Source organism: Pseudomonas sp. GW821-FHT07B01, assembly GCF_059419065.1.
In genome coordinates, this window is the sequence record NZ_JBWKRA010000007.1 from 1 (window position 1) to 115,343 (window position 115,343).

The 115,343-nt window shown below is 60.2% G+C and carries 97 protein-coding genes (1 of these 97 running past the window's edge); 42 read left to right on the plus strand and 55 right to left on the minus strand.

Annotation, left to right across the window (positions count from 1 at the left end):
• Window positions 1–177: 177 nt before the first annotated feature.
• Window positions 178–1,518 carry a hemolysin family protein gene (locus tag AC07S6_RS09830; protein ID WP_003195620.1) on the plus strand — a complete coding sequence of 447 codons (1,341 nt, stop codon included), beginning with the start codon at window positions 178–180 and terminating at the stop codon, window positions 1,516–1,518.
• Between the two features lie 132 nt (window positions 1,519–1,650).
• Here AC07S6_RS09830 and AC07S6_RS09835 read toward each other — a convergent pair whose 3' ends face one another.
• From AC07S6_RS09835 to AC07S6_RS09860, 6 genes are all read right to left on the minus strand, one after another.
• Window positions 1,651–2,550, minus strand: a complete 900-nt coding sequence (locus tag AC07S6_RS09835; RefSeq protein ID WP_102665838.1) for a response regulator — start codon at window positions 2,548–2,550, stop codon at window positions 1,651–1,653.
• 164 nt (window positions 2,551–2,714) lie between these two features.
• Window positions 2,715–3,476 (minus strand): phosphate signaling complex protein PhoU, encoded by a 762-nt coding sequence (gene phoU, locus AC07S6_RS09840; protein ID WP_003195624.1) that lies wholly within the window; start codon window positions 3,474–3,476, stop codon window positions 2,715–2,717.
• A 70-nt stretch (window positions 3,477–3,546) separates the two neighbouring features.
• Window positions 3,547–4,380, minus strand: a complete 834-nt coding sequence (gene pstB / locus AC07S6_RS09845) for a phosphate ABC transporter ATP-binding protein PstB (RefSeq protein ID WP_003195626.1) — start codon at window positions 4,378–4,380, stop codon at window positions 3,547–3,549.
• A 176-nt stretch (window positions 4,381–4,556) separates the two neighbouring features.
• Window positions 4,557–6,227, minus strand: coding sequence for a phosphate ABC transporter permease PstA (pstA, locus tag AC07S6_RS09850; RefSeq protein WP_034129126.1), 1,671 nt, complete (start codon window positions 6,225–6,227; stop codon window positions 4,557–4,559).
• A 15-nt stretch (window positions 6,228–6,242) separates the two neighbouring features.
• Entirely contained in the window at window positions 6,243–8,276 is a 2,034-nt protein-coding gene (locus AC07S6_RS09855; RefSeq protein ID WP_181004880.1) for an ABC transporter permease subunit, read from the minus strand.
• Window positions 8,277–8,760: 484 nt separating this feature from the next.
• On the minus strand, window positions 8,761–9,747 hold the full coding sequence (locus tag AC07S6_RS09860) for a phosphate ABC transporter substrate-binding protein PstS (protein ID WP_003195633.1): 987 nt from the start codon (window positions 9,745–9,747) through the stop codon (window positions 8,761–8,763).
• A 498-nt stretch (window positions 9,748–10,245) separates the two neighbouring features.
• Between AC07S6_RS09860 and AC07S6_RS09865 the strand changes: the two genes are divergently transcribed.
• Both AC07S6_RS09865 and AC07S6_RS09870 read left to right on the plus strand, forming a co-directional pair.
• The gene (locus AC07S6_RS09865) at window positions 10,246–11,304 is read left to right on the plus strand and encodes a helix-turn-helix domain-containing protein (RefSeq protein WP_495112217.1); all 1,059 of its coding nucleotides are present in this window, start codon (window positions 10,246–10,248) and stop codon (window positions 11,302–11,304) included.
• Window positions 11,301–11,792: a PIN domain-containing protein gene (locus AC07S6_RS09870; RefSeq protein WP_495112218.1), complete on the plus strand. Its 492-nt coding sequence runs from the start codon at window positions 11,301–11,303 to the stop codon at window positions 11,790–11,792. The genes AC07S6_RS09865 and AC07S6_RS09870 overlap by 4 nt, the downstream gene beginning before the upstream one ends.
• Before the next feature lie 3 nt (window positions 11,793–11,795).
• On the opposite strand, the gene AC07S6_RS09875 is transcribed toward AC07S6_RS09870, so the two are convergent.
• Window positions 11,796–12,665, minus strand: coding sequence for a DUF5677 domain-containing protein (locus AC07S6_RS09875; protein ID WP_495112219.1), 870 nt, complete (start codon window positions 12,663–12,665; stop codon window positions 11,796–11,798).
• 18 nt (window positions 12,666–12,683) lie between these two features.
• The gene (locus tag AC07S6_RS09880) at window positions 12,684–13,973 is read right to left on the minus strand and encodes an MFS transporter (protein WP_495112220.1); all 1,290 of its coding nucleotides are present in this window, start codon (window positions 13,971–13,973) and stop codon (window positions 12,684–12,686) included.
• Between the two features lie 406 nt (window positions 13,974–14,379).
• Here AC07S6_RS09880 and AC07S6_RS09885 point away from each other — a divergent pair, with 406 nt between their 5' ends.
• Window positions 14,380–14,784 (plus strand): acyl-CoA thioesterase, encoded by a 405-nt coding sequence (locus AC07S6_RS09885; RefSeq protein ID WP_003176975.1) that lies wholly within the window; start codon window positions 14,380–14,382, stop codon window positions 14,782–14,784.
• 58 nt (window positions 14,785–14,842) lie between these two features.
• Complete coding sequence (locus tag AC07S6_RS09890) at window positions 14,843–15,742, plus strand: D-hexose-6-phosphate mutarotase (protein WP_197880292.1); 900 nt, start codon at window positions 14,843–14,845, stop codon at window positions 15,740–15,742.
• 116 nt (window positions 15,743–15,858) lie between these two features.
• Here AC07S6_RS09890 and AC07S6_RS09895 read toward each other — a convergent pair whose 3' ends face one another.
• The 5 genes from AC07S6_RS09895 to AC07S6_RS09915 form a co-directional block, all read right to left on the minus strand.
• The gene (locus AC07S6_RS09895) at window positions 15,859–16,395 is read right to left on the minus strand and encodes a DUF3299 domain-containing protein (RefSeq protein ID WP_003195640.1); all 537 of its coding nucleotides are present in this window, start codon (window positions 16,393–16,395) and stop codon (window positions 15,859–15,861) included.
• 77 nt (window positions 16,396–16,472) lie between these two features.
• A complete protein-coding gene (locus AC07S6_RS09900) occupies window positions 16,473–16,718 on the minus strand; it encodes a GlsB/YeaQ/YmgE family stress response membrane protein (RefSeq protein ID WP_005792540.1) in 246 nt (81 codons plus the stop codon).
• A 105-nt stretch (window positions 16,719–16,823) separates the two neighbouring features.
• Entirely contained in the window at window positions 16,824–17,909 is a 1,086-nt protein-coding gene (locus tag AC07S6_RS09905; protein WP_014720520.1) for a 5-(carboxyamino)imidazole ribonucleotide synthase, read from the minus strand.
• 11 nt (window positions 17,910–17,920) lie between these two features.
• Window positions 17,921–18,412: a 5-(carboxyamino)imidazole ribonucleotide mutase gene (gene purE, locus AC07S6_RS09910; protein ID WP_003195648.1), complete on the minus strand. Its 492-nt coding sequence runs from the start codon at window positions 18,410–18,412 to the stop codon at window positions 17,921–17,923.
• A 333-nt stretch (window positions 18,413–18,745) separates the two neighbouring features.
• Entirely contained in the window at window positions 18,746–19,654 is a 909-nt protein-coding gene (locus AC07S6_RS09915; protein WP_019818139.1) for a LysR substrate-binding domain-containing protein, read from the minus strand.
• A gap of 181 nt (window positions 19,655–19,835) precedes the next feature.
• Between AC07S6_RS09915 and aspA the strand changes: the two genes are divergently transcribed.
• The 9 genes from aspA to AC07S6_RS09960 all read left to right on the plus strand — a co-directional run bounded on the left by aspA (window position 19,836) and on the right by AC07S6_RS09960 (window position 41,689).
• Entirely contained in the window at window positions 19,836–21,260 is a 1,425-nt protein-coding gene (gene aspA, locus AC07S6_RS09920) for an aspartate ammonia-lyase (protein WP_003195657.1), read from the plus strand.
• 392 nt (window positions 21,261–21,652) lie between these two features.
• A complete protein-coding gene (locus tag AC07S6_RS09925; RefSeq protein WP_019818140.1) occupies window positions 21,653–23,098 on the plus strand; it encodes an alanine/glycine:cation symporter family protein in 1,446 nt (481 codons plus the stop codon).
• A 76-nt stretch (window positions 23,099–23,174) separates the two neighbouring features.
• Window positions 23,175–24,152 (plus strand): asparaginase, encoded by a 978-nt coding sequence (locus AC07S6_RS09930; protein ID WP_495112221.1) that lies wholly within the window; start codon window positions 23,175–23,177, stop codon window positions 24,150–24,152.
• Between the two features lie 116 nt (window positions 24,153–24,268).
• A complete protein-coding gene (locus AC07S6_RS09935; RefSeq protein WP_495112222.1) occupies window positions 24,269–28,873 on the plus strand; it encodes a hypothetical protein in 4,605 nt (1,534 codons plus the stop codon).
• A 61-nt stretch (window positions 28,874–28,934) separates the two neighbouring features.
• Complete coding sequence (locus AC07S6_RS09940) at window positions 28,935–29,927, plus strand: AraC family transcriptional regulator (protein WP_495112223.1); 993 nt, start codon at window positions 28,935–28,937, stop codon at window positions 29,925–29,927.
• Between the two features lie 126 nt (window positions 29,928–30,053).
• Window positions 30,054–31,088, plus strand: a complete 1,035-nt coding sequence (locus tag AC07S6_RS09945) for a histone deacetylase family protein (RefSeq protein WP_495112224.1) — start codon at window positions 30,054–30,056, stop codon at window positions 31,086–31,088.
• The gene (locus AC07S6_RS09950) at window positions 31,085–32,176 is read left to right on the plus strand and encodes a polyamine ABC transporter substrate-binding protein (protein ID WP_495112225.1); all 1,092 of its coding nucleotides are present in this window, start codon (window positions 31,085–31,087) and stop codon (window positions 32,174–32,176) included. Before AC07S6_RS09945 ends, AC07S6_RS09950 begins: the two co-directional genes overlap by 4 nt.
• 139 nt (window positions 32,177–32,315) lie before the next feature.
• Window positions 32,316–36,914 carry a dermonecrotic toxin domain-containing protein gene (locus AC07S6_RS09955; protein ID WP_495112226.1) on the plus strand — a complete coding sequence of 1,533 codons (4,599 nt, stop codon included), beginning with the start codon at window positions 32,316–32,318 and terminating at the stop codon, window positions 36,912–36,914.
• Window positions 36,915–37,066: 152 nt separating this feature from the next.
• A complete protein-coding gene (locus tag AC07S6_RS09960) occupies window positions 37,067–41,689 on the plus strand; it encodes a dermonecrotic toxin domain-containing protein (RefSeq protein WP_495112227.1) in 4,623 nt (1,540 codons plus the stop codon).
• A gap of 4 nt (window positions 41,690–41,693) precedes the next feature.
• On the opposite strand, the gene pdxR is transcribed toward AC07S6_RS09960, so the two are convergent.
• Window positions 41,694–43,232: a MocR-like pyridoxine biosynthesis transcription factor PdxR gene (gene pdxR / locus AC07S6_RS09965; RefSeq protein ID WP_073452526.1), complete on the minus strand. Its 1,539-nt coding sequence runs from the start codon at window positions 43,230–43,232 to the stop codon at window positions 41,694–41,696.
• A gap of 87 nt (window positions 43,233–43,319) precedes the next feature.
• Between pdxR and AC07S6_RS09970 the strand changes: the two genes are divergently transcribed.
• The 3 genes from AC07S6_RS09970 to AC07S6_RS09980 are packed head-to-tail and all read left to right on the plus strand — an operon-like array spanning window position 43,320 to window position 45,083.
• Window positions 43,320–43,958, plus strand: a complete 639-nt coding sequence (locus tag AC07S6_RS09970; RefSeq protein WP_495112228.1) for an FMN-binding negative transcriptional regulator — start codon at window positions 43,320–43,322, stop codon at window positions 43,956–43,958.
• Window positions 43,955–44,401 (plus strand): GNAT family N-acetyltransferase, encoded by a 447-nt coding sequence (locus tag AC07S6_RS09975; RefSeq protein WP_197880286.1) that lies wholly within the window; start codon window positions 43,955–43,957, stop codon window positions 44,399–44,401. The genes AC07S6_RS09970 and AC07S6_RS09975 overlap by 4 nt, the downstream gene beginning before the upstream one ends.
• A gap of 10 nt (window positions 44,402–44,411) precedes the next feature.
• Entirely contained in the window at window positions 44,412–45,083 is a 672-nt protein-coding gene (locus AC07S6_RS09980) for a GNAT family N-acetyltransferase (protein ID WP_495112229.1), read from the plus strand.
• A 115-nt stretch (window positions 45,084–45,198) separates the two neighbouring features.
• On the opposite strand, the gene AC07S6_RS09985 is transcribed toward AC07S6_RS09980, so the two are convergent.
• Window positions 45,199–46,101 carry a homocysteine S-methyltransferase family protein gene (locus AC07S6_RS09985; protein WP_495112230.1) on the minus strand — a complete coding sequence of 301 codons (903 nt, stop codon included), beginning with the start codon at window positions 46,099–46,101 and terminating at the stop codon, window positions 45,199–45,201.
• Between the two features lie 114 nt (window positions 46,102–46,215).
• Here AC07S6_RS09985 and AC07S6_RS09990 point away from each other — a divergent pair, with 114 nt between their 5' ends.
• Window positions 46,216–47,037: an ABC transporter substrate-binding protein gene (locus AC07S6_RS09990; protein ID WP_133633597.1), complete on the plus strand. Its 822-nt coding sequence runs from the start codon at window positions 46,216–46,218 to the stop codon at window positions 47,035–47,037.
• A complete protein-coding gene (locus AC07S6_RS09995; protein ID WP_495112231.1) occupies window positions 47,034–47,804 on the plus strand; it encodes an amino acid ABC transporter permease in 771 nt (256 codons plus the stop codon). Before AC07S6_RS09990 ends, AC07S6_RS09995 begins: the two co-directional genes overlap by 4 nt.
• A 3-nt stretch (window positions 47,805–47,807) precedes the next feature.
• Here AC07S6_RS09995 and AC07S6_RS10000 read toward each other — a convergent pair whose 3' ends face one another.
• Together AC07S6_RS10000 and AC07S6_RS10005 are read right to left on the minus strand one after the other, a co-directional pair.
• A complete protein-coding gene (locus tag AC07S6_RS10000) occupies window positions 47,808–48,086 on the minus strand; it encodes a helix-turn-helix domain-containing protein (RefSeq protein ID WP_014720548.1) in 279 nt (92 codons plus the stop codon).
• On the minus strand, window positions 48,083–49,423 hold the full coding sequence (locus AC07S6_RS10005) for a type II toxin-antitoxin system HipA family toxin (protein WP_495112232.1): 1,341 nt from the start codon (window positions 49,421–49,423) through the stop codon (window positions 48,083–48,085). The genes AC07S6_RS10000 and AC07S6_RS10005 overlap by 4 nt, the downstream gene beginning before the upstream one ends.
• Before the next feature lie 223 nt (window positions 49,424–49,646).
• Between AC07S6_RS10005 and AC07S6_RS10010 the strand changes: the two genes are divergently transcribed.
• From AC07S6_RS10010 to AC07S6_RS10020, 3 genes are all read left to right on the plus strand, one after another.
• A complete protein-coding gene (locus tag AC07S6_RS10010) occupies window positions 49,647–52,613 on the plus strand; it encodes an autotransporter outer membrane beta-barrel domain-containing protein (protein WP_495112233.1) in 2,967 nt (988 codons plus the stop codon).
• A gap of 144 nt (window positions 52,614–52,757) precedes the next feature.
• A complete protein-coding gene (locus AC07S6_RS10015) occupies window positions 52,758–54,053 on the plus strand; it encodes an autotransporter outer membrane beta-barrel domain-containing protein (protein WP_495112234.1) in 1,296 nt (431 codons plus the stop codon).
• Window positions 54,054–54,191: 138 nt separating this feature from the next.
• Window positions 54,192–55,322, plus strand: coding sequence for a hypothetical protein (locus tag AC07S6_RS10020; RefSeq protein WP_495112235.1), 1,131 nt, complete (start codon window positions 54,192–54,194; stop codon window positions 55,320–55,322).
• Window positions 55,323–55,396: 74 nt separating this feature from the next.
• Here AC07S6_RS10020 and oadA read toward each other — a convergent pair whose 3' ends face one another.
• Both oadA and AC07S6_RS10030 read right to left on the minus strand, forming a co-directional pair.
• A complete protein-coding gene (oadA, locus tag AC07S6_RS10025) occupies window positions 55,397–57,205 on the minus strand; it encodes a sodium-extruding oxaloacetate decarboxylase subunit alpha (RefSeq protein WP_034129149.1) in 1,809 nt (602 codons plus the stop codon).
• Window positions 57,206–57,216: 11 nt separating this feature from the next.
• On the minus strand, window positions 57,217–58,632 hold the full coding sequence (locus tag AC07S6_RS10030; protein ID WP_003195732.1) for an acetyl-CoA carboxylase biotin carboxylase subunit: 1,416 nt from the start codon (window positions 58,630–58,632) through the stop codon (window positions 57,217–57,219).
• 196 nt (window positions 58,633–58,828) lie between these two features.
• Between AC07S6_RS10030 and AC07S6_RS10035 the strand changes: the two genes are divergently transcribed.
• Window positions 58,829–59,803: a LysR family transcriptional regulator gene (locus AC07S6_RS10035; RefSeq protein WP_014720552.1), complete on the plus strand. Its 975-nt coding sequence runs from the start codon at window positions 58,829–58,831 to the stop codon at window positions 59,801–59,803.
• Here the strand turns inward: AC07S6_RS10035 and AC07S6_RS10040 are convergent.
• The 3 genes from AC07S6_RS10040 to AC07S6_RS10050 all read right to left on the minus strand — a co-directional run bounded on the left by AC07S6_RS10040 (window position 59,733) and on the right by AC07S6_RS10050 (window position 64,095).
• Window positions 59,733–59,930, minus strand: coding sequence for a PA3496 family putative envelope integrity protein (locus AC07S6_RS10040; RefSeq protein WP_020302818.1), 198 nt, complete (start codon window positions 59,928–59,930; stop codon window positions 59,733–59,735). The genes AC07S6_RS10035 and AC07S6_RS10040 overlap by 71 nt on opposite strands.
• Window positions 59,931–60,192: 262 nt before the next feature.
• Window positions 60,193–61,059, minus strand: a complete 867-nt coding sequence (hexR, locus tag AC07S6_RS10045; protein ID WP_003177007.1) for a transcriptional regulator HexR — start codon at window positions 61,057–61,059, stop codon at window positions 60,193–60,195.
• Between the two features lie 162 nt (window positions 61,060–61,221).
• On the minus strand, window positions 61,222–64,095 hold the full coding sequence (locus AC07S6_RS10050; protein ID WP_073843380.1) for a putative bifunctional diguanylate cyclase/phosphodiesterase: 2,874 nt from the start codon (window positions 64,093–64,095) through the stop codon (window positions 61,222–61,224).
• A 277-nt stretch (window positions 64,096–64,372) separates the two neighbouring features.
• On the opposite strand from AC07S6_RS10050, the gene uvrD reads away from it, so the two are divergent.
• The 3 genes from uvrD to AC07S6_RS10065 all read left to right on the plus strand — a co-directional run bounded on the left by uvrD (window position 64,373) and on the right by AC07S6_RS10065 (window position 68,183).
• Window positions 64,373–66,556, plus strand: a complete 2,184-nt coding sequence (uvrD, locus tag AC07S6_RS10055; protein ID WP_014720554.1) for a DNA helicase II — start codon at window positions 64,373–64,375, stop codon at window positions 66,554–66,556.
• 217 nt (window positions 66,557–66,773) lie between these two features.
• Window positions 66,774–67,640 carry a Tim44 domain-containing protein gene (locus tag AC07S6_RS10060; RefSeq protein ID WP_003195740.1) on the plus strand — a complete coding sequence of 289 codons (867 nt, stop codon included), beginning with the start codon at window positions 66,774–66,776 and terminating at the stop codon, window positions 67,638–67,640.
• A 135-nt stretch (window positions 67,641–67,775) separates the two neighbouring features.
• Entirely contained in the window at window positions 67,776–68,183 is a 408-nt protein-coding gene (locus tag AC07S6_RS10065) for an SMI1/KNR4 family protein (protein WP_014720555.1), read from the plus strand.
• Between the two features lie 69 nt (window positions 68,184–68,252).
• Here AC07S6_RS10065 and AC07S6_RS10070 read toward each other — a convergent pair whose 3' ends face one another.
• Window positions 68,253–70,013: a cation:proton antiporter gene (locus tag AC07S6_RS10070; protein ID WP_495112236.1), complete on the minus strand. Its 1,761-nt coding sequence runs from the start codon at window positions 70,011–70,013 to the stop codon at window positions 68,253–68,255.
• A 282-nt stretch (window positions 70,014–70,295) separates the two neighbouring features.
• Here AC07S6_RS10070 and AC07S6_RS10075 point away from each other — a divergent pair, with 282 nt between their 5' ends.
• On the plus strand, window positions 70,296–70,781 hold the full coding sequence (locus tag AC07S6_RS10075; RefSeq protein WP_003195747.1) for an acyl-CoA thioesterase: 486 nt from the start codon (window positions 70,296–70,298) through the stop codon (window positions 70,779–70,781).
• 133 nt (window positions 70,782–70,914) lie between these two features.
• On the opposite strand, the gene pdxY is transcribed toward AC07S6_RS10075, so the two are convergent.
• Window positions 70,915–71,787: a pyridoxal kinase PdxY gene (gene pdxY / locus AC07S6_RS10080; RefSeq protein ID WP_089041545.1), complete on the minus strand. Its 873-nt coding sequence runs from the start codon at window positions 71,785–71,787 to the stop codon at window positions 70,915–70,917.
• A 117-nt stretch (window positions 71,788–71,904) separates the two neighbouring features.
• On the opposite strand from pdxY, the gene AC07S6_RS10085 reads away from it, so the two are divergent.
• Window positions 71,905–72,300, plus strand: coding sequence for a DUF3301 domain-containing protein (locus AC07S6_RS10085; protein WP_003195752.1), 396 nt, complete (start codon window positions 71,905–71,907; stop codon window positions 72,298–72,300).
• Here AC07S6_RS10085 and AC07S6_RS10090 read toward each other — a convergent pair.
• The 4 genes from AC07S6_RS10090 to dksA are packed head-to-tail and all read right to left on the minus strand — an operon-like array spanning window position 72,294 to window position 75,582.
• On the minus strand, window positions 72,294–73,256 hold the full coding sequence (locus AC07S6_RS10090) for a CobW family GTP-binding protein (RefSeq protein ID WP_495112284.1): 963 nt from the start codon (window positions 73,254–73,256) through the stop codon (window positions 72,294–72,296). The genes AC07S6_RS10085 and AC07S6_RS10090 overlap by 7 nt on opposite strands.
• Window positions 73,257–73,300: 44 nt before the next feature.
• Window positions 73,301–73,945, minus strand: coding sequence for a DUF1826 domain-containing protein (locus tag AC07S6_RS10095; RefSeq protein ID WP_490614459.1), 645 nt, complete (start codon window positions 73,943–73,945; stop codon window positions 73,301–73,303).
• Window positions 73,945–75,150, minus strand: coding sequence for a zinc metallochaperone GTPase ZigA (zigA, locus tag AC07S6_RS10100; protein WP_197880277.1), 1,206 nt, complete (start codon window positions 75,148–75,150; stop codon window positions 73,945–73,947). Before zigA ends, AC07S6_RS10095 begins: the two co-directional genes overlap by 1 nt.
• 27 nt (window positions 75,151–75,177) lie before the next feature.
• Complete coding sequence (dksA, locus tag AC07S6_RS10105) at window positions 75,178–75,582, minus strand: RNA polymerase-binding protein DksA (RefSeq protein WP_003195761.1); 405 nt, start codon at window positions 75,580–75,582, stop codon at window positions 75,178–75,180.
• A 125-nt stretch (window positions 75,583–75,707) separates the two neighbouring features.
• On the opposite strand from dksA, the gene AC07S6_RS10110 reads away from it, so the two are divergent.
• The gene (locus AC07S6_RS10110) at window positions 75,708–76,076 is read left to right on the plus strand and encodes a glutamine synthetase (RefSeq protein ID WP_495112237.1); all 369 of its coding nucleotides are present in this window, start codon (window positions 75,708–75,710) and stop codon (window positions 76,074–76,076) included.
• Here AC07S6_RS10110 and AC07S6_RS10115 read toward each other — a convergent pair.
• Window positions 76,073–77,284, minus strand: a complete 1,212-nt coding sequence (locus tag AC07S6_RS10115) for an N-acetylmuramoyl-L-alanine amidase (RefSeq protein ID WP_495112238.1) — start codon at window positions 77,282–77,284, stop codon at window positions 76,073–76,075. The two genes, AC07S6_RS10110 and AC07S6_RS10115, sit on opposite strands and share 4 nt — an antisense overlap.
• Window positions 77,285–77,412: 128 nt before the next feature.
• Between AC07S6_RS10115 and folE2 the strand changes: the two genes are divergently transcribed.
• Genes folE2 through AC07S6_RS10145 form a run of 6 tightly spaced genes read left to right on the plus strand, consistent with a single transcriptional unit; the run spans window position 77,413 to window position 82,623 of the window.
• Complete coding sequence (gene folE2, locus AC07S6_RS10120; protein ID WP_495112239.1) at window positions 77,413–78,303, plus strand: GTP cyclohydrolase FolE2; 891 nt, start codon at window positions 77,413–77,415, stop codon at window positions 78,301–78,303.
• Window positions 78,300–78,968, plus strand: coding sequence for a metal ABC transporter ATP-binding protein (locus tag AC07S6_RS10125; RefSeq protein WP_495112240.1), 669 nt, complete (start codon window positions 78,300–78,302; stop codon window positions 78,966–78,968). The genes folE2 and AC07S6_RS10125 overlap by 4 nt, the downstream gene beginning before the upstream one ends.
• Window positions 78,969–79,835, plus strand: a complete 867-nt coding sequence (locus AC07S6_RS10130) for a metal ABC transporter permease (protein WP_054916968.1) — start codon at window positions 78,969–78,971, stop codon at window positions 79,833–79,835.
• 11 nt (window positions 79,836–79,846) lie between these two features.
• Complete coding sequence (locus tag AC07S6_RS10135; RefSeq protein WP_495112241.1) at window positions 79,847–80,725, plus strand: metal ABC transporter substrate-binding protein; 879 nt, start codon at window positions 79,847–79,849, stop codon at window positions 80,723–80,725.
• A complete protein-coding gene (locus tag AC07S6_RS10140; RefSeq protein ID WP_495112242.1) occupies window positions 80,722–81,282 on the plus strand; it encodes a gamma carbonic anhydrase family protein in 561 nt (186 codons plus the stop codon). Before AC07S6_RS10135 ends, AC07S6_RS10140 begins: the two co-directional genes overlap by 4 nt.
• 3 nt (window positions 81,283–81,285) lie before the next feature.
• Window positions 81,286–82,623: a dihydroorotase gene (locus tag AC07S6_RS10145; protein ID WP_495112243.1), complete on the plus strand. Its 1,338-nt coding sequence runs from the start codon at window positions 81,286–81,288 to the stop codon at window positions 82,621–82,623.
• Here the strand turns inward: AC07S6_RS10145 and AC07S6_RS10150 are convergent.
• Window positions 82,620–83,141: a DUF3617 domain-containing protein gene (locus AC07S6_RS10150; protein WP_014720569.1), complete on the minus strand. Its 522-nt coding sequence runs from the start codon at window positions 83,139–83,141 to the stop codon at window positions 82,620–82,622. The two genes, AC07S6_RS10145 and AC07S6_RS10150, sit on opposite strands and share 4 nt — an antisense overlap.
• A gap of 130 nt (window positions 83,142–83,271) precedes the next feature.
• On the opposite strand from AC07S6_RS10150, the gene cls reads away from it, so the two are divergent.
• Window positions 83,272–84,711 (plus strand): cardiolipin synthase, encoded by a 1,440-nt coding sequence (gene cls, locus AC07S6_RS10155; protein ID WP_014720570.1) that lies wholly within the window; start codon window positions 83,272–83,274, stop codon window positions 84,709–84,711.
• A 134-nt stretch (window positions 84,712–84,845) separates the two neighbouring features.
• Here cls and cfaB read toward each other — a convergent pair whose 3' ends face one another.
• The 8 genes from cfaB to hflK (AC07S6_RS10195) all read right to left on the minus strand — a co-directional run bounded on the left by cfaB (window position 84,846) and on the right by hflK (AC07S6_RS10195) (window position 94,028).
• Window positions 84,846–86,030, minus strand: a complete 1,185-nt coding sequence (gene cfaB, locus AC07S6_RS10160; protein ID WP_014720571.1) for a C17 cyclopropane fatty acid synthase CfaB — start codon at window positions 86,028–86,030, stop codon at window positions 84,846–84,848.
• Between the two features lie 87 nt (window positions 86,031–86,117).
• A complete protein-coding gene (locus AC07S6_RS10165) occupies window positions 86,118–86,906 on the minus strand; it encodes an HvfC/BufC family peptide modification chaperone (protein ID WP_371359564.1) in 789 nt (262 codons plus the stop codon).
• Entirely contained in the window at window positions 86,897–87,742 is an 846-nt protein-coding gene (gene bufB, locus AC07S6_RS10170; RefSeq protein WP_014720573.1) for an MNIO family bufferin maturase, read from the minus strand. The genes AC07S6_RS10165 and bufB overlap by 10 nt, the downstream gene beginning before the upstream one ends.
• A gap of 67 nt (window positions 87,743–87,809) precedes the next feature.
• On the minus strand, window positions 87,810–88,061 hold the full coding sequence (gene bufA2 / locus AC07S6_RS10175) for a BufA2 family periplasmic bufferin-type metallophore (RefSeq protein ID WP_003195792.1): 252 nt from the start codon (window positions 88,059–88,061) through the stop codon (window positions 87,810–87,812).
• A gap of 116 nt (window positions 88,062–88,177) precedes the next feature.
• Complete coding sequence (locus tag AC07S6_RS10180) at window positions 88,178–90,064, minus strand: cation-translocating P-type ATPase (protein WP_495112244.1); 1,887 nt, start codon at window positions 90,062–90,064, stop codon at window positions 88,178–88,180.
• Entirely contained in the window at window positions 90,061–91,095 is a 1,035-nt protein-coding gene (hflK, locus tag AC07S6_RS10185; protein WP_495112245.1) for a protease modulator HflK, read from the minus strand. Before hflK (AC07S6_RS10185) ends, AC07S6_RS10180 begins: the two co-directional genes overlap by 4 nt.
• Window positions 91,092–92,090 carry a protease modulator HflC gene (gene hflC, locus AC07S6_RS10190; RefSeq protein WP_495112246.1) on the minus strand — a complete coding sequence of 333 codons (999 nt, stop codon included), beginning with the start codon at window positions 92,088–92,090 and terminating at the stop codon, window positions 91,092–91,094. Before hflC ends, hflK (AC07S6_RS10185) begins: the two co-directional genes overlap by 4 nt.
• A 12-nt stretch (window positions 92,091–92,102) precedes the next feature.
• On the minus strand, window positions 92,103–94,028 hold the full coding sequence (hflK, locus tag AC07S6_RS10195) for a protease modulator HflK (protein ID WP_495112247.1): 1,926 nt from the start codon (window positions 94,026–94,028) through the stop codon (window positions 92,103–92,105).
• A 311-nt stretch (window positions 94,029–94,339) separates the two neighbouring features.
• Here hflK (AC07S6_RS10195) and AC07S6_RS10200 point away from each other — a divergent pair, with 311 nt between their 5' ends.
• Genes AC07S6_RS10200 through AC07S6_RS10225 form a run of 6 tightly spaced genes read left to right on the plus strand, consistent with a single transcriptional unit; the run spans window position 94,340 to window position 100,017 of the window.
• Window positions 94,340–94,960 (plus strand): CDP-alcohol phosphatidyltransferase family protein, encoded by a 621-nt coding sequence (locus tag AC07S6_RS10200; RefSeq protein WP_014720578.1) that lies wholly within the window; start codon window positions 94,340–94,342, stop codon window positions 94,958–94,960.
• Window positions 94,961–94,970: 10 nt separating this feature from the next.
• On the plus strand, window positions 94,971–96,719 hold the full coding sequence (locus tag AC07S6_RS10205; protein WP_495112248.1) for a bifunctional alpha/beta hydrolase/class I SAM-dependent methyltransferase: 1,749 nt from the start codon (window positions 94,971–94,973) through the stop codon (window positions 96,717–96,719).
• 2 nt (window positions 96,720–96,721) lie between these two features.
• Window positions 96,722–98,020, plus strand: coding sequence for a phosphatase PAP2/dual specificity phosphatase family protein (locus AC07S6_RS10210; RefSeq protein WP_495112249.1), 1,299 nt, complete (start codon window positions 96,722–96,724; stop codon window positions 98,018–98,020).
• A complete protein-coding gene (locus AC07S6_RS10215) occupies window positions 98,010–98,453 on the plus strand; it encodes a hypothetical protein (protein ID WP_133633608.1) in 444 nt (147 codons plus the stop codon). Before AC07S6_RS10210 ends, AC07S6_RS10215 begins: the two co-directional genes overlap by 11 nt.
• A 9-nt stretch (window positions 98,454–98,462) precedes the next feature.
• The gene (locus AC07S6_RS10220; protein ID WP_073452711.1) at window positions 98,463–99,083 is read left to right on the plus strand and encodes a lysophospholipid acyltransferase family protein; all 621 of its coding nucleotides are present in this window, start codon (window positions 98,463–98,465) and stop codon (window positions 99,081–99,083) included.
• A gap of 1 nt (window position 99,084) precedes the next feature.
• Complete coding sequence (locus AC07S6_RS10225; RefSeq protein WP_014720583.1) at window positions 99,085–100,017, plus strand: phosphatidate cytidylyltransferase; 933 nt, start codon at window positions 99,085–99,087, stop codon at window positions 100,015–100,017.
• Between the two features lie 167 nt (window positions 100,018–100,184).
• Here AC07S6_RS10225 and AC07S6_RS10230 read toward each other — a convergent pair whose 3' ends face one another.
• The 17 genes from AC07S6_RS10230 to mnmG all read right to left on the minus strand — a co-directional run.
• Window positions 100,185–100,550 carry an avidin-fold protein gene (locus tag AC07S6_RS10230; RefSeq protein WP_495112250.1) on the minus strand — a complete coding sequence of 122 codons (366 nt, stop codon included), beginning with the start codon at window positions 100,548–100,550 and terminating at the stop codon, window positions 100,185–100,187.
• An 83-nt stretch (window positions 100,551–100,633) separates the two neighbouring features.
• A complete protein-coding gene (gene glmS / locus AC07S6_RS10235; RefSeq protein ID WP_014720585.1) occupies window positions 100,634–102,466 on the minus strand; it encodes a glutamine--fructose-6-phosphate transaminase (isomerizing) in 1,833 nt (610 codons plus the stop codon).
• 10 nt (window positions 102,467–102,476) lie between these two features.
• Window positions 102,477–103,244 (minus strand): DeoR/GlpR family DNA-binding transcription regulator, encoded by a 768-nt coding sequence (locus tag AC07S6_RS10240; protein WP_014720586.1) that lies wholly within the window; start codon window positions 103,242–103,244, stop codon window positions 102,477–102,479.
• A gap of 226 nt (window positions 103,245–103,470) precedes the next feature.
• On the minus strand, window positions 103,471–104,838 hold the full coding sequence (gene glmU / locus AC07S6_RS10245; protein WP_495112251.1) for a bifunctional UDP-N-acetylglucosamine diphosphorylase/glucosamine-1-phosphate N-acetyltransferase GlmU: 1,368 nt from the start codon (window positions 104,836–104,838) through the stop codon (window positions 103,471–103,473).
• Window positions 104,839–104,961: 123 nt separating this feature from the next.
• Entirely contained in the window at window positions 104,962–105,378 is a 417-nt protein-coding gene (locus AC07S6_RS10250) for a F0F1 ATP synthase subunit epsilon (protein ID WP_003195825.1), read from the minus strand.
• A 44-nt stretch (window positions 105,379–105,422) separates the two neighbouring features.
• Window positions 105,423–106,799: a F0F1 ATP synthase subunit beta gene (atpD, locus tag AC07S6_RS10255; protein ID WP_003195827.1), complete on the minus strand. Its 1,377-nt coding sequence runs from the start codon at window positions 106,797–106,799 to the stop codon at window positions 105,423–105,425.
• 27 nt (window positions 106,800–106,826) lie between these two features.
• Window positions 106,827–107,687, minus strand: a complete 861-nt coding sequence (gene atpG, locus AC07S6_RS10260; RefSeq protein ID WP_003233565.1) for a F0F1 ATP synthase subunit gamma — start codon at window positions 107,685–107,687, stop codon at window positions 106,827–106,829.
• A 50-nt stretch (window positions 107,688–107,737) separates the two neighbouring features.
• Complete coding sequence (gene atpA / locus AC07S6_RS10265; RefSeq protein WP_003195831.1) at window positions 107,738–109,282, minus strand: F0F1 ATP synthase subunit alpha; 1,545 nt, start codon at window positions 109,280–109,282, stop codon at window positions 107,738–107,740.
• Window positions 109,283–109,303: 21 nt separating this feature from the next.
• Entirely contained in the window at window positions 109,304–109,840 is a 537-nt protein-coding gene (locus tag AC07S6_RS10270) for a F0F1 ATP synthase subunit delta (protein ID WP_003195833.1), read from the minus strand.
• A gap of 12 nt (window positions 109,841–109,852) precedes the next feature.
• The gene (locus AC07S6_RS10275) at window positions 109,853–110,323 is read right to left on the minus strand and encodes a F0F1 ATP synthase subunit B (protein WP_003195835.1); all 471 of its coding nucleotides are present in this window, start codon (window positions 110,321–110,323) and stop codon (window positions 109,853–109,855) included.
• A 56-nt stretch (window positions 110,324–110,379) separates the two neighbouring features.
• A complete protein-coding gene (gene atpE / locus AC07S6_RS10280) occupies window positions 110,380–110,637 on the minus strand; it encodes a F0F1 ATP synthase subunit C (RefSeq protein ID WP_002555987.1) in 258 nt (85 codons plus the stop codon).
• 133 nt (window positions 110,638–110,770) lie between these two features.
• Window positions 110,771–111,640, minus strand: a complete 870-nt coding sequence (atpB, locus tag AC07S6_RS10285) for a F0F1 ATP synthase subunit A (protein ID WP_003195886.1) — start codon at window positions 111,638–111,640, stop codon at window positions 110,771–110,773.
• 16 nt (window positions 111,641–111,656) lie between these two features.
• The gene (locus AC07S6_RS10290; protein WP_010565865.1) at window positions 111,657–112,064 is read right to left on the minus strand and encodes a F0F1 ATP synthase subunit I; all 408 of its coding nucleotides are present in this window, start codon (window positions 112,062–112,064) and stop codon (window positions 111,657–111,659) included.
• Window positions 112,065–112,212: 148 nt separating this feature from the next.
• Window positions 112,213–113,085 (minus strand): ParB/RepB/Spo0J family partition protein, encoded by an 873-nt coding sequence (locus tag AC07S6_RS10295; RefSeq protein ID WP_003195890.1) that lies wholly within the window; start codon window positions 113,083–113,085, stop codon window positions 112,213–112,215.
• Window positions 113,086–113,094: 9 nt separating this feature from the next.
• The gene (locus AC07S6_RS10300; protein ID WP_005792605.1) at window positions 113,095–113,892 is read right to left on the minus strand and encodes a ParA family protein; all 798 of its coding nucleotides are present in this window, start codon (window positions 113,890–113,892) and stop codon (window positions 113,095–113,097) included.
• A gap of 18 nt (window positions 113,893–113,910) precedes the next feature.
• Window positions 113,911–114,555, minus strand: a complete 645-nt coding sequence (gene rsmG / locus AC07S6_RS10305) for a 16S rRNA (guanine(527)-N(7))-methyltransferase RsmG (RefSeq protein ID WP_020302581.1) — start codon at window positions 114,553–114,555, stop codon at window positions 113,911–113,913.
• Window positions 114,552–115,343, minus strand: partial view of a tRNA uridine-5-carboxymethylaminomethyl(34) synthesis enzyme MnmG gene (gene mnmG / locus AC07S6_RS10310; protein WP_014720591.1) — the final stretch only. It continues 1,101 nt past the right edge of the window; the window shows 792 of its 1,893 coding nt (coding positions 1,102–1,893); the start codon falls outside the window, past its right edge; its stop codon occupies window positions 114,552–114,554. The genes rsmG and mnmG overlap by 4 nt, the downstream gene beginning before the upstream one ends.

Below are 115,343 nucleotides of genomic sequence, written 5' to 3' on the forward strand. Positions count from 1 at the left end.
CCCCCCCCCCCCCCCCCCCCCCCCTCCCACACGGGTTCTGCGACACGACTTTGCAGCCCCGCCCGGCAGCGGGCACTAGGCAAGCGCCCCGTCAGCCGCTACATTGGCCGACTTGCGCCTGCCTTTCAGGCCTACCTGTCACCCTTATTGAACACACGGAACCTGCAAAACCCCATCATGGACCCTTCCCCTGGCATTACCCTCGCTACACTCTTCGCCGATTTCGGCATGATTCTTTTTGCACTGATCCTGGTACTGCTCAACGGTTTCTTCGTTGCGGCGGAATTTGCCATGGTCAAACTGCGCGCCACCCGCGTCGAGGCCATCGCCCATAAGAACGGCTGGCGCGGGCAGATCCTGCGTACCGTGCACAGCCAGCTCGACGCCTACCTGTCGGCTTGCCAGTTGGGTATCACCCTGGCGTCCCTGGGCCTGGGCTGGGTCGGTGAACCGGCCTTTGCGCACATCCTCGAGCCGATGCTGGGCGCGGTCGGCGTGCAGTCGCCTGAAGTGATCAAGGGCGTGTCGTTCTTTGCCGCCTTCTTCGTGATTTCCTACCTGCACATCGTGGTCGGTGAGTTGGCCCCAAAATCCTGGGCGATTCGCAAACCCGAGTTGCTGTCGCTGTGGACGGCCGTGCCGCTGTACCTGTTCTACTGGGCGATGTACCCGGCTATCTACCTGCTCAACGCCAGTGCCAACGCCATTCTGCGTATCGCGGGCCAAGGCGAGCCTGGCCCCCACCATGAGCACCATTACAGCCGCGAAGAACTCAAGCTGATCCTGCACTCCAGCCGTGGCCAGGACCCCAGCGACCAAGGCATGCGCGTACTGGCCTCCGCCGTGGAAATGGGCGAGCTGGAAGTGGTGGACTGGGCCAACTCCCGGGAAGACTTGGTGACCCTGGACTTCAACGCGCCGCTCAAGGAAATCCTCGCGCTGTTCCGTCGTCACAAATTCAGCCGTTACCCGGTGTATGACGCGGTGCGCAACGAGTTTGTCGGCTTGCTGCACATCAAGGATTTGCTGCTGGAGCTGGCGGCCCTGGACCATATCCCCGAATCGTTCAACCTGGCCGAATTGACCCGCCCATTGGAACGCGTATCGCGACATATGCCGTTGTCGCAACTGCTGGAGCAGTTCCGCAAAGGCGGCGCGCACTTCGCCCTGGTGGAAGAGGCCGACGGCAAGATTATCGGTTACCTGACCATGGAAGACGTGCTGGAAGTGCTGGTGGGCGATATCCAGGACGAACACCGCAAGGCCGAGCGCGGCATCCTCGCCTACCAGCCCGGCAAACTGCTGGTGCGTGGCGACACGCCGTTGTTCAAGGTGGAACGCCTGCTGGGCGTCGACCTGGACCACATTGAAGCCGAAACCCTGGCCGGCCTGATCTACGACACGCTCAAGCGCGTGCCGGAAGAAGAAGAAGTGCTGGAAGTTGAAGGCTTGCGGATCATCATCAAGAAGATGAAAGGGCCGAAGATCGTATTGGCCAAGGTGCTGCTGCTGGACTGACTGCAGGCGCAGTGCTGTGTGTGGGAGCGGGCTTGCCCGCGATAGCGGTGGGTCAGCCAGCGCATCGTTGACTGATAGATTGCTATCGCGGGCAAGCCCGCTCCCACATGGACTAAGCGTCGCCTTGAAGGGTCACGCACCCGGCACGAAATGCTTCTGCGCCGTGCCACGGGCGATCAGGCGGGAAATGTAGTCCAGCTTCTGCGCATCCTGGTCGATAAAGCGGAAGGTCAGCTGCAACCAGTCGCTGTCGGGCTTGGGCTCGTAGGCGACGATGGCGTGCAGGTAGCCGTTGAGCCGTGCGACTTCGGCGTTGTCGCCCTGTTCAAGGTCGAGCACGGCGCTTTCCAGCACCTGAGGCAGGACCTCGCCACGCTTTACCACCAGCAACGCTTCCTTGATGCTCAGGGCCTTGATCACGCATTGCTGGGTGCCGCTTGCGAGGCGCAACTGGCCCTGACCGCGACTGCCAGCCGGCGCCGCTGCGGCGGGGGCCTTGACTGGCGGTGTATTGAGCAAACCTTTGCTGGGCGCCGCCACCGCGGCCGGCTTGACCGCTTCGGGTTTGCCGCCGGTCAGGGCGCTCAGGGAGTCGTTGCCGAAGGCTGAGTTCATCTTGGTCGGCGCGCTGGCTATCAGCGCATCGAGGCGACCGATCTTGTGCAGGGCTTGCTTGACCTTGTTCAGCAACTGCTCGTTGGTGAACGGCTTGCTGACGTAGCCGGAAACGCCCGCCTGGATGGCCTGCACCACGTTTTCCTTGTCGCCACGGCTGGTCACCATCACGAACGGCATGGCCTTCAGGTGCGCTTGCTCGCGGCACCAGGTCAACAGCTCAATACCGGACATTTCCGGCATTTCCCAGTCACACAGCACCAGGTCGAAGGTTTCGCGCATCAGGATGGATTGCGCCTTTTTGCCGTTCACCGCATCTTCGATCTTGATTCCGGGGAAGTAATTGCGCAGGCACTTCTTCACCAGGTCGCGAATAAACGAGGCGTCATCCACCACCAACACACTGACTTTACTCATCGACCCTTCATCCTATAAAAACGTCTGCAAAACGCCTGACTGATGGCATTTTGCCAAAACTCGCGGGTCACAGAAGGACTTTATGGCGCCTGCTGTGCAAAAAATTCAGATGCCACAAACGAAAACGCCCGGCCAGAGGCCGGGCGTTAATTTCTCGGGCAACCTTACTTATCGTCAGATTCGCCCGAAACATTAGGGATTAGATCAGCAGTCCCTTCAACTTCGGCCTTCATGCGCTTTAGGCCCATGTGCCGGACGTCGGTGCCGCGCACCAGATAAATCACCAATTCCGAGATATTGCGCGCGTGGTCGCCGATACGCTCCAGGGAGCGCAGCACCCAGATAATGTTCAAGACCCGCGAGATCGAACGCGGATCTTCCATCATGTAGGTGGCCAACTCGCGCAGCGCAGTCTTGTATTCGCGGTCGATGATCTTGTCGTACTGTGCCACCGACAACGCCAGTTCGGCGTCAAAGCGGGCGAAGGCGTCGAGGGCATCGCGCACCATGTTGCGCACCTGGTCGCCGATATGGCGCACCTCCACGTAGCCACGGGGGGCTTCACCCTCTTCGCACAGCTGGATGGCGCGGCGGGCAATCTTGGTGGCTTCATCGCCGATGCGCTCCAGGTCGATCACCGACTTGGAAATGCTGATGATCAAACGCAGGTCCGAGGCCGCCGGCTGGCGACGGGCGAGAATGCGCAGGCACTCTTCGTCGATATTGCGTTCCATCTGGTTGATCTGCTCATCAATCTCACGCACTTGCTGGGCCAGGCCCGAGTCGGCCTCGATCAGCGCGGTGACCGCATCATTGACTTGCTTCTCCACCAGCCCGCCCATCGCCAGGAGGTGGCTGCGCACTTCCTCAAGCTCGGCATTGAACTGCGCGGAGATGTGGTGGGTAAGGCCTTCTTTGCTAATCATGTTGGCGTCCTTGGAGCGTCCGGTAAGGTGCGGAGAACCGCAGCGTCAGTGCAATCAGAACCACAGCTTCCTAGCCGTAGCGACCGGTGATGTAGTCTTCGGTCTGCTTCTTCGCCGGATTGGTGAACAGGGTGTCGGTGTCGCCGAACTCCACCAGCTTGCCCATGTACATGAACGCGGTGTAGTCGGAAACCCGCGCCGCCTGTTGCATGTTGTGGGTCACGATGACGATGGTGAACTTGGACTTGAGCTCGTAGATCAGCTCTTCGACTTTCAAGGTGGAGATCGGGTCGAGCGCCGAGCACGGTTCGTCGAGCAGCAACACTTCCGGCTCTACGGCGATGGTACGGGCGATCACCAGGCGCTGCTGCTGGCCGCCGGACAAGCCGAGTGCCGATTCGTGCAGGCGGTCCTTGACCTCGTCCCACAATGCCGCGCCCTTGAGCGCCCACTCAACCGCTTCGTCGAGGATGCGTTTCTTGTTGATGCCCTGGATACGCAGACCGTAGACCACGTTTTCGTAGATGGTCTTGGGGAACGGGTTGGGCTTCTGGAACACCATGCCCACGCGGCGACGCAGCTCGGCCACGTCTTCGCCCTTGCGGTAGATATTGGTGCCGTAGAGGTTGATCGCGCCTTCCACACGGCAACCGTCCACCAGGTCATTCATGCGGTTGAAGGTACGCAACAACGTCGACTTGCCGCAGCCCGACGGGCCGATGAAGGCGGTCACGCGTTGCTTGGGGATGTTCATGCTGACATCGAACAGCGCCTGCTTGTCGCCGTAGTACAGGCTCAGGCCGGGGACTTCGATGGCCACGGTTTCCTGGGCCAGGCTCAGGCTCTGCTTGTCGCGACCCAGGGCAGACATGTTGATGCCGTGGGATTGGGTTTCGTGTTGCATGGGATGCTCCCTGTGCTACCAATTCATTCGTTGAACCGCCGGGGCGGCTTACTCAAATTCTGTGCCTGACGCCGAGCCCTGTGGGAGCTGGCTTGCCTGCGATGCGGGCGGCGCGGTATTGCAGTAAAACCGCGTTGATGCCATCGCAGGCAAGCCAGCGCCCACAGTGGATCGCATCAGCTGTCCAGCGCTTTGTATTTTTCGCGCAGGTGGTTACGAATCCACACTGCCGACAGGTTGAGCGTGGCGATCACCAGCACCAGCAGCAACGCGGTGGCGTACACCAGAGGCCGTGCCGCTTCGACGTTGGGGCTCTGGAAGCCGACGTCATAAATATGGAAGCCCAGGTGCATGATCTTCTGGTCCAGGTGCAGGTACGGATAGTTGCCGTCCAGCGGCAGCGACGGCGCCAGTTTCACCACACCCACCAGCATCAGCGGCGCAACTTCACCGGCGGCGCGGGCCACGGCGAGGATCATGCCGGTCATCATGGCCGGGCTGGCCATCGGCAGAACGATCTTCCACAACGTTTCCGCCTTGGTCGCGCCGAGCGCCAGGGAGCCTTCACGCACGGTGCGAGGAATCCGCGCCAGGCCTTCTTCGGTGGCCACGATCACCACAGGCACCGCCAGCAGCGCCAGGGTCAGCGAAGCCCAGAGCAACCCCGGCGTACCGAAGGTCGGCGCAGGCAGCGCTTCAGCGAAGAACAGACGGTCGACCGAGCCCCCCAGTACATACACGAAGAAGCCCAGGCCGAACACGCCGTAGACGATGGCCGGTACGCCGGCCAGGTTGTTCACGGCGATGCGGATGATGCGCGTCAAGGTGTTCTGCTTGGCGTATTCACGCAGGTACACCGCGGCCAGTACGCCAAACGGGGTCACGATCATTGCCATGATCAGGGTCATCATCACGGTGCCGAAGATGGCCGGGAAGATCCCGCCTTCGGTGTTGGCTTCCCGTGGGTCATCGCTGAGGAATTCCCAGACCTTGCTGAAGTAGAAGCCGATTTTGGTCATCGTGCCCATGGCGTTCGGCTGGTAGGCGTGCACCACTTTGCCGATGCCGATTTCCACTTCCTTGCCGTTGCCGTCACGCGCCGTCAGGGCGTCGCGGTTGAACTGGGCATGCAGGTCGGCCAGGCGCGCTTCGATGTCCTGGTAGCGGGCGTTCAGCTCGGCGCGGTCGGCGTCCATGTCGGCCTGGGCGGCAGCGTCGAGCTTGCCTTCCAGTTCCAGTTTGCGACCGTGCAGGCGGATGCGCTCCAGCCCGGCGTTGATCGCGCCAATGTCGGTTTTTTCCAGGCTCTTGAGCTGAGCGGCCAGCTTGTTCACGCGGTCCACGCGGGCTTGCAGCTCCGGCCACGCGGCCTCGCCTTCGGCAATCACCTTGCCGTCCTGCTTGACGTTGACCAGGGTGCCGTAGAAGTTGCCCCACTCACGACGCTCGATGGCCATCAGGTTCGCAGGCTTGGTCTGGTCCTTCAGCCACTCACCGACAATCCAGGTGAAGTCGTTACCGTTCAGGTCGCGGTTGCCGACCTTGATCAGCTCACGGGTCATGAATTCCGGGCCTTGGTCCGGCACCGGCAGGCCCGCGCTTTTCAGGCGCTCGCGCGGCACTTCTTCTTTCTGGACCACTTCGCCGATGACGATGTGGTTGGCCTGGCCTGGCACGTTGTAGTTCGCCTGGATCAGGTCGGCCGGCCAGAAATGGCCCAGGCCCCGCACCGCAATCACAGCCAGCAAACCAATGGTCATGATGACCGCGATGGACACCGCGCCACCGCTGATCCAGACGCCGGGGGCGCCGCTCTTGAACCATCCATTCAGGGAGTTCTGTTTCACAGACTTCTACCTTTCTTAAAGCGACGAGTATTTCTTGCGCAGACGCTGACGAATCAGCTCGGCGAGGGTGTTCATGATGAAGGTGAACAACAGCAGCACCAGCGCCGAGAGGAACAGCACGCGGTAATGACTGCCGCCCACTTCCGACTCGGGCATCTCCACCGCAACGTTGGCCGCCAGGGTGCGCAGGCCCTCGAACAGGTTCATCTCCATCACCGGGGTGTTACCGGTGGCCATCAGTACGATCATGGTCTCGCCCACGGCGCGGCCCATGCCGATCATCAGCGCCGAGAAGATGCCCGGGCTGGCGGTGAGGATGACCACGCGGGTCATGGTCTGCCACGGCGTGGCGCCCAGTGCCAGGGACCCCAGGGTCAGGCCGCGTGGCACGCTGAACACGGCGTCTTCGGCGATGGAGTAGATATTCGGGATCACGGCAAAACCCATGGCCAGGCCGACCACCAACGCGTTGCGCTGGTCGTAGGTAATGCCCAGATCGTGGGAGATCCACATGCGCATGTCACCGCCGAAAAACCAGGTTTCCAGGTACGGGCTCATGTACAGCGAGAGCCAACCCACGAACAGGATCACCGGAATCAGGATCGCGCTTTCCCAGCCATCGGGAACGCGCAGGCGGATCGACTCAGGCAAGCGGCTGAAGACAAAGCCGGCGACCAGGATGCCAATCGGCAACAGCATCAACAGGCTGAAAATGCCCGGCAGGTGCCCTTCCACATACGGCGCCAGGAACAGGCCGGCGAAGAATCCGAGGATCACCGTCGGCATGGCTTCCATCAGCTCGATCACCGGCTTGACCTTGCGGCGCAGGCTCGGCGCCATGAAGTAAGCGGTGTAGATCGCTGCAGCAACCGCCAGTGGCGCCGCCAGCAACATGGCGTAGAACGCGGCCTTCAAGGTGCCGAAGGTCAGCGGGGCCAGGCTCATCTTGGGTTCAAAATCGGTGTTGGCGGCCGTGGATTGCCAGACGTATTTAGGCTCGTCGTAGTTCTCGTACCAGACCTTGCTCCACAACGCGCTCCACGACACTTCCGGGTGCGGGTTGTCGAGCAACAACGGTTGCAGCTTGCCACCCGCCTCGACGATCACACGGTTGGCCCGTGGCGACATGCCGAACAGACCCTGACCGTCGACCACCGGGTCCACCAGCAAGGTGCGGTGAGCGGTGCTGTGGAACACGCCGAACTGGCCAGCAGCATCCAGGGCGGTGAAGCCTTTGCGGCGCTCTTCAGCGCTGATTTCGACGATGGGTGCAGTGCCCATCTGGAAGGTGCGGATCTGCTTCAGGCGTTGCTCGCCATCCGGGTCACGGGCCATGAACCACTGGGCCAGGCCGCCTTTGGAGTTACCCAGGATCAGCGAGATGCCGCCGACCAACTGGGTGCTGGCGGTGATTTCCGTGTCGGCGTCTTCCAGCAGCTTGTAGCGCCCGTTGAGGCTCTTGTCGCGCAGGCTGAACACGTCGGCCAGGGCACGGCCGTTGATCACGTACAGCCACTGCTGGCGTGGGTCGATGAAGATCGCCTTCACCGGCTCTGTCATCTGCGGCAGCTCGACACGCTTCTGCTCGCTGGTGACCTCACCAGTCATCATGTTTTCTTCACGGCTCAGGGTCAGCACGTTCAAGTGCGAACCGGCGGAACCTGCCACCACCAGGGAGGTATCGGTGGCGTTGAGCGCAACGTGTTCCAGGGGACGACCGGTGTCATCCAGCACGATCGGCGTTTCGCCGTAGGGGTACTCGATCGCTGGGGTGATGGTTTTCTTGCCGTCCGGGTACGACACCTTATAGGTGTGGCGGAACACCAAAGACTGGCCATTGGACAAGCCGAGAATCACCAGCGGGCTGCCCGGCTGATCTTCACCAATGGAAGCAACACTGGTACCGGCCGGAATCGGCAGGTCGACACGCTTGAGCTCGGCACCGGTGTCCACGGCAAAGAACAGCGCCTGGCCCTTGTCGGAAACCCGCATGGCGACCTGGTTCTGTTCTTCGAGGGAGATCATCAACGGCTTGCCGGCGTCCTGCATCCAAGCGGGCGTCAACGCGTCTTCCTTGGTCAACGAGGCGCCCTGGAACAATGGCGCAACCACATAGGCGAGGAAGAAGAAGATCAGGGTAATGGCGGCCAGCACGGCGAGGCCGCCGACCAGCACATACCAACGGGTGAAGCGATCCTTGAGCGCGCGGATGCGGCGCTTGCGTTGCAGCTCAGGCGTATTGAAATCAATGCGCTTGGGAGGGGAAGTCGTCGTCATGGTGGAATTGGCCAGATCATTCATGCGCACACCCTAGCGATCCTGTATGACAGAAAGATGACAGTGCAGTGACGCAACAAATCCGCCGCGAAGCAGGGCTGGCAGCGGATAAAAAATTAGGGATGCAGACTGCTTATGTGGGAGCGGGCTTGCCCGCGATGGCATCAACACGATTTCAACGCTAAACCGCGTCGCCAGCATCGCGGGCAAGCCCGCTCCCACAGAAAAGCATGCGTCTACATCAGGTATCGCAGGCTTAGTTGCCTTCTTTCAGACCCAGGTCAGCCAGGGCCTTGGCGGCGACTTTGGCTGGCAGTGGGATGTAGCCGTCTTTGACCACTACTTCCTGGCCCTGCTTGGACAGCACCAGTTTCACGAACTCAGCTTCCAGCGGCGCCAGTGGCTTGTTCGGGGCTTTGTTGACATACACGTAGAGGAAACGCGACAGCGGATACTTGCCGTTCAGGGCGTTTTCTTCGGAGTCTTCGATGTAGTCAGTGCTGCCTTTCTTGGCCAATGGCACGGTCTTCACGCTGGCGGTCTTGTAGCCGATGCCCGAGTAACCGATGCCGTTCAGCGAGGAGCTGATCGACTGCACGACCGAAGCCGAGCCCGGTTGTTCGTTCACGTTTGGCTTGTAGTCGCCTTTGCACAGGGCTTCTTCCTTGAAGTAGCCGTAGGTGCCGGATACCGAGTTCCGCCCGAACAGTTGCACTGGCTTGTTGGCCAGGTCGCCGGTCACGCCCAGGTCACCCCAGGTTTTCACATCGGCTTTGGCGCCGCACAGACGCGTCGACGAGAAGATCGCATCGACCTGTTCCATGGTCAGGTGCTGGATCGGGTTGTCCTTGTGCACAAATACCGCCAGGGCATCCACGGCAACCGGGATTGCCGTTGGCTTGTAGCCGTACTTCTGCTCGAAGGCCGCCAGTTCGGTGTCCTTCATCTTGCGGCTCATCGGGCCCAGGTTGGAGGTGCCTTCAGTCAGCGCAGGTGGCGCAGTAGCGGAGCCGGCAGCTTGAATCTGGATGTTGACGTTCGGGTATTCCTTTTTGTAACCCTCGGCCCACAGGGTCATCAGGTTAGCCAGGGTATCGGAGCCGACGCTGGACAGGTTGCCCGACACACCAGTGGTCTTGACGTAAGCCGGGATTGCCGGATCAACACCAGCGGCCACCGCGTTGGCGGTCGCAACGCCAGCAGCGACAAAAGTCATTGCCGCCATCAAACGTTTCAGTTTCATGCCTTGCTCCTAGCAGATAGGGATAATTGGATCGGGGCCAAGTATCGGCAGGCCGTGTGAACACTCTATGTCTGAAATATGACAATTAGATGAAAGGCCACTATCGGGTGAGAATTGCATTTAAGAAGAAATTTTCAGAAATACAGGCTTGAGCGGGAGATGAACGTGGGAAGGCCCTGGCTTGAAACCACACGGCAATTGCTGACCGGAGATTTCCCACAGCTTTTTAGGGTTGTCGTTCGGAACTGGCCTTAATAACCTCCTCCCGCCGCTGCAAATTCAGCGACCGGGACTGCAAGCCGGCCGAAACTATGTTGGGAGTTCATAAGCGCCTCTATAATCGGGGCGCTTTTTATCGCCGTCCCTGTATGGCGGCTGTGCGGGAGACCTTCGGGTCTGCGGGGATGCTCCTAACCTAAAGTCTGAGCGATTCAAGGTGAACCGTAGGTTGACAAAATGAAACCAAAGCATAGTCTTGTCAACCTAAGGAGACCTTACATGATCAATGACCGAATTCGCCGCGCAAGGTTATTGCGTGGTATGTCGCTAGAAGCACTGGCATTGCGTCTCGGCGACATCACCAAGCAAGGCCTGAGCAAATATGAAAAAGGGTTGAGCACCCCAAATTCTCAGCGCCTTTTGCAATTAGCGAAGGCACTGGAGGTGAGCCCGGAGTATTTTTTCCGTACTCAGGCTCTGCCACTCGCGCCGCTGGAGTTCCGTAAACTAGCAAAGATGCCTCTGTACCGTCAGGTCCAGGTCGAGGAGCAGATTCGAGAGCATCTGGAACGCTATATATCTCTGGAAGAGTGTTTCGACGCAGAAGACGTCAAGACTGCCGAAACCCCAGCGCAAATGCTCCAAGTATCCTCCATAGAAGAAGCGGAACGAGCGGCAGATAAGCTCCGTAAGTATTGGGATATAGGCGAGGACCCTATTGCTCATCTGACTGAGCAGTTGGAAGAGCACGGCATCAAAGTCGTGATGCTGGAGGGTCCTGATGATTTTGATGGCGCTTGCGCAGCCACCAATGACGGCCAACATGTGCTGATCGCTTTAAATGCTCAAAGAGCAGGTGAGCGAATTCGCTTCACCGCTGCTCATGAATTGGGTCACTGGGTGATGAAATTGCCTGATGATATGCCCGAGCGCGATAAAGAAAACTGCTGTCACCGCTTCGCAGGAGCTTTCCTTTATCCAGCTAAAAGCGTAACCGGAGATTTTGGCAATCACCAACGCTCCCGCGTCCACCCAAGAGAACTATTGATTGCTAAGCGCCAATATGGGCTCTCAATGCATGCAGCGCTCCGTCGATTGAAGGACCTCAAACTGTTAGGCGAAGGCGGTTACAAGTCCCTAACTATTCAGTTCAGTAGCAATGGCTGGCGCAAAGCAGAGCCTGAGCCGCTACCTTGCAAACCACCTCAGCGGTTTGAGTCACTCGTTTTCTGGGGGTTAGCGGAAGGCCTTATCACCAAATCGCGCGCGGCCGAGTTGCTGCGTCGTCCGGTGAGCGCTCTAGACCCCAATTTTCTGGGCTCATTGGAGAATGCATGAGCCTTATCTATATCAGCGATACCAACATCTGGATTGATTTCAGGAACGCGGGATTGCTGGAGTATATGTTCAGGCTACCACTCACCTTCTGCTGCACTGATTTTGTCATGCACGAGCTTGAAGATTTCCCCCATGATGAACTGCTCGCCCAAGGGTTGGTTGTCGAATCATTTGACGAGAGAGGCGTGCAAAAACTCTTAGGACTTAAGGTCGAACACAACAACAGTTCCTTAGCCGATGTTTCTTGCTACCTACTAGCACAAACAACCGGAAGACCGTTACTCACTGGCGATGGGAAACTACGTCGTCAGGCAATTCGGGACGGGCTGCAGGTACACGGTGCACTATGGCTACTCGACCTAATGGTCGAGCATCAAGTCCTCAATGTTACTGACGCAGCAACGGCGCTAGAGCATATGCTGACTGATGGTGCCCGCTTACCAGCATCAGAATGTCAAATAAGACTCTTAGATTGGAAACCTATATAAAGCTCAACTCGGATACTGAATATCCATCCAGCGCTTGTAAACATCACCATACTCATCTTCCAAAGCAGAACACTTAGTTTCGAAAATCTTCATGGCTTTGATTGCGTCAGCTGACGGGTAATCTATAAGGCGATACCCCGTAATTACCCTAAACTTGAAATATCCGAATCCGTCTGAAATTATTCGACTGAGATGAGCCAAATGAATTGAATCCCTTTCATCGGCGCTTCGCAAGTCTCTTTCCATCGGCATTCCAACCCCCATGCAATCAGCATGAAGTATGTGACTAGCGTTCGAGTATTCATGTAGCAACGCTGTAAAATCTTTAAACAACGGATCTCCACTATTCGTGAGGCCGGCAACCAAACCAGTGAACCCCCACCTGCGCTCAAGCTCTTGACGGGTTTTCCTATCATATTGCTTATTTACTTCAGCTCTTTTTTCTGGGGATATTAAAAGATCCTTGATGGGCTTCCACTCGCGGTCATCAGGATTCGCCACAGAATTTAAAAGTTCTCGAGCCTTACTATCGTTTTTCAATAATGAAATTTCAAAAAGGTCAGTATCAAACTCTTCAATTCTCCGTCTAAAACTCTCACGCGACTGGAGTATATACAGTACCTTCAGTGTACCCTCGCACACAGAGCGCATGATGACATCCGCATCCCAGAGTTGACCGTAAGCAGATAATAAAAATGCACTTTCCGTAGACCGCGCTGCCGCCGATAAAAGCTCACCGAGGACCTGCCGCTCTCGCTTGTCGAATCCAGAAAAAGCTGACACTGGAACCATGAGTGGCAGCAACTCCCTCATTAACAAAACCGCTTTTTCGGACCATTCTTTCTGAATTTTAATGAGTACTTCCGTGTACATAGCCTACTCCTGAACAGATTACCGCTTGTGCTTCCACAGATACCCGCCCACCAGCATCCCCATCACGCACAGCACGGCTACGTAATAAGCCGGGCCCATCGGGCTCTCCTTCATCAGCAGCGACACCGCCAATGGCGTCAACCCGCCGAACACGGCATAAGCAACGTTGTAGGAGAACGACAGACCGCTGAAGCGCACCACCGGCGGGAAGGCTTTGACCATCACGTAGGGCACCACGCCGATGGTGCCGACAAACAAGCCGGTCAGGGCATACAACGGGAACAGCCAGTCCGGGTGGGCCATCAGGCTGTGATACAGCGTCCAGGAGGTCGCCAGCAGCAGTGCGCAACCGGTGACCAGCACGCGACCGGCACCAAAACGGTCGGCCAGCGCACCTGCGGCGATGCAACCCAGGCTCAGGGTCACGATCGCCAGACTATTGGCTTGCAGTGCAACCGTAGGGCTGAAGTGATAGATGGTTTGCAGCACGGTCGGGGTCATAAGGATGACTACCACCACGCCGGCCGACAATAGCCAGGTCAGCAGCATCGACAGCACAATGGCGCCACGGTGATCGCGCAACACGGCGCGCAAGGGCAGTTCAGCGGCCAGGCTCTTGCGTTGCTGCATCTCGGCGAAGATCGGGGTTTCATGCAGCCAACGACGCAGATACACCGACAGCAGGCCGAATACGCCGCCGAGCAGGAAAGGAATCCGCCAGGCGTAATCAGAGACCTGTTCCGGTGTATAGGCGCTATTGATGGCGGTAGCCACCAACGAGCCCAGCAGAATACCGGCGGTGAGGCCGCTGGTCAGGGTGCCGCAGGCATAGCCGATGTGGCGCGGCGGCACGTGCTCGGAGACGAACACCCAGGCGCCCGGTACTTCGCCGCCAATCGCCGCGCCCTGGATGATGCGCATCAGCAGCAACAGGACCGGCGCCCACAGGCCGATCTGCGCGTAGGTCGGAAGCAAGCCCATGATCAGGGTGGGCACGGCCATCATGAAGATGCTCAGGGTGAACATTTTCTTGCGCCCCAGCAGGTCACCAAAGTGCGCCATGATGATGCCGCCCAAGGGGCGCGCCAGGTAGCCGGCGGCGAAGATGCCGAAGGTCTGCATCATGCGCAGCCATTCGGGCATGTCGACAGGGAAGAACAGTTTCCCGACCACGGTGGCGAAAAACACAAAGATGATGAAGTCGTAGAACTCCAGCGCTCCACCCAAGGCAGACAGCGACAGGGTTTTGTAGTCGTTGCGGGTCAGCGGGCGCGAGGGTTGCGCACTGCTTGCGGGCACGGAGGACATGGCAAGGCTTCTCTTATAGTAATCATCGTAAAGGACTGCACGCCCGTGACTTGCGGCGGGTTTGGCAAGATAGCAAATCGCCTGAAAAAGCACAGCGCCAGGAGCACAGTTGCGCGCAAAAGCCCCGATACAGCGTCTATTTACCGACCAAATGAGCGTCGGAAGGTCGTCGTGGCGCCAGGGTCTCGATATACTCGCCGGTGCAAGCGCCAGACCCGCTGTCTTGAGGGGCTGCTGTGCCAAAACGCTGTTGGGTACCATCCAGCCGATTTGGCAGAGTTTCCCTTTAGTTCGCCTTACGAGAAACGCATCGAGCGGTGTATGTTGGTGCTGAAACGTTTTTCTGAGAAGACGGCTATCCACTTGAAATACCCATGAAGCGTCACGGGTCAGAGGCACCCTCGGCATGATCGAACTCGAACAAGAAGATCCTATCCCGCAAGGCGATCTCGCCCTGCAAATCACCGCGCTTCCGCGTGAAACCAACGGTTTTGGCGATATCTTCGGCGGCTGGCTGGTCGCGCAGATGGACCTGGCCGGCACGGCAATGGCCAGCAAGGTCGCCGGTGGGCGCGTGGCCACCGTGGCCATTGATCGCATGGCGTTCCTGGTGCCGGTGGCCGTGGGTGCGCAGCTTTCCTTCTATACCCAGGCCCTGGAAATCGGCCGCAGCTCGATCCAGATGATGGTCGAAGTGTGGAGCGACGATCCGTTGTCCAGCGAATGGCGCAAGGTGACCGAAGCCGTATTCGTGTTCGTCGCCATCGATGGCAGCGGCCGCACGCGCTCGGTACCGTCACGGGCGCGTTAAACCTCGCCGGGTTTTAACGGTCAATTGCCCCATTGCCTGCCACTAAGAGAGCTTTGTCATGCCTACGCCCCACGTTGAGACGGTAAAAATCGACGAGCTGGACTGCTGGCGCATCCGCCACAACGGTGCCGAGTTGATGGTGGCCCAACAGGGTGCGCATATCTTCAGTTACCAGCGCGAGGGCGAACAGCCGCTGATCTGGCCGAACCCTGAGGCCGTGTTCAAGCAGGGCAAAGGCATTCGTACTGGCGTACCGGTGTGCTGGCCGTGGTTCGGGGTGTTCGACCGCAACCCGCAAAGCGTCAAAGCCATGCGCCAGAGCGATCAGCCTGCCGGCGCCCACGGTTTTGTGCGCACCACCCGCTGGGAACTGGCCACCACCGAACTCGACGGCCAGACGCTGCGAGTGGATCTGGTATTGCCGGTGCCGGCGGGCGGCTTTCCGGGCTGGCCCCATCAGGTAGACCTGACGCTGAGCCTGCTGTTGGATGACCAACTGCACATCCGCCTGACCAGCCACAACCGCGGCGCCGACACCGTGACCCTCAGCCAGGCATTGCACACCTATTTCGCCGTGAGCGATGTGCGCAAGGTGCAGGTCGAGGGCCTGGATGGCGTGGCCTACATCGATACCGCCGACGGGTGGGCCGAGAAACAGCAAGCCGGGCTGCTGCACTTCAGCGCCGAAACAGACCGCATTTACCTGAATACTCCAACACAGCTGAATATCGTCGATAGCGATTGGCAGCGCCGTATCCAGCTCACCAGCGAAGGCTCGAAATCCACCGTGGTCTGGAACCCCTGGACTGAACGCGCCAAGGCTTTCGACGATATGGCCGATGACGGCTGGCAGGGTATGTTGTGCATCGAGACGGCCAACGTGCTGGACGATGTGGTGAACCTGGCGCCCGGCGAAAGCCACACTCTAGGCGTGAGCATCACGGCACTGGCCTTGTAAACCCAATCAAATGTGGGAGCTGGCTTGCCTGCGATGCAGGCAACTGGGTGTATCAGGAACACCGAGGCGCTGCTATCGCAGGCAAGCCAGCTCCCACAGGGGTTATGCTCTGAGCTTTAGAGATCAGACTCCTTCACCACCCGCACCTTCCCGGCCTCCAGCGCATACGCGGCGTCTGCCAAGTCGTTATTGACCTTCTCCACCTTCAACGTGCCCGTGACCCACAGCGGCGTGTAGATATCATCCAGCTTCAACCCCTTGGGATAGCGCACCAGCACCAGTTGATTAGGCGGCGGTGGTGGCACGTGTATGCAGGCGCCCGGGTAAGGCACCAGGAAGAACAATGTGCTGCGGCCCTTGGCGTCCGTTTCAAGCGGCACCGGATAGCCGCCAATGCGGATATTCTTGCCGTTCATGGCTGCGACGGTCTTGGTGGAATACATCACCGCAGGCAGGCCCTTGCTCTGCTTCAAGCCACCCTTTTCGGTGAACGTGCCTTGAGCTTCGGGAGAGTTATGGTCGATCTCGGGCATGGCTTCGAGAGCTTTCTGATCCGACAGCGGCATCAGGTCGAGCCAGTCGGTTTCCGGCAGTTCGCCAGCGTGCGCCAGGCCAGAGCCCAGCAGAAGAAGCGTTAACAGAAGACGGCGCATGGAGAGGCTCGGCAAATACAAGTGCCGAGCATTCTAGCCCTCTGCGCCTGCGCAGCGCAGAGGACTTTGTCGGCTGATTACTTCTTTTTGATCAGGCCGTAGATCACCAGCAACACGATGGCACCCACCAGCGCGCCGATGAAACCTGCGCCCTGGCCTGCCTGGTAGATCCCCAGGGCCTGACCGCCGTAGGTCGCGGCCAGGGAACCGGCGATACCCAGCAGGATGGTCATGATCCAGCCCATGCTGTCGTCGCCAGGCTTGAGGAAGCGCGCCAGGAGGCCGACGATCAAGCCGATAAAGATGGTTCCGATGATACCCATGGCATTTCCCTCTGATTGGTATGAGTCATGCCAAAGCCTAGTCAGGCTTTGGCATCCTGCAATCAGAGAGACGCAGAACCCCAATGGTTCCCGCCGTGGCCAGGCTTATTGTTCGGCGATCAGTGCTTCAACCTTGAGGATCTGCGCCTGCAGCGTCGCACGATCCTTGCAGCGCAGGTTGACGTGGCCGACCTTGCGCCCGGCCTTGAAGGCCTTGCCGTAGTGATGCACGTGACAATCGTCGATCGCCATCACACGCTCCACCGGCGGTACAGAGCCGATGAAGTTGAGCATGGCGCTCTCGCCGACCTTGGCCGTGGAGCCCAACGGCAAGCCCGCCACCGCCCGCAGGTGGTTTTCGAACTGGCTGCACTCGGCGCCTTCGGTGGTCCAGTGCCCGGAGTTGTGGACGCGTGGGGCGATTTCGTTGGCCTTGAGGCCACCGTCGACTTCAAAGAACTCGAACGCCATCACGCCGACATAATCCAGCTGCTTGAGCACACGGCTGGAATAGTCTTCGGCCAGGGCCTGCAGCGGGTGGTCAGTGCTGGCTACCGACACTTTCAGGATGCCGTTGACGTGAGTGTTGTGCACCAACGGGTAAAAGCGGGTTTCGCCATCACGGGCGCGTACGGCAATCAGCGAGACTTCGCCAGTGAACGGCACGAAGCCTTCCAGCAGGCAGGCAACGCTGCCCAGCTCGGCAAAAGTGCCGACCACATCGGCCGCGGTGCGCAGGACTTTCTGGCCCTTGCCGTCGTAGCCCAGGGTGCGGGTTTTCAACACCGCCGGCAGGCCGATGCTGGCGACCGCCGCGTCCAGGTCCGCCTGGGACTGGATGTCGGCGAAGGCCGGCGTCGGAATGCCCAGGTCCTTGAACATGCTCTTTTCGAACCAGCGGTCGCGAGCGATACGCAAGGCTTCGGCGCTCGGGTACACCGGCACGAACTGCGACAGGAAGGCCACGGTTTCGGCCGGGACGCTTTCGAATTCGAAGGTCACCAGGTCGACTTCATCGGCCAGTTGGCGCAGGTGGTCCGGGTCGCTGTAGTCAGCGCGCAGGTGTTCACCCAGGGCCGCAGCGCAGGCGTCCGGCGCCGGGTCCAGGAAAGCGAAGTTCATCCCCAGCGGCGTACCCGCCAAAGCCAGCATGCGGCCCAGTTGGCCGCCACCGATTACACCGATTTTCATCGTCAACAACCTCAGGCGATGCGTGGGTCTGGATTGTCCAGCACGCTGTCTGTCTGCTCAGCACGGAATTTTTTCAGCACCGCATGAAACTGCGGGTGCTTGGCGCCCAGGATGCTGGCGGACAGCAAGGCTGCGTTGATCGCGCCGGCCTTGCCGATTGCCAGGGTTGCCACCGGAATGCCAGCCGGCATCTGCACGATGGACAACAGCGAATCCACGCCCGAGAGCATCGACGACTGCACCGGCACGCCAAGCACGGGCAGGTGAGTCTTGGCCGCGCACATGCCAGGCAAGTGCGCGGCGCCGCCGGCACCGGCGATGATCACCTCGATGCCACGGGATTCTGCTTCATCGGCATACTGGAACAACAAATCCGGGGTGCGGTGGGCGGAGACCACCTTCACTTCGTACGGAATGCCGAGTTTTTCCAGCATATCGGCGGTGTGGCTAAGGGTGGACCAATCGGACTTGGAGCCCATGATCACGCCAACCAATGCACTCATCGTCGTGCCTCTTCTCTCTGGGCGCCCGCAGGCGCGTCAAAAAACAACAAGCCACGCGGGAAATCCAGCGTGGCTTGGTGTACGAATTAAGGCCGGTTTGGACCGGCCGAAGGCCGCGCAGTATACCGTAATAATCCAGATAAACAGCCCCTGGGATGACCATCTGTCTAGCGGCGCAAAGTGGCGGTTTTATTGACTTAAGAGTCAGCGAAAACACCGCGAAATCCTGTGGGAGCTGGCTTGCCTGCGATAGCAGTGGATCAGCGCAAAATAGGTTGGCTGACACACCGCTATCGCAGGCAAGCCAGCTCCCACATGTGTTCTGCGCTGGGCTCAAGCGCTTTGCGCCGCCCCACCTTCCAGCTTGCGCCACAACAACCGCACATTCGCCTTGCGCACCAACGCGCAGCGATACAAGCGAATCTCCAGCGGCACATGCCATTGCGGCCCGCCGCACACCACCAATTCGCCGCGCGCCAACTCTGCACGTACGCTCAACTGCGGTACCCAGGCGATTCCCAAGCCTTCGAGCGCCATGCTCTTGAGGCTGTCGGCCATGGCGGTTTCATAGATGGTGGTAAAGCGCAGAGCCCTCTGGCGCAGCAGCAAATTCACCGAGCGGCCAAGGAACGCGCCGGCGCTGTAGGCCAGCAGCGGCACGCTGCCCTCGCCCTCCAGGTCGAACAGCGGCTTGCCCTCGGCATCGGCGGCGCACACCGGGAGCATTTCGGTGTTGCCCAGGTGCAGCGACGGGAAAATCTCGGCGTCCATTTGCATCGCCGCGTCCGGGTCGTAGAACGCCAGCATCAGGTCGCAACCGCCTTCGCGCAGGGCGTGCACGGCGTCGCCGACGTTGGTGGCCACCAGCCGCGTGGCGATATTCAAGCCCTCGTTGCGCAACTGCGCGATCCAGCGCGGGAAGAACCCCAATGCCAGGGAGTGGGCGGCCGCCACTTGCATGACTTCGCCTTGCCCGCCTTCCAGGTGATGCAAATGGCGCAGTACTTCACCGAGCTGTTCGACCACGGTGCGCGCCGTCACCAGAAACAACTGCCCGGCCGCTGTCAGTTCCACCGGCGTACGTGAACGGTTGACCAACGTCAGCCCCAACGCGGCTTCCAGGCTGCGGATACGCCGACTGAACGCCGGCTGGGTGACAAAGCGCCGCTCAGCCGCCTGGGAAAAACTACGCGTCGCCGCCAGGGCGCTGAAGTCTTCCAACCACTTGCTCTCAAGGTTCATCACTGCCTCCCACGGAATGCACCATTTTGGCACACACGCCCGCCAAGATAACCGGGTCACATCCACATTATGCCGTTTGTGCATAGGCCAGTGTTTAACAGCATTGGCCCAAAAAGTTCTACAAGCCTAGCATTCGCAGCGTTCCGGCCAGTTCCGGGTCCATATTGAGATGATTTCCGTCATGTCCTCTGCTGCATCATTCCGTACCGAAAAAGACCTGCTTGGCGTACTCGAAGTACCGGCGCAAGCGTATTACGGCATCCAGACCCTGCGAGCGGTGAATAACTTCCGTCTCTCGGGCGTTCCGATTTCGCATTACCCGAAATTGGTGGTCGGTCTGGCAATGGTCAAGCAAGCGGCCGCTGACGCCAACCGCGAGTTGGGCCAGCTCAGCGAAGCCAAGCACGCTGCCATCAGCGAAGCCTGTGCTCGTCTGATCCGCGGCGATTTCCACGAAGAGTTCGTGGTGGACATGATTCAAGGCGGCGCCGGCACTTCAACCAACATGAATGCCAACGAAGTCATCGCCAACATCGCGCTGGAGGCCATGGGTCACCAGAAAGGCGAATACCAGTACCTGCACCCCAACAACGACGTGAACATGGCGCAGTCGACCAACGACGCCTATCCGACCGCGATCCGCCTGGGTCTGCTGTTGGGCCATGACGCGCTGCTGGCCAGCCTCGACAGCCTGATCCAGGCGTTCGCCGCCAAAGGCGCCGAGTTCAGCCATGTGTTGAAAATGGGCCGCACTCAGTTGCAAGACGCCGTGCCGATGACCCTCGGCCAGGAATTCCGCGCCTTCGCCACCACTTTGGGTGAAGACCTGGCCCGCCTGAAAACCTTGGCACCGGAGCTGCTGACCGAAGTGAACCTGGGCGGCACCGCCATCGGTACCGGCATCAACGCCGACCCACGCTACCAGGCCCTGGCCGTACAACGCCTGGCCACCATCAGCGGCCAGCCGCTGGTACCGGCGGCCGACTTGATCGAAGCCACTTCCGACATGGGCGCCTTTGTACTGTTCTCCGGCATGCTCAAGCGTACCGCCGTGAAGCTGTCGAAGATCTGCAACGACTTGCGCCTGCTGTCCAGCGGCCCACGCACCGGCATCAACGAGATCAACCTGCCGGCACGCCAGCCAGGCAGCTCGATCATGCCCGGCAAGGTCAACCCGGTAATCCCGGAAGCGGTCAACCAGGTAGCGTTCCAGGTCATCGGTAACGACCTGGCCCTGACCATGGCAGCCGAAGGCGGCCAACTGCAGTTGAACGTGATGGAGCCGCTGATCGCCTTCAAGATCTTCGACTCGATCCGCCTGCTGCAACGCGCCATGGACATGCTGCGCGAGCACTGCATCGTCGGCATCACCGCCAACGAAGCACGCTGCCGCGAACTGGTGGAGCATTCCATCGGCCTGGTCACCGCGCTGAACCCGTATATCGGCTATGAAAACGCCACCCGCATTGCGCGTATCGCTCTTGAAAGCGGGCGCGGCGTGCTGGAACTGGTGCGTGAAGAAGGCTTGCTCGACGACGCCATGCTCGACGACATCCTGCGCCCGGAAAACATGATTGCCCCACGTTTGGTCCCGCTGAAGGCCTAAGCGTTTGTTGCACCGCTCACCAGGTTGAGGGACTAGACACCTCTCACCTTTTGAGGGCCTGAAGGCTCGTTCTTCAGGCCCTTTTTTTTGCCTTGAGGTTGCTCCATGACGCCCATAAAAAATCTAATATCGCACCGCAAACCTTCCTCCCCTTCCGCGACCGCGCTGAAACCTTTAATCGCCCCGTGCAGACGGATCACGCTCGCCTAGGTATAGTGCCGCCCCTCTTCGCGTCTGCGGCTGTCGGTAACGAGGCCCGGGAACCACGCGAAAGCGCATGAATAACAACACCCGCAAAAGGATGGGGATCGAGCGTCGTGCACTGCCTGGTGCCGAGCGATGCGTCGGACCGTCCTGCGTTTGCCATTAGAAAAATCAGCGAGGAACACTCCATGCTCGAAGTCATCAACGACTTCCTCTCAGGGAAAGTACTGATCGTGCTCATAGTCGGGCTCGGCGGTTATTTCACGATCCGCTCGCGTTTCGTGCAGTTGCGTCACTTTTTCCACATGTTCTCGGTGTTTAAAGACAGCCTCAAGAGCAGCGCCGGTCAACTCAGCTCGTTCCAGGCGCTGATGCTCAGCCTGGCCGGCCGCGTGGGTGCCGGTAACATCGCCGGTGTCGGCATTGCCGTGACGTTGGGTGGCCCGGGTGCCGTGTTCTGGATGTGGGTCACCGCGCTGGTGGGCATGTCTTCGAGCTTTATCGAGTGCTCCCTCGGCCAGTTGTACAAGCGCACCGACGCTGAAGGCACCTACCGTGGCGGCCCGGCGTATTACATCCAGCACGGCCTACAGAAACGCTGGCTGGGGATGGTCATGGCGTTCCTGCTGCTGGTGACCTTCGGCTTTGCCTTCAATGGCCTGCAAGCCCACGCTGTAACGCACTCGTTGAATAACGCGTTTGGCCTCGACACCACCTACACCGGCCTGGCGCTGGCGGTGTTGCTGGGCCTGGTGTTCATTGGCGGGATCAAGCGTATTGCCTCGATTGCCGACCTGCTGGTACCGGTCAAGACTCTGGTCTACATCGCCGTGACCCTGTACGTGATCGTGCTGCAATTCGACCACGTACCGGCCATGCTCGCGACCATCGTCAAGAGCGCGTTCGGCCTCGACCAAGCCTTCGGTGGCCTGGTGGGCAGCGCGATCATCATGGGTGTAAAACGCGGCGTGTTCGCCAACGAAGCAGGCTTGGGCAGTGCGCCTAACGTGGCGGCAGTGGCGTCGGTAGAACACCCTATCGCTCAAGGCGTGGTGCAAGCGTTCAGCGTGTTCCTCGACACCTTCGTGATCTGCACCTGTACTGCGTTGCTGATCCTGCTGTCGGGTTTCTACACCCCAGGCTTTGAAGGCGACGGCATTGCCCTGACCCAGAACTCCCTGGCGGCGGTGGTGGGTGACTGGGGCCGCATGTTCATCTCGGTGGCCCTGGCGTTGTTCGTGTTCACCTCGATCATGTACAACTACTACCTGGGCGAGAGCAACCTGCGCTTTCTGGTCGGCAATAACCGCAAGGTGCTGATGGGTTATCGCGCTTTGGTGCTGGTGCTGATTTTCTGGGGCTCCATCGAAAACTTGAGCACGGTGTTTGCCTTCGCCGATATCACCATGACCATGCTCGCGTTCGTCAACCTGTTCGCCCTGGCGTTCCTGTTCAAGATTGCCATGCGCATCCTCAACGACTACGACAACCAGCGCGCGGCGGGTATCAAGACCCCGGTGTTCGATTCCAGCCAGTTCCCCGACCTGGACCTGGACCGCAAGGCCTGGCCGGCCAACCCGGTGAAAACCGAGGCGGCTCCGGCAGCTGAACTGAGCGCTCAAGCGCAACGTTAATCACGGCTAGATGACACGCCGCCCGGCCTTGGGCATGCTCTGGGCCCGGCGGCGTTTTTCGTTCAGGAGATTTTCGATGCAATCAGCTAATAACGTGATGGTGCTCTATACCGGCGGCACCATTGGCATGCAGGCCAGCGCCAATGGCCTGGCACCCGCGTCTGGTTTTGAAGTACGCATGCGTGAACAGTTCGCCGACGCAGACCTGCCCGCGTGGCGCTTCCGGGAAATGTCACCACTGATCGACAGCGCCAACATGAACCCCGCCTACTGGCAACGCCTGCGCAGCGCCGTGGTCGAGGCGGTAGACGCCGGCTGCGATGCCGTACTGATCCTGCACGGCACCGACACCCTGGCCTACAGCGCAGCGGCCATGAGCTTCCAGCTGCTGGGCCTGCCGGCGCCGGTAGTGTTCACTGGTTCGATGCTGCCGGCCGGTGTGCCCGACAGCGATGCCTGGGAAAACGTCAGCGGTGCGTTGACGGCCTTGGGCGAAGGCCTGAAGCCGGGTGTGCACCTGTACTTCCATGGCGCGCTGATGGCGCCGACCCGTTGCGCGAAGATTCGCAGTTTTGGGCGTAATCCATTCGCAGCCTTGCAACGCCAGGATGACTTCGCCCGTGCCGAAACCCTGCCAGCAGCGCTGGCCTATCGTCAGCCCAAAGCCTTGGCGAACGTCGGCGTACTGCCGCTGATACCCGGTTTCGACGCTGCACAGCTGGACGCAATTATCGACAGCGGCATTCAGGGCTTGGTGCTGGAGTGCTTCGGCAGCGGCACCGGGCCGAGCGATAACCCGAAATTCCTCGCCAGCTTGCAGCGTGCGCAGGATCAAGGTGTGGTGGTGGTCGCCATTACTCAATGCCATGAAGGCGGTGTAGAGCTGGATGTCTACGAGGCCGGCAGCCGCTTGCGCGGCGTCGGTGTGTTGTCCGGCGGTGGGATGACCCGCGAAGCCGCGTTCGGCAAGCTGCATGCCTTGCTGGGTGCCGGCCTTGACGTCGACGAAGTGCGGCGCCTGGTGGAACTGGACTTGCTCATCGAGTCCAGTTGAACCCGGCCATCCTTGCTACATAAGCACCACCAGCCCTGACCTGCGCCTTTCTAGCATGGGAACCCCGAGCATCCGCCTCGGGTTGTTCCCATCCACCGGCAAAACAGGGCTGCACAATGACCGCTTCAGGCTCCACCTCGCAGGACGATAGTCACCAGGACAAACTGATCGCCCTGCTGCTCAACGTTGTACCGTCTTACACCGAGACTGCCCGAACACTGCTGCACCAGTCCTTGCAAGACCAGTATCCAGATCTCCATATCGACCCGGACAATACGCTGATGGGCACCCCTACCTGGGCGCTTATTGATGACCAGATCGTTGCCGGCCAAACCCTCTATGAACCTCTGAGCACCTTGTTGGCCAGGCAGGCCGTCACCGGGATGCCGACCGTGTGCATAGAGGGTGAACATTTTCTGACCCGAGAGCCGCTAGTAGAGCCGGCCGTCCACCTGCCAATACGCATGGTAGAAATCGCCAACACGATCAACCTCCTGACAAAAGTCATTCCCCGCGCCTACGAGGAGCAGTTAGTCGGTTTTTGGAACGAGAGCAACGGCAACGGCCCTCGCTGGCACACACTCTCCAGCACCTTGCGCGATATCTGGAACGTCCAGCATGTCGAGGGCTGGAGCGAAGAGGATTGCGCCTTGGCCCGCAGCCTTTTCCATGCGCCGGACCGCGCGGTTCGCCAGCTCAACGATCGTTTCAAGAGCCACGCCTACCTGATAGACGTCGACCTGATCAGGGGCACGAAAACCGAGCACACGGACCTGGTATTCAACGCAGTGCTCGTCGGGACATCGGGCGAGCAGACCCTGATCCTCAGCTACTCAATGGACAACGGCTACGAAAAATTCACCTCCATGGAGCAGTTGGGAGCATCCTTGTCGATTCAACTGGCGGGAGTGGAGGCCTATGACCGCCTGGAGTGGCGCCTCTATGAACCGGATGACAATTATTTCGATCACCTGGCCTTCAAACTGATTGCCCTGCAGCTTCAAGGCAGCCGGGACATGATCGCGGCCCAAGGCACGCCTGCCGCGCCGATCAATACAGTCGCGGACAGTATGGCGCAGTCTGATGCCATTGGGCCCGGCCTGGACTGGTACCAGACGGCGCTGCCGGACTGGCTGGCCGGCGCCTCCAGCACTGACCAGACGCTCTATTCAAGGCACCTCAAGAACCTCGCCGCGTTGCACAGCCTGAACGCAGGCAAGACTTATCAGGACGATATCCCTGCCATCGGGCAGTACGCGCTGGACCGCTTGAAAGCCGAGATCGACAAAGACCACCCTCAAGCGCAACAACTGGCGCTGGATAAAGTAAGCGTGCAGGTCAGTAGCCCGGTGGTGTGGGGATCGTTCACCGTTCCTTTCCATACCGCCACCACGACCTTCAGCCTCGCCGAGCTGGCGCTGCAAAACCTGATCGCGCTGCCCATCGGAAATAAGTCCCTGCGCATGGATTCGCGCCAATCCCTCCCCACATGGCTGACTGTCGATTACATCGAGACACTCATTACCCGCATCGATATCGGTACCACCTACCCTGCCCTGATCCGCGGCAAACTGGTGGATGACGCGACCGAATCCACACGCCGCCGGGCCTTGTACATCCAACACCTGCGCATCCAGCTGCCGATGCTGGCGTTGCAGCACAAGATTCGACGGGAATTCGGAATCGACGAACGCGGGTACCGTTATGTCGCGGCCGTGATGCAACCCGAGAGCGCCGACCGTAGCGTCGACGGCCAGGCCATCGTCATGCGCCGCTTGAGCTTCAACCCCAAGCGCCGCACCGACAACGGTCACGATGTGGTGACTAACATGTATGTGATCGGCCCACAGCGTATCGAAGCCGGCCCCTGCCTGCTGTACCGCCCATTGTTCGAGCCGGTATTACTGCAATTTCCGTCACCGGCCAATCTGCTGTACGCCATCACTCAATCCACCGCCCTGCGCGATTCGGTCATCGCCTGGCTACCGGACTCGGTGCGCGGCGATTACACCAACTACGTGTTCCCCGGTTCGCTGCCTTCGCCATGGGCGGTAGCGGACTTCCTGGTGGAGCCTGACAAAATCTGGACCTATACCGGCCCGATGGCCCTTGGCGAAGACCTGCTCAATGGCGACATGTTCACCACGCTGTTTGACAGCAACGCCACCGCCCTGATTGAGCTGGCTGATCGCCAATCGGTATCGAATGCTGAAAGTCGCTGGGCCACGCTCAAGAAAGCCGGGTGGCTGATTTTCAATGCAGCCATGCCGTTCATGGGGCGCTTGGCAAACACCGGCGCATGGATCTGGCAGGTCGTCGACCAACTGCAAACCTTCGTCCAGGCCCAGGAGCGTGGCGACCAACCGGCAAAATGGTCGGCCCTGACCGATGTGCTGCTCAACCTGGGCATGGCGCTCGCCTTACATGCGGCTCAACGCAACCGCGCTCGCTCCGAGCCTGCCAAGCTTGAGCCCCAGGCACCCTTGCCCACACCACCCGGCCCCGCCGAGACCACCCTGCACCTGATCGTGGAGCAGCTGCCTGAGCTGGAGTCCCACGCACCGCCTCCCGGCCATGCCGGCCTGTTGAACACCACCGGCGCGATCAAACGGACAACAGCCAGCCAGGCAGCGGCGCTGGACAGCTACAAAGTCGATAAACCCACCGACCTGCAAGGTCCGATTACCGAAGAGGGGGCTTACCAACACCTCTATCGACACGGGCAGCACTATTACGCATCTGTAGGCCAACGCTGGTTCAAAGTGACAGTAGTCGGTGAAAGGACTGTGGTGATCATCCACCCTGAACAGTCGGCCAGCACTGGGCTGGTATTGGTCCACAATGCCAGAGGCGAGTGGTTCGTCGAGCGACGGGCGCGTCTGGGCGGGACCAGCACCGCAACCCTGACAAAGGAGGCCAAAGACCTGGCGAAGACCAAATCGATCGAACTGCGCGAAAAACTGGTGACGTTCGAAAAGACCAAAAAAGACGCTCAGCGCGAGTTGCAATACGCCCGAACGCAGATGAGCGAGGCACCCAGCACCTCCGCACAGGCCAAACGCCAGGCGTACCTGGAGAAACTCAGCCACCAGAGTTCAAGTTACGAAGAGGCGCGGCAACAACTGATGACCCTGAATATCTTCAGCCCGGTCACTGATTTCCAGCAAAAAGCGCTCGGCTATTTGAAAGCTCAATTGGAGCTCAACCAGGCCGCCATCACCGAGGAACAAACCACCTTCGCGCCCAAACTCAAAAAAGTCCTGGAGCAACTTGAAGCTCATGCGTCCTCACCCCAGGCAAGCCACATCGCTGACTTCCAGCAACTGGCCGAGATGAACCGGCAAATGATTGAGCGGCTGGAGTACGCGCAATTACGCTTTACCGAATCCACGCATTTGGGCCGAGCCGGTGTCGAGCTGACCCGCAGCATCAAGATGCAACTGCCTGGCTACACCAGCGACGATCTCAAAGCACTGCAGGTAACGATGGCGCGCAACTTATGCCTCAAGCCGCAATCCCTTACCACCGAACCCGGCGCCTGGAAGATGCTTGTCGAGACCGTCGACTATGCCGACATCGCCGTGCAAACCCTTCGCGATACGCTGGAGCAGCGTAGCGAGTCTCGCCTGGACGAACGTGTTCAAACGATGAGCAGCCTGGTCGAGCAATTCAAGTTCATCGATGAGCGCTTGCAGGATGTTGCTCAGGAGTTTCCCGAGCAAACACTTTCCGAACCACTCGCCCGCCTGCGCGAATCGCTACGTGATTTCGCCCGCCGCGCCAGCGCTCAATTGGCGCCGCTGCATGTGGAACTGGAACAACTTCGGGCTCGCCCACTGGGACCGCCTACGCCGCGAAGGCCAGTGAAGCAGTTCATCCGTACGCGCTTCAACGGCACCCTGATCGGTGAGCCGCGCCTCACCACGGCGGGGCTTGAAACCGGCCTGGTGGATATCCGCTCCCCCCTGACGGGTAAAGTTATCGCCACCTTTCACGAGAAGCCCAAAGGCGTTTGGGTCCAGCATGTCGACCCGGACACGCCGCAGCCCTCTCGCCCCGCAGTCACTGTCGATACCCGCGTGAGCCAGGCTCAGACACTGCTGGACGGGCTATCGGATTTTCAAGCGCGCGTGACCGAGCAATCGAACGATACCTCGCGCACGCCCATCGGCGTCGAATACGTACTGCACCAGCATGCCAAGTTACTGGAGCAAGCCGTCGATGACATCGACGAAGCCTTGACCCGAATCAATGCGACGGAAAGCACGGAGCATCCCGCGGTCGCCATGCGCAAAAAACTCGAAGATGCCGCGACAACCCTGTACGAACAGGCCAATCAGCATTTACGCAAGATGATCCCGCAACAGGCACCGACCATCGAGGGCGTGGAATGGCTCAAGAACCATGACCTGATCAAAATCAAAAGAACCGTGAAACGGCGCAGGCTAAAAGGCAGCACCAAGGATTACCTGGACGAGTACACCCTGACCGACACGACCACCAAGGTGGTGCTCTGGTATGCCCATTTCCATTACCCGACGCCGGAATCCTCGTTCGGGCGGTTTCTTTCGGCGCGTCTCAAAACGCCAAAAGAGCGCGACCTGGGCAGCGCCGCAGACGATGTAAATGGACTCACCACCGAACAGCGAATCGCCTTCTATCGCAGTGGCATCAGCCTGGCGCAAGCGCAGCAATGGTTTTTCCCCGACAATCTCGATTGATCGGCCGCCCGGTACGGCACATAACTTGCTCCAGCCTGACAAACCCAGGCTGGACTCCATCATGCTGCACTCACACCTGACCACCCTCAATGCTGTCTCACTGATACTGGAGACGTTCAAGCCCGACGGCATCCCCAGCCAAAGCCTGCTGGCCGGCAGTGGCATCGCCAGTGCCGACCTGAGCCGCGCCGACACCCGCATTACCACCCATCAGGAAATGCGCGTATGCGCCAACGCCGTGGCATTACGCCGGGACATCGGCCTGGAACTGGGCCGGCGCATGCATGTGTCGTCCTACGGCATGCTCGGTTATGCGCTGCTCACCAGTGCCACCTTCGGTGACGCTTTGCGCCTGGCCCTGCGCTACCCGGCGCTGTTGGGAACACTTTTTGAACTGAGCCTGGAAGAGGACGACCAGCGTGTCTGGTTCCGCGCCAGTGACTATCGCGAAGATCCAGCGCTGCGTACGTTCAATGTCGAGTTCTGTCTGCTCTCGCTGAAAGTCATCTGCGAGGACCTGCTCGGCCAGCCCCTTCCACTGCTCGGAGCACGCTTTGAATACTCTGCGCCCGACTATCGAACACGCTATGCCGAACGGTTTGCCTGCCCGCTGCAATTTGGCGCCGCCACTAATGCCTTTGCCTTCGACCGTGACTGGCTCGATCAACCCCTGCCGCTGGCCGACGCCGTCACCCACTGCGCCATGGTGGAGCGCTGCCGCCGGCAGAATGCCGAATTCACCGGTCGCCAGGCCTGGCTGGGGCGCGTGCGCCTGTTGCTGGCCGCACAATTGAGTGCTGCTCCGGGCCTGGAGGGACTGGCAGGACAAATGAACTGTTCGGCACGTACTCTGCGCCGACATCTACACACCCTGGGATGCAGCTATCAGGAGCTGCTCGATGAGCTGCGCTTTGAACGTGCCAAGCAGTTACTGGGGGAGGATGAACTGCCGATCTACCGCATCGCCGAGCAACTGGGCTTCAGCGAGACCGCGAGCTTCAGGCACGCGTTCGTGCGCTGGAGCGGTGTGGCGCCGAGCCAGTTCAGGCCTTAGCAAGGGGCGAATAGCGGACACAGACATTGGCCATATCGATCCCCTTTTGGCCGCTCCTGCCGTTCTCCAAAACCCGGCGTCTGGCAACACTGCAAGACATACCCAGAGCCTTCGGAGAACAACAATATGCTGACGATCTACTCGGACGATCACCACCTGCACCATGGCCGGTGTGAACTGATGGACGGGCAACTGATGCCCTGCTTCGAAATGCCCTCGCGTGCCGATCACGTGCTGCAACGGGTCAAGGACCGTGAACTGGGCCCCGTGCAGGCCCCTCAGGACTTCGGCCTGGCGCCGCTGCAACGTATTCACAGCCGCGACTATCTCGACTTCTTCAAAGGCGCCTGGCAACGCTGGACCGAGTATGGCCAGGACGGCGACCTGTTGCCCTACACCTGGCCCGCTCGTACGTTGCGCCGTGTGCTTCCCACCAGCCTGCACGGCCAATTGGGCTATTACAGTTTCGATGGTGGCGCGCCGATCACCGCCGGCACCTGGCAAGCGGCCTACAGCGCGGCGCAAGTGGCCCTTACCGCGCAGGCCGCCATCGCGCAAGGCGCCAACAGTGCCTTCGCCCTGTGCCGCCCGCCGGGGCATCACGCCGCCAGCGATTTGATGGGCGGTTATTGCTACCTCAACAACGCGGCCATCGCAGCCCAGGCATTCCTTGATCAAGGCTGCAAAAAGGTCGCGATCCTCGACGTGGACTACCACCACGGTAACGGCACGCAGTCGATTTTTTATGCGCGCAGCGACGTGCTGTTCACCTCGATTCACGGCCATCCGGAGGCAGAATTTCCGTTCTTCCTCGGTTATGCCGATGAGCACGGCGAAGGCGAAGGCGCGGGTTTCAATTTCAACTATCCGTTGCCGGCCGGGTCCGGCTGGCAGGCCTGGAGCGCGGCGCTGGAACAGGCCTGCGCCGAGATCGAGCGCTACGCCGCCGACGTCATCGTGGTGTCGTTGGGCGTGGACACGTTCAAGGACGACCCTATCTCGCAGTTCAAGCTCGACAGCCCGGACTACCTGGCCATGGGCGCGCGCATTGCCCGCCTGGGCAAGCCCACGCTGTTCGTGATGGAAGGCGGCTACGCGGTGGAGGAAATCGGCATCAACGCCGTCAACGTGCTGGAAGGTTTCGAGGAAGCAGCCCAATGAACATACTCAAGTCGCTCGCCCTGTGCGCCGTGGTTGTCAGCGGCGTAGCCCAGGCCGAAGAAAAAACCCTGAAGGTCTACAACTGGTTCGACTACATCACGCCCAAGGCGCTGGAAGACTTCAAGGCCCAGCACCCGTCGATCAAGCTGGTGTACGACATCTTCGACACCAACGAAGCCCTGGAAGCCAAACTGCTCACCGGCAACTCCGGCTATGACGTGGTGGTACCCTCCAACGTGTTCCTGGCCAAGCAGATCGAAGCCGGTGTGTTCCAGCCCCTGGACCGCAGCCAGTTGCCGAACTGGAACCATCTTGACCCCAAACTGATGAAGCTGATCGAGGCCAACGACCCCGGCAATCAATACGCCGTGCCCTACATGTACGGCACCATCCTGATCGGCTTCAACCCAGCCAAGGTCAAGGCGGCCCTGGGCGACAACGCCCCCGTGGACAGCTGGGACCTGATCTTCAAGGAAGAGAACATCAGCAAGCTCAAGCAATGCGGCGTCGCGCTGCTGGACTCGCCCTCGGAGATCCTGCCCCTGGCGTTGCAGCACTTGGGCCTGGACCCCAACAGCAGCAACCCCAAGGACTACGACAAGGCCGAAGCGCTGTTGATGAAGATCCGCCCGTACATCACCTACTTTCACTCTTCCAAATACATGGCGGACATCGCCAATGGCGATATCTGCGTGGCGGTGGGCTACTCCGGCAGTTTTTCCCAGGCCGCCAACCGCGCCAAGGAAGCCAAGAATGGCGTGACCGTGGACATGCGCTTGCCCAAGGAAGGCGCGCCGATCTGGTTCGACATGCTCGCCATTCCCAAGGGCGCTAAAAATCCGGGCGACGCCTACACCTTCATCAACTATTTGTTGCAACCCGACGTCATCGCACCGGTCAGCGATTTTGTCGGTTATCCCAACCCGAACAAGGACGCTACCGAGCGGGTCGACCCGGCCATACGCAACAACCCCAACCTGTACCCGACCGACACGGCCATGACCACGCTCTACACCCTCAAACCCCTGGACAGCAAAGCCGAACGCGCCAGGACAAGGGCCTGGACCAAGATTAAGTCCGGGAGGTGAAGCGCTGTACTGGCGTACGTGCATTTAACAGCAGGCCTATGTAAGCACCGCCTACCTGTCTGGCCGAGCCCTAGCATGGAAATTCCGAACCTATACCTCGGGCTATCTCCATCAACCGGTCAGACAGGGAAGCCACTCTATGACCTCACCCGCTGCAAATAACCACACGAACGCCAAACGGCTGGATGAGCGCTCAGCGCTGTTCACCCAACTCTATGTCGGCCCTTCATTCAGGGAGACCGCATCGGCTCTGTTGCGCCAGTCACTTCGGGAACAGTACCCGACGCTGGATATCAACCCGGACATCGCCATGGTCGGCACGCCGACCTGGCGACTGATTGACGACGAGATTGTCGCGGGGCCCACGGAATATCAGGCACTCAGCGACATCCTCGCTCAACAGGCAGTTCTGTCAGTGCCGACCCTGTACATCGAGGGCGAACACTTTCTCACCCAGCAACCGATCGTCGAGCCGACGGTTCACTTGCCCGTGCGTATCTGTGAAATCGCCAAAACCCTCAACCTGCTGGCTCCTGTCATGCTGCGGGCCTTCCAGCAACAGTTGGTCGCCTACTGGAATCAAACCAACGGCAGCGGCCCCCATTGGCACGAGTTGTCGAGCATGTTGCGGGCAGTCTGGAATGTCGAGACCGCAGACGACTGGAGCGCCACCGAGTGCGCCATGGCGCGCACCCTGTTCACCCACCCCGATAAAGCCGACAGGAAGGGCAAAGACCCTTACAACCTCAAGGCCTGCCTGATCGATATCGACCGCGTCGACGCTGACCACGTGACGCACCAGAATGAAGTGGTGATCGCGGTACTGCTCGGCGAACATGAAGGGCAGCGTTCGATCCTCATGTATTCACTGCTCAAGGGCTATGAAAAATTTTCTTCGCTGGAGCACCTGGGCAATTCATTGTCGTTGCACCTGCCAGCCTCTGCTTCGAACCAGGAAATTCATTGGCGGCTGTTCGAGCCTGATGGCGACTTTTTTGATCATCAGGCCTGCGCAATGGTGTCCGTGCTGGTCGAGGCCGTGGGTGCAATCGACTTCTCGGACCTGCGCCAGACCCATAACGCCGATGTCGTCCTCGGCACGCCGCCAGCCATCGCCCCGCTTGCCCCTGAAAAGGGCCCAGGGCTTGCCTGGTATCAGAACCAGTTGCCCGACTGGCTGACGAAGGCGTCCGTCGCCGACCAGAACTTCTTTGCCCGGCACTTGAAGGACCTCGCCGCCCTGCACAACCAGAATGCCGGCCGCTCTTACCTCGACGACGTTCCCTCCATCGAGGCTTACGCGTTGAAGGTGATCAAGGCGCAAATGATCAAGGATCATCCTGCCAGCGCCAACGTTCCCTTGGATAAAATCCGCCTGACGGTGAAAAGCCCGGTCATCTGGGGCACCTTCGTGGTGCCGGGTCAGTTCGAAACCACCTCTTTGAGCGTGGTAGAACTGGCCTTGCAAAACCTGATTGCGCTGCCGACCGGCAATCGATCTGTCGAGATCGATAAGGGGTTCAGCCTGCCTGGATGGATGACCTCAGGCTATTTTGTAGACTTGGTCACCGATGCCGATATCGGCAGTGCCTATCCCGCGTTGATCAAACAAAAACTGCTGGACGACCCGCAAGAGTCATTACGCCGTAAAACCCTCTATAGCCAGCACCTGCGTATCCAACTGCCTATGCAGGCCTTGCAAGCCAAGATTCGCCAGCAAGAAGGCATTGACGAGCGAGGCTACCGCTATGTGGCGGCGGTGTTACAAGACGAGGCCACTGACCGCCAGGTTGACGGGCAAACCATTGTGCTCAGGCCATTGGCGTTTCGGCCCCTGCGGCGCGCGGAAGCGACATTGGACACCGTTGCCAACATGTACGTGATCGGCCCCGAGGACCTGACGGCCGGCCCATGCCTGTTGTATCGACCGATGTTCACACCACCCCTGATGCAGTTCCCAACCCCGGCCAATCTGATCTATGGGATTTCGCAATCGAGCACCCTGCGCGAGTCGGTACTGGCCTGGCTACCGGATGCGGTGCGTAACGACTACGCCAATTACGTATTCCCCGGCGCACTGCCTACGCCTTGGCAGGTGGCCGATTACCTGATCGAGCCTGACAAACTATGGACCATGAGCGGCCCCATGGCGCTGGGTGAACAAGTGCTTAACGGCGACCGATTTTCCACTCTGTTCAAAGCCAACGCCAATGCCTTGATCGAACTGTCGGATCGGCAATCGGTTTCCAATGCCGAAAACCGTTGGGCCACGTTCAAGCAAGCCGGCTGGCTGATATTCAACGCCGTGCTGCCCTTTCTCGGTCGTACCGTGGGCACGGCGGTGTGGATCTGGCAGGTGGTCGATCAACTGCAGAACTTTATCGAGGCCCAGGAGCACGGTGAGCAGCAAGCCGAGTGGTCGGCGCTCACCGATGTCCTGCTCAACCTTGGCATGGCCATCACCCTGCATGTCGCCAGCCGCAGCCACCGTCCAGGCTACCCACGCAAGGCCCAGCCAACCCTGCCGCAGCCGACAAGCGCCACGGACGTCACCGTCAAACAACAGCCGTCCCTGACCCAGGCGTTGGCGTCCAAACACTCACCTCACTTGCACATCAGTGGCGCAGTCAAGCGCGCCCCTGGCGAACTTGCCACCCTGCTCGACAGCTTCAAAATCAATAAGCCCGACGGCCTGGGCCCCGCTGAAAGCGCGGCAGGCCAGCACCAGCACCTATTCCGGCATGCACAGCGCTACTACGCCCCCGTGGGGGAGCGCTGGTTTGAGGTGAACACCGATGACGATGAAACAGTGGTCATCATCGACCCCAAACAACCGGAGCGCACGGGCCCGACGTTGATTCACAACGCCCAGGGCCAATGGTTCATCGACACGCGTTTGCGTCTGCGCGGCGGCGGCCCGAAAAAACAACAGCAAAGGTCCAAATCCGAAGCGGACGTCAAGGCAGTGGAAGCCCAGCGGCGATTGTCAGAATTTGAGCGAAACAAGAGCGCCACGCAATTGGAGATACAGGCAGCCCGCGCTGAGATGGAGGATACCGAGGCCAGCACTTCGGCCGATGCCCGCCGTGAGATCTACCTGCAAAAGCTCGAGGCCCAGCGAAATAACTACGAAACGGCGCTGCAACAACTCAAGGTCTTGAATGTGTTTGCCCCGACTGCCAATTATCAAGAGCAAGTCGTGCGCTACGTCGGCGCCCAGTTGGACCTGACGGAAACCGGTATACGCGAAGCTCAAGTCGCGTTCACGCCGAAGCTTAAAACCGTGCTGGACCAGATTGAGCGCCAGGCCAGCCATCCCGACGAGCGTCATATCGAGGACGCCCAAACCTTGACCGAGATGAGCCAGGACATGATCGAACGCCTGAACTACACAGAGTCGCGGTTCGCTCAGCTTAGAACGATGGGGCGATCCGGCTTCAAGGCTATCTGCCAACACCGCAAAAGCTTGCCGATTTACACAGCCCGCGACCTCAGGTTCCTGCAAGTGACCCTGGCGCGCAATCTGTGCGTGGACGAAAACAGCATGACCACGGCTCCGGATGCCTGGAACGCCATCGACCGTATTGTCGACAGCGCCAATCTGTCGATTCAGACCTTGCGTGAAACCCTGTTCGAACGCAGCGAGTCGCGTCTGGACGAACGCATCGAAACCGTGGGCAGCCTGGTCGAACAGTTCAATGTCCTCGATGAACGCTTGCAGGACTTTCCAGCGGAATTTACCAACGTTGCACTGACCACCCCCCTTACGCGCCTGCGTGAAAAAATCCGCAGCTTCTACAACGAAACCGTTGGCCACCTGGAGCTGCTGCACAGTGACCGGGACGCCATCAGAAACCGGCCAACTCCGCCGCCGACCCCGCCTAAAGCCAGGAAAAAAGTCATTTATACGCGTTACAACGGTGTGCTGGTCGGTGACCCACGCCTGTCAGCAACAGGCGAGGAAACCGGTCTGGTAGATATCAGATCTCCACTGACTCAGGACATCATGGCGACCTTCCACGAAAAGCCCGCAGGCGTCTGGGTGCAGCGCGTAACGCCCGCCGAAACACAACCCAGTGTTGTCGTGGACGTTGCCACCCGCATCAAACAGGCACAGGACCTGTTGGACGCACTGGAGACTTTCAAGCAGCGGACCGCCGAACAAGCGGCCAAGCCGGAGCGCACGGCCATCGGCATAGAAACGTTGTTTCACCAGCACGCATTGGTGCTGGAACAGGCGTCTTCGAATATTAAAGAGGCCCTCACCCAAGGCAACGCAACCGAGAGCCACAAGGACTCGGCTGCGCTTGTGGACAGAAAGCTCAACGAGGCGGCCCAAGCCCTCTACAAGGAGGCTTCACGCTACAAGTCGTTGTTGTTCAAAAAGCATCCACCCACCGTGCATGCCCTGGAATGGCTGCTGAAAAACCAAGAGGTCGTCATCAAGAAAACCGTCACGCGGCGTCGGCTCAAAGGCCCGGAGAAGGACTATCTGGACGAGTACACCATCCACAACCGCGAAGACCATAGCGTGCTGTGGTATGCCCACTTTCATTACTCAACCGACTGGGTGCCCGCCAAGGCATTCCTGCGCGCGCGCCTGAAAACCCCGCAGGAGCACGCCCGTGGCGCGGAGTCCGACACCCTCAACGGCCTTGGCGAGAAGCAGAAAACCGCGGTGTATCTCAGTGAAATCAATCTAGACCAGGCCCGGCGGTTGTTTTTCACGGTGAAATGACTCGCCCCCCTGAGGCGGGGGCGTTCGCGCCCTCGACTCATGACCGCAGCCAGCCGCAGCGCGACGTATCTACCACCCCTGCGGTAACGTCGCTCGCTACCTTGCGCGTTCCTTAAAGCCCGTACGGGCCATTGAATGCAAAGGAGCTGCGCATGCCCAATGACACTGTCAACAATCACCGTCCACCTACTACCTATGAACTGCTGACCCAGTTAACCAGTGGCCCCACTATCCGCGAAGTGGCCGCAACGGCATTGCGCTCAGCCATCAAGGCGCTATATCCCACGCTGGATATCGAACCCGACCTGGCCATGGTCGTCAGCCCTCAATGGGTGGTGGTCGGCAACGACGTCGTGCGTGCGCCGGCCACTGTCGAATCGCTCACCTCAGTGCTGGCCCGCCAGGCACTGTCCAGCGAGAGAGTGACCTATATCGACGGCCAACATTTCCTCACCTTGCAGCCGTACGCTCTGATTCCTGTGCATCTGGCAGTGAAAATCGATGCCATCGCACGCCTGATCAACGAGCTATCCGACCTGCTGTTCACTGCATTCCAGGAACAGCAACTGGACTTCTGGAACGCGTCCAATGGCACCACCGGTCCGCGCTGGCAATCCTTATCCAGCACACTGAGGAAGGTGTGGAACATCACCGAAGAGCAAGGCCTGAGTGAGCACGAAAGCGCGATGGCACGTGCATTTTTCCAGGAACCCGACCTGGCCAGACGCTCGCTGAAAGACCCTTACAAGACCCACGCGTACCTGGTCGACGTGGACATTCTTGAAGCCGGCCGGTCCACCCATGCCAGCTTCCTGGATATCACCGTATTGGTGGGCGAGCACGCCAATCGCCCGATGATCCTGACGCACTCGTTGGTGAGCGGGTATGAAACGTTCGAGTCACTGGCACAATTGGGTGCCGCGCTGCCTGCGCGAATGAGTGCGCCCGCCAGGGACGCCACCTTGCAATGGCGCTTGTATGAACCCGACGGCAACTTCTTCGATACGCTGGCCTGCAATCTGATCTCGTTGCAAATCTACGCCATAGGCAGTTATGGCGAATCCGGCCTGGGTAACCTGGCCGAAGCAAAGGTGCCCGCGACCACGGTTGCCCGCATCGTGCCCAGTATCGAAGAAATGAGCGATCACCAGCTGTCGAATATCCGCGATATTCACCGACAACTTCCAGACTGGCTGGCTTCGGCAACGGACTCCGATATCGCCGCCTACGGCCGCTATATGATCAACCTGGCCCAACTGCACAGCCATTATCACGGCGAAACGTTTCAGGACGGCATTCCAGCCATTCGTGACTACGCCCGGACACAGCTGCAAAACCTTATCCGCTCCCCCCAAGCGGGGGCGCGCCTGAACCTGGATAACATCGAAATCGTTATCGAGAGCCCAGTGCTGTGGGGCACGTTTATCGTCCCCGGAGCCGTGGACACCACACGACGCAGCCTGATCGAACTGGCCTTGGAAAACCTCACCGGCCTGCCCACCGGCAACGTGACAGTGCACTACAACGGCAGGGGCGGTGACGTGCCCGCATGGCTGACCTACAGCTACCTGAAAGACGTGATCGAGGACATCGACATCGGTCAGCGCTACCCCGCGCTGGTCAAACAGCAACTGCTCGATGACCCCACCCAGTCGAGTCACCGCCAACAGCTCTACATCCGCCACCTGCAGATTCAACTGCCGTTGCTGGCCTTGCAGATGAAAATCCGCAGCCAGGGCGGCTTCGATGAGCTGGGTTATCGCTACGTCGCCGCCGTCATGCATCCCGATGAACATGCGCGCCGTGTAGACGGGCACCCCATTGTCATCCGCCGCCTGGCCTTCGTGCCCAGTCTGCGCCCCGGGCCTGAGCAAGACGTGGTCACCAATATGTTCGTGATTGGCCCGAAGCATTCCGGCAACGGTCCCTGCGTACTCTATCGGCCATTGCTGGAGCCGGCCCTGATGCAATTTGCGTCGCGGCAAAACCTGCTCTATGCCATCAAACATGAGCGCTCCTTGCGCGAGTCGGTATTGGCCTGGCTACCTGAACCGCAAAGATTCAACTACGCCCAATACGTTTTCCCCGACACCCTTCCTTCGCCCTGGACCGTGGTGCGCGCACTGGTCGAACCGCTCACCGTGCTGTACATGAGTGGCCCGGTGACGTTGAGCGATGAAGAAATGGGCAATGACATCTTTGCCACGCTGTTCAAGGCCAACGCCAATGCCATGGTCGAGTTGGCGACACGCCAGTCGGTGTCCAACGTGCAGAAACGCTGGGCGACCTTTCGACAGGCCGGCTGGCAAATTTTCAACGCCGCCCTGCCCTTCCTGGGCCGCACCCTTGGCATCGCCGCTTGGGTCTGGCAAATCATGGACGACCTGCAGGCCGCTGAGGAGGCCGTGAACAAGAGTGACCAGCCCGCCTCCTGGACAGCGTTGGTGGATGTCTTCCTCAACCTCGGCATGGCCCTAACGCTGCACATCGCCCTGCGCCACCCTCGAGCGTCCAAGCGATCCGCTCCCCCCAGGGTCGGCACTGAACCCACGAAAACGACGATTGAAACGGTAGGCAGGCCGTCCGTTACCGAGAAGACATTTACTTCAGTCCAACAGGCCACTATTTCCGACAGCCAACTTTCAGCCAAGCATCAAGGCCCCGTGCACACTCGCGGAGCCCTCAGTCACAGCCGCCTCGGACTGGCCAAGACGCTCGACAGCTTCAAGGTCGCCAAGCCCGAAAAACTCGGTGAACAAAATAAAAAACCCGGTCACCATCTCAATCTCTATCCGCTTGCAGATAAGTGGTACGCACCGGTCAGCGAGCGTTGGTTCGAGGTCACGGTGGATGACAACGACAGCGTCGTCATCATCGACCCGAAGGAACCTTCGCGTACCGGCCCACCGCTGATCGGCAACCTCGCGGGGCAATGGTTTGTCGATGTCCGTTTGCGGCTACGCGGCGGCGGTCTTCGAAACCGGCGGCGTGCGGTCAAGATCGATCAGCCGGCGCGCATTGCCGCACTTATGACTCAACTCAACGCCTTCGACGCGGTCGCCGCCCGCCAACAGCTGGACGTGCTTGAGGCAAAGCCTGCGCTGGACGCTGCCCCTGGCCCATCCACGGACCTTCGGCGTACAACGTTCATCGGTAAAGTCGACAGCCGGCTGGCGGCGTATGACGAAGCGATCAGCCAACTGAAGTCCTTGAGCATCATCGACACGGTGCCCACCTACCAGAGCACTATGAGCGGTTACCTGAAACAGCAATTGCAACTGACTCAGATCGCTTTGGAGCAACAAGTGGTGAGTTATAGGGAGGCCCTGAAGTCGTCGTCCCCAATCCTCGACGCCGAGGTGGACATCGACTATAAAAACCAGGCTCGCAGCGCCCAAGACCTGTCCACCCTGAACCAGGCAATCATCAAGCGCCTGCAGTTCATCAACGACCGTTTCAACGATCTCAGAGCATTGGGAGATGAGGGTGCAGCCGTCATTCGTAAAACCATCGGGGAGTTGCCACAGCTGACCCTCACTGAACTCAAATCCCTGGAGATCATCCTGGGCCGCTACTTGTGTATCGATGAAGAGCAACGCCAGATCCCCGCCACGCTGCGCGAGCGGATGGGCCAGATCGTCGATAGCGCCGAACTGAACGTCGAGAGTTTCAATGAGATTGTGGAACGCGGTAATGGCGCATCGCTGGATGAGCGCATCGATGTACTCAACAGCCTGGTAGAGCAATTTTCCAGTGCCGACCAGCGCCTGCTCGATCTTCACGCCGATTACCCACAACACTTGCACAAAAGCCGCCTGGAAAGTTTCCGCCAACAGATTGGCGAGTTCAGCCAACGGGCCGTGCACGACCTGGCGCAAATGCTGCGAACGAAGAAAGCCCTGGAGCCCAAGCCCGGCAGCTCGAAGACCGAGCCCCGCCCGCGGCGCAAAGTAATCAAAACACGCCATCACGGCTTGGTAATGGGCGAACCGCGTGAAACCGACAGTTCCCTGGTAGACGTCAGGGCCGGCATGACCGGCAAGGTGATCGCCACATTCCATGAAAAGTCGCCAGGGGTGTGGGTCACACGGCACAAAACTGCGCTGCACCCACCCGTGCCTGTTTCGGTGGACCTGGACACCAGCATCAACGCTGGGCAAACGCTATTGGAGGGCGAACACGCCGAAATTCGCAAATACAAGGGTTTCTCAACAAAGCCCTGGCATGCTCCGCAAGACATTCAAGATATGTTCGATGACTATGCGAAGACGCTGGAAGACGCGTCAAAGAACATCGAAGAAGCGCTGACCCAGCGCAATCTCACAGAAAGCGAACATACCTCCGCTGCTGTGACCAATCGTCATCTCAAAGACGCGGCACAACGTTTCTATCGGCAGGGCAAAGAAACCTACATCGACATGATCAAGCGCCAGCCCCCAACCGCGGAACGGGTGAACTGGCTGCACAGCCAGGGGCTGATCACCATCGTCAAGGTCATCACTCGGCGTGCCCTCAAGGGGCCCAGAAAGGACTTTCTGGACGAGTACGAGATTCGCGATAACGAGAATGGCACGGCGCTGTGGTACGCGCACTTTCACTATGAAACCAAGAACGCTGCATTGGAGAATTTCACCAAGGATCATCTCAAGACCCGCGAACAACATCGGCTCGGCGGCGCCCACCAACGTACCGGGCCCAGTGACTGGGACATCATAGAAATCCACCGCCGCAGTATCGGTGAGCAACTGGCCAAGTCGCTGTTCTTCAACAACTGATCGGCTACGCCTTCCACGCTTGACGCAAACGCGCCAGCGCCTGCGCAATGGCCGCCTCCGGCACGGCGGCAAACCCCATCACCAGGCCAGCATGCTGGTCCGGTGGCGGGCGTGTGCCAGCCAGCCAATAGCTGCTCAAACCATTGATCTCGACATCCACTGCACGGGCCTGAGCGAGCAACGCCTGCTCCCGGGCCAGGCTGTCCACCCGCACCGTGATGTGCAAACCCGCCGCGGCATTTGGCAACGCGCCGACCCCGGGCAACCCGGTGGGCCATCCGGCCAACAACGCATTGCGCCGGCTGAGCGCGGCGCGACGCATCCGACGAATGTGGCGCTGGAAGTGCCCCGCCGCCATGAACTCGGCCATCACCGCCTGGGTGCTGACTTCGGAGTGACGCACGTCCACGGCGCGGCGCCGGGTGAAGGCTTGCACCAGGCTTGGTGGCAACACAAGGTAACCCAGGCGCAACGCCGGGAACGCCACCTTGCCGAAGGTGCCCACATACAGCACGCGGCCACTGCGATCCAGCGCGGCCAACGGTGACAGCGGCGCGCCGCTGTAGCGGTACTCGCCGTCGTAATCGTCTTCCACGATCCAACCGCCTGAACGTTCGGCCCAGGCCAGCAATTCCAAGCGTCGAGCCAGACTCATCACAACGCCCAGCGGGTACTGATGGGAAGGCGTGACATACGCCACGCGGCAATCATTGAGGGTACTGAGCACCTGGCAATCCATGCCCTCGCCGTCGACCGGCACGCCATGCAGTCTCCCGCCGGCCAAAGCGAATGCATGGCCGGCCGCGCGATAGCCAGGGTTTTCCACCGCCACGCCATCCCCAGGCTCCACCAGCAACTGTGCACAAAGACTAATGGCCTGCTGTGCGCCGCTGGTGATCACAATTTGTTCAGCCGTGCATTGCATGCCGCGCGAGCTGCGCAGGTAGGCGGCGATCAAACCGCGCAGGCGACCGTCACCGGCCGGGTCGCCATAGCACAGCTGTTCCAAGTCGGGTTTGCGCCAGAACGCCCCATTCAGCTTGGCCCATACCTCAAACGGGAACAGATCGAAGGCGGGTACGCCCACGCGAAATGCCCGGGGCGGTCCCAACGGCGGCTGAGGCAGATGATGGTCTTTTACCCGTGCCAAACCGGCGCTGTGGATAACTTCGTCATCTAAATCCTCGGGCAAATTCGCCCATTTTGTGGATAAGCCTGGGGATAAACCTGTTGACAACCCTGTGGATACTTTTGTGGATAGTTTTTCGGCCATCGGCAATTGGGCAACATAGGTGCCATCACCGACCCGGCTTTCGATAAACCCCTCCGCGTACAGCTGATCGTAGGCGCGCACCACACTGTTGCGGGAAATCGACAAGGCCGCCGCCAGATCACGGGTAGCGGGCAGCCGCGTGCCACTGACCAATCGCCCATCCAATACCCGCTGGCGCAGGGCCTCATACAGCTGGCGCGTGAGGCCCTGGCGGCGGTCCAGCTCGATACCGGCGGGGTTGAAGGACAACGGTGGCGAAACAGGCGGCATATTGGACCTATGAAAATAGCGCTAGATGGCTCTTACAACGAACCAATAGCCTGCCTAGGATGCAGGCATTCGCCAAGGAAAATCTCCATGTACACACCCCGCGCCTTTGCTCTCGATGACTTGCCCGAAATCCAGCAACTGATCCAGCACACCCGTCTGGCGCAGTTGGTAACCGTGGGTGAAAAAGGCCTGCAAGCCAGCCACTTGCCCTTGCTGCTCAACCCCGATGAAGGGCCCAATGGCACGCTGTACGGTCACTTGGCCAAAGCCAACCCGCAATGGCGCGAGCTGCAAAATGGCGGTGAAGCGCTGGTGATCTTCGCCGGTGCCGACGCCTATATCAGCCCGGCGTTTTACCCCGCCAAGGCCGAGCACGGCAAAGTGGTCCCGACCTGGAACTACATCGCCGTGCACGCCTATGGCACGCCTGCGGTATTCAGCGACGCCGAGCGCTTGCTCAAGGTGGTCACCGCCCTCACCGACCGCCATGAAAGCAGCCGCGCCCAACCCTGGCGTGTCAGCGACGCACCGGCGGACTACATTGACGGCATGCTCAAGGCCATCGTCGGCTTTGCCTTGCCGATCGAGCGCCTGGTGGGCAAACGCAAGCTCAGCCAGAACCGCAGCGCCGCCGACATGGCCGGTGTGCGTGACGGCCTGGCCGCCAGTGCCGATGTACGTGACCAGACCCTCGCCCGCTTTATTCCCCAAGGAGTTTCAGAATGAGCTTGATCGACATTCGCCAAGTTACAGCCGCCGACCAAGCCGCTTGGCTGCCGCTATGGCAGGCCTACTTGGCGTTCTACAACACCGAACTGCCGGACACCGTCAGCCAAAGCACCTGGCAACGCCTGATCGACGCCAGCGAGCCGACCCATTCGGCACTGGCCTGGCAGGACGGCAAGGCGGTGGGCATGGTCAACTTCATCTACCATCGCTCCAACTGGAGCATCGAGAACTCCTGCTACCTGCAGGATTTGCTGGTGGACCCGACCCAACGTGGCACGGGCGTAGGTCGCAAGCTGATCGAATTCGTCTACGCCACCGCCAAGGCCGATGGCTGCTGCAAAGTGCACTGGTTGACCCATGAGACCAACGCCACCGCGATCCAACTCTACGAGCGCATCGCCGAACGCCCAGGCTTCATCCAATTTCGCAAAGGTCTTTAAGGAGCACAGCATGATCACTTCCCTCGCTGATTGGAAAGGCGTCCCGGCCCCCACGGTTCAACTGCTTGAAGGGCGCTTTATCCGCCTGGAAAAACTCGACCCGGCGCGCCATGGCGATGACCTGTTCAACGCCCTGCAAGGCCCCGGCGCCGATCCCAAGCTATGGGACTATTTGCCCTACGGCCCCTTCCCTGAACGCAGCGCATTCGATGCCTGGCTGAATAATCACGCGGCCCATGACGACCCGTATTTCTTCAGCGTGATCGACCGCGCCAGCGGCCAGGTCCAGGGCATCCTCAGCCTGATGTCGATCGTGCCCGAACAAGGCCGCATCGAGATCGGACACGTCACCTTCGGTGCTTCGATGCAACGCTCGCCCAAAAGCACCGAGGCGGTCTACCTGTTGGCCAAGTACGCCTTCGAGCAGGGCAATCGCCGCCTGGAATGGAAGTGCAACAACGCCAACGCTCGCTCCAAGTACGCGGCCGAGCGCCTGGGCTTCAGTTTTGAAGGCGTATTCCGCCAGCACACGGTGGTCAAGGGCAGGAACCGGGATACTGCGTGGTATTCGATCCTGGATTCGGAATGGCCGAAGGTCGGTGCCGGGTTTGAGGCGTGGTTGTCGGAGGCGAACCAGAGTGATTCGGGCCAGTTGAAGACACTCACAGAGTGTCGGGGTTAAGGCTCACATGGGTGGGAGCTGGCTTGCCTGCGATACAGACACCTCGGTGTATCAGGCAAAACCAGTTGATGCCATCGCAGGCAAGCCAGCTCCCACAGGTTTGACCAGCGGTGAATCAGTCGGTCAGGCGCTGGGCCAACACCGCGATATGCTCCGGCCCGATCCCGCAGCAACCGCCCAAATGGCTAGCGCCGCGCGCTTGCCAATCCGCCGCCCATTGCAAGTAGCCGGGTGGGTCGAGGTCGTCGCGCAACGGGTCCAGGCCATCGTTGGCCGTGGCTTCCTTGGGTTGCGGCGGGAAAGCGTTGGCGTAGGCGCCGATCTGAATCGCTGCACCCAATCGTTCGAAAGTTGCCCGCGCCGCATCAATGGCCGCGCCGATCACTTCCGGCTGGCTGCAGTTGAACAGCAATACCTGCACGCCCAGTTGCGCCGCCGCCTCGGCTGCGTCCGCCACCGGTTCGCCGGAGCGCAGGCGCGGCACCTCGTCGGTGTCTTCGTCTTTCAAGGTAAACGACAGCCAGAACGGCTTGCCATCCTTAGGCAGCCCGGCTTGGATCGCCCGTGCTTCAGCGATCGAGCTCTGGGTTTCCGCCAGCCACAGATCGACATGCGGGGCCAGGCCGTTCACCAAGGGGGTCAGCAACTCACTGACGCGCTCGGCCTGGAACAGATCTGGGCGATAAGAGCCAAACAGCGGCGGCAGTGAGCCGGCTACCTGCACGGCTTTACCGGAGGCCTGCACCGCCCGTCGCGCCAACTCACCGGCCAGGGCGGCGAGCGCCTGCCCTTCTTGGGCAAACCGCGCTTCGCCAATGTGGAACGGCACCACCGCGTAACTGTTGCTGGTGATCACATTGGCACCACTGTCGATGTAGGCCGCGTGCACCGCCTCCACCGCTTGCGGCGCTTCGCTCAAGGCCAGTGCCGACCATTCCGGCTGACGGAACGGCGCGCCACGGCGTTGCAGTTCACGGCCCATGCCACCATCGAGAATTACTGTGCTTACTGCGCCCATATGCTTTTTACTCATATGCTTATGAAAATAACTCACTATGAGAGTCGTTCTTATAACTATTTAATGCGTACCGTTCGGTTAATAACAACCTCTTTTTTATTCAGGTGTTCGATTTTGAAATTCAGACCGCTGTTGGCCCTGGGCCTGACGATGTTGGCTGCTTCAACCCAAGCCTTTGGCGGTGCCACGCTGGATCGTGTCGAGCAGAAGAAAGAGCTGGTCGGCGTGCTGATGGAAAGCTATCCACCGTTTTCATTTCTCAATGACCAGAATCAGCTCGACGGTTTCGACGTGGACGTGGCCAAGGCCGTGGCGCAAAAACTGGGCGTGAAGTTGCGCCTGGAAACCCCATCCTGGGACGTGATCGCCGCCGGCCGCTGGAGCGGACGCTACGACATCTGCATCTGCTCCATGACCCCGAGCAAGGCACGCGCCGAGGTGTTCGACTTCCCGGTGGAGTACTACGCTTCGCCCGCCGTGATCGTGGTCAATGCCAAGGACGATCGCATCCACGACGCCCGGGACCTGACCGGCAAAAAAGTCGGCCTCACCAGCGCCTCGAGCTACGAAAGCTACCTGAACAAGAACCTGGTGATCGAAGGCGCCGAAGACACGCAGTTGCAGTACCCGTTCGAGGAGGTGCAGATCGCCCCGTACGACACCGACAACGTGGCGTTCCAGGATCTGGGCCTGGGCGCTGGCGTGCGCCTGGATGCGATCCTCACCAACCTGGTCACCGCGCAGCCGCGCCTGAGCCAGGACAAGCGTTTCAAGCTCGCCGGTGTGCCGCTGTACTCGGAGCCCAATTCGGTGGCCATCGAGAAAGGCGACCCACAGTGGGACAGCAAAGTGCGTGAGGTCTTCGCCCAGCTCAAGCAGGACGGTACCCTGAGCGCGCTGTCGCAAAAATGGATCGGCGCCGATATCAGCCGATGAGTTTTCGCCTACGGCTTTACCTGACCTGGGCGGCGCTGTTCGCGCTGTTTGCGAGTTTCTTCCTGAGCTTTGACCTGAAGTTCTCGATCATCCTCGACAAGCTGCCCAACCTGGTCGGCCTGCACCTTGCGCCCAACGGCTTCCTGCAAGGCGCGGCGCTGACGCTGTTCTTGTGCCTGTGCGCCATTGTCGCGTCGTCGGTGCTGGGCTTTATCACCGCGTTGGGGCGCCTGTCCAAAAGTGCCGTGGCGTTCGGCATCGCCAGTTTCTACGCCTCGTTCTTTCGCGGCACGCCGCTGCTGATCCAGATCCTGTTGATCTACCTGGGCCTGCCGCAATTGGGGCTGGTGCCAGGCGCCATCGTCGCCGGGATCATCGCGTTGTCACTGAATTACGGCGCCTACCTGAGCGAGATTTTCCGCGCCGGCATCCTCGGCGTGCCCCACGGCCAACGCGAGGCCGCGCTGGCCCTCGGCATGCGCGACAGGGTGATCTTCTGGCACGTGACACTGCCCCAGGCCATGCGCACCATCATCCCGCCGGCCACCAACCAGTTCATCTCGATGCTCAAGGACTCCTCCCTGATCTCGGTGATGGGCGTGTGGGAAGTGATGTTTCTGGCGCAGTCCTATGGCCGCTCAAGCTACCGCTATATCGAGATGCTCACGACGGCGGCGATCATTTATTGGGTGATGTCCCTGGGGCTGGAATTGATCCAGGCGCGGATGGAGCGGCATTTCGGCAAGGGCTACGTGCGGCGCGGTTGACGGTCAGGGCCTGTTGCGCCGCACCTTGACCACGCCCATCTGCAAACCGAAGGGCCGAAACACGGCATTCAGCGATTTCAGGGTTGGGTTGCCATCGCCATGTTCGATATGCACCAGGGTACGCACCGAAATTTTGCACATTCTGGCGAACTGGCTTTGGTGCAGGCCGGTCACTTCGATGCGCAGGCGGCGTACGGCGGAGCCCAGCTCAAGCGAGCCACCGGCCAAGCCTTGTTCGACGCTGTCGATCAACAACGCACGAGCATCCATGCTAATCGTCATCTCAACCCCCACTGCCTGAGACGCAGGTCCAGTTTCCCTAATGGGATGCTTGGGTGATTCAAGGTCACAGCGGGCACGCCACTGGCCACCAGAAGATCCGGTAATGCACGCAGGTGCTCGGCTGTTTGTCGCAGGCGTTCAAAGCTTTGCTCGGGGTCGACGAGGTCGGCCAGAGCCTCGCATACCGCTCGCCAATTGATATCCCCGGCGATTTCCAAGGGTTTGGGCCATTTGGTGGTTCGAGTGACGGCTTCAGCGTCCATTACCATGGGTGCCAAATCATAAATGGGGGCCAGGCGCAGCGCCTTGGGCTCGCGGATGATCGATGTATTGCGGCCGTGGTTATCCGAATTACCCAGCACTTTATTCAGCAAATCCCGGCGCAGGTACTCTGCGACCAGATCTGCGACGTGGTCCTCTTGTCCCACTGCTCGCCATTGATCGACCAACAGCCTCACCACCTCCAGATGATCCATGTAGCTGCCAGGGGTGGTCACACCGGCCAAGGAATAGATCGACTCGACGGCCAGCCGTTCAACACCGCCCTCACCCAGCCTGCGATCAAAACGATGCATCCACAGGCTGGGTTTTGTCGCCTCTTCCAGCGCCAGCCCTTGGGTGGCGACCGTTTCGATGCCAAGAGACTCAAGCGCCCGGTAATAGTGGTACTCACTTCGCAGGATATCTTGATCAGTCTGCGTAGCCTGGTTGCGCGCGAACTTGATGAACCAGTGCTGAGCGACGTCAGCGTCATTCAGGATCGCGTCTGGATACAGCAAGCCATCTACGCCTTGGGTCATCAACAATTTCGGTGCCTCGCCCCCTGCTCCGGTAGCACCGCCGATGGCAGCACCTTGTTCATAGGCATATTCCAGGAAACGGCTATCGCGACTGACGACCTCATGTCGTGCAAACCCCATCGGGGTTTCACCGCCCAGGGCTTGGATGGACTCCTTGATCCGCATGTTGCCAATCGGCGCCGGCGTACTGCGCCCCAGCAAGAACAAGTCGTCATCGATGGCCTGGGGTTTCTCACGACCAAGACGCTGCATCAAAAAGCGCTTGGCCGCGCCGGCTGGCGCGATATCGTGCAAAAAAGCGGGGGCTGACTTGAGCACCGTAACGTCCCAATCCAGCGGGAACCGGGCACTGGCCGCGTAGCAAAAAGGCTGCTGGATCTCTTCGAGGTGATCGGCCAGATAATCCTGGCGGTAATGAAACCTGCAGGGCCCGACAAAACCCCGTTGCGGTTCAGGAAATTCAAGCCGCATAGCATCATGCCAGTGCGCGGCGGTGAAAATTTGCAGCGTCAAAGAGTAAGCGGTGTCTTTCTGCAATTTAGTGCACCTGCTAAGCAGTGATGAGAGCGACACATGCAATATAGTGCATTTCTCACTCATAGAGTGTCTTTATATATGCATTAAAATGCAGATATGGAGGGGAAAGACCTGGAGATATGCAATTTAATGCATACGACTTGACCGCCATCACTGCGACACATTTCTGCAACGACCTTGCGCTATACCAGTCGACTCGCTTGCCATAACAAGGTCGCCCAGCATGCCCACGTGTCCTCAACGCCTCGCGCTCGCCATCACCCTGTTGGCCAGCGGTGGTTTGATCGAAGCAGCCGCAGCCAAAACCCTGCAGATCGACACGCCTACCACCCAGGGGCAAACCTTGGGGGGCAGTGATACGTTGACCACGTCGGCGCCTGGCAGCATTACAACCTCTGGGGTGGCGGTGACGCTCAAGGACGGCACCCGCGGTGCGGGGGTGGTGGTGACTAACGCGGGCAAGCTGGTCTCCAGTGGCGGTCGGGGTATCGACAGTTCGGGGAGCGTCAGCGGGGAGCGCAGGTACAGCATTTACAACCTTGCCGGTGGGGTGATTCAAGGTGCCAATGATGCGTTGCGCATCAACAGTAACGTTGTCAGCGGCAGCGTGCTGATCGACAACAGCGGCACCCTTCGCTCGGCCACCGGCCAAGGGCTGGACCTGGATGCGCTGCGCAGCAGCAACGTCACCACCACGATCATCAACCGTGCCGGTGGCTTGATTCGCGGGGAGGCCAGCGACGGCATGAAGACTGGCGCCAACGCCTCTATCACTAACTACGGTGAGATCTCCACCGGCAACACCTTCTCCCGCGATGACAAGTTCGATGGCGTGGACATCGACTCCGCCAGCGGCGTGACGGTGACCAACTATGGCCTGATTTCCGGTGGCCGCCATGGCATCACCACGGACGAGGGCGCCACGCTGACCAACTACGGCACGGTGATCGGCCGCAACGGCTCGGGCTTTGGTTCCGATGGCGACGGCACAGTGATCAACCACGGCACCATCACCGGCGCGTTCTCCGGGCTGCAACCGGATGGCGACGGTGACGGCGTGGACATCGACAAGATCGCCCATATCGAAAACTACGGCGTCATCCAGGGTGTCGGCGCCGGGGGTGTCGACAAGAACGGCTTTGCCAACGGCAGCGAAGGGATCGCCCTGGGCGGTGGCTCTCTCTACAACGCCAAAGGCGCGTTGGTCAGTGGTGCCAACAACGCCATCCTGGTGGACGACGGCAGCGACGGGCCGGGGCTCGCGGCTACCATCCTGGAGAACCACGGCACGATTCAGGGCCTGGATGGCTTTGGCGTGAAGTTCGTCGGCAACTATGCCGACACGGTTATCAATAGCGGCACCATCAGCGGCAGTAATGGCCTGGCCCTGGATTTGGGCGGCGGCGATGACCAACTGATCTTGCGCAACGGCAGCCGCTTTATCGGCACGGTGGACGGCGGCAGCGGTTACGACCGACTGACCCTGGACGACGTCGCAGGCGGCAGTTTTGGCGACAGCCGCAACCTTGAATGGCTGGAGGTCAAGCAAGGTACCTGGACGTTGACCGGCCAGGGTGATTTCAGCGACGGCGGCAAGATTTCCAGCGGTGCCAAGCTGGTCAACCAAGGCGGGATTACCGGTAACGTGACGGTCGACACAGGCGGTGTGTATGCCGGCGGCGGCTCGGTGGGCAGCCTGGTAGTGAACGGCACCCTGCAGACCAATACCGCGTTGGGCACCGCCACCATCAACCGCGACTTGCGCATGGGCAGCGGCTCGACTCTGGCCTATGGCGTCAACGCCGACGGCAGCAGCGCGCCGATCAAGGTCGGCGGCACCGCTTACCTCAATGGCGCGACCCTGGCGGTCAACCCCGGAGAAGGCACCTACGCCTGGCAAAGCCATTACAGCGTGCTGCAAGCCGGCAGCATCAATGGCACGTTTGGCAAGGTCACCAGCGACTACGCCTTCCTGACCCCGACCCTGGATTACAGCGCCACTCAGGTCGGCCTTACGTACACCCGTAACGACATCGCCTTCAACCAATTCGCCAGCACCGGCAATGGCGCCAACGCCGCCAGCAGCCTGGCAGGCCTGGGCACGAACAACCCGCTGTACAACGCCCTGCTCAATACCACCACCGCCACAGCCGGGGCAGCCATTGAGCAACTGGCGGGCAGTAGCACCGCCAACCTCACCAGCGCTACCCTCAATGCCAGTGCGCAAGTGGGCCACAGCATGCTCGCCGCCATGCACCAGGTGGGCGGCGGTGCGGGACTGCTGGTGGGGCTCAATGACCAAGATACGCCGGTACTGGCCGCCACCGGCGTGCCCGCCGAGGTGCGCAACCTCAATGACCCGAACGCCCGCGGCCGCCTGTGGCTGCAAGGCATCGGCAGCTACGGCAAGCTCGATGGCGAGCACGGCAGCAACGGCTTGACCCAACGCACCAAAGGCACAGTGCTCGGCGCCGATTGGGCGCTGGACAGCGAGTGGCGCCTGGGTGTGCTGGGCGGTTACTCCAAGACCGACTTGGACACCACCGGTGTGGACGGCAGCGTCGACAGCTGGCACGCCGGCGTCTATGCCCTGCGCCAGAGTGGTCCATTGGCGTGGCGACTGGGTGCGGCCTACAGCGGGCACCAGGGCGACAGTAAACGCACGGTGGCCTTCAACGGTTTTAACGACCGCCCCAAGGGCGACTATGACGCCAACAGCCAGCAGGCTTTCGCTGAACTGGGCTACGCCTTGGGCAGCGGCCGCTTGAGCGCAGAACCGTTCGCCAACCTCGGCTACCAGCGCTACCAGCGCGACGGCTATAACGAAAAAGGCGGCGCCGCTGCGTTGCATGTCGAGGGCCAGACCCAGGACAACTTCAGCAGCACCTTCGGCCTGCGCCTGGCGCACCTGAGCCAGTTGGACAACGGCGTCAGCCTCACACCTCGTGCCAGCGTTGGCTGGAAGCACACCTATGGCGATGTCGACAGCACCACCGGCCAGGCTTTCCTGGCCGGGGGCACGGCGTTCAATGTGCAAGGCAGCGCCCTGGATCGGGACAGCCTGTTGCTGGAAGCGGGCCTGGACCTGGGTTTATCCGCCCGCCATCGCCTGGGCCTGGGCTATACAGGCGAAGTGGGCGGCAACAGCCGCAACCATGCGCTGACCGGCCAATGGCAGATGAGTTTTTAATCGCACCGTACTAGAGACAACTCCCGCAAATCAGGGGTCGATGGCCTGACAGTTATCCTCCCCTCACCTCGCCTAAATTCCCGGCCTCATTAATCAAGAGGTTGGGACTGCATGCCATTCACCTTACAGCGACTCGTGCTCGTCATGTCCGTCGGGCTGGCCGCCAGCAGCATTCAATTTGCCCAAGCGCAGGGAAGCGTGGAACACGTGTTCGATCGGTCCGGGATCACACAACTGACCGGGTCAATCAATCGTGACAACGTCTTGCATCGCCCTTCGACAGAGGCTCCCGTCGATTTTTACCTGGCCGAACACACAAACACTCGCAACGGCCAGCGCCTGGCCCTGGCCGTGGACGCGGCGGTCAAATCGCTACTTGAATCAGACAAACTCACCCCCTGGGACAGGTACGAACTGGCCAATATCGGCGAGTACCTCAATAATCTCGCGCCGGGGAAGGTCGCTCAGGCCCTCGAACAACTCGCGGGCAGCCAGAATGCCAACCTTGCCGCAGCCACCCAAATGAGCACGCAACAGCTCAGCGACACGCTGCTCTTGGTCCTGCGCGACCTGCCAGCAAACGTCGCAGACGATGCCAATGGCCGCCTCTGGGTAAAAGGCCTCAGCCACAACGGCAAACTTGACGGCCAATATGGCAGCGTCGGGTTGCAGCAAAGCTCCAAGGGCGTTGTTCTGGGCGCCGACTGGGCAGTCGATCACGCTTGGCGTGCCGGTGTGGTGGGAGGCAAATCCGAAAGCGAGTTTGAGCACAAGCGTTTCAAAGCAGCGCTCGACAGCTGGCATCTGGGCGCATACGCCGTACGCCAGGACGGCCCGCTGGCTCTGCGCCTGGGTGCCATCTACAGCAACCATGACGGGCAAAACAAACGCGGTGTCGATATCGACTTCTTCGGTTATCGCGAGCAACTCAAAGGCAAATACACGGCCCAAAGCCAAACCGTGTTTGGCGAAATGGGCTACCAGCTTGGCAAGGATACGTTAAGCGTCGAGCCGTTCGCAGGCCTGGGGTACCAGCGCTACCATCGTGAAGGCTTCAAGGAAAAAGGCGGCTTTGCGGCGTTGAATGTCGGTGCGCAAACCCAGCAAAACCTCAGCAGCACCCTGGGGCTTCGCTTGGGCAGCCTTTATCGTTTTGATAACAACATGAGCCTGTCCCCGCATTTGAGCACCCACTGGAAGCACCTCTACGGCGACGTGCAAAGCAGCGTGAAGCAATCTTCCCGACTGATTGACCTGACCGGAGAAAAGAGTGACTTCACCGTCGATGGCGTCTCGCTGAACCGCGACAGCCTGGCCCTGCGCACGGGGTTGGACATAGGCCTTTCTGCTCACCAGGCAGTGAGCGTCGCGTACACCGCTGAGGTCGGCAGTAACAGCCGTAACCATGGGCTGGTAGGCGAGTGGAAGATGGGGTTTTAAGACAGCAACTGAGGAAACTTCACGCTCAAGCCGGTTACAACGCCTGACATTAAGCCGGTGATTGTGCTCGCTACACTCCGGCCTCCTACCCCGAAGAGGCCGGAAACCATGATCTCGCCATTCTCGTTTATCCCTTCCATGGGCATGCTGTTTGCCCATGGCACCCAGTCCCTCGCCGCTGCCGTCACCCCGGCCACACCATCGCAACCATCTGTACACCCGCCAGCGATGTCTGGCGAGCTCAAGACTGCCCATAGCCAACCGTCCAATGGCTTGCTCAATACCCATACCATCAAACTCATGACTACCCCAGGCTCAGCGAGCAGTCACGGTACGAATATCGACCACTTGGCCAAACTGACCCAAAGCGACGCCAACCTGGCTAACCCCCACCTCATGACAGCCGTTGAAATCGTCAACAGCCCGGATGTACAGATCAAGGCGCCTGTTCATGGCTTGGTCAGCTCCGGGCTCACCTCCGTCTGGCTGGATAACCGAGGGGGCATCACCGGTGCAACAGGCACGGGTGTGAAGCTGGACGGAAATAAAGCCGATGAAGTGACCAATCAGGGCGTTATCACCGGCGGCAACGGCGTAGCCCTCGACATGGGAGGCGGCGACGATCTGTTGATTATCAAGAAAGGCAGCCGTTTCAACGGCGAAGTGGATGGGGGCAGTGGCATCAATCAGGTGATTCTCGACGATGCTGAAGGAGGGACTTTTGAAGGGGCGACAAGAATGCAGCATCTGTGGGTCGGCAAAGGCTCCTGGGAGCTGACCGGTGCACTGCACGCCAACCGACAAGGCAAGGTGTACAGCGACGCGACGTTGATCAACCGTAGTGGGATCAAGGGCACAATGGATATCGAGCCGGGCGCGAGCTACTCCGGCGGTAACGTCGACAATCTTAACGTAGCCGGCACCCTGCTGCTCGACCCCGCGATTACGGCGCGGACAAGGATCACCAATGATCTGAATCTGAAACCAGGATCGAGCGTGAATTTCAAAATCGGTGTGGATCAACAGCACTCCGTGCTGAACGTCGGCAACACATTAACGTTAGGGAACCCCACCCTGCACCTCGACGTACAGCCAGAGAGCGACGAGTTGCTCAAGCGCCAGCTACCCATCGCCAAAGCAACCACCATCGATGGAAGGTTCGGCGCCATCAGCAGTAACCTGACCACCCTGGAACCTGAATTGATCTACAACCCGAAGGGCATTTTTGTCGAATTCAAACGCAAGGAGAGCCCGGCAATCACCGCCTGACGGTCAAAAATTCAGCAAAAAAAAGGGGGCACATGCCCCCCCGAGGTTTAAGCGGTAGTTGGGAGGCTGAGTAATCAGCCTTCGATCTCGATCAGGATTTCCCCAGGGTTCACCCGGTCGCCCTTGGCCACATGAACAGCGGCGACCTTGCCGGCAATCGCTGCCTGCACTTCGGTCTCCATCTTCATGGCTTCGGTAATCAACACGGCCTGGCCGGCCTTGACCACGTCGCCGACCTTGACCAGCACATCGACGATATTGCCCGGCATCGCCGTGCTGACATGGCCCGGTTCGGTCGCGTGCTTGCGCTTGCTGCCACCGCTGCTGACAAATTCGTTTAGCGGCTCGAACACCACTTCTTCCGGCATGCCGTCGATGGACAGGTAGAAGTGACGCTTGCCTTCGGCCTTTACACCGACACCGGTGATATCCACACGGTAGCTTTCGCCGTGCACGTCGATAACGAATTCGGTCGGTACACCTTCACCGCCAGCACGGGCCACGCCGCCCGCTTCCGGGATCGGCAACAACACTTCTGGGGCCAGGGTGCCGGCATCGCGTTCTTCGAGGAACTTGCGCCCGATGTCCGGGAACATGGCGTAGGTCAACACGTCCTCTTCGGACTTGGCCAATGCGCCGATTTCACCGCGCAGCTTGGTCATCTCCGGCTTGAGCAAATCCGCTGGGCGCACGTCGATCACGTCTTCGCTGCCGATGGCCTGGCGGCGCAGTTTTTCGTTCACCGTGCCCGGCGCCTTGCCGTAACCGCCTTGCAGATAGAGCTTCACTTCGTTGGTAATGGTTTTGTAGCGCTCGCCGGCCAATACGTTGAAGAACGCCTGGGTGCCGACGATCTGCGAGGTCGGCGTTACCAGTGGCGGGAAGCCGAGGTCTTCACGCACTCGTGGAATCTCGGCCAGCACTTCGCTCATGCGGTTCAGAGCGCCCTGCTCTTTGAGCTGGTTGGCCAGGTTGGAGATCATCCCGCCCGGCACCTGGTTGACTTGCACACGGGTGTCGACGGCGGTGAATTCGCTCTCGAACTGGTGGTATTTCTTGCGCACGGCGTAGAAGTACAGGCCGATCTCTTGCAGCAGTTCCAGGTCGAGGCCGGTGTCAAACTCGCTGCCTTTAAGGGCCGCTACCATCGATTCGGTGCCCGGATGGCTGGTGCCCCAGGCAAAGCTGGAGATGGCCGTGTCGATATGGTCGGCACCGTTTTCGATGGCCTTGAGTTGGCACATCGCGGCCAGACCCGCGGTGTCGTGGGAGTGGATGAAGATCGGCAGGTTCTGCTCGGCTTTGAGTGCCTTGACCAGTTCGCCAGTGGCGTAGGGCGTGAGCAGGCCGGCCATGTCCTTGATCGCGATGGAGTCGCAGCCCATGGCTTCCAATTGCTTGGCCTGGGCCACGAACGCTTCCACGGTATGCACTGGGCTGGTGGTGTAGGCGATGGTGCCTTGTGCATGTTTGCCAGCGGCCTTGACCGCTTCAATGGCCACGCGCAGGTTACGCACGTCGTTCATCGCATCGAAAATGCGGAACACGTCGATACCGTTGACCGCCGCCTTGGCCACGAAGGCCTTGACCACGTCGTCGCTGTAATGGCGGTAGCCCAGCAGGTTCTGGCCGCGCAGCAGCATTTGCAGGCGCGTGTTAGGCAACGCGGCACGCAGTTGGCGCAGGCGCTCCCACGGGTCTTCCTTGAGGAAGCGCACACAGGCGTCGAAGGTTGCGCCGCCCCAGACTTCCAGGGACCAGTAGCCGACTTTGTCGAGCTTGTCGCAGATCGGCAGCATGTCGTCGGTACGCATGCGGGTGGCCAGCAACGATTGATGGGCGTCGCGCAGGATGGTGTCGGTTACGAAGATCTTCTTGCTCATTGTTATATTCCTCACAGGCCTGCGTGGGCGGCGATGGCGGCGGCGATGGCCAGGGCCAGCTCTTCGGGTTTGCGCTTGATCGAGTAGTTGGTCAGCTCAGGGTGGCTTTCCACAAAGCTTGTATTGAACTGGCCGCTACGGAATTCCGGGTTGCGCAGGATTTCCTGGTAATAGGCGGCAGTGGTCTTCACGCCTTGCAGGCGCATGTCGTCCAGGGCACGCAGGCCGCGGTCCATGGCTTCTTCCCAGGTCAACGCCCACACCACCAGTTTCAGGCACATGGAGTCATAGAACGGCGGGATGGTGTAGCCGGTGTAGATCGCCGTGTCGGTACGCACGCCGGGGCCGCCAGGGGCGTAGTAACGGGTGATCTTGCCGAAGCTTGGGAGGAAGTTGTTCTTCGGGTCTTCAGCGTTGATACGAAACTGCAACGCGAAACCACGGTGCTGGATATCTTCCTGCTTGACCGACAACGGCAGGCCGGAGGCGATGCGGATTTGCTCGCGAACGATATCGATGCCGGTGATTTCTTCGGTGATGGTGTGTTCCACCTGCACCCGCGTGTTCATCTCCATGAAGTACACCTCGCCCTCGGCGAGCAGGAACTCCACGGTGCCGGCGTTCTCGTAGCCCACAGCCTTGGCGGCGCGCACCGACAGATCGCCGATGTAGGCGCGCTGTTCCGGGGTCAGTTGCGGGCTGGGGGCGATTTCGATCAGCTTCTGGTTGCGACGCTGGATCGAGCAATCACGCTCGAACAGGTGCACCACGTTGCCAAAGCTGTCACCGAGGATCTGCGCTTCGATGTGCTTGGGGTTAACAATGCATTTTTCCAGGAACACTTCCGCCGAGCCGAAGGCCTTGGTGGCCTCGGAAATCACGCGGGGGAAGGCTTGCTCGAGTTCTTCGCGACTGTTGCAACGACGAATGCCACGGCCGCCACCACCGGAGGTGGCCTTGAGCATCACCGGGTAACCGATACGGTCGCCTTCAGTGAGGGCTTCGTGGATGTCGGCAACGTTGCCTTCGGTGCCCGGCGTGACCGGCACACCGGCCTTGATCATGCTGCGGCGCGCTTCGGTCTTGTCGCCCATGCGGCGAATCACTTCTGCCGAGGGGCCGATGAACTTGATGCCGCGCTCGGCACAGATATCTGCCAATTCGGCGTTTTCCGACAGGAAGCCGTAGCCGGGGTGCAGCGCATCGCAGCCGGTTTCCACCGCCAGGTTCACCAGCTTGCGCGGGTTCAAGTAACCGGCGAGCGGCTCGGCACCGATGCTGTGGGCTTCGTCGGCACGCTTGACGTGCAACGCATGGCGGTCGGCGTCCGAATAAACCGCGACCGAGCGAATGCCCATCTCGGCGCAGGCACGCACGATTCGTACGGCAATTTCACCACGGTTGGCGATCAGGATCTTTTTTATCACTTGGAAATTCCCTTGAGCCGATTGCTGCGTTCTTCGACCCGCTTGAGGCGGGTCGGCGCGTGACCAAATGTTTCATGACAGTCGCGAGACACACACTATGCGCACAGGAGAATTAACAAAAATCAATAATTATTGGGTTGTGTATAAGTAAAGACTTATAGTTGGCCGGACGACCGGAGAGCTAAGGGCTTATAAAATGCGTAAGTCATTGATGCGTATGACATTGCGTCAATTGCAGATCTTCAATGAAGTGTGTGATTTGCGTTCCTACAGCCGTGCCGCCGAGGAAATGTCACTCACCCAACCGGCGGTCAGCCTGCAAATTCGCCAGCTGGAAGAACTGGTCGGCCAGCCGCTGTTCGACTATGTCGGCAAAAAACTCTACATGACCGAGGCCGCCGAAGCCTTGCAACGGGCCAGCCGCGATATTTTCGGGCGCCTGGAAAACCTCGATATGCAGCTGTCGGACATGCAGGGTTCACTGCAAGGCCAACTGAAACTGGCGGTGGAGTCCAGCGCCAAGTATTTCGTGCCGCACCTGTTCGCCGCCTTCAAGCGCCAGCATCCGGAAGTGCAATTGCAGCTCACGGTGGTCAACCGTGCCCAGGTAATCCGCCGGCTCTCGGACAACCGTGATGACCTGGTGATCATGTCCATGGTGCCCCAGGACATGGGCCTGGAGTTCCTGCCGTTTCTCAACAACCCGATTGTGGCCGTGGCATTGCCGGATCATCCCTTGAGCCTGCAAGGGCCGCTGCGCCTGCAAGACCTGGAGCCTTATACCCTGCTCATCCGCGAACCGGGCTCTGGCACGCGGCTGGCCTGCGAAGAATACTTCAAGGAAAAACGCGTGCACTTCACCCAAACGGTAGAAGTGGCCTCGGCGGAGGCGCAGCGTGAGTGTGTGGCGGCAGGGTTGGGCGTGGCCCTGCTGACGCGCCACGCCTTGAACCTGGAGCTGGCCACCGGCGGGCTCAAGGAGCTGCCGGTGGAAGAACTGCCGCTGTACCGCAGTTGGTGCCTGGTGCAGGCCAAGGCTAAACGCCTGTCACCGGTGGCCCATGCGTTCCTGGGCTTTATTCGCAGCGAACGGGTGCAGATCAGCGCGTTGGCTGAGCGTTTCGCTGGGCAGCCACGGGTGCCTGCCAATGCAGTTCCGGGTAGTCACTGATGCTCTGGAGCAACTGGCGCTCCTCGCAACGATCTTCGATGGCGCGACGGAACGCCATGCGGCGCTGGTCTTCCTGCTGACGACGGGTCTTGACGGTGCTGTTGCTGTCTTCGTAGGGCCGGGTCATTTGGAGTCTCCCAATGCGAGTACGGGGAGTACAGGATGGGCACGGGGGATGACGGTTTGGCGGCGCGGGGATTACAGGATGATGAATCTTGCGAAATTGACGCAAACTCCCTGTGGGAGCTGGTTTGCTGTGGCGAGCAAGCTTGCTTGCCCTGGGGTGCGAAGCGCCCCCAAAAAGCCGGAGACTGCTGCGCAGTCAGCGGGAGCAAGCTCCCTCGCCACAGCAAGCCAGCTCCCACACTTTGACCGAGTATGGCCTGGGCTTAGTCGTCGAGGGCTTTGACGGATTTTGGCGAGAGGCGAAGGCTGCGCAAACTGCGCTTCACGCTCTTGAGGTGGTTGACCAGGCTCGGGCCACGGGCCATGGCCACGCCCATTGCCAACACGTCGATGACCACCAGGTGGGCAATGCGCGAGGTCAGCGGCGTGTAGATTTCGGTGTCTTCATGCACGTCGATCGCCAGGTTCACCGTGGAGAGCTCCGCCAATGGCGTCTGGCTTGGGCACAGGGTGATCAGCGAAGCGCCGCTTTCACGCACCAGGTTGGCGGTGATCAGCAGGTCTTTGGAACGGCCGGATTGGGAAATGCAGATGGCCACGTCTGTGGGCTTCAAGGTCACCGCCGACATCGCCTGCATGTGCGGGTCGCTGTAGGCCGCGGCGGTCAGCAGCAGGCGGAAGAACTTGTGCTGGGCATCGGCCGCCACCGCGCCGGACGCACCGAAGCCGTAGAACTCGACGCGCTGGGCCTGGGACATCGCGGTCACGGCCTTTTGCAGCTCCACCGGGTCGAGCTTCTCGCGCACTTCCATCAAGGTGTGCAAGGTGGTGTCGAAGATTTTCAGGCTGTAGTCGGCGACGGAGTCGTCTTCATGGATTGCAAACTGGCCGAAGCTCGCACCAGCAGCCAGGCTTTGCGCCAGCTTGAGTTTCAGATCCTGAAACCCGGAGCACCCAATGGCGCGACAGAAGCGCACGATGGTCGGCTCACTGATGCCCACGCTGTGGGCCAGGTCGGCCATGGAACTGTGCATCACGGCCGCAGGGTCAAGCAGCACATGATCGGCAACCTTGAGTTCCGATTTGCGTAACAGGTGGCGCGACTGGGCGATATGTTGCAACAGGTTCAAAGGGCAGGACTCTTGTTATTGGCAGGCGCCAGGGATGTAGCAAGCTTGTAGTTATACTACAAGAATTGTCGTTTTGCCCGTGTGATGCATCACTAAATCGCCCTGCTCCCCCCTGATTCAGCGGGCAGGCGCTATGTAGCCATAAAGGCGGCCTACGCTGCGCTAAGAAAAATCTGCATTTTTACGTAACAAATCTGCCAGCCCCTCGGCCCGCATGGGCGGGCTGATCAGGTAACCCTGTACCTCGTCACACTGCTCGCCGCGCAGGAAATCCAGCTGCTGCTGATCCTCCACGCCTTCGGCCACTACCTTGAGCGCCAACCCGTGAGCCATGGCGATGATCGCACGGGTGATTGCCGCATCCTCGCGCCCCTGGCCAAGCCCGCGAATAAAGGCCTGGTCGATCTTTACGTAGTCCACCGGGATGCGTTTGAGGTAGCTGAGGGATGAGTAACCGGTGCCAAAGTCGTCGATGGCCAGCTTCACCCCCAGGTCACGCAGTTGCTGGAAGGTGGCGATGATGTGTTCAACGCTGTCGAGCAACTGGCTTTCGGTCAGTTCCAGCTCCAGGTATTGCGGGTCCAGTGCGGTTTCTTCCAGCACTTGGCGTACCAGGCTGACCAGCTTGCCCTGGCGCAGCTGATGCACCGACAAGTTGACCGACACGCGAATCGGCGCCAGCCCCTGACGCTGCCATTCGCAGGCCTGCCAGCAGGCCTGGCGCAGCACAAATTCACCCAACGGCACGATCAAGCCGGTTTCTTCCGCCAAACCGATAAAGTCGCTCGGCGGCACCATGCCCCACTGCGGATGCTCCCAGCGGACCAACGCCTCGGCAGCCTTCAGCTTGCCCGTCGCCAGGCACAGCTTGGGTTGGTAAAACACCGTGAGTTGACGCTCGTCGATGGCTTTGCGCAGGTGGTTTTCCAGCTGCAAACGCTCCAGGGTGCTGGCTTGCAGGCTGTCGGTGAAGAACTGGAAATTATTCCCGCCCAAATGCTTGGCGTGCTGCATCGCCATATTCGCCTGGCTGACCAGTGCAGAAATTTCCCGTGCGTTATCCGGCAACAGGCTCACGCCCATCGAGGCGCTGACCACCAGTTCATGCCCCTCCACATTCACCGGCACGCGCAATTTCGCCAGCAGCCGGGTCGCCACCCGCGCCAGGCTCGATAGGTTGCCATAGGCGTCAAACAACACGGCGAATTCATCACCAGACAGGCGCGCAATGGTGTCGGCCTCCGGCAGCGCGTTGATCAAGCGCCGCGCCATTTTCTGCAGCAGTTGGTCGGCCACTTCATGGCCCAGGCTGTCATTGAGCAATTTGAAGCGGTCGAGGTTGATATGCAGCAGCGCAAGGCTGCGACCGCCTTGGCGCACGCGCTGGTGAGCCTCGCGCAGCCGTTCGCGAAACAGCGAACGGTTGGCCAGGCCCGTCAACTCGTCATAGTGTGTGAGGTAGCGCATGCGCTCCTCCGACTCGCGGCGGGCGGACAGATCGGCGAAGAAGCCTACGATATGACTGACGTTTCCCCGCACATCGCGCACCACGTTCAGTTGTAGCCACTGCGGGTACAGTTCGCCGTTCTTGCGCGTCTCCACCAATTCGCCCTGCCAGGTGCCGTGGCTGAGCAATGCCTGGCGGATCAGCGGGAAGTGGCGCCGCGCATCGCGACTGCAGGGCAGTTCCACGACGTTGCGGCCAAGCATGTCGTCGATGTCAAAGCCGGTGACGCGGCTGAACGCCTGGTTCACGGCGATCAGCGCGTAGTTCGGGTCGAGGATCACAATGCCTTCGCTGGCCGCCTCGAACACCGTCGAAGCCAGGCGTTGCTGCTCTTCTACGGCCTTGCTGGCACTGATATCGCGACGCGTGCCCAGCATACGGATGACGCGGCCACTGGGCGTGCGCTCCACGGCGCGCCCGCGGTCTTCGATCCACACCCAATGCCCATCGCCATGACGTATCCGGTATTCCACCTGATAGTCCTCGCTGCGACCCTTGAGATGCTCTACCAGCGCGTGCTTGAGCAGTGGCAGATCGTCGGGGTGCAGGCGCGGTTTGAGGTGGCTGAGCATCGCCGTGACGTATTCGGGCTCCAGGCCAAACAACTCCTTGAGTTGCGTGTGGTGGACCTCGTCGGTTTGCAGGTTCCAGTCCCACAGGCCCAGTTCACTGGCTTGCAGGGCCATGGCCAGGCGCGCTTCGCTTTTACTCAAGGCGAGGCTGGCAGCATCCAATTGTTGGCTGCGTTGCGCCACACGATCTTGCAGACCGACCTGGGCTTCACGCAAGTTCTGCTCCACCTCGCGGCGCTGCTCGACTTCGCGCACCAGGTCCTGGTTCAACTGCTCACTGCGTTGCTGCGCCTGCTGTAAATGCTCGATCAGGGCCTGGTTCTGGAAACGGCGCAACAACCCGCGCTGGATCAGGCGGTTGACCTGCCACGCCACCAGGCTCAGGGACGCCAGCAGGATCAGGCCGAGCACGCCCCAGCCTTGTTGCTGCGGTGTGCCATTCCAGAACAGGTAGACGATGGCCGGCACCAGGCACGGCAAGGCAAACGACAGGTAGGCCCAAAAGCTCACGGCATAGGCCACGCTGGCCGACAAGGTGGCGGCGCCAATCAGGCCAAACACCCAAGCCTGATGCATGAAACTGTCCGTGGGCACCAGGGCAATGGCCGCAACCGAGAGGGTCAGGCCACTGACCGCCGAGCCGAGCATGAACATACGGCGCCACACGGGCTGGGCCTGCCGGCTGGGCATGGCCGAGTCAAAGGCCGCTACTTGAATCACGCGCATCGCCACCAGGGCCAGCAGCCAGAGCAGCCAGACGCTGTCCAGCAGGTATTGATTGGGGTTCCACAGCAACCAGGCGCAGACCAGCCCGTTGACCAGCATCAGCAGCGTCGGCAGCAACGAGCCCTGATAGAGCAAGCGCGTGCGCTCAACCGCGATTTGGGTTGCATAGTGTTTACGGATGACCTGTGCTGGGGCCGGCGAGGGGCCAAACAGGTCGGTGCTAAGGGTCATAGGCGGTGTTCTTATAATGGTGAGCCCGAAACGTCGACGGAGCATACACAAGCAAGCGCCTGGGCCAAACTGCTACAAGTCATAAAAAACCTCCTGCGATTGGCCGCAAACCTTTGGCCCAGACCGCTTGAGCAAGACACGGCACGGGTTGCGGCCGATGACCAACCGGTCATCACCCCCGTCAGAATGTTCGCCCGTCGATAGCTTGCAGGCGTTTTGCATCGACCATCCGGCATTGGGATTTGCCCAGGCCCCCCAAGGCCCATAGAATGCGTCGATGCGCGATGATCTCTCTCTTTTGCTGAACTCCCTCAACGATGCCCAACGCCAGGCCGTAGCGGCCCCCGTTGGCCGTCAGTTGGTCCTGGCCGGTGCTGGCTCCGGTAAAACCCGAGTGCTGGTGCACCGTATCGCCTGGTTGATCCAGGTCGAAAACGCGTCCCCGCATTCCATCCTGTCGGTGACCTTCACCAACAAGGCCGCTGCCGAGATGCGTCATCGCATCGAGCAGTTGATGGGCATCAGCCCGGCGGGCATGTGGGTGGGCACCTTCCACGGCCTGGCGCACCGCCTGTTGCGGGCGCATTGGCAGGAAGCGGGGCTGAGCCAGACCTTCCAGATTCTCGACAGCGACGACCAGCAACGCCTGGTCAAGCGTGTGATCCGCGAACTGGGCCTGGACGAACAACGCTGGCCGGCGCGTCAGGCGCAGTGGTTTATCAACGGCCAGAAAGACGAGGGCCTGCGCCCGCAACATATCCAAGCCAGCGGCGACCTGTTCCTGGCCACAATGCGCAGCATTTATGAGGCCTATGAAGCGGCCTGCGTGCGCGCTGGCGTCATCGACTTCTCCGAACTGCTGCTGCGTGCCCTCGACCTGTGGCGCGACAACCCCGGTTTGCTGGCCCATTACCAGAAACGCTTCCGCCATATCCTGGTGGACGAGTTCCAGGACACCAACGCCGTGCAGTACGCCTGGTTGCGTCTGTTGGCCAAAGGCGGCGACAGCCTGATGGTGGTGGGCGATGACGACCAATCGATCTACGGCTGGCGTGGCGCGAAAATCGAGAACATCTACCAGTATTCCGAAGACTTCCCGGACGCGGTGACCATCCGCCTGGAGCAGAATTACCGCTCCACCGCCGGGATCCTCAAGGCGGCCAACGCCTTGATCGCCAACAACACCGGGCGCCTGGGCAAAGAGTTGTGGACCGACGGCGGGGAAGGCGAAGCGATCAACCTGTACGCGGCGTTCAATGAGCACGATGAAGCGCGCTACGTGGTCGAGACCATTGAAAGCGCACTGAAAACCGGCCTGGCCCGTAGCGATATCGCGATTCTGTACCGTTCCAACGCCCAGTCGCGGGTGCTGGAAGAAGCGTTGCTGCGCGAGCGCATCCCCTACCGCATCTATGGCGGCCAGCGCTTCTTCGAACGCGCCGAAATCAAGAACGCCATGGCCTACCTGCGTTTGCTTGAAGGCCGTGGTAACGATGCAGCGCTGGAGCGGGTGATCAACATCCCGGCGCGTGGCATTGGCGAGAAAACCGTCGAAGCGATCCGCGACCATGCGCGCCATGCCGATGTGTCGATGTGGGAAGCCATGCGCTTGCTGATCGCCAACAAAGGCCTGACTGGCCGTGCTGCCGGGGCGTTGGGGGTGTTTGTCGAGCTGATCGAGAACCTGGCCGCAAAGTGCGCAGAGATGCCGCTGCACCTGATGACTCAGACCGTGATCGAGCAGTCCGGGCTGATCGCCTATCACGAAGCGGAAAAAGGCGAGAAAGGCCAGGCCCGGGTAGAAAACCTTGAGGAACTGGTCAGCGCCGCCCGCGCGTTCGAAAACACCGAGGACGACGAAGAGCTGACGCCGCTCGCCGCCTTCCTGGGCCACGCCTCGCTGGAAGCCGGCGATACCCAGGCCGACGAGCATGAAGACAGCATCCAGCTGATGACCTTGCACAGCGCCAAAGGCCTGGAATTCCCTTACGTGTTCCTGGTGGGCATGGAAGAAGGCCTGTTCCCTCACAAGATGAGCCTGGAAGAACCCGGCCGCCTTGAAGAAGAACGCCGCCTGGCCTACGTGGGCATTACCCGGGCGATGCAGAACCTGGTGATGACCTACGCCGAGACCCGACGCCTGTACGGTAGCGAAACCTACAATAAGGTGTCGCGCTTCGTACGTGAGGTGCCCAAGGGGCTGATCCAGGAAGTGCGCTTGTCCAACAGCGTCAGCCGCCCGTTCGGCGGTGGCCAGCAACAGAACTCCAGCAGCATGTTTGCCGGTTCCGAAATACCGGAAACCCCGTTCAGCCTGGGCCAGCAGGTCAAGCATGCGATCTTCGGCGAAGGCGTGATCCTCAACTTCGAAGGCGCCGGCGCCCAGGCCCGGGTGCAGGTGAACTTCGCCGAGGGCAGCAAGTGGCTGATGATGGGTTACGCCAAGCTCGAAGCGGTCTGAGCTGGCCACAATAAGCCCACCATCATGAAACACTGCGTAACATGAAGATTATTGGCCCACCCTTGTTTTAGAGGCGTGCGGGCCAATATCTGTAATTAGTCCTACAGACCCTTCGGATTTGGTCTTACGCAAAAGCCCGAAACATTATGCCGCTAGCCACTGCCACGACACCTGTGCAACATGGCGCGCGTGCAATCCACAAATGGGAATTCCCTATATGAAACGTTTTCTTAGCATCGCCATGGCGTTGTGCATCGGCCTGACGATGAGCCTCGACGCCAACGCCAAACGCTTCGGTGGCGGCAAAAGCTCGGGCGCGGCACCGACTCACCAGACCAGCCAAATGGCTCCATCCGCCGGTGCGGGCGGTGCTGCGGCTACTGCAGGCGCAGCCGGTGCCGCTGGCGCTGCTGCCAAGGCCGGCGGTGCTTCGCGCTGGCTGGGCCCACTGGCCGGCATCGCCGCCGGTGGCCTGCTCGCGTCCATGTTCATGGGCGACGGCTTCCAGGGCATGCAGATCTTCGACATCCTGATCATGGGCGTCATCGCCTTTTTGGTCTTCCGCTTTATCGCCGCCCGTCGCCGCAAGCAGCAGGAGCACCTCGCTCCAGCCGGCGCGCCGATGCAGCGTGAAGCGTTCGAGCAAAAGCCTGCCATGGGTTCGATCTTCGGTGGTTCGGCAGCGCCTGCCGCCCGTCCGGTAATCAACGCACCGGCCTGGTTCAACGAAGAGCGTTTCGTCGAAGCGGCCCGCAGCCACTTCCAGTCCCTGCAACAGCATTGGGACGCCAACGAAATGGACAAGATCTCCGAGTTCGTGACCCCGCAACTGCTGGAGTTCCTCAAGCGCGAACGTGCCGAGATCGGTGACGCCTTCCAGTCGACCTACATCGATGACCTGCGCGTACAGCTCGACGGCGTGGATGATCGCGCCGACAAGACCATCGCCACCCTGACCTTCAGCGGTGTGTCGAAGTCCTCGCGTTTCGACCAGGGCGAAGTGTTCAGCGAAAGCTGGAACATGGAACGCGCCCAGGGCGACGATCAGCCATGGCTGGTCGCCGGTATCCGCCAGAACGGCTAATACCTGCGCGGTTGAGCAAGCGGTAACAAAAACCCCGGACATGTCCGGGGTTTTCTATTTCACGGTTGCACTTATAGCGAGCTACTGTATAAAACGCCCCTATAAACCGCGCCATCTAGCAAGAGGATCCCGGCCGTGGAAGAAATCATCGAACAACTGCGTGAAGCCAACGAACCGGTCCCGGTTCCTTTGGAGCTGCCTGACGAAGACCTGCTGGTGGAAATCGAGGAACAACTGTTCATCGACATCCCCTTTGTCTTCCGTGAATTCTTGCTGACCGTCAGTGACGTGGTCTACGGCAGCCTGGAGCCGGTGACCGTCACCGACCCACAGTCCCACACCTACCTGCCGGACGTTGCCGCCAACGCCTGGGATGCCGGTGTTGATCGCAGCCTGATCCCTATCTGCCAGGACGGCGACGACTACTACTGCGTCGAAGAAGACGGCACCGTGGTGTTGTGGTCCGCCGAAGAAGAATTGGTCACCGAAGAAACCTGGGAATCGGTGTGGCACTGGGCACGGGACGTCTGGCTGGAAAGCTGATACTTGATAGCTTTTGTGGCGAGGGAGCTTGCTCCCGCTGGGCTGCAAAGCAGCCCCCGCCAACGCCAGTCAGTGTTCCGTATCCTTGTGGTTGTCCAGCGTCTCCAGCAACGCAACCTGCATCCGCGTATGCACACGGATAAACCAGCGCCAGAGCACTGCAGCCACCGCCGCCGTGACCACGGCAATCAACACCAGCAACTTGTTGGTCGGCAGAATACTGGCCGACAAGGCTGCCAATAGCAGGAAGATCACCAGCAGCGACAAGAGGGGGATCAGCTCCGCAATCACCCTTCGCACACGCTGGGTATGACGCCCGGCTATCTCTGGCTTCACGCTCATCTCCGCCAGCAGCATCGACAGCGCCTTGAGCTTGCGATACGCCGCAATCAGAAACGGCAACGACACTAGCAGCGCCCCGCCCCAGATCAACGCCTTCTGCCAGCTTTGATCGCTGACCCAGCCTTCCAGATACCCACCGATGCGCCCTGCGAAAAAGCTGCCGGCAAAGAAGATTGCGATCACCAATGCCAGGTTTACCCCGACTTGCAGGATGATCTTGCGGATCATCGCGGCCAACATCGCCCCCTCGCCCTGGGGCTGAATGCTGCGCAACCATTCTCCATACATGCCGAACACTCGGCTCATTCGCGTGGGCATCAGTGCGGCGATCTTCAATGATAGCGGGTCGGCCCCGCGAATCAGGTAGGGCGTCAGCAGTGTGGTGATCGCCGAAACGGCCACCGCCACGGGATACAGAAAGTCGCTGGTGACCTGCAGGGTCATCCCCAGCGCCGCGATGATGAAAGAAAACTCGCCAATTTGTGACAGCCCCATACCAACCCGCAGCGAGGTGCGACCATCGTTGCCGGCGATAAACGCGCCCAGCCCGCACGACAGCATCTTGCCCAGCACCACGGCCACGGTGATCACCGCAATGGGCCAGGCGTATTGCAGCAGAATCTGCGGGTCGATCATCAAGCCAATCGCCACGAAGAAAATTGCGCTGAACATGTCGCGAACGGGCTCGATCAGGCCCTCGATCTTAATCAACTGGCGGGATTCAGCCATGATTGCGCCGATCAAAAAGGCCCCGAGCACCATGCTGTATTCCAACTTCACCACCAACAGGCAGAAACCGAAGCACAGCCCCAATACAGTGATCAGCAGCATCTCGTTGCTTTCAAACTTGGCCACATAAGCCAGCAGGCGCGGCACCAGCAAAATACCAATCACCAGGGCGACAACCATGAACAGCGAGAGCTTGCCGACCGTGGAGAACACCTCGCCGGAGCTGACCGTGCCACTCACCGCAATGCTCGACAGCAACGCAATGATGCCGATACCCAGGATGTCCTCCACAATCAGCACACCGAAAATCAGCTGGGCGAACCGCTGGTCTTTCATCTTCAGATCGTTGAGGGCCTTGACGATAATGGTGGTCGAGGAGATTGCCAGGATCGCGCCGAGGAACAGCGAGTCCATAGTGCTCCAGTCGAACCAGCGGCCGATCTCGTAGCCGATCCAGATCATCAACACGATTTCCAGGAACGCCGCGATAAACGCCGTGGCCCCTACCTTGAAAAGCTTGCGCAGGCTGAATTCCAGGCCCAGGCAGAACATCAGGAAGATGACTCCCAACTCCGCCAGGGTCTTGATCGTGTCTTCATCGTGGATCAGGCCAAACGGCGGGGTGTGGGGGCCGATAATGAAGCCGGCGACGATGTAGCCCAACACCACCGGCTGCTTGAAGCGGTGAAACAGGATGGTGACCACCCCTGCCACCAGCATGATCACGGCCAAGTCCTGGATAAAGCTGATGGCGTGCATGGCGAGGGGCTCCTTGAGGGTGCCGGCGCTTTTCCCACTTCCGGCCTCGCCTTTGAAGGGTCGGAAAAGTCTGCCTTGATCGTAAGAAAAGCCCTGAGACGGGCTTTTGAAGGGTAACACCGCGACTTCTGCTGGAAAGCCGGTGCAATATATGGAAACAGATCGCTGCACGCGTGACGGCAAGCCGCCTGACGGCGTCCCGTTAGGGATGGCGCTGCAAAGATTTTGAGTACCCGCAGAGGTGCCTCCCCCCAACCAATGCCTACAACCCGTGAGTGTGCTATGGAACCCGGAAACGCCCAGCTGTCGATGACGGTACTGATGACCCCTGACATGGCCAACTTCTCTGGCAATGTGCACGGCGGCACGCTGCTCAAGTACCTCGACGAAGTGGCCTATGCCTGCGCCAGCCGTTATGCCGGTCGTTATGTGGTCACGCTGTCAGTAGATCAGGTGATCTTTCGCGAGCCGATTCATGTCGGTGAGCTGGTGACCTTCCTCGCGTCAGTCAACTACACCGGCAATACGTCGATGGAAGTGGGCATCAAGGTGGTGACCGAGAATATCCGTGAACGCTCGGTGCGCCATACCAACAGCTGCTTCTTCACCATGGTGGCCGTGGACGACCAGCGCAAACCTGCCGCCGTACCGCCCTTGCAGCCGCAGAACAGCGAGGACAAGCGCCGCTTTGTGCAGGCTCAGCAACGTCGGCAGATTCGCCAGGAACTGGAAAAGCGCTACCGGGAAATCAAAGCCGACGCGCCGTAAACTCCAAGCGGCTAATCAACTCAAAAACCTGTGGGAGCGGGCTTGCCCGCGATAGCAGTGGTTCAGTCGACATCGCTTTGACTGAGACTCCGCCATCGCGGGCAAGCCCGCTCCCACATTGGATTCTGTGTCATTACAGGCCGATCGGTGTGGCTTCGAAGCGCACACGAGGGTGGGCAATACGGTCCTGGGCCCGCACCAGTTCCAGTTCATAACTGGCGCAGGCCTGGGTTTCCAGCAGCACTTCATGCACGGCCGCAGCGGTGAACTCAAAAGCGGCCACCAGGCTATCACCCAACAGCACCCGCGCCAGGAACAGCCCGGACGTCAGGTCGCCCACGCCCACTGGCTGGCGCGGAAACGCCAGCAGGGGCCGGCGCAAGTGCCAACTGCCCTCAGCTGTCACCAGCAGCATTTCAAAACCTTCTGGCAGTTTGCCTGGGTAATCCAGGTGCTTGACCAACACAGCCTTGGGCCCGCGCGCCAGCAAGGCCTTGGCCATCGCCAGGCAATCGAACAGCGATTGCGGCTTGCGCCCGGCAAAACTGTCCAGCTCCAGTTGGTTGGGGCACAGGAAGTCCGCCATGGCGGCGGCTTCATCCAAGAGGAAATCGCTGACCTCCTGCGGCACGATGCAACCCTTTTCCGGGTGGCCCATCACCGGGTCGCACAGGTACAGCGCCTTGGGGTTGATCGCCTTGATGCGCGCCACACCGCTGAGGATGGCACGGCCCTGGTCTGCACTGCCCAGGTATCCGGACAGCACCGCATCACAGTTGCCCAGTTCGCCAATCGCGGCAATGCCCTCTACCAGCGCAGGAATTTGCTGCGGCGCCAACACTTCGCCCGCCCACTGTCCATACTGTGTGTGGTTGGAGAACTGCACCGTGTTGAGCGGCCAGACATTCACCCCGACCCGCTGCATGGGGAACACGGCGGCGCTGTTTCCGGCGTGGCCGAAGACCACATGAGACTGGATCGCAAGCAGGTGAGGTGTACGTTTCATGCGGGAGATTTCCGTAAAACCGTTGAATTTCTGGCCGAGCAGTATGCGACTAAACGCAGCCTGTACGACAGACCGGCGACACAGTTAAGCTGCGCTCACTTTGTTGGAGTTCATGGAATGCTGACCCTGGGAAACATCTTCGTCTTGATGCTGCTGGCCACCGGCGCCGCCTGGGTTTGGCACAACCACGGCCTGCGTGAACGGGCGCTGGCGCGGGTCAAGCAGCATTGCGCCAAGCTCGATATCGAGCTGCTTGACGGTGCCGTGGCGCTCAAACGCATCGGTTTCGTCAAGGATGCCAATGGCCGCCGACGCCTGGCGCGCATCTATAATTTCGAGTTCACGGTGACCGGCGAAACCCGGCATGCTGGGGTCATCACCCAATTCGGCGCCCACAGCGCGCAGATCGAACTGGCGCCCTACCCGTTCGAAACCAAGGAGCCGCTGCCCAGCGCCGAGATCATCGAATTGAGCCAGTGGCGCCAGGACCACGCCAGCAAGAAACATCAGTAACGGCAGGCTGCCAGGGCGCTTTGCAATGCGGCCACGTCCTGTGGTGCGCTGAAGATCAACTCAACACGTGAATCGCGCCGCCAAGCGCTGGGTTGCCAGTGCAGTGGGCTGTCATCCACAGCGTTGGCAGACACCCAACCCTCAACGCTGTGGATAACCAATTTGGCCCGGCGCCAGCCCAAACTCGATAGCCACTGATGCAGACGGCTGACATCGAATCGCTGGCTTGGGTGCCAGCGCCAGCCAATGCTCCAGCCGCCCTCCTGGCTCTGGCTCAAACTGATCGGCAGCCCAGGGTCGCTCCAGATCGCCGGCATTTGCCCCACCGCTTCAGGCACGTCGAAATTATCCACAGCTACTTGGGCCTGTGCTTTCAAACCGGGCAACCGGTCGAGTGGCAATTGCGCCTGGCATGTCCAATGGAGCGGGCAATCGGGTAATTGCGCTTCGATCGCCTGACGTTGCGTAGCAGTCAGCGTCTCGTCCTTGTTCAGCACCAGCAGGCCGGCACTGGTCAACGCCTCCTGTTGTGCCTGCGGCAACGGCCTGCCCGCCGCCAATGCTTGGGCATCGAGTACCAGCACGCAAGGCTGCACGGCCAGCACGTCTTGCCATGGCGCCTGCCGCAGTTGCTTGAGCAATTGCGCCGGATGGCCCAGGCCTGAGGGTTCAATAAACAGCCGGTCCGGCTTAGCCTTACGCAACAAGCGGCCCAGCCCTACCTGGAACGGTGCGCCGTTCACACAACACAAACAGCCGCCCGCCACCTCACCCAAGGCGATACCGTCATCGTCTTGGGTAAGTAGGGCAGCGTCCAGGCCGATCTGGCCGAATTCGTTGATCAGCACCGCCCAGCGCTCGTTGGCCGGGCGCTGGGCAAGCAGGTGCTTGATCAGGCTGGTCTTGCCGGCGCCCAATGGCCCGGCAATCACATGGGTAGGAATGTTCTGCAGCATAAGAGGCATGGTTCAGGCCGTTTAGAGCGTTTGATCCTACGCGGTTATGCCAGCCAATCCAGCGTCAGGATCAACCGTCGCTCATCGGCCTTGAGCGCTGGCGAGCGGTGGATCAGCCCATGTCCTTCATTGCCGTGCCATTTGGTGCCTTTAAGCAGCGCCACTTCACCGCAATGAATCTGCTCGATGCGCTCAGTGGGCTCGGCATCCGCCTGGCTCAATGTGCGCCGGTCCATAACGCCTTCGCGCAACCATTGGCTACCGATACCGGCGTAGGTGGTGATCAGCCGAACCGGCACGTGATCGACGTGAAAACGCGGGCACATGGCCTTGTCCAACAGCCGTAAACGCACGCCGATGCGCTTGGCGCCCAGCAGGCAAGCGAATGCACTGACCAGCCACGACACATCGGCGATAAACCCATCGTAGCCTTCAAGATCGCGACAACTGGACGCCAAACCTTGCAAGTTCGGCACGCAGTCTTCGCTAACCAACTCGACCACCAAGGACTCGGCCAACGGTTCATTGAGCGCCACCAGCAAAGCGCCAAACTCGGCGATATGCAGGGGCAATTGGCGCTGCCAGATCGCCAGGTTGACGCCATCATTGAGGATGTCGGACAGCGCCAGCGGCGTTTCTCCACAGCTTTGGCGGATGACAGGGCGCAGGGGAATGACCGGGGCCAGCATCAGGCGACCTGCTCGTACCAAGGGCCAAACGGGTCGGGTAGCTGGCGCCAACCTTCGACACCCAGGGCCATTTCTTCATCGGTGAGCAAGCAGGCGTCCAACTCGGTACGCATCTGGGCAAAGTCGATGTTTTGCCCGATAAACACCAGTTCCTGACGGCAGTCACCCGTGCTCAACTGCCAGTTAGCCATGATCGCCGCCACGCTTTCTTCGTCCTGAGGCCACTGGCTTTTCGGCACAAAGCGCCACCAACGCCCGGCAAACCCATGGCGCATCAACCCGCCCGCCTGGGACCAACTGCCCGCATCCTGATGTTTGCTGGCCAACCAGAAGAAACCCTTGGAGCGCAACAGCTTGCCGTTGACCCAAGGGCGGTCGATAAAGTCGAAAAACCGCTGTGGATGGAACGGCCGGCGCGCACGGTAAGCCGTGGACGCTATGCCGTATTCTTCGGTTTCCGGCACATGCTCACCGCGCAATTCCTGCAACCAGCCCGGGGCCTGGGCGGCGCGTTCGAAGTCGAAACGGCCAGTGTTGAGAATTTTGTTCAGCGGCACTTCGCCCATAACCATCGGGATGATTTCCGCCTGGGCGTTGAGGCGCTCGAGGATGGCCATCAGTTCTTCGCGCTCACGGCTGCTGATCAGGTCGATCTTGCTGATCAGGATGACGTCGGCGAATTCGATCTGTTCGATCAACAGGTCGGTGATGGAACGTTCATCCTCCTCACCGAGGGTTTCGCCCCGTGAAGCCAGGCTTTCGGCGGCCTGGTAGTCGAGCAGGAAATTCATACCGTCGACCACAGTGACCATCGTGTCCAGGCGTGCAATGTCGGCCAGGCTTTGCTCGTTTTCATCGCGAAAAGTGAAGGTTTCGGCCACGGGCAAAGGTTCTGAAATACCGGTGGACTCGATCAGCAGGTAATCGAAACGACCTTCCTTGGCGAGTTTTCCCACCTCTTCAAGCAAGTCTTCACGCAAGGTGCAGCAGATGCAGCCATTGCTCATCTCCACCAGTTTTTCTTCCGAACGATTGAGCGTGACATCACGCTGCACCTCGCTGCCGTCGATATTGATTTCGCTCATGTCGTTGACGATCACCGCCACCCGCAGGTTTTCGCGGTTGCGCAGGACATAGTTGAGCAGCGTGCTTTTACCGGCGCCGAGAAAGCCGGACAACACGGTCACAGGGAGACGATTGGGCATCAGGTATTCCTCATCAAGGTTGGCCGGTCAAACTGCCCGTTTATGGCGTTCGCGCAGCTCTTCACGTTCTTTGGCTTCGATACACAAGGTGGCGGTGGGGCGCAGCAGCAGGCGTTGCAGGCCGATGGGTTCGCCGGTTTCACGGCACCAGCCGTATTCGCCACGAGCCAGCAGCTCCAAGGCGTCGTCGATCTTGTCCAATAGCTTCTTTTCACGCTCCAGCAGGCGCAGTTGCCATTGGCGTTGCTCTTCGGCACTGCCGATATCCGCCAGATCGCTGTTGGTTTCCTGCTCGCGCAGCGCCTGGAACTCTGCGTCGATACGGGCTTGCAGGTCATCGCGCTGAGCCAGCAGCAGTTCGCGGAAGAAGCGCTGCTGAGCCTCATTCATGTAGTCGGCCGCTGGTTGGGCCAAAAGATCGTGTTCGGTCATGGAAGCGGTTCGCGGGTCGGGCTGTGCATTTATGTTATAGTATAACAATACAAATAAGCCAATCCCTCTTGCTCGCCGCGACGAAGGGCGCAATGCTGGGTCACCTTCTTACGCTGAGAAACCCGATGAGATACCTGCTGTGCGCCCTGCTATTGGCAGCCGCCGGGCCTGCCAGCGCCCAGGCACCCAGCCTGTTGGCCAACTGCACCCGCAGCGCAAACCTGCTCGCTTGTGTAGACCCGTTGGGCAACGCCTATAGCGTGGCAATCGTCGGCAGCACTACGTATCTGCGCGGTTTCGAAGTGATCGGCAAACGGTATTGGGCGCAGACCAACAGCCGTTATGGGCAACTGACGTTTTTTACCGGGTTGGCATCGGATGGCGAGGCGTGGGTCGGCTACACGCGGCGCGTGGGCTGGACCACCATCAACCGGTTTTCCAGCTCAGGGGGCGCCAGCGCCAAGTTCACTTGCAGCCGAATGACCGGCTGTTAGACCTGGCTGTTTTTCTGCGCCTGCACCCAGGCCATGTAGCTGTTCATGGGTGGGTTCTTCTGGAAGTAACGCTTGAGTCCTTCGAAAAGGCCATCCGCCACCGCCTGTTGATGGCGCGCCGTCACCAGTCGCTGGGCATCCCGAGGGTTGGAAATGAAACCCGTCTCCACCAGGATTGAAGGCACGTCCGGTGACTTGAGCACGGCGAACCCCGCCTGCTCCACACGTTTCTGATGCAGGCTGGTGATGTTTTGCAGGCTGCCCAATACCGAGCCACCCAGTTGCAGGCTGGAGGCGATGGTCGCATTCATCGACATGTCGAGAATGACCCCGGCCAGCATCGGGTCCTTGTCCTTCAGATTGAGCAAGGTGGTGGCGCCCAGCAAGTCGGCGCCATTTTCGCGCTGGGCCATGAAACGTGCCGTAGCCGAAGTGGCGCCCCCTTCCGACAACGCATACACCGAGGCGCCCGACGCGGTCAGCCGTGGCGCGGCGTCGGCATGTACCGAAATAAACATATCGGCCTTGTGCTGACGGGCAATGTCCACGCGCTTGCGCAGCGGCACGAAGAAGTCGTCGTTGCGCACCAGTTTTACGTCAAAACCCTTTTCGCGCTTCAAGCGTTTAGCCAACAACTGGGCAATCGACAGCACCACATCTTTTTCGCGCTGGCCCTTGGAGCCAATGGCACCTGGGTCTTTGCCGCCATGGCCAGGGTCGACCACCACGATGATGTCGCGCTTGGGATGCGCCTTGTCTACCGGCGTCACCAAGGGTGCCGGCTCAGCGGCGATTTGACGGGGCGCACGGGTCGCGTTGGTCAAATCCAACACCAGGCGATGGCCTTGGCCATCCTGGGGCGGCAGCACGAAGCTGTTGAGCTGCATGGGCTCGACCAGGTCCAGCACGATGCGCGTATCGCTCTTGCCGAAATGCCCGGAACGGATCGAGATAATCCCACTGTTCTTCAACGCCAATTGGGAAAAGTCGCCGCTGAGACCGGCGCCACTCAAGTCGATGATCAAGCGGTCCGGTGAGGCCAGGGAAAAGGTCTTGTATTGCACCGGGCCGCTGAGGTCGAACACCAGGCGCAGCTTGTCCTCCGAGCGCCACAGGCGTGCATTGCGAATCTGCGTGGCGTAAGCCCCCAAAGGCAAGGCGAACAAGGGGCTGACCAGCAGCAGGTTGAGGAGCTGACGTCGGTGCATGGCATATACCGCAGATAAAGGAGCGTCCCTACTCGATATGACTGAACAAAGGCTGGAGCAGAAAATTCATCGTAGCTCTTATTGTTATACTATAACATGTCGAATTATTTCCAACGATGGACCTGCTTATGAACGCGCTGACTCTGCCGGATATCGCCGCGCAGGCTTCACGCCAAGCCTTGCCACTCGACTGGGTGGGGATGTGCGGCATCGCCTTGCCGATCCTGATTGACGGTCAACGCCTGGCCGCCACCGCTGATGCGGGCGTAAGCCTGGACGACGGCACGGCCCGTGGCATTCATATGTCACGCCTGTACCTGGCTCTGGAAATGCTCGATCAACAGCCGCTGACACCTGCACTGCTGCGTAATGTACTGCAGCGTTTTCTCGACACACATGAAGGTTTATCTAAGAACGCTTACTTGCGCATCCACACCCAGTTGCTGCTTAAACGCCCTGCCCTGGTCAGCCCATTAGCCGGCTGGAAAACCTACCCCGTGAGCATCGAAGCGCGCCTGGAAAACCAGATGTTCCACGTGGAACTAAAAATTGACGTTACTTATTCCTCAACTTGCCCTTGCTCCGCCGCCCTCGCCAGACAGTTGATTCAGCAGCAATTTGTGGATGATTTCGCCAATACGCCCTTACAGCATGAAGCGCTGCTGGCCTGGCTCGGCAGTGCCGACGGCATCGTCGCCACACCCCATAGCCAGCGCAGCAGCGCGCAGTTGCACGTTCAGTTGCAAGGTACTGACCTGCCGATAATCGACTTGATCAACGCTGCCGAAGCCGCGCTCGGTACCGCCGTACAAACCGCGGTGAAACGCGCAGACGAACAAGCCTTCGCCCTGGCCAACGGGCAGAACCTGATGTTCTGTGAAGACGCCGCTCGCCGCCTGAACCTCGCCTTGAAACGCTCGGATGCCATCAAAGCCTTCCACCTCAAAGTGATCCACGCCGAAAGCCTGCACGCGCACGATGCCGTGGCTGAAAGCCGCTGGACGAGAGACTTTGCATGATCACCTGTAACTCTTTGCGCTGGGGCGCCCCCGGGCAACCGCTCACCCCGGCACTGGATTTGACCCTGAAAAAGGGCAGCCTCACCGGCATCATCGGCGCCAATGGCACAGGCAAAAGCAGCCTGCTCAAAGTCATCGCCGGCCTGCAAAAGCCGCTGACGGGAAAGGTCATTGTGGATGTTCCACGCCGTGGCGGCCTGGCCTTCTTGCCCCAGCAGCAACACTTGGACCGCCAGTTCCCCATCAGCCTGCAAGAGCTGGTCGCTGCCGGTTTCTGGGGCACCCAACACACCGCGCAACAACGCAGCCAACGCCTGCACGCGGTACTCGAAGACTGGTGCCTGACTGGCTTGGAACACCGACCATTGATGGCATTGTCCGGAGGCGAATTGCAGCGCGCCCTGCTGGCACGCATGAGCCTGGCCGACGCATCCGTCCTGCTGCTCGACGAACCTCACGCAGCCCTCGATGAGGACGGTCAGGCGCTGTGCTGGAAACACATCCACGCTTGGCACAACGAAGGCCGCACCCTGGTGATCGTCTGCCATGACCTGGCCTCCGTGCGTCATCACACCCAGCACGTACTGCAGATCAAAAACACCGGCTGCGTATTCGGCCCCAGCAAAGAGCTGATCCGCCCGCAACCGCAGATGCAGGTGGCCTGAATGCACTTCACTGCCCACTTATGGATGCCGTTTCATGAGTTCGTCTTTATGCGCCGCGCACTCATCGGCGGTTTGGTACTGGCTTGCAGCACCGCGCCGCTAGGAGTGTTTCTGATCCTGCGGCGCATGAGCCTGATCGGTGATGCGGTGGCCCACGGCATCCTGCCCGGCGCCGCCCTGGGTTTCTGGTTCGCCGGGCTGAGCCTGCCCGCGCTGACCCTCGGCGGCCTGGGTGCGGGCCTGAGCATGGCCGGCCTGGCCGCGTGGATCACTCGCCGCACCGGCCTGCGCGAAGACGCCAGCCTCGCCGCCATCTACCCCATCTCTTTGGCCGCCGGGGTGCTGATCCTGGGCCTTGCCGGCAAGCGCCTGGACCTGCTGCACCTGCTGTTCGGCTCCGCCCTGGCCGTGGATCAAACCACACTGACCGGCATGCTATGGGTCTCGGGTTTCAGCCTGATCGCCATGGCGCTGATCTACAAACCGCTGCTGCTGGACACCCTCGACCCGCTGTTCCTGCAAACCGTCAGCCGCCTCGGCCCCCTCGCCCATGGCGTGTTCCTGACCCTGGTGGTGCTGAACCTGGTGATCGGTTTCCAGGCCATCGGCGCGTTGATGGTGGTTGGCTTGATGATGTTGCCGGCCATCGCCTCACGCTTCTGGAGCCGACGCCTGCCGGTGCTGATTGCGGTATCGGCGCTGCTGGGCTGCCTGTCGGTGTGGTTGGGCCTGCTGCTGTCGTTCTACTACTCACTGCCCAGCGGCCCGGCGATCGTGCTGGTGGCAGGCGCTGGGTATTTGTTGTCCGTGGTGTTCGGTCCGGTGCACGGCTTGTTGCGCCGCCCGCCTTTGCTCACATCCCAATGAGGTGTTTCCCGATGCGCGCTCTATTCGTGCTGTTCAGTCTGCTGCTGCCGCTTTCGATGGCCCACGCCGCCGACAAACTCCAAGTGGTCACCAGCTTCAGTATTCTCGATGACATCACCCACCAGATCGGTGGCGAGCATATCCAGATCAGCAACATGGTCGGCCCGGACGCCGACGCCCATACCTATGAACCCACGCCGGACGACGCCAAGGCACTGCTCAAGGCCAAGGTCATCATCAAGAACGGCCTCGGTTTCGAGCCGTGGCTGGACCGCCTGGTCACCAGCACCGAAACCAAGGCAACGGTGGTCACCGCCAGCAAAGGCGTGATTTCCCACACCATGGACGAGGATGGCGAAACCATTCCCGACCCGCACGCCTGGCACAACCTGGCCAACGCCGAAATTTATGTGAGCAATATCACCAAAGCGCTGGTAGCCGCCGACCCTGCCAACGAGACCGCCTACCTGAGCAACAGCCAGGCCTACCTCAAGCAAATCCATAGCCTGCTGGACGAGGCCAAGGCCAAGTTCGGCGCCCTGCCAACGGGTAACCGCCGCATCGTCACTTCCCACGACGCTTTCGGTTACCTGGGCCAAGCCTATGGCATCCAGTTCCTCGCACCCCAGGGCTTGTCCACCGAACGTGACCCTTCGGCCGCAGAAGTTGCCGCACTGATCACCCAGATTCGCAAGGACAAGGTCAAAGCCGTGTTCATGGAAAACATCAAGGACTCGCGCCTGCTCAAGCAGATCGCTGACGAAAGCGGCGCACAGATCGGCGGCACGCTGTACTCCGACGCCCTCGCCGCAGAAGGCCCGGCCAGCACCTTTATCGGGCTGTTCGAATACAACCTCAACACCCTGTGCGCCGCACTGAGCCAGCCATGATCCGCAAAAATCCTTCCGGCGACCTGCCGGTGATTGCCGAATCGGCCTACGTCGACAAGACCGCGATCATCTGCGGCAAAGTCATCATCGGCGAGAACGTGTTCGTCGGCCCTTACGCCGTGATCCGCGCCGACGAAGTGGATGCCAGCGGCGCCATGGACCCGATCACCATCGGCGCCAACTCCAACATCCAGGACGGCGTGGTCATCCACTCCAAATCCGGCGCAGCAGTGACCATCGGCGAATTCACCTCCATCGCTCACCGCTCCATCGTCCACGGCCCCTGCACAGTGGGCGACCGCGTGTTTATTGGCTTCAACAGTGTGCTGTTCAATTGCGCCGTGGGCGATGGGTGCGTGGTGCGCCACAACTCGGTTGTCGACGGCCGCGACCTGCCCGCCGCTTTCTACGTGCCCTCCACCATGCGTATCGGCCCCAACACCGACTTGTCGCACTTCCCGCCGGTGAGTGTCAGCGCCTCGGAGTTTTCCGAAGACGTGGCACGCACCAACGTCGACCTGGTGCGCGGCTACAAAGCCCTGCAAAACGAGTTCTGAACCATGAGCCGCCTGCTGATCCGCAACGCCCGCCTGGTCAACGAGGGCCAGGTATTCGACGCCGACGTACTGATCGCCAATGGTCGTATCGAGAAGATTGCCGCCAGCATTCAAGGCGATAACGAACCGGTGGAAATCGATGCCAACGGCCAGTGGCTGCTGCCAGGGATGATCGACGACCAGGTGCACTTTCGCGAACCCGGTGCGCCGGAAAAAGGCAGCTTCTACAGCGAATCCCGCGCGGCGGTGGCCGGTGGTATCACCAGCTTCATGGACATGCCCAACACCCAACCGGCCACCCTGAACCTGGAAGCCCTTGCCGATAAAAAGCGTCGTGCCGCACTGCATTCAGTGGCCAACTACGGCTTTCATTTCGGCGTGAGCAACGACAACCTCGACATCGTCGCCACCCTAGACCCCCGTCAAGTGGCGGGGGTCAAGGTGTTCATGGGCGCCTCCACCGGCAATATGCTGGTGGACGACCCACGCATTCTGGAGCGCCTGTTTGCCGAGGTACCAACCATTCTGCTCGCTCATTGCGAGCACACGCCCAGCATCCTGGCCAACGAGCAGCGCCTGCGCGAACGCTTCGGCGAGCATATTCCCGCCGTCGCCCACCCGCTGATCCGCGATGCCGAGGCCTGTTATCGCTCGTCATCGTTTGCCGTGGAATTGGCCAAACGCCATGGCACGCGTCTGCATGTGTTGCACCTGACCAGCGCTCGTGAACTGGCGTTGTTCGAAGACAAGCCCCTGGCCGACAAGCACATCACCGCCGAAGTCTGCCTGCACCACCTGCTGTTCGATGATCGCGATTACCACCGCCTCGGCCACCAGATCAAATGCAACCCGGCGATCAAGACCCGCACCGACCGCGACGCGCTTCGCCTGGCATTATTGAGTGATCGTCTGGATGTGATTGGCACCGACCATGCGCCGCATACCTGGGCGCAAAAACAGTTGGGCTATCGGCAAGCGCCCTCGGGCATGCCCCTGGTGCAGCATGCCCTGCCGGCGTTACTGGAGTTGGTGGCCGACGGGCATTTGCCCCTGACCACTCTGGTAGCCAAGACCAGCCACCGCGTGGCCGACCTGTTTGCCATTGCTGATCGCGGCTACGTGCGCGAGGGCTACTGGGCCGACCTGGTACTGATCAAACCGGAGCCTGCCGGCAAGCCGGTCAACAGCCAGCCTATTCTCGCCCGCTGCGGCTGGACACCCTTTGCAGAACGCAGCTTTCGCCACAGCGTGAGTACCACACTGGTCAGCGGCCACCTGGCCTGGCACAACGGCCAAGTGGTCAACAGTTGCCAGGGCTTGCCCCTGCAGTTTGGGCGTTAAGCGCGGGGTTTGACCGAACCGCAATCGTTGCCCAGCCACTGAGCGTGGCTGTCCAGGCTACCCTTCTGCTGGATCCCGGTGGCATTGAAGGTACCGTTGACGCTGGTGGTGAATTCTTTCTGGCTCTGAAACGTTGCCACCCCAGTGCCCTGGGCTTTCGGGCAACTGAAGCGGAACTTCCACTGGTTGCCGCTCTTGTCGGTGACTTCCTGTTTGCAGCCCGATTGAGGGTCGGTCAAGGGGATCGAATCGGAGGCCACCTGAGCCGGGGTCAGGCACACCTGTACGCCTTTACCGGCCATGTTGATGCCTTGCTTTTCGAGCATGGCGCGCTGTTCAGGGGTCATCTGTTGCTTGAGTTGACCGAGGATCAGCGACAAGTCCGGCAGGTCCTGGTTATCGACTTTCATATTGCTGGTGGTCAATTCCCACAACCCCGGCGCCAGCATCTGCGCCTGCGCCGCCACAGGCAGCGACAAACCAACAACCATGGCCAAACCAAGCAGACGAGCATTCATCGGGTAACTCCTGGGTAATTGTGGGCGTTAGACGTCGCAAAGCAGCCAGTGTTGCATGGCAAATAAAATAGCGACATTCACAGCCGTTCATGGTCTGTTACGCACTGGACTGCCTGGAGTTACGTCGTTCATGGATTTCTTTGGCCCGCACCTGCTCGCCTACGTCATTGCCACGCTGCACTTTCTCGGAACGCTCGCCGCGATCCACGCAGTACTGACCGTGCGCACCGCACAAGGCTCGATTGCCTGGGCGTTGTCACTGATGTTCATGCCCTACCTGACGCTGATCCCCTACCTGATTTTTGGCCGCAGCACCTTCGACGCGTACATCCAGGCCCGTCGCCAGGCCAACCAGGAAATGCATACGGCCATCACCGAATTGAACTGGCGCCCCTGGGTGGAGGAAGCGCTCGCGGCGCGCAATTCCAGCGCCTATGCCTCCTTGCGCGCCATGCCCAAGCTGGGCCGCATGCCGTGCCTGGCCAACAACGAAGTGCGCCTGTTGATCAATGGCGATGCCACGTTCGGCGCGATCTTCGAGGCTATCCGTAACGCAAAGACCGCCGTGCTGTTCCAGTTTTTCATCATTCACGATGACGAACTGGGCCGTCAATTGCAGGCCCTGTTGAGGGAAAAAGCCGCTCAGGGCGTGGCCATTTATGTGCTGTACGACCGCATCGGCAGTCACGCCCTGCCCCATCGTTATGTGCAAGCGCTGCGTGACGCTGGCGTGCAGGTCAAGGCATTCGCCACCCGCAGTGGCTGGCTCAATCGCTTCCAGGTCAACTTCCGTAACCATCGCAAGATCGTCGTGGTGGACGGCATCACCGGTTTTGTCGGCGGGCATAACGTAGGCGATGAATACCTGGGTAAAAAACCGCCGCTGGCGCCATGGCGCGATACCCATGTGCAGGTCGCAGGCCCAGTGGTGGCATGCCTGCAGGAGTCGTTTGCCGAGGACTGGTTCTGGGCCGCACGGGAACTGCCGCCGCTGATCCTGCCGGACGCCTACCCGGAAGACGGCGTGCTCTGCCAGTTGCTTGCCAGTGGGCCAGCGGACCCTTATGAAACCTGCTCGCTGTTTTTCGTCGAGGCCATCCATGCCGCGACCAAGCGGGTGTGGATCACCAGCCCCTATTTCATCCCCGACGAGGCGGTGTTTGCCGCCCTGCGCCTGGCGGTATTGCGCGGAGTCGATGTGCGCCTGCTGCTGCCGTCACGGCCCGACCACCGCATCGTGTATGCCGCATCCAGCCTGTACGCCAACGAAGCGGTGCGAGCGGGCGTGCGGGTGTTTCGCTACACGCCGGGCTTTTTGCATCAAAAGGTGGTGTTGGTGGACAGCGAAATCAGCGCAATTGGCAGTGCCAACATGGACAACCGTTCGTTCCGGCTGAATTTTGAAGTGATGCTGCTGACGGTGGATGAAGCCTTCGCCAGCCAGGTTGAGCAGATGCTGCTGGACGACTTTGCCCTGGCCCATGAAGTCAGCCAGGAAGAAAGCCGCGAGACCCGTCGCCTGCAACAACTGGGGATGCGCATTGCGCGCCTGATCTCACCCATCCTCTAACCACCAACACAAAATCAATGTGGGAGCTGGCTTGCCTGCGATAGCGGTGTTGTTTCAGTCGACTCATCCGGTCCTGATACAACGCTATCGCAGGCAAGCCAGCTCCCACAGTTTTGAGCTTCAGTGCCTGGTGGTCAGCGGTAGAGGTCTTCCCGCGTCCACGGCAGTTCATGCCCGCCATCGGCATGGGGTTTCACTGCCAGTATCTGGTGCAGGTTGATCCAGCCACGGGCAAATGCATAAGCGCAACCGGCCAAGTACAGCCGCCAGATGCGTAGCGCCTGTTCCGGTACCATCTTCGCCGCTGCTTCCAGGTTGTCTTCCAGGCGTTCGCTCCAATGGTCCAATGTGCGGGCGTAATGCATACGCAGGCTTTCGACATCGACCACTTCCAGCCCTGCTTCGCTGATCTCGGCGGTCATCATGGCCAGGTGCGGCAGTTCGCCGTTAGGGAACACGTAGCGCTCGATAAACTCGCCGGCGCCACGGCCTACGGGGCGGCCGTCGGTGTGCTTGGCGGTGATGCCATGGTTCATCACCAGGCCGCCTTCACGCACCGCGCCGAACAGGGTCCGGCAGTATTGCGCCAGGTTGGCGTGGCCGACGTGTTCGAACATGCCCACGCTTACGACTTTGTCGAAACGGCCGTCCTGGGGCAGGTCGCGGTAGTCGAGTAATTGCAGGTCGACCTGGTCTTCCAGGCCTTCGGCTTTCACCCGCTCCTTGGCCAGCGCCAGTTGTTCCTTGCTCAAGGTGATACCGAACACCTTGACCCCGAACTCCCGCGCGGCATAGCGCGCCAGCCCGCCCCAGCCGCAGCCCACATCGAGCAGATACTCACCCGGCTGCAGCCGTAACTTGCGGCACAGGTGGCGAAATTTGTCTTGTTGGGCCTGATCGATCGACTCGCTGCCGGTTTCGAAATAACCGCAGGAGTAGGCCATGTCCTGGTCCAGCCATAGCTGGTAGAACTCATTGGACAGGTCGTAATGGTAGGAAATGGCCGCGGCGTCAGTGGCCTTATCGTGAATCGAGCGCACCGGACGACTCTCCTCGTCGTCATCGACCAAAGCGTGACTCAACTCGTCACATACCCTGATCACTTCGGTGATGGAGCCTTCCAGCTCCAGCTTACCCTCGACGAAGGCTTCGCCCAGTGAGTCGAGCGTTGGATGGGTCAGCCTGGATACAACCGTGGGGTCCTTGACCACGATGGTGACGCTGGGCTCAGGGCCCAAGTTGAATTCATGGCCGTCCCAGAGTCGAAGACGCAGCGGTAGCTGAAGATTCTGTAAGGCCGGTGGAAGTTGCGCGAGCATGAGTAGTCCCCCCTTGTTTCAGACGTCTGCTGTGAGGGTAGACCATGCCAAACAAAGTAGGAAGCTATCGAATGAATAGCTCCCCTTCTATGGCGCTCGGCGCTCGAGCAAACCTTCCTGGACCCACTGTTTCAGCCAAGTGGCCGCTTGCAGCGACGCCCCCTCTGAATAAGTGACCGCCAGCTCAATACACAGTTCTGAAAAATTCCAGCCCATGGTCACCATACCCGACAGCGCACAGGCTTCAGCGGCTTCCAGGCTGCGGTAGTGGCAGCGGTTCTGGTTGCGCCACACCAGGCAGATTTGCGCCGGTTCCAGCGCCTGGCTGCCGGGGAAATCCGACTCATCCTTGCTGGCTCGCCAGATCGCCACCGTGTTGAAACGGCAAAGCAACTGCTGTACCGAAGGCGCCAGCGCAACCTGCAAGGTGGGCCAGTCTTCAGGCGCCAGGTGCGCCATGTCATTCAAGGTCAGCGGCCCCCCTTCGGCGGCGTCAAACGCCAAGGTGAACGCCCACTCCAGGCGTGCCAACTCAGCCAAAGGCGCACTTTGCGCAGCCATGAAATGCTCAACGATAAACATCGCAAAGCGCTCGCCCAACCAGCGCACGCTGTAATGGGCCGAGGGATAACGGCGAATGTAGGCCTCGGTCAGTGAGCAAAACTGCTCATCTCCCAGCCAATACCAGATGGCACCGAAATCATGGCGCAGTACCTCTTGCAGACGCGACAGGTAAGCGTTGTGGTAAATCGCCAGGCCGGTGTCCACATCCAATGTCGGCCCTCCCAGCAAGGTGGCGGCAAAGCCACTGTTGGCCGGGGGCGCTTCGGATAATAGATGCTGTTCAAACGCCAACTGCCAGTCGATCAGGCGCATAACGCTCTCCGGGCCAAGGCGCTGGCACCCAACTCACGGGCTTTGTTCAACTCGGTGAGTAATTCTTCGAAGGGTGGAAAATGGTCATCGCGTTCCAGTAACGTCGACACGGGGCCCAGATGTTCGAGAGTCTGCTGATACAGCGCCCACACCGGGTCGCACACTGGATGGTCGTGGGTATCGACCACATAGTCGCCATAGTCCATATGCCCTGCCAAATGCAGCTGGCGAATGCTTTCGGGTGGCAGGTTGCGAATGAAGGTCCAGGCATCAAAACCATGGTTACGTGCGCTGACGTAGACGTTGTTGACGTCCAGCAGCAATTGGCAGCCGCTCAGGTGGGCCAAGGCGTTGAGGAACTCCCACTCGGTGAATTCATCCGCCTTGGAACGGACGTAGCTTGAGACATTTTCCAGCACCAGCGGCCGTTGCAAGACGTCCTGCACCTGACGCACGCGGCCGGCCACGTGGTAGAGGCTTTCTTCGGTGTAAGGCAGGGGCAGCAAGTCATGTAACTGGTGCGCGCTGCCACGGCTCCAGCACAGGTGATCGGAAATCCACGCCGGCTGAATGCGCTCTGCGAGCTGTTTGATGTGATTCAGGTAATCCATATCGAGGGCATGTGGCCCGCCGATGGACAACGACACACCGTGCATCACCAAGGGGTAACGTTCGGCTATCGCGTCCAGGTAGTACAAGGCCTTGCCGCCCTGCACCAGATAATTCTCGGAGATCACTTCGAACCAATCCACGGCCGGCGACTGTTCAAGGATCTGGTGGTAGTACTCACTGCGTAAACCCAGGCCGTAACCCAGACTTGGAAGGGACGCGGACATGACTCACTCCAGGGCAAAGTGTCCGCAGCGGTAGCAGGCAGCCGCCGCGGTTGCACTTGTTTGCCGGTTACTCGCCGACTTTACCGCCAGCGGCGTCGCAGGCCGATTTGGTCATGGCCTTGAAGCCCATCCCTTTACACTCGCCCTGGCCCTTGCACGCGTGGTCCTTGGTTTTGCAGTCGTTCATGCCTTTGCAGGAGGTCACGCCGTAGCAGTGAACGGTGGCGTCTGCCGCTTGTACCTGGGTGGCCACACCCGCGAACAGAGAAGCAGCGGCCATTGCGAGGGCGGCACCAGCAGCAGCGGATTTAATGCTCATTGTTGTATTCCTCATGATCAGTAGTGGAGCCGGTCCGAACGGATTGTTCAGTCTCGACACAGCACTAGAGTGAGGCCTCCTGTCGGCGTTACAGCCGTGAGCAAATATTTCTGAAATTATTCGTCGAGTTTCAACAGCGGCTCCTGGAAGCGCAGTAAACGCCCGGCGTTCCCCAATACCAGCAAGGTGCTGAGGTTATGCAGCACCGCCGCGATCATCGCGCCCGCCGCCCCCAGCCAGCCAAATGCGGCGAACACCACAATGGCCAGTGTCCAGCCCAAGCCAATGATCACGTTGACCTGCAACGTCTGCCGGCACTGGCGACTCAAGCGCACACAGGTGCCCAGGCGGCGCAAGTCGCTGCCGATCAACACCACGTCCGCCGAGGCCAGGGCGATGTCCGCACCGCCCGCGCCCATGGCCACACCGACCACGCCGGCCTTGAGCGCCAGGGAGTCGTTGATGCCATCGCCCACCACCATTGGCCTGAAGCCACTGCTGATTTCGCCCAACACGCGGTTGAGCTTGTCTTCCGGCAGCGCTTGGGCTTCGACATCACTGATGCCCACGTCCAGCGCCAGACTGTCGGCCACGCTTTTGCGGTCGCCGGTCAGCAGCAGTTGGCGGCCCAGGCCCAAGTCACGCAGCTCTTGCAGGGCCTGGCGCGCTTCGGGTTTGACGCTGTCGGCCAACAGCAGCCAGGCGAGGAACTCGCCGTTCAACGCCAGCCCGGCAATCGGGCCATCATGGGTGGGCACGGCGGTGGTGACGATGCCCAACTGTTCAAACAACTCCGGCCGTCCCAGCGCCGCTTCGCCCTGCTCGGTCTGGGCGACCACGCCCAGGCCCTGACGCTCGCGAATGTCGCTAAGCACCCGCATCTGCTCCTGGGTCGCCAACCCCGCCAACGCTCGGCTGACCGGATGACTGCTTGCCGAACCGAGGCTGGCCGCCAGGTTCAGCAGCTTTTGGCGATCCGGCGCGCTTGTCTCGATGGACTGCAAGCGCAGGGTGCCAAAGGTCAGGGTTCCGGTCTTGTCGACCACCAGCGATGTCAGGTCGGCCAGTTCTTCGAGGAACGCCGAGCTGCGAATCAGGATGCCATGGCGCGCCGCCACGGCAATCCCGGCAATCGCCGTGGCCGGTGCCGACAACACCAAAGCACAGGGACACGCTGCCACGAGCACCGCGAGCATCGCCTGGGCGTCATTGGTGACAAACCAGGTGACGGCTGCCAGCAGCAACACCAGCACCATGTAGCTGCCGGCGTAACGCTCCAGCAGCCGGGTGATCGGCGGCTTGGACCGCTCGGCGTTCTGCATCAGCGCAATAACTTTGCCCAACGTCGATTCGTTACCGGTACGCGTGACCTCAAGGCGCAGCAGGCCATCGAGGTTGATCGCCCCACCAAACACCTGCACGCCCACGCTGGCTTCCAACGGCACCGACTCGCCGGTGATCGGCGCCGTGTCCAGGCTCGCCTGGCCGGACAACACCACGCCATCGGCCGGCACGCGGTCACCGGCACGCACTTCGACGATATCGCCGGTGTTCAAGGTGCCGTTATCCACTTCGGTGATGGTCCCGTCCGCCTGCACCAGGCGTGCGTGGCTGCGGGTGAGTTTGCCCAGGGCATGGATCGCTTCCTGGGAGCCAATAACGCTGCGCTCTTCCAGCACATGGCCAAAGATCATGATGATCGGCAACAACGCGGCGGTGAGCAGATCGCCCGTGGCCCAGGCGCCGAGCATGGCCAGGGCGATCAATTGGTCGGTGATGCCGTGCAGGCTCGGAAAGCGCAGGCTGTACCAGGCCGAACGCATCACCGGCACCGCCACCAGCAGGGATGCCACGCCCAGCAGCAACTGGCTGACGCCGCTCTGGTCGGGCGCGAGCCAGCGCCACACCAGGCCCAGCACGAGCAAGCCCAGGGCGAGCATCGCCAAGGTCAATTGCCGGGCAGCGCTGCGCTGTTCGGCAGAGGTCAGCATGGGTGCGCTCATTGTTCGGCTCCCTGGATGATCAAGCGGGAGTCGTCTTTGGGATCGACGGTGGTCACTGAACCGGCCTGGCCGAGAATCTTCGGCAAGCGTTCACGGTACAGGCGCAACAGCAAACCGGGATCTTTGACCTGGGCCAGGCTGGCAACGGTAGCAGTCTGCGCCTGGGCATTGGCCAAGCGCTCACTGGCCTGGGCATGGGCGACTTGCACCTGGCGGTCAGCCTCCTGGTTGGCGGTCTGGGTGAGTTTTTCCGCTTCAGTGCGGGCGTTGGCCACGGCTTTATCAGCCTGCTGGCTGGCGGTCAGTACCGCGTTGAATGCATTTACCGCAGGCCCAGGCAGGCTCGATTGCACATCGACGCGGGTGGCTTCGATACCCAGCCCCAAGCCGCTGGCCGCCAACTCCGCCAGGCGTTTGTTGATGCCTTGCACTAGGTCGCCGCGCAGCCGCTCACGCCGTTCGGCGGCGCCATTGTCGCTGCCGATCAGTTCCGGGCGGGCTACCAGGATGGTGTCCAGATCCCGCGCTGCGGTGAGGGCCACGGCGCTGCGTGTCACCAGTCTGTCCAGGGCAGGCAGCACGTGGTCGCCCTGCAACACAAAGGCGTAGGGCTCGGTCACCTTGTAGAACACCCGCACGTCCAGTTGAACCACCCCGGCATCACCGGTCAGCAGGTAGCCGGAACCGGCCAGGGCATCGCTCAACGGCGTGGCGAAACTGGCCACGCGATCGGCCTGCAGCGCCGCATCGGGACGCAGCAGGTTTTCCACCCTGCGTTCGATCACCCGGTCGGCCGCTGGCAGGAGGACGACTTGTTCGAAAGGCTGCGGCCAGGCCAGCAACAACCCGGCGTTCTGAATGCGATCGAGGGCGCCAAAATGCAGGACCACGGCGCGATTCTGCGGGTCAATCTGGCGCACATTGGAGAAGGCCCAGGCCAACGCCGCCAATACGGTGACCGCGTAGAGTGCCAGGAACGTCAGGCGCCCGGCCTGGATCCACGGGCTGTCCGGGCTTTCAGGCTCGCTCATGGCTGCAGGTCCTTCGGCCCATCCACTAGGGCGCGGAACGGCGCGGCGTCGGTGCGCAGGATGATCTTGGTCCCCGGCGTGACCACCGTGCCCAAGGTATCCAGCGAGCGCAGCAGGTTGTACAGCTGCGGATTGCCAGCGTAGGCGCGGCCATAAATCTGCGCGGCTTCAACCCGCGACTGCGCTTCGATGTCGGCGGCTTTCACAGTGGCATCGGCCTGCATGATGCGCGCATCACGCTCGGCAGCGGAGCGGATCTGCGCCGCTTCGCGCTTGCCCACGGCGGTGCGTTCGGTGGCGATGGTTTCACGCTCGGCGCGCATGCGGTCAACCGTGGCGGTGAGGGTCACCGATGGCAACGTCAAACGCTCAATGCCGACCTGCGCCACGCGCACGCCGTAGGTGGCGAGCAATTGTTGGTCAATTTGCTGGCACAACTGCGCTTCGAAATCGGCGATGCGCACTTGGCTGGCGTCGGTGTTGATCAAGCTGGACAGGTCAAAACTGGCCGCCGTGGTTTCCAGCGCCGAGCCGACAAAGGTGCGAATCTGCCGCGCCGCCTCATCCGGCTGGTTCTGCACCGCACGCATAAAGCGCTGCACGTTGTCGGCATCGCCCTGCACCTGCCACGCCACATAGGCCTGCACAATAATCCGCAAGCCATCGCGGGTGCCCACATCCTGCAGGCCGCTGGAGGTGGTGCGCAGACGCAGGTCCACCGGGATCGCCGCTTCGAACGGTGCCGGCCAGCGCCAGCCCAGGCCCGGCTCCAGCAGCACGCGCGCGGGGTTGCCGAAGCGGGTAATCACCGTGGCCTCACCGGAACGCACTTGCACCAGGCTTGCCGCTGCCACGGCAAACAGCACCAGCAACACCGCCCACGCCATGCGACGCCAGGGAAAAGGCCCGGCCGCCTGCTCATCGCCGTGATGGTGATGGTGGTGGCCGTGATGGTGGTGATGACCGTGATCATGATCGTGGGAATGAACGCTCAACAGACGAACTCCTTATTGAACGGCTTTGCGCGGCGCCGACGGGTCGGCGGGCAAGGCAAAAGAACGCAGATCGATCGTCGGCGCACTGTCGGCACCCAAACGATGATCCAGAATAAGCAGCTTGGCCTGGGCCAGGCCCTGGCTCAGTTGGCCCAGGTACTGTTCCAGCACGAAGGCTTGGCCCGCAGCGGCGTAGGCTTTTTGTTCGGCGGCAAAGCGCAGGTTCGCTGCTTGGGCGCCGGCATTCACTTCGCGGGCGCTGGCCTGGGCCTGATCGCGGGCGGTGCTGGCTTGAAGCAGCGCCTGGTTGGTCTGTTCGCTGGCGGCACCGCGTTCACGGGCGATCAGCGCCTGGGCGCCGATCTGCGCGGCCTGTACACCGTGATAAGCATTGGCGGCACCGGCCGGCGGGTGGATCGCCTCGACCACCGTGGCGAGGATTTCCACTCCGCTGTCGAGGGTTTGCAGGTCGGCTTGCACGCTGCGACCAATCTCGTCCGCGAGGCTGGTGCGCTCTTCCCCGAGCAATTCATCCAGGGTGCGCGAGGCAAAATCGTGCACCAGGATGCGGCTGGCGGTGCTGCGGATCAGGGTCGGGATATCCGCGCTGTTGTAGGTGGCGGCAAGCGCAGCCTGATCGGTGAGGCCGATGCGGTAGACAAAGCGCACGTCCATGTTGACGATCTGGAAGCCCTGCTTGTCGCCACTGCTGCTGGCAATGACCTGGGATTTGTCATTCACATGGCTGGCGTCCCACAGGCGGTTGGCGATCAACGGCGCCGGGCCTTCGGCTGCGGCCAGCTGCGATGTGGCGGCGTCACTGACGCTGGTCGCCAGCTCATGCACCACGCCGTTTTCCACGTTCAGCACGCGGCCCAACGGCCACGGCAAACCGGCATGCAGGCCGGGGCCGAACACCTCGACCGGTTTACCAAAACGCTCGTAAATCCCACGGCCTTGCAGGGGCACTTCATGCACACCGGTCAGCGCCCAACCTACCGCCAGCACCACCAGCAACACCGGGAAAAAAGCCCGGCGCATGTAGGTAAAGGCCCAGATCTGGCGCAGGTCGATGCCAAAGCGGTTGTGCAATTCATGCTGCAACGCCAGCAAGGGCTGAGGCGGCCAACGCAGCAGGCCGGCAATGAAACTCTGCGCCATCAAGCGCGGCTCAAGGCGCGGCTGGCGCGGGCTGAACAGCGAGAGCACGCCCCGGAGCAGGAACTCCAACGCTACCAACGCTGGCAACAGCCCGATGAGAGTGGCCAGGCGCAGCGGCCAGACCGACTCCGCATTGGCAAACAGCAGGCAGATCGCGCTGAGCACCAGACAGATAATTGCCATCCGGCTCAACTGCGCCAACTGTGAGGCTTCCGGCCATTGGGCAGCGGTTTCCTGGGCCAGGCGGCGTTCGAATACCAGCAGGCCAAACGCCAGGGCCAAAGCGAGCGCTGCGCCAATACTTGCCGATTGCCCGATGGCAGCAGCGGGCAACCCCAGGTTCCAGAACTGCAGGATGCTGACCAGCGCCAGCAACGACCAGCCGCCCAACCACAGCACCGGTGCGCCAATCTGCGCCAACAGGCCGTTGCCGAACCGGTTGATCAGGCCCTTATGCCAGGGTGTGGTCTCGATGGATTGTTCGACCGCTTCACCGCTCGGCGCTTCCAGCACCTGGGCACGCCAATCGGCCACCCACCAGGCCGACTGCAAACCGGCCACCAGCAGCAGCAAGGCCGACGCGCAGTTGATCAATACCACCGGCCAGATCGACAGCGGGGCAAACAACGCTACGAACAGCGCCAATATCCAACCACTGAGGGCCAGGGTTGTCAGGCCGATACCGGCTTGGCGCAATCGACGGGCGTGGAACAACCCCTGCTGAAAACGCGCGAGGCCTTCAACCGAAGCCCCGTCAGCCTCTAGATCCACTTGCATCTGCTCAACGCCCACTTGTACACAATTCGTTACGATATAACACGAAGCGTGAAATTTTTGTTCGCTTTTGAATTCACCCTGAATCCCTTGTGGGAGGGGGCTTGCCCCCGATAGCAGTGTGTCAACCGACTGATTAGTTACTGGTACACCGCAATCGGGGGCAAGCCCCCTCCCACATTTGTTCTCATGGTGTTCTTCTGAGTGTGACTAACCCCCTATAAACACGAGCCATCACTGGTGTCGGCTGCGATTAGTCGGCACACTCCAAAACAGTTTTTCGCGGGTTCACGGACAAGGAAGCGCCACCCCCCATGATTTCCATCTACCAACTCAAACCGCGTTTTCAAAACCTGCTGCGGCCTCTCGTGCAGCGCCTTTATGACAACGGCACCACCGCCAACCAGATCACCGTGCTGGCCGGGGTTGTTTCCCTGCTGGTGGGGCTGTTGATCGCGGGCTTTGCCCAACACCTCTGGCTGTTTGCACTGATCCCGCTGTGGATGATTGTGCGCATGGCCCTCAACGCCATCGACGGCATGCTGGCCCGGGAATTCGGCCAACAGTCGCGCCTCGGTGCTTATCTCAATGAACTGTGCGATGTGATCGCCGACAGTGCGCTGATCCTGCCCTTTGCATTGATCCCCGATGTGAGCCTGGCGCCGGTGCTGCTGGTGACGCTGCTTGCGGTATTCAGCGAATACGCCGGAGTGCTGGGGCCGATGGTGGGCGCGTCGCGCCGTTATGACGGGCCCATGGGCAAGAGCGATCGGGCGTTCGTACTCGGGGTGCTGGCCACGGGCGTGGCGCTGGGCTGGCTCGGCGCCGGTTGGGTGGAGGCGGTGATGTGGCTGGTCGCCGCCCTGCTCGCCTATACCTTGGTCAACCGGGTGCGTCAGGGCCTCAAAGAACAACAATCTCTCCCTTCTGCATAAGGATTTTGCGATGCGCGAACAGCAACAGCACACCTTCAGTACCCATGATGGCGTCGAGCTTTTCTATCGGCACTGGCCGGCCACGGCAAGTGCCGGGCCGCGCAAGGCGATCCTGTTGTTCCATCGCGGCCATGAGCACTCGGGGCGTATTGCCCACCTGGTGGATGAACTGGGCCTGCCTGAATTCGACTTCTTCGCCTGGGACGCCCGTGGCCACGGCCAATCCCCAGGCGAGCGCGGCGACAGCCCCAGCTTTGCCACCAGCGCCCGCGATGTGCAGACTTTCTGTGACCACATCAATGCCACCTACGGGATCGAAGAGGAAGACATCGCCGTCATCGCCCAAAGCGTCGGCGCGGTGATCGCGGCCACCTGGGTTCATGATTACGCGCCAAAAATCCGCGCGCTGGTGCTCGCCTCGCCAGCCTTCAAGGTCAAGCTGTACGTGCCCTTCGCCCGCCCCGGCCTGGCACTGATGCGCAAGTTTCGTGGCAACTTTTTCGTCAACAGCTACGTCAAGGCCAAGTTCCTCAGCCATGACCCCGAACGCGTGGCGTCCTACGACAGCGATCCACTGATCACCAAGGCCATTTCGGTGAATGTGCTGCTGGGCCTTTACGAAGCGGCCGACCGGGTTGTCGCCGACGCCCAGGCGATCCAGGTGCCGACCCAACTGCTTATTTCGGGCTCCGACTTTGTGGTGCACCGTAAACCCCAGCAGCAGTTCTTCGACCGCCTCGGCAGCCTTAAAAAAGAGCTGCATATCCTCCCCGGCTTTTTTCACGACACCCTCGGCGAACGTGATCGCGCCGTGGCGGTGACCAGCGCCAAGCGCTTTATCTTGCAGAACTTCGCCCACCCGCTGGACCGCGCTTCTTTACTGGATGCAGACAAACTTGGCGCCACGTGCGCCGAATCCGAATCTCTCGCCGCGCCGTTGCCACGCAATTCATTGCGCGACCTGTACTGGCGCATGACCCGCGCCAGCATGGGCCTGGGCAAGAACCTTTCGGATGGGGTGAAGCTGGGCTTCGACACCGGTTTCGATTCCGGCAGCACCCTGGACTACGTGTATCGCAATAAGCCTACCGGCAAGGGCGGGCTGGGGCGGATGATCGATACCAACTACCTCAATTCCATCGGCTGGCGCGGTATTCGCCAGCGCAAGCTTAATGTCGAGGAACTGCTGCGCCTGGCCATGGCCAAGCTGCGTGATGATCACCGCGAAGTGCGTATCGTCGATATCGCCGCCGGCCACGGCCGTTACATTCTTGAAGCTTTGCAGGGCGTCTCGCCGTTGCCGGAGTCGATCCTGCTGCGCGACTACAGCGATATCAATGTGCGCGACGGTGGCGCGCTGATTCGCGAAAAGGGTTTGGGGGACATCGCTCAGTTCGTCAAAGGCGACGCGTTCGACCGCGCCGACCTGGCCGCCCTGGACCCCAAGCCAACACTGGCCGTGGTGTCCGGCCTGTACGAATTGTTCGCCGATAACGCCATGGTCGGCGGCTCGCTGGCGGGCCTGGCCGAAGCCGTGGAGCCAGGTGGTTACCTGGTCTACACCGGGCAGCCGTGGCACCCGCAGTTGGAGCTGATTGCCCGTGCGCTTACCAGCCACCGTGAGGGCCAGGCTTGGGTGATGCGCCGGCGCAGCCAGGCGGAAATGGACCAACTCATCGAAGCAGCGGGCTTTCGCAAGATCACCCAGCGCGTGGATGAGTGGGGCATTTTCACCGTGTCCCTGGCACAGAAGATCTGAACATGCGCGAACCCGGTTTATTGAAACCTGCGGTGCTTTGGCTGCTGCTGTTGGCGCCGCTGTTTTTCAGCACCTATGGCTTTGCCACCTGGGTCACCAGCCAGCGCAGCGACGTCGGCACCCTGGTGTTCGGCTGGGAAACACACATGCCGTTCTGGGCATGGACAATCGTGCCCTACTGGTCCATCGACCTGCTTTACGGCTTCTCGTTGCTGCTACCCAACACGCGTCATGAGCTCAAACAACATGCACTGCGCCTGCTGAGTGCGCAGGTGATTGCCGTGAGTTGCTTCCTGCTCTGGCCTCTGCGCTTCACGTTTGAGCGGCCGGAACTGGATGGTGTATTCGGCTGGTTGTTTGCAGTGCTGGCCGGTTTTGACAAGCCCTTCAACCAGGCGCCTTCACTGCATATCGCGCTGCTGGTGATCTTGTGGGTCATGTACCAGCGGCACACCCAGGGGATTTGGCGCTGGGTGGTGCATGGCTGGTTTGCGCTGATCGGCATCTCGGTGCTGACCACTTATCAACATCACTTTATCGACTTACCCACAGGCGCCCTCGCGGGGTGGTTGTGCGTGTGGTTATGGCCGGTGGAACACCCGAGCCCATTGTTGAGTGCCCGGTTAACGCGCGATACCCAACGCTGGCGCCTGGCTGTTCGCTATGGGCTGGGCGCGATAGTACTGCTGACGCTGGGTTTGGTACTTCGCGGCGGCTGGCTGTGGTTGCTGTGGCCAGCGGTTTCCCTCGGCTTGATCAGCGCCAACTACCTGGTGATCGGCGCGCCGGGCTTTCAAAAACGTACAAATGGCCGCCTGGCGCCTGCCGCTCGCTGGCTGTATGCGCCTTACTTGGCAGGGGCGTGGACCAATTCGCGGCTGTGGACACGCAAACATCCACAGCCGGATCTGATTGTGGATAACGTCTGGCTGGGGCGTGTTCCTACAACCTCTGAGCAAGGCCCGTTCAAAGCCATTGTCGATCTGTGTGCCGAACTGCCGATTAATCCACAGGGCCGTGCTTATGCCTGCGTGCCGGTACTGGACCTGATCACCCCGACAGCCGACGAATGCCTGAAGGCCGCGCACGCCATTGAACGTTTGCGAACGAGTGGCCCCTTGCTGGTGTGCTGCGCCCTCGGTTATTCCCGTAGCGCCACTGCTGTCGCCGCCTGGCTGTTGACCACCGGGCGCGCCGCAACGGTTGACCAAGCACTGGCTATTATTCGTACAGCACGGGCCACTGTGGTCCTGCACCCCGCACACCGTAAAGCGTTGGAGGGTTTGCACCATGCCCGCTGATATGGAACTCCAGGTAGTCGCCAGCCTGCTACGTCGTGGCCGTTCCCTGGATCAGTTATCCACAGGCCTGACGTTGCTCGGCGTACTGTTCGGCCTTGCCCAACTGTTGTTGGCCAGTATTTCGACGACCTGCCTGCTGCTGGCCCTGTGGATGATCGTGCTGGGCCTGCTGCAAAAATACTGGGCGCTACGGGTGGCCTTTGACGCCGATCTGTTCGCCTTGCTGGCCCGCGACGTTACCCGCACCCCAGACCTTGACCAGGCCCTGCAAACCCTCGGCCTGCAATCGTCCAAGCGAGCCGGTCGGCCATGGACTGAACGCCGTCGCGGCGCTCTCAAACTGTTGCGTAAACAAGCCTGGCTACTGGGCGCGCAAGCGCTGCTGACCCTGGGCGTCATCCTTGCCAGCCCTTGGCTGCCTTTTGCCGGATAAGGAATCCTCATGTTCGAACCCGTGGTCGCCACGCTGATTACCTCCATGGCCCGCACCGTCACCGGCGCTCGCAGCCTGTGGCTGGGGTGCGCGCCAGTGCCGGTGCAGCGCATCTATTTCGCCAACCACAGCAGCCACGGCGACTTTGTGCTGGTGTGGGCGTCGCTGCCGCAGAACCTGCGCAAGTTCACACGCCCGGTGGCCGGCAGTGATTACTGGAACAAGAGCGCGTTGCGCCGCTACATCATCAACCGCGTATTCAATGGTGTGCTGATCGACCGCGAGCGCAAAGAGCCTGTGGATAACCCACTGATGCCCATGCTCGCGGCCCTGGAAAGCGGCGATTCGTTGATCATCTTTCCCGAAGGCACGCGCAATCTGGAGGATGGCTTGCTGCCGTTCAAAAGCGGCTTGTACCACTTGGCAAAGAGTTACCCACAGGCCGAATTGGTCCCTGTGTGGATAGCCAACTTGAACCGGGTCATGCCCAAGGGTCGCGTATTGCCATTGCCGTTGTTATGCACCACCAGCTTCGGTGCCCCCCTGCAATTGGAAGAAGGCGAAGACAAAGCCGCCTTCCTCGCCCGCACTCGCGACGCCCTGCTCGCCCTTGCCCCGGAGCATTCCTGAGATGGATAGCCAAACCCTGATGTTATTTGGCGGCATCGGCGCGATCCTGGTCATCGCCTCGCTGATCGGCCTGATCCTCAAGCTGCGCACCCGTGGCAGCCCGAATGCAGTGATCGACAACCTCAACGCCCGCATCAACGCCTGGTGGGTGATGGTGGTGGTCATCGGCATCGCCTTCTGGCTCGGCACCGGCGCGGTGATCCTGCTGTTCTACGCGGTGTCGTTCTACGCCCTGCGCGAATTTCTCACCCTCACCCCGACCCGGCGCAGCGACTACCCGGCCCTGGTGGCCGCGTTTTACCTGGCCCTGCCGCTGCAATACCTGCTGATCTACGCCGACTGGTATGGGCTGTTCTCGATCTTCATCCCGGTGTACGTGTTCCTGCTGCTGCCGATCCTCGCCTCCCTGGGCGGCGACAGTACGCACTTTCTGGAACGGGCATCGAAGGTGCAATGGGGGTTGATGATCGCCGTGTTCTGCGTGTCTTTCGTCCCGGCGCTGCTGACATTGGACATACCGGGTTACGAAGGCCGTAACCTGCTGCTGATCGCCTATCTGGTGATCGTGGTGCAACTGTCGGACGTGCTGCAGTACGTGTGCGGCAAGCTGTTCGGCAAACACAAGATCGCGCCCAACCTGTCGCCGTCGAAAACCGTGGAAGGTTTTGTCGGCGGGATCCTGTTGTCGTCGCTGATCGGCGCAGCGCTGTGGTGGACCACACCGTTCAATCCCTGGCAATCATTCCTGATCGCGCTGCTGATCAACTTGCTGGGGTTTGCGGGAGGGATTGTGATGTCGGCGATCAAGCGTGACCGCGGGGTGAAAGACTGGGGACACATGATCGAAGGGCACGGCGGGATGCTGGATCGGCTGGATTCGGTGTGCTTTGCGGCGCCGATCTTCTTTCATCTCGTGCGCTACTGGTGGACCTAACCCACCCCTTTCTCAAACCCGATGGAGATCAAATGTGGGAGCTGGCTTGCCTGCGAAGGCGGTGGTGCAGTAACAGATGCAGCGACTGACACGCCGCCCTCGCAGGCAAGCCAGCTCCCACAGGGGATATGCGCCTACCTGTAGGTTTTATGGTGCTTTCAATACCTCTAGCCAGTGATCTCGATATAGCTAGACTCTCCGCCTCCGGTCGCACCCGATAGCCAGCCCCAAACGAAACTCAGGGTAGTGCGCCCGGCGTGATCAACACCTACCGTGCCTCGTGACCACCCTGCGAGCAGCTCCCCGTCCAGGGTGACGCACTGATAAAGCAGCTCGATAGTATCTGGGCCGGTCACCCGTCCGACCTGCGTGCCCACGCGAATTCGGCCACCTTGGTAAGTGCTCGAAATCACGTCGTCTTCGATCTGGTAATGAAACACGGTGCCGGTACCGTACAACCCTTGGGCGTTGTTGGCGACCACGAACCGGCGATTGTGCAAACGTGCGTGGACGGTAGCAGGAGGGTTTTGCATCAATACGCATCCTTGAATTGAGCGAATCCAAAACGTAAAAAGGGGCTGTTGAAAACAGCCCCTTTTGGGTACGCCAGTGAGGCTTATTCCACCGTCACCGACTTCGCCAGGTTGCGCGGCTGGTCAACGTCGGTGCCCTTGAGCACGGCGACGTAGTACGACAGCAATTGCAGCGGGATGGTGTAGAGGATCGGCGACAGGGTGTCGTGGATGTGCGGCATGTTGATGACGTGGGTGCCTTCACCGTTGGTCATTCCGGCCTTCTCGTCAGCGAAGACGATCAGTTGGCCGCCACGGGCGCGTACTTCCTGCAGGTTGGACTTGAGCTTCTCCAGCAGTTCGTTGTTCGGCGCCACGGTGACCACTGGCATGTCGTCATCCACCAGGGCCAACGGGCCGTGCTTCAGCTCGCCGGCCGGGTAGGCTTCGGCGTGGATGTACGAGATTTCCTTGAGTTTCAGCGAGCCTTCCATCGCCACCGGGTACTGCGCACCACGGCCGAGGAACAAGGTGTGGTTCTTGTCGGCGAACAGCTCGGCGACTTTTTCCACGGTGCCGTCCATGGCCAAGGCTTCGCCCAGGCGGGTCGGCAGGCGGCGCAGTTCTTCCACCAGAGTGGCTTCGACACCGTCGGCGAGGGTGCCGCGTACTTGGCCCAGTGACAGGGTCAGCAGCAACAGGCCCACCAGTTGGGTGGTGAAAGCCTTGGTGGAGGCGACACCGATTTCACGACCGGCCTGGGTCAGCAGGGTCAGGTCGGATTCACGCACCAGGGAGCTGATGCTGACGTTGCAGATCGCCAGGCTGCCGAGGAAGCCCAGTTCCTTGGCGTTGCGCAGGGCGGCCAGGGTGTCGGCGGTTTCGCCGGACTGGGAAATGGTCACGAACAGGGTGTCGGGCTGCACCACCACCTTGCGATAGCGGAACTCGCTGGCGACTTCGACCTGGCATGGGATGCCGGCCAGTTCTTCCAACCAGTAACGCGCCACCATACCGGCGTGGTAGCTGGTGCCGCAGGCGACGATCTGCACATTGCGCACTTTGGCGAACAGTTCAGCGGCTTGCGGGCCGAAAGCGTTCACCAACACTTGGTTCTGGCTCAGGCGACCTTCCAGGGTGCGCTGTACCACGGACGGCTGCTCGTGGATTTCCTTGAGCATGAAGTGGCGGAATTCGCCCTTGTCGGCGGCTTCGGCACCGTCGCGGTATTGCACGGCTTCACGTTCCACGGACTGACCGTTCACGTCCCAGATCTGCACGCTTTCACGGCGGATGTCGGCAATGTCGCCTTCTTCCAGGTACATGAAGCGGTCGGTCACTTGGCGCAGGGCCAGTTGGTCGGACGCAAGGAAGTTCTCACCCAGGCCCAGGCCAATTACCAATGGGCTACCGCTGCGGGCGGCCACGACGCGGTCAGGCTGGCTCGCGCTGATCACGGCCAGGCCGTAGGCGCCGTGCAGCTCTTTGACCGTGGCCTTGAGGGCGGTGGTCAGGTCGCTGTGGTCCTTGAGCTTGTGGTTGAGCAGGTGGGCGATCACTTCGGTGTCAGTGTCCGAGGTGAAGACGTAGCCCAGGCCCTTGAGTTGTTCACGCAGCACTTCATGGTTTTCGATGATGCCGTTGTGCACCACCGCCAGGTCGCCCGAGAAGTGCGGGTGAGCGTTACGCTCGCACGGAGCACCGTGGGTGGCCCAACGGGTGTGGGCGATCCCTAAGCGACCTACCAGCGGCTCACCGGCCAGGGCCTGGTCCAACTCGCTGACCTTGCCCGGGCGGCGCATACGCTCCAGCTTGCCGGCGTTAGTGAAGACGGCCACACCGGCGCTATCGTAGCCGCGGTATTCGAGGCGCTTGAGGCCTTCGATCAGGATGGCAGTAACGTTACGTTCGGCGACTGCGCCAACAATTCCACACATGGTGCTTCTCCTAGATGATTGCCGCGCATATCAGCGTAATGCCGCGGGCTTGGATCTGGTCGCGGGCCTCGAGCGGCAGGCGATCATCGGTAATAAGGGTATGGACGCTGCTCCAGGGCAGTTCCAGGTTGGGAATCTTGCGGCCGATCTTGTCGGACTCGACCATCACCACCACTTCACGGGCGACCTCGGCCATGACGCGGCTCAAGCCCAGCAGTTCGTTGAAGGTGGTGGTGCCGCGCTGTAAATCAATGCCATCGGCACCGATGAACAGCTGGTCAAAGTCGTAAGAACGCAGGACCTGCTCGGCGACCTGGCCCTGGAACGAATCCGAATGCGGGTCCCAGGTACCCCCGGTCATCAACAGCACCGGTTCATGTTCCAGTTCGCTCAAGGCGCGGGCCACGTTCAGGGAGTTGGTCATCACCACCAGGCCCGGCTGATGGCCCAGTTCGGGGATCATCGCGGCGGTGGTGCTGCCGCTGTCGATGATGATGCGCGCATGTTCACGCAAACGCTTCACGGCCGCACGGGCGATGGCGCGCTTGTAGACCGAGATGGGCTGGGCAGCGTCACCCACCAGCTCTTGGGGCATAGTGATTGCACCGCCGTAGCGACGCAGGAGCAAGCCGTTACTTTCGAGGGCAGCAAGGTCCTTGCGGATGGTCACTTCCGAAGTTTCGAAATGTTTGGCCAACTCGTCCACGCTGACTTCGCCCTGTTCGTTGAGCAAGGTCAGGATATTGTGGCGTCGTTGGGGGGTGTTTCGTTTCGACATGGTAGTGATAAGTTTCGTTTCGAAAGATAACGAAGGCAATCAAAACCTATTGGTGAAAGATCGTCAAGCGGGGCATGCAATATTTTTAAGTCACAAATCAATTGTGGGAGCTGGCTTGCCTGCGATAGCGGTTTGTCAGGCGACATCCATGCTTAATGTCAGACCGCTATCGCAGGCAAGCCAGCTCCCACAGGAGGGCGTATCAACCTATGGAGTTGTGGATAACTCAGGTCTTCTTGATTTTGACCGGGCGTTTCCAGCCGTCGATGTTGCGTTGGCGAGCCCGGGCAACCGCCAGTTGGGACTTATCCACATCCTGGTTGATGGTTGAGCCCGCTGCGGTGTTGGAACCATCGCCGATGGTCACCGGAGCAACCAGCGAGTTATTGGAGCCGATGAACACGTCTTCACCAATGGTGGTCTGGTACTTGTTGGCACCGTCATAGTTGCAGGTGATGGTGCCGGCACCGATGTTGGTGCGGGCGCCGATGACGGCATCGCCCAGGTAAGTCAGGTGGCCGACTTTGGCGCCTTCGCCCAGGTGAGCGTTTTTCAGTTCGACAAAGTTCCCCACATGGGCCTTGGCCCCCAGCTCGCTACCCGGACGCAAGCGCGCAAACGGCCCGGCATCGCTGCCCTCGCCCATCACCGCACCGTCGATATGGCTGTTGGCCTTGACCACCACGCCTTTGCGCAAGGTGCTGTCCTTGATCACGCAGTTCGGACCGATCACCACACCGTCTTCAATGATCACGCGGCCTTCGAGGATCACATTGATATCGATCAGGATGTCGCGGCCCACCGTGACTTCGCCACGTACATCGAAACGCGCCGGGTCTCGCAGGGTCACGCCCTGGGCCATCAGGCGCAGGCCTTCGCGCAGTTGATAGTGACGTTCCAGCTCTGCCAGTTGTTTGCGGTCGTTGGCGCCCTGCACTTCCATCGGATGGTGGGGCTGCTCGGTGGCGACCAGCAGGCCATCGCTGACGGCCATCTCGATGACGTCGGTGAGGTAATACTCGCCCTGGGCGTTGTTGTTGGACAGGCGGCTCATCCAATCGGCGAGCTTGTTGGCAGGCACCGCGAGAATGCCGGTGTTGCCTTCAGTAATCGCGCGCTGGGCTTCGCTGGCATCTTTGTGTTCAACGATGGCGGCCACCTTGCCGTCGGCGTTGCGCACAATGCGGCCGTAGCCCGTAGGGTCATCCAGCTCAACGGTCAGCAGGCCCATCTGGCCAGGCACCACGTGCTTGAGCAGGCGTTGCAAGGTTTCCACTTCAATCAGCGGGACATCGCCGTAGAGGATCAATACCGTGTCTGCGGTGATGAAAGGCACAGCCTGCGCGGTCGCATGGCCGGTGCCCAGTTGCTTGCCTTGCAATACGAAATTCAGATCGTCCGCGGCCAGACGCTCGCGAACCAGGTCTGCACCGTGGCCGATCACCACATGAATACGCTGTGGGTCCAACTGCCGGGCGCTGTGGATAACATGGCCCAGCATGGAGTTGCCGGCAACCGGATGCAGTACCTTGGGCAGGGCTGAACGCATGCGGGTGCCCTGGCCTGCGGCGAGAATGACGATTTCAAGAGACATGAATGGCTACCAATCCTGGGCGGTCCGGGTTCAGACCAAAGAAGTGTTTTGCAAAAAAAGAAAAAGGGTAGCCGAGGCTACCCTTTTTAATCAATCACGCATCAAGCAAAACGGCGTGGCCGCTTACTTCTTGCGGATCTGCTGGAGAGTACGCAGCTGGGCTGCGGCCTCGGCCAGACGGACTGCAGCAGCGCTGTAGTCGAAGTCTGCGCCTTTTTCGTTCAGCGCCTTCTCGGCAGCCTTGACGGCTTCCTGAGCGGAGGCTTCATCCAGGTCGCCAGCACGTTGCACGGTGTCGGCAAGTACCTTGACCATGTTCGGCTGAACCTCGAGGAAACCACCGGAGATGTAAAACACCTCACGTTCCCCGCCTTGCTTGGTCAGAGTGATCGGACCTGGCTTCAAGCTTGTGATCAGCGGGGCGTGACCCATGGCGATACCAAGATCACCCAAGTCGCCGTGCGCTGTTACAAACTCGACCAGACCGGAGAAAATTTCCCCTTCCGCGCTGACGATATCGCAATGGACTGTCATAGCCATCTGATTGCCTCAACCTGATGAGCGCCCGTTTCCGGGCGCCAGGATTACAGTTTCTTGGCTTTCTCGATCGCTTCTTCGATGCCGCCGACCATGTAGAACGCTTGTTCTGGCAGGTGGTCGTAGTCACCGTTGAGGATGCCTTTGAAGCCAGCAATGGTGTCTTTCAGGGAAACGTATTTACCCGAAGCACCGGTGAAGACTTCAGCCACGAAGAACGGCTGCGACAAGAAACGCTGGATCTTACGAGCACGGTTTACCAACTGCTTGTCGGCTTCCGACAGCTCGTCCATACCCAGGATCGCAATGATGTCCTTCAGTTCTTTGTAACGCTGCAGCACGTACTGAACGCCGCGAGCGGTGTCGTAGTGCTCCTGGCCGATCACGTTCGGGTCCAGCTGGCGCGAAGTCGAGTCGAGTGGATCGACCGCTGGGTAGATACCCAGGGAAGCGATGTCACGGGACAGAACGACGGTAGCGTCCAAGTGGGCGAAGGTGGTAGCTGGCGACGGGTCGGTCAAGTCATCCGCAGGTACGTATACCGCTTGGATCGAAGTGATCGAACCTTCCTTGGTCGAAGTGATACGTTCTTGCAGAACGCCCATCTCTTCAGCCAGGGTCGGCTGGTAACCTACTGCAGAAGGCATACGGCCCAGCAGTGCGGATACTTCAGTACCGGCCAGGGTGTAACGGTAGATGTTGTCGACGAACAGCAGAACGTCGTTACCTTCGTCACGGAATTTCTCGGCCATGGTCAGGCCAGTCAGGGCTACGCGCAGACGGTTTCCCGGCGGCTCGTTCATCTGACCGTAAACCAGTGCCACTTTGTCCAGAACGTTGGAGTCCTTCATCTCGTGGTAGAAGTCGTTACCCTCACGAGTACGCTCACCAACACCTGCGAACACGGAATAACCGCTGTGCTCGATGGCGATGTTACGGATCAGTTCCATCATGTTTACGGTCTTGCCTACACCGGCACCACCGAACAGACCGACTTTACCGCCTTTGGCGAACGGGCAAACCAGGTCGATAACCTTGATGCCGGTTTCCAGCAGGTCGTTGCCGCCCGCTTGTTCTGCGAACGAAGGTGCTGCGCGGTGAATGCCCCAGCGCTCTTCGGTGGCAATCGGGCCAGCTTCGTCGATCGGGTTGCCCAGTACGTCCATGATCCGGCCCAGGGTCGCTTTACCGACCGGTACGGAGATGGCAGCGCCAGTGTCGACAACGTCCAGACCGCGCTTCAAGCCTTCGGTGGAACCCATCGCAATGGTACGAACTACGCCGTCGCCCAGCTGCTGCTGAACTTCCAGGGTAGTTTCCGCGCCTTGTACTTTCAGCGCGTTGTAGATGCTCGGTACGCTGTCGCGTGGAAATTCCACGTCGATAACGGCGCCGATGATTTGAACGATACGTCCGCTACTCATAGCTGGATCCTCTGAATATTTGAACCGTTAAACCGCGGCAGCGCCGCCGACGATTTCCGAGATCTCTTGGGTGATCGCAGCCTGACGCGCCTTGTTGTAGATCAGCTGCAAATCGCTGATCAGATCACCGGCGTTATCGGTAGCGTTTTTCATCGCGATCATCCGCGCCGCTTGTTCAGCTGCGTTGTTCTCGACCACCGCCTGGTACACCTGCGACTCCACGTAGCGCACCATCAAGCCGTCAAGCAGCTCTTTGGCGTCTGGTTCGTAGAGGTAGTCCCAGTGGTGCTTGAGTTCCTGATCCGGAGTCGCCACCAGTGGAATCAATTGCTCCACGGTTGGCTGCTGGGTCATGGTGTTGATGAACTTGTTGGATACCACGGAGAGGCGGTCAATACGGCCTTCCAGGTACGCATCCAGCATCACCTTCACACTGCCGATCAAATCATTGATCGACGGCTCTTCACCCAGGTGGCTGATAGCTGCAACGACGTTACCGCCGAAGTTGCGGAAAAAGGCCGCACCCTTGCTACCAACAACACACAGATCAATCTCGACGCCGTTTTCGCGGTTTACCGCCATGTCCTTGACCAGGGCCTTGAACAGGTTGGTATTCAGACCACCGCACAAACCACGGTCACTGCTCACTACCACATAACCCACACGCTTGACGGCGCGGTCGATCATGAACGGGTGGCGGTATTCCGGGTTGGCGTTGGCCAGATGCCCAATTACCTGGCGGATACGCTCCGCATAAGGACGGCTAGCAGCCATGCGCATTTGTGCCTTGCGCATTTTGCTGACCGCCACTTTTTCCATGGCGCTGGTAATTTTTTGCGTGCTTTTGATGCTCGCAATCTTACTGCGAATCTCTTTTGCGCCTGCCATGTAACACCTATCAGGTTAGCAAGCGGGAGCCTTGCGGCTCCCGCTGCGGCTTACCAGGTTTGGGTGGCCTTGAACTTCTCGATACCGGCTTTCATGCCAGCGTCGATATCGTCATTGAAGTCACCCTTCACGTTGATCTTCGCCATCAATTCGGCGTGATCGCGGTTGAAGTAAGCAATCAGCGCTTGTTCAAAGCTGCCGACCTTGGCGATTTCAACGTCGGTCAGGAACCCACGCTCAGCGGCATACAGCGACAACGCCATGTCAGCGATCGACATTGGGGCGTATTGCTTCTGCTTCATCAGCTCGGTAACGCGCTGACCATGCTCAAGTTGCTTACGGGTCGCTTCGTCCAGGTCAGAAGCGAACTGTGCGAATGCCGCCAGTTCACGATACTGAGCCAGAGCGGTACGGATACCACCGGAGAGCTTCTTGATGATCTTGGTCTGAGCGGCACCACCCACACGGGATACCGAAACACCGGCGTTCACTGCAGGGCGGATGCCCGAGTTGAACATGGCCGATTCCAGGAAGATCTGACCGTCGGTGATGGAAATCACGTTGGTCGGAACGAACGCGGAAACGTCGCCAGCCTGGGTTTCGATGATCGGCAGTGCGGTCAGGGAACCGGTTTTGCCGGTCACTGCGCCGTTGGTGAACTTCTCTACGTATTCTTCCGAAACGCGGGATGCGCGCTCCAGCAGACGGGAGTGGAGATAGAACACGTCGCCTGGGTAAGCTTCACGGCCTGGAGGACGGCGCAGCAGCAGGGAAATCTGGCGGTAAGCCACTGCTTGCTTGGACAGATCGTCATAAACGATCAGCGCGTCTTCACCGCGGTCGCGGAAGAATTCACCCATGGTGCAACCGGAGTACGGTGCCAGGAATTGCAGCGCAGGAGATTCCGAAGCACTGGCAGCCACGATGATCGTGTTGGCCAGGGCGCCGTTTTCTTCCAGCTTGCGAACTACGTTGGCGATGGTCGATTGCTTCTGACCGATGGCTACGTAGACGCAGAAAATGCCGCTGTCTTTCTGGTTGATGATCGCGTCGATGGCCAGAGCGGTTTTACCGATCTGACGGTCACCGATGATCAGCTCACGCTGGCCACGGCCGACCGGGATCATGGCATCGACAGCCTTGTAGCCAGTCTGTACAGGCTGGTCTACCGACTTACGCCAGATCACGCCTGGAGCAACTTTCTCGACCGCGTCGGTCTCGGTGTTGCCCAGTGGACCTTTACCGTCAACAGGGTTACCCAGTGCGTCGACTACGCGACCCAGCAGTTCCTTACCAACCGGAACTTCCAGGATGCGGCCTGTGCACTTGGCGCTCATGCCTTCAGCCAGACTGGTGTATGCGCCCAATACAACGGCACCTACGGAGTCTTGCTCCAGGTTGAGGGCCATACCGTAGACGCCGCCCGGAAACTCGATCATCTCGCCGTACATTACGTCGGCCAGACCGTGAATCCGCACGATGCCGTCAGATACGCTGACGACAGTGCCTTCGTTACGGGCTTGGGAGGTCACATCGAGCTTGTCGATGCGGCCCTTGATAATTTCACTTATTTCGGAAGGATTGAGTTGCTGCATTGCTCTGCTGCCCCTTCAAACTCAAGATTTCAATGCTTCGGCAAGTTTCGCGATTTTGCCGCGAATCGAGCCATCGATAACCAGGTCGCCGGCACGGATAACAACACCACCAATAAGCGATGCGTCCTCCGAAGCTTGCAGGCGCACTTCCCGATTGAGTCGTGCACTGAGAACCTTGGCGAGTTTGTCTTGCTGTTCTTGGTTCAATGCGAAAGCACTGGTCACTTCAACGTCTACCGATTTCTCTGCTTCGGCCTTGTACAGGTCGAACAGAGCGGCGATCTCCGGCAATAGCGGGAGACGGTCGTTTTCGGCAATGACGTGGATGAAGTTCTGCACCTTCACATCAAACTTGTCGCCGCACACTTCAATAAAAGTGGCGGCCTTGTCTGCGCTCGTCAGGCGCGGGGCCTTGAGCACGCGCTGCATGGTGTCGTCTTGCGACACTGCTGCAGCCAGGCCGAGCATGGCTGACCAAGAGGCCAGCTGCTGGTGGGCCTGGGCGTGCTCGAAGGCTGCCTTAGCGTAAGGTCGGGCCAACGTGGTCAGTTCTGCCATGATCGCCCTCGCTTAAATTTCAGCAGCCAGTTTGTTAACCAGCTCCGCGTGCGCGTTTTGATCGATTGTGGCACCGAGGATCTTCTCAGCACCGCCAACGGCCAGAGCACCCAGTTGGGCACGCAGCGCGTCTTTGACACCGTTCAGTTCCTGTTCGATCTCGGCATGAGCCGAAGCCTTCACACGGTCAGCTTCGACGCGGGCTTTTTCAACAGCCTCTTCGACGATCTGGTTACCGCGTTTCTTGGCTTGCTCAATGATCTCGGCTGCCTGTGCTTTAGCTTCGCGCAGTTGCTGACCCACTTTCTCGTGGGCCAACTCCAGGTCGCGAGCTGCACGGCTGGCAGCGTCCAAACCATCCGCGATCTTCTTCTGACGTTCGTGCAAAGCCGCGATGACCGGAGGCCACACGAACTTCATGCAAAACACTACAAAAATGAAGAACGCAACGGATTGGCCAATCAGGGTTGCATTAATGTTCACGCCAACACCTCGCTCATTCGTTGTCCATCACCCCAATCACTCGAAAATTCGAGTGATTAGCCAGCGAGTTGACCAACGAAGGGGTTCGCGAAGGTGAAGAACAGTGCGATACCAACGCCGATCATGGTCACGGCGTCGAGCAGGCCGGCGACGATGAACATTTTAACTTGCAGCATTGGGACCATTTCTGGCTGACGCGCTGCGCCTTCCAGGAATTTGCCGCCCAGCAGGCCGAAACCAATGGCAGTACCCAGGGCGCCCAGGCCGATCAACAGTGCAACAGCGATAGCGGTTAGACCAACTACAGTTTCCATCTTTCCTCCCGACTTTTACGTCGTATGGTTTAGGTTTTTTAGATTTTAAAGCGGTAAAACAAATCGTTTCATAGCCCTGTTGGGCCACCTTCCCGTTTGACCGGGAAGGACATCAGACTAGTCGAGACTGGTCTTAATGGTTCTCTTCGTGCGCCATCGACAGGTAGACGATGGTCAGCATCATGAAGATGAAGGCCTGCAGGGTAATGATCAGGATGTGGAACACAGCCCACGCCCACTGCAGAACTACGCCCAGGCCGCTAAGCCAGAGCAGGCCGCTGCCGAACATCACAGCGATCAGAATGAACACCAGCTCGCCGGCATACATGTTGCCGAACAGTCGCAGAGCCAGGGAAATCGGCTTGGCGATCAGGGTGACGAATTCCAGCAGGAAGTTCACCGGGATCAGCAGGGCTTGAACGAAGATGTTCTTGCTGCCGAACGGGTGCAGGGTCAGTTCGCCGATGAAGCCGCCGATGCCCTTGACCTTGATGCTGTAGAAAATGATCAGCGCGAATACCGACAGAGCCATGCCCAGTGTGGCGTTCGGGTCAGTGGTGGATACGGCGCGGAATGGAATGTGCGGGTCGCCGGAGATCGCCATGGCCAACTGAGGAATCCAGTCCACCGGGATCAGGTCGACGGCGTTCATCAGGAACACCCAGACGAAGATGGTCAGTGCCAGCGGTGCAATCACCGGGCTACGGCCATGGAAGCTGTCTTTCACGCTGCCATCGACGAATTCGACCAATACTTCAACGAAGTTCTGCAAAGCACCTGGCTGACCGGAAGTCGCCTTCTTTGCCGCCATGCGGAAAATCAGGACGAAGATCAGACCCAATGCGACCGACCAACCCAGAGTATCCAGGTGGAAAGCCCAGAAACCCATTTCTTTGGCTTCTGCTGCGGTGTGGGCAAAGCCCCAGCCGCCATTAGGAAGCTGACCGAAGGTCAGGTTCTGCAAGTGGTGCTGGATATAGCCCGAAGCGGTTGTTTCTGCCATGGTTGCCTCAAACGCCCTAAGGTTTCGAAAGTCTTGTTTTCATTAGCAGGGGAGCGAACCAGCTGACCAGTTGGGTCAACACGAAGACGCCGAATACAGCCAGCGGCGCCAATGGCTTCACACCTGCAAAGGTCAGTGCAAACAGCACTGCCGTCAAAATCAGTTTCCCTGCTTCGCCGGCATAAAAAGACCGGACGATAGCCTGGGCTGCTCGGGCGCCGGAAAACCGAAAGGCCCTGTGAGCAAAATACATATTGGGCAGCAAGGCTATCAGGCCTCCGCAGAGTCCTGAATACCCGGCTACGACTCCATGCCAATACCAAAGCGCCAATGCGGCGATCAGCAAAATGACAAATTGAGCCAGTAGAACCGGAAAAACAGCCAAGCGATGGAACGGCAACGTGTTTGGCGTGCGGGTTTCCATCACTCTTGCTCCTCAATGGTCGGCTGCCGGAAATCAATAACTTGGCATAATTTGTGCCGACAAAATGCGCGCAGAGTATAGGGGCGGTTCAGCCCCTATTCAACTGTCGGGTAGTGATTTCCGATCACGCGCTACATAAGCAAATGTTTCAGCGGATGTGGGCAAGGACGCCTTGAAGCTCGTCAAGGGAGTTATATCCGATGACCAATTGCCCTTTGCCCTTCTTGCCGTGACGAATTTGCACCGCAGAGCCCAGGCGCTCGGCCAGGCGCTGCTCGAGTCGCGCGATATCCGGATCAGGTTTGGCGGTTTCCACCGGTGCAGGTTTGCCGCTGAGCCATTGGCGCACCAGCGCTTCAGTCTGACGTACGGTCAGGCCTCGTGCGACAACGTGTCGCGCCCCTTCAACCTGTTGATTTTCCGGCAAACCGAGCAACGCACGGGCATGGCCCATTTCCAGGTCGCCGTGGGACAACATGGTCTTGATCACTTCCGGCAGCGCGATCAAACGCAACAAGTTGGACACGGTGACGCGGGACTTGCCCACTGCCTCGGCCACTTGTTGCTGGGTGAGCTGGAATTCCTGCTGCAAACGCTGCAACGCAATCGCTTCTTCGATCGGGTTGAGGTCTTCACGCTGAATATTCTCGATCAGTGCCATGGCGATCGCGGTTTCATCCGGCACGTCGCGCACCATCGCCGGGATAGTCTCCTTGCCGGCCTGCTGGCTGGCACGCCAGCGGCGCTCCCCGGCGATAATCTCAAAGCGGCCACCGCCAATGGGGCGCACCACGATGGGCTGCATCACTCCCTGAGCCTTGATCGAGTTGGACAGTTCTTCCAGGGCCTGGGGGTCCATGTCCCGACGTGGCTGGTATTTGCCGCGCTGGATCAGGTCCAGCGGCAAGTGCTGCAGCTCGCGCTCGTCGGCCTGCACCGCTTGTTCTTCAAGCGATGTGACGGTCGGACCACTCAACAGTGCATCCAGTCCACGTCCGAGACCTCGTTTCTTGACGGCCATGGGGATTCCTTAAGTTGGCTGGGCTGCAGCGGTGCGTGAATTACGGCGTTGGCGGCGAACCATCTCGCCAGCCAATGCCAGGTAGGCGATGGCGCCACGCGAGGATTTGTCGTACGCCAGCGCCGGCATGCCATAGCTTGGCGCTTCGGCCAGACGGATGTTGCGTGGAATCACGGTGTCGTACAGCTGGTCACCGAAGTGTTCCTTGAGCTGCGCCGACACATCGTTCATCAGGCTCAGGCGCGGGTCATACATGGTCCGCAGCAGGCCTTCGACTTTCAGGTTCGGGTTGAGCAACTCGGCGATACGCTTGATGTTATCCACAAGGTCGCTCAAGCCCTCAAGGGCAAAGTACTCGCACTGCATGGGGATAATCACCCCATCGGCAGCAACCAGCGCGTTGAGCGTGAGCATCGAAAGCGACGGCGGGCAGTCGATCAAAATGTAGTCGTAATTTTCACGGATAGGCGCCAGGGCGCTGCGCAGACGGCTTTCTTTCATCTGCATTTCCAGCAGCACCACTTCCGCCGCGGTCAGATCGCGGTTGGCCGGCAGCAGTTGGTAACCGCCGTGCTCGGAATAGTGCATGGCCTGGGCCAGGTCGCATTCGCCAATCAGCAAATCGTAGACCGAGTTTTCCAGGCCGTGTTTATCCACACCGCTACCCATGGTGGCGTTGCCCTGTGGATCGAGATCGATCAGCAGCACCCGACGCTTGGTCGCGACCAGGGATGCTGCGAGGTTGATACAGGTGGTGGTTTTACCCACGCCACCTTTCTGGTTCGCTATCGCGAATACCTTAGCCATTCTTGCTTGTGTTCCCAATCATGCCGTGCGGCGCAGTATCAGCAGATGGCGTTGGCCTTGGCAACCAGGTACGGCCAAGGCGTGTTCGCTATCGAGGTGGAAGTCTGCCGGCAATGCTAACAGCTCGTCGCTTGGATGGACGCCCTTCATTGCCAGCCAGCGCGTGTCGCGATCGCCAAGGTGGCGGGTCCAGTTGCTGAAGTTCTCCATGCTGCTGAACGCCCGGGAAACAATTCCGTTGAAGGGCTGTTCAGGCGTGAAGGCTTCGACGCGGCTGTGGATAACTTGCAGGTTGTCCAGCTTGAGTTCGAGTTTGACCTGGGTCAGGAAGCGGGTTTTCTTGCCGTTGCTGTCCAGGCAGGTCACTTGCGACTCGGGAAACAGAATCGCCAGCGGAATACCGGGCATTCCGCCGCCGCTGCCGACATCCAGCCAGCGACCATTTTCGATGAACGGCATAACACTAAGACTATCGAGCAGATGGCGCGAGACCATTTCGTCCGGATCACGCACTGCGGTCAGGTTGTAAGCCTTGTTCCATTTGATCAACAGGGCCAGGTAGCCCAGCAGTAGCTCATGCTGGGCTTCGGTCAGCGCAACGCCCAACTGGCGCGCTCCTGTGGATAACTCTTCGGCGTGTTGCGAGGTGACCAACGAACTCAAGCGCTTTGCTCCAACTGACGGCCCGCGCCGCGTTTTTTCAAATGAATCATCAACAGCGAGATGGCTGCCGGGGTGACGCCAGGGATACGTGAAGCCTGCCCGAGGGTTTCCGGACGAGTTATCCCCAACTTGCTTTGGATTTCTTTCGACAACCCGGAAATCCCGGTGTAGTCGATATCCACAGGCAGCTTGGTGTCTTCACTGGCGCGCAGGCGAGCAATTTCGTCCTGCTGGCGATCAATGTAACCGGCGTACTTGGTCTTGATCTCCACCTGTTCGGCAACTTGTGGGTCTTCAGCGCCCTGGCCTGTCACTTCGACCAGACCAGCGTAGTCGATTTCCGGACGGGAAAGCAGGTTGAGCAAGTTGTACTCATGGGTCAACGGCGTGCCGAATTTTTCTGCGATGGCGTCGCCCTGCTCCGTACCCGGGCGAACCCAGGTACTTTTCAGACGCTGTTCTTCGAGCGCAATGCTTTCGCGTTTTTTGCAGAAGGCCGCCCAGCGGGCGTCATCGACCAGGCCCAGCTCGCGACCTTTTTCGGTCAAGCGCAGGTCGGCGTTGTCTTCGCGCAGGATCAGACGGTATTCCGCCCGAGATGTGAACATCCGGTACGGTTCCTGGGTACCCAGGGTAATCAGGTCGTCGACCAATACGCCGATGTAGGCTTCATCGCGACGCGGGCACCAGCTGTCTTTGCCCTGTGCACGCAATGCTGCGTTGGTCCCGGCCAGCAAACCTTGGGCCCCGGCTTCTTCATAACCGGTGGTGCCGTTGATTTGGCCGGC

Coding starts and splice junctions, on each gene's coding strand:
- AC07S6_RS09830 (WP_003195620.1), top strand. CDS start 178: ATGGACCCTTCCCCTGGCATTACCCTCGCTACACTCTTCGCCGATTTC.
- AC07S6_RS09835 (WP_102665838.1), bottom strand. CDS start 2,550: ATGAGTAAAGTCAGTGTGTTGGTGGTGGATGACGCCTCGTTTATTCGC.
- phoU (WP_003195624.1), bottom strand. CDS start 3,476: ATGATTAGCAAAGAAGGCCTTACCCACCACATCTCCGCGCAGTTCAAT.
- pstB (WP_003195626.1), bottom strand. CDS start 4,380: ATGCAACACGAAACCCAATCCCACGGCATCAACATGTCTGCCCTGGGT.
- AC07S6_RS09855 (WP_181004880.1), bottom strand. CDS start 8,276: ATGCAGGACGCCGGCAAGCCGTTGATGATCTCCCTCGAAGAACAGAAC.
- AC07S6_RS09860 (WP_003195633.1), bottom strand. CDS start 9,747: ATGAAACTGAAACGTTTGATGGCGGCAATGACTTTTGTCGCTGCTGGC.
- AC07S6_RS09865 (WP_495112217.1), top strand. CDS start 10,246: ATGATCAATGACCGAATTCGCCGCGCAAGGTTATTGCGTGGTATGTCG.
- AC07S6_RS09870 (WP_495112218.1), top strand. CDS start 11,301: ATGAGCCTTATCTATATCAGCGATACCAACATCTGGATTGATTTCAGG.
- AC07S6_RS09875 (WP_495112219.1), bottom strand. CDS start 12,665: ATGTACACGGAAGTACTCATTAAAATTCAGAAAGAATGGTCCGAAAAA.
- AC07S6_RS09880 (WP_495112220.1), bottom strand. CDS start 13,973: ATGTCCTCCGTGCCCGCAAGCAGTGCGCAACCCTCGCGCCCGCTGACC.
- AC07S6_RS09885 (WP_003176975.1), top strand. CDS start 14,380: ATGATCGAACTCGAACAAGAAGATCCTATCCCGCAAGGCGATCTCGCC.
- AC07S6_RS09890 (WP_197880292.1), top strand. CDS start 14,843: ATGCCTACGCCCCACGTTGAGACGGTAAAAATCGACGAGCTGGACTGC.
- AC07S6_RS09895 (WP_003195640.1), bottom strand. CDS start 16,395: ATGCGCCGTCTTCTGTTAACGCTTCTTCTGCTGGGCTCTGGCCTGGCG.
- AC07S6_RS09900 (WP_005792540.1), bottom strand. CDS start 16,718: ATGGGTATCATCGGAACCATCTTTATCGGCTTGATCGTCGGCCTCCTG.
- AC07S6_RS09905 (WP_014720520.1), bottom strand. CDS start 17,909: ATGAAAATCGGTGTAATCGGTGGCGGCCAACTGGGCCGCATGCTGGCT.
- purE (WP_003195648.1), bottom strand. CDS start 18,412: ATGAGTGCATTGGTTGGCGTGATCATGGGCTCCAAGTCCGATTGGTCC.
- AC07S6_RS09915 (WP_019818139.1), bottom strand. CDS start 19,654: ATGAACCTTGAGAGCAAGTGGTTGGAAGACTTCAGCGCCCTGGCGGCG.
- aspA (WP_003195657.1), top strand. CDS start 19,836: ATGTCCTCTGCTGCATCATTCCGTACCGAAAAAGACCTGCTTGGCGTA.
- AC07S6_RS09925 (WP_019818140.1), top strand. CDS start 21,653: ATGCTCGAAGTCATCAACGACTTCCTCTCAGGGAAAGTACTGATCGTG.
- AC07S6_RS09930 (WP_495112221.1), top strand. CDS start 23,175: ATGCAATCAGCTAATAACGTGATGGTGCTCTATACCGGCGGCACCATT.
- AC07S6_RS09935 (WP_495112222.1), top strand. CDS start 24,269: ATGACCGCTTCAGGCTCCACCTCGCAGGACGATAGTCACCAGGACAAA.
- AC07S6_RS09940 (WP_495112223.1), top strand. CDS start 28,935: ATGCTGCACTCACACCTGACCACCCTCAATGCTGTCTCACTGATACTG.
- AC07S6_RS09945 (WP_495112224.1), top strand. CDS start 30,054: ATGCTGACGATCTACTCGGACGATCACCACCTGCACCATGGCCGGTGT.
- AC07S6_RS09950 (WP_495112225.1), top strand. CDS start 31,085: ATGAACATACTCAAGTCGCTCGCCCTGTGCGCCGTGGTTGTCAGCGGC.
- AC07S6_RS09955 (WP_495112226.1), top strand. CDS start 32,316: ATGACCTCACCCGCTGCAAATAACCACACGAACGCCAAACGGCTGGAT.
- AC07S6_RS09960 (WP_495112227.1), top strand. CDS start 37,067: ATGCCCAATGACACTGTCAACAATCACCGTCCACCTACTACCTATGAA.
- pdxR (WP_073452526.1), bottom strand. CDS start 43,232: ATGCCGCCTGTTTCGCCACCGTTGTCCTTCAACCCCGCCGGTATCGAG.
- AC07S6_RS09970 (WP_495112228.1), top strand. CDS start 43,320: ATGTACACACCCCGCGCCTTTGCTCTCGATGACTTGCCCGAAATCCAG.
- AC07S6_RS09975 (WP_197880286.1), top strand. CDS start 43,955: ATGAGCTTGATCGACATTCGCCAAGTTACAGCCGCCGACCAAGCCGCT.
- AC07S6_RS09980 (WP_495112229.1), top strand. CDS start 44,412: ATGATCACTTCCCTCGCTGATTGGAAAGGCGTCCCGGCCCCCACGGTT.
- AC07S6_RS09985 (WP_495112230.1), bottom strand. CDS start 46,101: ATGGGCGCAGTAAGCACAGTAATTCTCGATGGTGGCATGGGCCGTGAA.
- AC07S6_RS09995 (WP_495112231.1), top strand. CDS start 47,034: ATGAGTTTTCGCCTACGGCTTTACCTGACCTGGGCGGCGCTGTTCGCG.
- AC07S6_RS10000 (WP_014720548.1), bottom strand. CDS start 48,086: ATGACGATTAGCATGGATGCTCGTGCGTTGTTGATCGACAGCGTCGAA.
- AC07S6_RS10010 (WP_495112233.1), top strand. CDS start 49,647: ATGCCCACGTGTCCTCAACGCCTCGCGCTCGCCATCACCCTGTTGGCC.
- AC07S6_RS10015 (WP_495112234.1), top strand. CDS start 52,758: ATGTCCGTCGGGCTGGCCGCCAGCAGCATTCAATTTGCCCAAGCGCAG.
- AC07S6_RS10020 (WP_495112235.1), top strand. CDS start 54,192: ATGGGCATGCTGTTTGCCCATGGCACCCAGTCCCTCGCCGCTGCCGTC.
- oadA (WP_034129149.1), bottom strand. CDS start 57,205: ATGAGCAAGAAGATCTTCGTAACCGACACCATCCTGCGCGACGCCCAT.
- AC07S6_RS10035 (WP_014720552.1), top strand. CDS start 58,829: ATGCGTAAGTCATTGATGCGTATGACATTGCGTCAATTGCAGATCTTC.
- AC07S6_RS10040 (WP_020302818.1), bottom strand. CDS start 59,930: ATGACCCGGCCCTACGAAGACAGCAACAGCACCGTCAAGACCCGTCGT.
- AC07S6_RS10050 (WP_073843380.1), bottom strand. CDS start 64,095: ATGACCCTTAGCACCGACCTGTTTGGCCCCTCGCCGGCCCCAGCACAG.
- uvrD (WP_014720554.1), top strand. CDS start 64,373: ATGCGCGATGATCTCTCTCTTTTGCTGAACTCCCTCAACGATGCCCAA.
- AC07S6_RS10060 (WP_003195740.1), top strand. CDS start 66,774: ATGAAACGTTTTCTTAGCATCGCCATGGCGTTGTGCATCGGCCTGACG.
- AC07S6_RS10070 (WP_495112236.1), bottom strand. CDS start 70,013: ATGCACGCCATCAGCTTTATCCAGGACTTGGCCGTGATCATGCTGGTG.
- AC07S6_RS10075 (WP_003195747.1), top strand. CDS start 70,296: ATGGAACCCGGAAACGCCCAGCTGTCGATGACGGTACTGATGACCCCT.
- pdxY (WP_089041545.1), bottom strand. CDS start 71,787: ATGAAACGTACACCTCACCTGCTTGCGATCCAGTCTCATGTGGTCTTC.
- AC07S6_RS10085 (WP_003195752.1), top strand. CDS start 71,905: ATGCTGACCCTGGGAAACATCTTCGTCTTGATGCTGCTGGCCACCGGC.
- AC07S6_RS10090 (WP_495112284.1), bottom strand. CDS start 73,256: ATGCTGCAGAACATTCCTACCCATGTGATTGCCGGGCCATTGGGCGCC.
- AC07S6_RS10095 (WP_490614459.1), bottom strand. CDS start 73,945: ATGCTGGCCCCGGTCATTCCCCTGCGCCCTGTCATCCGCCAAAGCTGT.
- zigA (WP_197880277.1), bottom strand. CDS start 75,150: ATGCCCAATCGTCTCCCTGTGACCGTGTTGTCCGGCTTTCTCGGCGCC.
- dksA (WP_003195761.1), bottom strand. CDS start 75,582: ATGACCGAACACGATCTTTTGGCCCAACCAGCGGCCGACTACATGAAT.
- AC07S6_RS10110 (WP_495112237.1), top strand. CDS start 75,708: ATGAGATACCTGCTGTGCGCCCTGCTATTGGCAGCCGCCGGGCCTGCC.
- AC07S6_RS10115 (WP_495112238.1), bottom strand. CDS start 77,284: ATGCACCGACGTCAGCTCCTCAACCTGCTGCTGGTCAGCCCCTTGTTC.
- folE2 (WP_495112239.1), top strand. CDS start 77,413: ATGAACGCGCTGACTCTGCCGGATATCGCCGCGCAGGCTTCACGCCAA.
- AC07S6_RS10125 (WP_495112240.1), top strand. CDS start 78,300: ATGATCACCTGTAACTCTTTGCGCTGGGGCGCCCCCGGGCAACCGCTC.
- AC07S6_RS10130 (WP_054916968.1), top strand. CDS start 78,969: ATGCACTTCACTGCCCACTTATGGATGCCGTTTCATGAGTTCGTCTTT.
- AC07S6_RS10135 (WP_495112241.1), top strand. CDS start 79,847: ATGCGCGCTCTATTCGTGCTGTTCAGTCTGCTGCTGCCGCTTTCGATG.
- AC07S6_RS10140 (WP_495112242.1), top strand. CDS start 80,722: ATGATCCGCAAAAATCCTTCCGGCGACCTGCCGGTGATTGCCGAATCG.
- AC07S6_RS10145 (WP_495112243.1), top strand. CDS start 81,286: ATGAGCCGCCTGCTGATCCGCAACGCCCGCCTGGTCAACGAGGGCCAG.
- AC07S6_RS10150 (WP_014720569.1), bottom strand. CDS start 83,141: ATGAATGCTCGTCTGCTTGGTTTGGCCATGGTTGTTGGTTTGTCGCTG.
- cls (WP_014720570.1), top strand. CDS start 83,272: ATGGATTTCTTTGGCCCGCACCTGCTCGCCTACGTCATTGCCACGCTG.
- cfaB (WP_014720571.1), bottom strand. CDS start 86,030: ATGCTCGCGCAACTTCCACCGGCCTTACAGAATCTTCAGCTACCGCTG.
- AC07S6_RS10165 (WP_371359564.1), bottom strand. CDS start 86,906: ATGCGCCTGATCGACTGGCAGTTGGCGTTTGAACAGCATCTATTATCC.
- bufB (WP_014720573.1), bottom strand. CDS start 87,742: ATGTCCGCGTCCCTTCCAAGTCTGGGTTACGGCCTGGGTTTACGCAGT.
- bufA2 (WP_003195792.1), bottom strand. CDS start 88,061: ATGAGCATTAAATCCGCTGCTGCTGGTGCCGCCCTCGCAATGGCCGCT.
- AC07S6_RS10180 (WP_495112244.1), bottom strand. CDS start 90,064: ATGAGCGCACCCATGCTGACCTCTGCCGAACAGCGCAGCGCTGCCCGG.
- hflK (WP_495112245.1), bottom strand. CDS start 91,095: ATGAGCGAGCCTGAAAGCCCGGACAGCCCGTGGATCCAGGCCGGGCGC.
- hflK (WP_495112247.1), bottom strand. CDS start 94,028: ATGCAAGTGGATCTAGAGGCTGACGGGGCTTCGGTTGAAGGCCTCGCG.
- AC07S6_RS10200 (WP_014720578.1), top strand. CDS start 94,340: ATGATTTCCATCTACCAACTCAAACCGCGTTTTCAAAACCTGCTGCGG.
- AC07S6_RS10205 (WP_495112248.1), top strand. CDS start 94,971: ATGCGCGAACAGCAACAGCACACCTTCAGTACCCATGATGGCGTCGAG.
- AC07S6_RS10210 (WP_495112249.1), top strand. CDS start 96,722: ATGCGCGAACCCGGTTTATTGAAACCTGCGGTGCTTTGGCTGCTGCTG.
- AC07S6_RS10215 (WP_133633608.1), top strand. CDS start 98,010: ATGCCCGCTGATATGGAACTCCAGGTAGTCGCCAGCCTGCTACGTCGT.
- AC07S6_RS10220 (WP_073452711.1), top strand. CDS start 98,463: ATGTTCGAACCCGTGGTCGCCACGCTGATTACCTCCATGGCCCGCACC.
- AC07S6_RS10225 (WP_014720583.1), top strand. CDS start 99,085: ATGGATAGCCAAACCCTGATGTTATTTGGCGGCATCGGCGCGATCCTG.
- AC07S6_RS10230 (WP_495112250.1), bottom strand. CDS start 100,550: ATGCAAAACCCTCCTGCTACCGTCCACGCACGTTTGCACAATCGCCGG.
- glmS (WP_014720585.1), bottom strand. CDS start 102,466: ATGTGTGGAATTGTTGGCGCAGTCGCCGAACGTAACGTTACTGCCATC.
- AC07S6_RS10240 (WP_014720586.1), bottom strand. CDS start 103,244: ATGTCGAAACGAAACACCCCCCAACGACGCCACAATATCCTGACCTTG.
- glmU (WP_495112251.1), bottom strand. CDS start 104,838: ATGTCTCTTGAAATCGTCATTCTCGCCGCAGGCCAGGGCACCCGCATG.
- AC07S6_RS10250 (WP_003195825.1), bottom strand. CDS start 105,378: ATGGCTATGACAGTCCATTGCGATATCGTCAGCGCGGAAGGGGAAATT.
- atpD (WP_003195827.1), bottom strand. CDS start 106,799: ATGAGTAGCGGACGTATCGTTCAAATCATCGGCGCCGTTATCGACGTG.
- atpG (WP_003233565.1), bottom strand. CDS start 107,687: ATGGCAGGCGCAAAAGAGATTCGCAGTAAGATTGCGAGCATCAAAAGC.
- atpA (WP_003195831.1), bottom strand. CDS start 109,282: ATGCAGCAACTCAATCCTTCCGAAATAAGTGAAATTATCAAGGGCCGC.
- AC07S6_RS10270 (WP_003195833.1), bottom strand. CDS start 109,840: ATGGCAGAACTGACCACGTTGGCCCGACCTTACGCTAAGGCAGCCTTC.
- atpE (WP_002555987.1), bottom strand. CDS start 110,637: ATGGAAACTGTAGTTGGTCTAACCGCTATCGCTGTTGCACTGTTGATC.
- atpB (WP_003195886.1), bottom strand. CDS start 111,640: ATGGCAGAAACAACCGCTTCGGGCTATATCCAGCACCACTTGCAGAAC.
- AC07S6_RS10290 (WP_010565865.1), bottom strand. CDS start 112,064: ATGGAAACCCGCACGCCAAACACGTTGCCGTTCCATCGCTTGGCTGTT.
- AC07S6_RS10295 (WP_003195890.1), bottom strand. CDS start 113,085: ATGGCCGTCAAGAAACGAGGTCTCGGACGTGGACTGGATGCACTGTTG.
- AC07S6_RS10300 (WP_005792605.1), bottom strand. CDS start 113,892: ATGGCTAAGGTATTCGCGATAGCGAACCAGAAAGGTGGCGTGGGTAAA.